107 protein-coding genes, 1 other RNA gene and 2 pseudogenes (1 of these 110 running past the window's edge) are annotated in these 115,343 nt (G+C 60.5%); 30 read left to right on the top strand and 80 right to left on the bottom strand.

All coding sequences use genetic code 11. The features are described from left to right. Together pfkA and BFR47_RS16225 are read left to right on the top strand one after the other, a co-directional pair. On the top strand, positions 1-418 hold the final stretch of the coding sequence (gene pfkA, locus BFR47_RS16230; protein ID WP_071474041.1) for a 6-phosphofructokinase. Its footprint begins 545 nt before the window's first position; the window shows 418 of its 963 coding nt (coding positions 546-963); its start codon lies beyond the left edge, outside the window; the stop codon is at positions 416-418. A 174-nt stretch (positions 419-592) separates the two neighbouring features. Beyond that, on the top strand, positions 593-3,124 hold the full coding sequence (locus BFR47_RS16225; protein WP_245748970.1) for an EAL domain-containing protein: 2,532 nt from the start codon (positions 593-595) through the stop codon (positions 3,122-3,124). Here the strand turns inward: BFR47_RS16225 and recD are convergent, their stop codons facing one another. From recD to BFR47_RS17880, 5 genes are all read right to left on the bottom strand, one after another. Next, on the bottom strand, positions 3,125-5,155 hold the full coding sequence (gene recD / locus BFR47_RS16220; protein ID WP_071474026.1) for an exodeoxyribonuclease V subunit alpha: 2,031 nt from the start codon (positions 5,153-5,155) through the stop codon (positions 3,125-3,127). Continuing rightward, positions 5,142-7,106, bottom strand: a complete 1,965-nt coding sequence (locus BFR47_RS18875; RefSeq protein WP_245748969.1) for a 3'-5' exonuclease — start codon at positions 7,104-7,106, stop codon at positions 5,142-5,144. The genes recD and BFR47_RS18875 overlap by 14 nt, the downstream gene beginning before the upstream one ends. A 331-nt stretch (positions 7,107-7,437) precedes the next feature. Further along, positions 7,438-8,826 (bottom strand): UvrD-helicase domain-containing protein, encoded by a 1,389-nt coding sequence (locus BFR47_RS18870; RefSeq protein ID WP_245748968.1) that lies wholly within the window; start codon positions 8,824-8,826, stop codon positions 7,438-7,440. Continuing rightward, the gene (gene recC, locus BFR47_RS16210; protein ID WP_071474025.1) at positions 8,823-12,230 is read right to left on the bottom strand and encodes an exodeoxyribonuclease V subunit gamma; all 3,408 of its coding nucleotides are present in this window, start codon (positions 12,228-12,230) and stop codon (positions 8,823-8,825) included. The genes BFR47_RS18870 and recC overlap by 4 nt, the downstream gene beginning before the upstream one ends. Further along, entirely contained in the window at positions 12,209-12,460 is a 252-nt protein-coding gene (locus tag BFR47_RS17880; protein WP_139215216.1) for a hypothetical protein, read from the bottom strand. The genes recC and BFR47_RS17880 overlap by 22 nt, the downstream gene beginning before the upstream one ends. A 44-nt stretch (positions 12,461-12,504) precedes the next feature. On the opposite strand from BFR47_RS17880, the gene BFR47_RS16205 reads away from it, so the two are divergent. Beyond that, a complete protein-coding gene (locus BFR47_RS16205; protein ID WP_071474024.1) occupies positions 12,505-14,235 on the top strand; it encodes a BCCT family transporter in 1,731 nt (576 codons plus the stop codon). 74 nt (positions 14,236-14,309) lie between these two features. On the opposite strand, the gene BFR47_RS16200 is transcribed toward BFR47_RS16205, so the two are convergent. The 5 genes from BFR47_RS16200 to BFR47_RS16180 all read right to left on the bottom strand — a co-directional run bounded on the left by BFR47_RS16200 (position 14,310) and on the right by BFR47_RS16180 (position 17,915). Next, positions 14,310-15,128: a mechanosensitive ion channel family protein gene (locus tag BFR47_RS16200; protein WP_071474023.1), complete on the bottom strand. Its 819-nt coding sequence runs from the start codon at positions 15,126-15,128 to the stop codon at positions 14,310-14,312. A 12-nt stretch (positions 15,129-15,140) separates the two neighbouring features. Next, positions 15,141-16,133: a hypothetical protein gene (locus BFR47_RS16195; protein WP_071474022.1), complete on the bottom strand. Its 993-nt coding sequence runs from the start codon at positions 16,131-16,133 to the stop codon at positions 15,141-15,143. A 206-nt stretch (positions 16,134-16,339) separates the two neighbouring features. Beyond that, a complete protein-coding gene (locus tag BFR47_RS16190) occupies positions 16,340-16,549 on the bottom strand; it encodes a hypothetical protein (RefSeq protein WP_071474021.1) in 210 nt (69 codons plus the stop codon). A gap of 36 nt (positions 16,550-16,585) precedes the next feature. Next, complete coding sequence (locus tag BFR47_RS16185; RefSeq protein ID WP_071474039.1) at positions 16,586-16,795, bottom strand: DUF3565 domain-containing protein; 210 nt, start codon at positions 16,793-16,795, stop codon at positions 16,586-16,588. 211 nt (positions 16,796-17,006) lie between these two features. Further along, positions 17,007-17,915: a LysR family transcriptional regulator gene (locus BFR47_RS16180; protein ID WP_083399192.1), complete on the bottom strand. Its 909-nt coding sequence runs from the start codon at positions 17,913-17,915 to the stop codon at positions 17,007-17,009. Positions 17,916-18,025: 110 nt separating this feature from the next. Here BFR47_RS16180 and BFR47_RS16175 point away from each other — a divergent pair, with 110 nt between their 5' ends. Next, complete coding sequence (locus BFR47_RS16175) at positions 18,026-18,352, top strand: chlorhexidine efflux transporter (RefSeq protein ID WP_071474019.1); 327 nt, start codon at positions 18,026-18,028, stop codon at positions 18,350-18,352. A 17-nt stretch (positions 18,353-18,369) separates the two neighbouring features. Next, positions 18,370-18,513 (top strand): PACE efflux transporter, encoded by a 144-nt coding sequence (locus BFR47_RS19485; RefSeq protein WP_425434026.1) that lies wholly within the window; start codon positions 18,370-18,372, stop codon positions 18,511-18,513. Between the two features lie 77 nt (positions 18,514-18,590). Here BFR47_RS19485 and BFR47_RS16170 read toward each other — a convergent pair whose 3' ends face one another. Continuing rightward, positions 18,591-18,932, bottom strand: a complete 342-nt coding sequence (locus tag BFR47_RS16170; protein ID WP_071474018.1) for a PBPRA1643 family SWIM/SEC-C metal-binding motif protein — start codon at positions 18,930-18,932, stop codon at positions 18,591-18,593. A gap of 89 nt (positions 18,933-19,021) precedes the next feature. Then, positions 19,022-19,528, bottom strand: coding sequence for a DUF3087 domain-containing protein (locus tag BFR47_RS16165; RefSeq protein WP_071474017.1), 507 nt, complete (start codon positions 19,526-19,528; stop codon positions 19,022-19,024). Between the two features lie 147 nt (positions 19,529-19,675). Between BFR47_RS16165 and BFR47_RS16160 the strand changes: the two genes are divergently transcribed. Then, positions 19,676-20,155, top strand: a complete 480-nt coding sequence (locus BFR47_RS16160) for a LabA-like NYN domain-containing protein (protein ID WP_071474016.1) — start codon at positions 19,676-19,678, stop codon at positions 20,153-20,155. A 55-nt stretch (positions 20,156-20,210) separates the two neighbouring features. Here BFR47_RS16160 and rplY read toward each other — a convergent pair whose 3' ends face one another. The 13 genes and pseudogenes from rplY to ectA form a co-directional block, all read right to left on the bottom strand. Further along, the gene (rplY, locus tag BFR47_RS16155) at positions 20,211-20,498 is read right to left on the bottom strand and encodes a 50S ribosomal protein L25 (RefSeq protein WP_071474015.1); all 288 of its coding nucleotides are present in this window, start codon (positions 20,496-20,498) and stop codon (positions 20,211-20,213) included. Positions 20,499-20,639: 141 nt separating this feature from the next. Beyond that, complete coding sequence (gene hrpA / locus BFR47_RS16150) at positions 20,640-24,515, bottom strand: ATP-dependent RNA helicase HrpA (RefSeq protein ID WP_071474014.1); 3,876 nt, start codon at positions 24,513-24,515, stop codon at positions 20,640-20,642. A gap of 734 nt (positions 24,516-25,249) precedes the next feature. Beyond that, positions 25,250-25,725: pseudogene (locus BFR47_RS16145) on the bottom strand (outer membrane lipoprotein). A 621-nt stretch (positions 25,726-26,346) separates the two neighbouring features. Continuing rightward, the gene (locus tag BFR47_RS16140) at positions 26,347-26,628 is read right to left on the bottom strand and encodes a hypothetical protein (RefSeq protein WP_139215214.1); all 282 of its coding nucleotides are present in this window, start codon (positions 26,626-26,628) and stop codon (positions 26,347-26,349) included. A gap of 2 nt (positions 26,629-26,630) precedes the next feature. Next, complete coding sequence (locus BFR47_RS16135; protein ID WP_071474012.1) at positions 26,631-27,482, bottom strand: MFS transporter; 852 nt, start codon at positions 27,480-27,482, stop codon at positions 26,631-26,633. A 92-nt stretch (positions 27,483-27,574) separates the two neighbouring features. Beyond that, complete coding sequence (locus tag BFR47_RS16130) at positions 27,575-28,312, bottom strand: hypothetical protein (protein ID WP_071474011.1); 738 nt, start codon at positions 28,310-28,312, stop codon at positions 27,575-27,577. Positions 28,313-28,344: 32 nt separating this feature from the next. Next, positions 28,345-29,967, bottom strand: a complete 1,623-nt coding sequence (locus BFR47_RS16125) for a DUF2813 domain-containing protein (RefSeq protein WP_071474010.1) — start codon at positions 29,965-29,967, stop codon at positions 28,345-28,347. Positions 29,968-29,999: 32 nt separating this feature from the next. After that, a complete protein-coding gene (gene ppiC, locus BFR47_RS16120; protein ID WP_071474009.1) occupies positions 30,000-30,281 on the bottom strand; it encodes a peptidylprolyl isomerase PpiC in 282 nt (93 codons plus the stop codon). Positions 30,282-30,489: 208 nt separating this feature from the next. Beyond that, positions 30,490-31,926 (bottom strand): aspartate kinase, encoded by a 1,437-nt coding sequence (locus tag BFR47_RS16115; RefSeq protein WP_083399190.1) that lies wholly within the window; start codon positions 31,924-31,926, stop codon positions 30,490-30,492. Positions 31,927-32,061: 135 nt separating this feature from the next. Continuing rightward, positions 32,062-32,460, bottom strand: a complete 399-nt coding sequence (locus BFR47_RS16110; protein ID WP_071474007.1) for an ectoine synthase — start codon at positions 32,458-32,460, stop codon at positions 32,062-32,064. Between the two features lie 106 nt (positions 32,461-32,566). Continuing rightward, the gene (locus BFR47_RS16105; protein ID WP_281245985.1) at positions 32,567-33,547 is read right to left on the bottom strand and encodes a diaminobutyrate--2-oxoglutarate transaminase; all 981 of its coding nucleotides are present in this window, start codon (positions 33,545-33,547) and stop codon (positions 32,567-32,569) included. 35 nt (positions 33,548-33,582) lie between these two features. Beyond that, entirely contained in the window at positions 33,583-33,837 is a 255-nt protein-coding gene (locus tag BFR47_RS19240; RefSeq protein WP_281245984.1) for an aminotransferase class III-fold pyridoxal phosphate-dependent enzyme, read from the bottom strand. Between the two features lie 74 nt (positions 33,838-33,911). Continuing rightward, complete coding sequence (gene ectA / locus BFR47_RS16100) at positions 33,912-34,430, bottom strand: diaminobutyrate acetyltransferase (RefSeq protein WP_071474006.1); 519 nt, start codon at positions 34,428-34,430, stop codon at positions 33,912-33,914. Between the two features lie 290 nt (positions 34,431-34,720). Between ectA and BFR47_RS16095 the strand changes: the two genes are divergently transcribed. From BFR47_RS16095 to BFR47_RS17870, 8 genes and pseudogenes are all read left to right on the top strand, one after another. Next, entirely contained in the window at positions 34,721-34,930 is a 210-nt protein-coding gene (locus BFR47_RS16095) for a cold-shock protein (protein WP_071474005.1), read from the top strand. Positions 34,931-35,043: 113 nt separating this feature from the next. After that, positions 35,044-35,952 (top strand): tetratricopeptide repeat protein, encoded by a 909-nt coding sequence (locus BFR47_RS16090; protein WP_071474004.1) that lies wholly within the window; start codon positions 35,044-35,046, stop codon positions 35,950-35,952. A gap of 99 nt (positions 35,953-36,051) precedes the next feature. Beyond that, a complete protein-coding gene (locus BFR47_RS16085; RefSeq protein WP_071474038.1) occupies positions 36,052-36,390 on the top strand; it encodes a MaoP family protein in 339 nt (112 codons plus the stop codon). Between the two features lie 200 nt (positions 36,391-36,590). After that, positions 36,591-38,011 (top strand): annotated as a pseudogene (sbcB, locus tag BFR47_RS16080) (exodeoxyribonuclease I). Positions 38,012-38,021: 10 nt separating this feature from the next. Beyond that, positions 38,022-38,360 (top strand): CidA/LrgA family protein, encoded by a 339-nt coding sequence (locus BFR47_RS16075; RefSeq protein ID WP_071474037.1) that lies wholly within the window; start codon positions 38,022-38,024, stop codon positions 38,358-38,360. Then, positions 38,357-39,046, top strand: coding sequence for an LrgB family protein (locus BFR47_RS16070; protein ID WP_071474003.1), 690 nt, complete (start codon positions 38,357-38,359; stop codon positions 39,044-39,046). Before BFR47_RS16075 ends, BFR47_RS16070 begins: the two co-directional genes overlap by 4 nt. Positions 39,047-39,066: 20 nt before the next feature. Beyond that, entirely contained in the window at positions 39,067-39,675 is a 609-nt protein-coding gene (gene cdd, locus BFR47_RS16065) for a cytidine deaminase (protein WP_139215212.1), read from the top strand. Beyond that, positions 39,594-39,920 carry a hypothetical protein gene (locus BFR47_RS17870; protein ID WP_139215211.1) on the top strand — a complete coding sequence of 109 codons (327 nt, stop codon included), beginning with the start codon at positions 39,594-39,596 and terminating at the stop codon, positions 39,918-39,920. The genes cdd and BFR47_RS17870 overlap by 82 nt, the downstream gene beginning before the upstream one ends. Positions 39,921-39,937: 17 nt before the next feature. Here the strand turns inward: BFR47_RS17870 and recR are convergent, their stop codons facing one another. The 5 genes from recR to BFR47_RS16040 all read right to left on the bottom strand — a co-directional run bounded on the left by recR (position 39,938) and on the right by BFR47_RS16040 (position 44,481). Then, positions 39,938-40,543 carry a recombination mediator RecR gene (gene recR, locus BFR47_RS16060; RefSeq protein ID WP_071474002.1) on the bottom strand — a complete coding sequence of 202 codons (606 nt, stop codon included), beginning with the start codon at positions 40,541-40,543 and terminating at the stop codon, positions 39,938-39,940. A 91-nt stretch (positions 40,544-40,634) separates the two neighbouring features. Then, positions 40,635-40,964 carry a YbaB/EbfC family nucleoid-associated protein gene (locus BFR47_RS16055; RefSeq protein ID WP_071474001.1) on the bottom strand — a complete coding sequence of 110 codons (330 nt, stop codon included), beginning with the start codon at positions 40,962-40,964 and terminating at the stop codon, positions 40,635-40,637. Between the two features lie 42 nt (positions 40,965-41,006). Next, complete coding sequence (dnaX, locus tag BFR47_RS16050; RefSeq protein WP_071474000.1) at positions 41,007-43,466, bottom strand: DNA polymerase III subunit gamma/tau; 2,460 nt, start codon at positions 43,464-43,466, stop codon at positions 41,007-41,009. Positions 43,467-43,472: 6 nt separating this feature from the next. Further along, positions 43,473-44,018 (bottom strand): adenine phosphoribosyltransferase, encoded by a 546-nt coding sequence (apt, locus tag BFR47_RS16045; RefSeq protein ID WP_071473999.1) that lies wholly within the window; start codon positions 44,016-44,018, stop codon positions 43,473-43,475. Positions 44,019-44,088: 70 nt separating this feature from the next. Next, positions 44,089-44,481: a YbaN family protein gene (locus BFR47_RS16040; protein WP_071473998.1), complete on the bottom strand. Its 393-nt coding sequence runs from the start codon at positions 44,479-44,481 to the stop codon at positions 44,089-44,091. A 377-nt stretch (positions 44,482-44,858) separates the two neighbouring features. Between BFR47_RS16040 and arsS the strand changes: the two genes are divergently transcribed. The 6 genes from arsS to BFR47_RS16010 are packed head-to-tail and all read left to right on the top strand — an operon-like array spanning position 44,859 to position 51,235. Beyond that, positions 44,859-45,824, top strand: a complete 966-nt coding sequence (gene arsS, locus BFR47_RS16035; RefSeq protein ID WP_071473997.1) for an arsenosugar biosynthesis radical SAM (seleno)protein ArsS — start codon at positions 44,859-44,861, stop codon at positions 45,822-45,824. A gap of 39 nt (positions 45,825-45,863) precedes the next feature. Next, positions 45,864-48,077 (top strand): FAD-dependent oxidoreductase, encoded by a 2,214-nt coding sequence (locus tag BFR47_RS16030; protein ID WP_217645593.1) that lies wholly within the window; start codon positions 45,864-45,866, stop codon positions 48,075-48,077. Further along, on the top strand, positions 48,074-48,859 hold the full coding sequence (locus tag BFR47_RS16025) for a DUF547 domain-containing protein (protein ID WP_071473995.1): 786 nt from the start codon (positions 48,074-48,076) through the stop codon (positions 48,857-48,859). Before BFR47_RS16030 ends, BFR47_RS16025 begins: the two co-directional genes overlap by 4 nt. Beyond that, positions 48,856-49,527, top strand: a complete 672-nt coding sequence (locus tag BFR47_RS16020) for a TIGR04283 family arsenosugar biosynthesis glycosyltransferase (protein ID WP_071473994.1) — start codon at positions 48,856-48,858, stop codon at positions 49,525-49,527. The genes BFR47_RS16025 and BFR47_RS16020 overlap by 4 nt, the downstream gene beginning before the upstream one ends. Then, positions 49,524-50,138 carry a TIGR04282 family arsenosugar biosynthesis glycosyltransferase gene (locus BFR47_RS16015; protein WP_071473993.1) on the top strand — a complete coding sequence of 205 codons (615 nt, stop codon included), beginning with the start codon at positions 49,524-49,526 and terminating at the stop codon, positions 50,136-50,138. Before BFR47_RS16020 ends, BFR47_RS16015 begins: the two co-directional genes overlap by 4 nt. Continuing rightward, positions 50,135-51,235, top strand: a complete 1,101-nt coding sequence (locus BFR47_RS16010) for an FAD-dependent oxidoreductase (RefSeq protein WP_071473992.1) — start codon at positions 50,135-50,137, stop codon at positions 51,233-51,235. The genes BFR47_RS16015 and BFR47_RS16010 overlap by 4 nt, the downstream gene beginning before the upstream one ends. Positions 51,236-51,275: 40 nt before the next feature. Here BFR47_RS16010 and BFR47_RS16005 read toward each other — a convergent pair whose 3' ends face one another. The 10 genes from BFR47_RS16005 to BFR47_RS15960 form a co-directional block, all read right to left on the bottom strand. Further along, entirely contained in the window at positions 51,276-52,229 is a 954-nt protein-coding gene (locus tag BFR47_RS16005) for a metallophosphoesterase family protein (protein WP_071473991.1), read from the bottom strand. Beyond that, positions 52,229-53,623: a sodium:solute symporter family transporter gene (locus BFR47_RS16000; RefSeq protein ID WP_071473990.1), complete on the bottom strand. Its 1,395-nt coding sequence runs from the start codon at positions 53,621-53,623 to the stop codon at positions 52,229-52,231. Before BFR47_RS16000 ends, BFR47_RS16005 begins: the two co-directional genes overlap by 1 nt. A gap of 223 nt (positions 53,624-53,846) precedes the next feature. Next, positions 53,847-54,848, bottom strand: a complete 1,002-nt coding sequence (oppF, locus tag BFR47_RS15995) for a murein tripeptide/oligopeptide ABC transporter ATP binding protein OppF (RefSeq protein ID WP_071473989.1) — start codon at positions 54,846-54,848, stop codon at positions 53,847-53,849. Next, entirely contained in the window at positions 54,838-55,812 is a 975-nt protein-coding gene (gene oppD / locus BFR47_RS15990; RefSeq protein WP_071473988.1) for an ABC transporter ATP-binding protein, read from the bottom strand. The genes oppF and oppD overlap by 11 nt, the downstream gene beginning before the upstream one ends. A gap of 12 nt (positions 55,813-55,824) precedes the next feature. Then, positions 55,825-56,733 carry an oligopeptide ABC transporter permease OppC gene (oppC, locus tag BFR47_RS15985; RefSeq protein WP_071473987.1) on the bottom strand — a complete coding sequence of 303 codons (909 nt, stop codon included), beginning with the start codon at positions 56,731-56,733 and terminating at the stop codon, positions 55,825-55,827. 13 nt (positions 56,734-56,746) lie between these two features. Continuing rightward, the gene (gene oppB, locus BFR47_RS15980; RefSeq protein WP_071473986.1) at positions 56,747-57,667 is read right to left on the bottom strand and encodes an oligopeptide ABC transporter permease OppB; all 921 of its coding nucleotides are present in this window, start codon (positions 57,665-57,667) and stop codon (positions 56,747-56,749) included. A 150-nt stretch (positions 57,668-57,817) separates the two neighbouring features. Further along, positions 57,818-59,443: an ABC transporter substrate-binding protein gene (locus tag BFR47_RS15975; protein WP_071473985.1), complete on the bottom strand. Its 1,626-nt coding sequence runs from the start codon at positions 59,441-59,443 to the stop codon at positions 57,818-57,820. Positions 59,444-59,786: 343 nt separating this feature from the next. Then, positions 59,787-62,885, bottom strand: coding sequence for an efflux RND transporter permease subunit (locus BFR47_RS15970; RefSeq protein WP_071473984.1), 3,099 nt, complete (start codon positions 62,883-62,885; stop codon positions 59,787-59,789). Position 62,886: 1 nt separating this feature from the next. Next, positions 62,887-64,026, bottom strand: coding sequence for an efflux RND transporter periplasmic adaptor subunit (locus BFR47_RS15965; protein ID WP_071474036.1), 1,140 nt, complete (start codon positions 64,024-64,026; stop codon positions 62,887-62,889). A 156-nt stretch (positions 64,027-64,182) separates the two neighbouring features. Further along, complete coding sequence (locus BFR47_RS15960; RefSeq protein ID WP_071473983.1) at positions 64,183-64,644, bottom strand: Lrp/AsnC family transcriptional regulator; 462 nt, start codon at positions 64,642-64,644, stop codon at positions 64,183-64,185. A gap of 156 nt (positions 64,645-64,800) precedes the next feature. Between BFR47_RS15960 and BFR47_RS15955 the strand changes: the two genes are divergently transcribed. After that, positions 64,801-65,766 carry a hypothetical protein gene (locus BFR47_RS15955; protein WP_071473982.1) on the top strand — a complete coding sequence of 322 codons (966 nt, stop codon included), beginning with the start codon at positions 64,801-64,803 and terminating at the stop codon, positions 65,764-65,766. A gap of 128 nt (positions 65,767-65,894) precedes the next feature. Here the strand turns inward: BFR47_RS15955 and BFR47_RS15950 are convergent, their stop codons facing one another. Then, positions 65,895-66,086, bottom strand: a complete 192-nt coding sequence (locus BFR47_RS15950; RefSeq protein ID WP_071473981.1) for a hypothetical protein — start codon at positions 66,084-66,086, stop codon at positions 65,895-65,897. 208 nt (positions 66,087-66,294) lie between these two features. Then, positions 66,295-67,164 carry a LysR family transcriptional regulator gene (locus BFR47_RS15945; RefSeq protein ID WP_071473980.1) on the bottom strand — a complete coding sequence of 290 codons (870 nt, stop codon included), beginning with the start codon at positions 67,162-67,164 and terminating at the stop codon, positions 66,295-66,297. Between the two features lie 160 nt (positions 67,165-67,324). Here BFR47_RS15945 and fghA point away from each other — a divergent pair, with 160 nt between their 5' ends. From fghA to BFR47_RS15935, 3 genes are all read left to right on the top strand, one after another. Then, positions 67,325-68,164: an S-formylglutathione hydrolase gene (fghA, locus tag BFR47_RS15940; RefSeq protein WP_071473979.1), complete on the top strand. Its 840-nt coding sequence runs from the start codon at positions 67,325-67,327 to the stop codon at positions 68,162-68,164. Between the two features lie 471 nt (positions 68,165-68,635). Further along, positions 68,636-68,818 (top strand): hypothetical protein, encoded by a 183-nt coding sequence (locus BFR47_RS18310; protein ID WP_217645586.1) that lies wholly within the window; start codon positions 68,636-68,638, stop codon positions 68,816-68,818. Then, a complete protein-coding gene (locus tag BFR47_RS15935; RefSeq protein ID WP_217645591.1) occupies positions 68,794-69,441 on the top strand; it encodes an alpha/beta fold hydrolase in 648 nt (215 codons plus the stop codon). Before BFR47_RS18310 ends, BFR47_RS15935 begins: the two co-directional genes overlap by 25 nt. Here BFR47_RS15935 and BFR47_RS15930 read toward each other — a convergent pair. The 17 genes from BFR47_RS15930 to BFR47_RS15855 form a co-directional block, all read right to left on the bottom strand. Continuing rightward, positions 69,383-69,640, bottom strand: coding sequence for an acyl carrier protein (locus tag BFR47_RS15930; protein WP_071473977.1), 258 nt, complete (start codon positions 69,638-69,640; stop codon positions 69,383-69,385). The two genes, BFR47_RS15935 and BFR47_RS15930, sit on opposite strands and share 59 nt — an antisense overlap. After that, positions 69,637-70,347 (bottom strand): 2-oxo acid dehydrogenase subunit E2, encoded by a 711-nt coding sequence (locus BFR47_RS18305; protein ID WP_217645585.1) that lies wholly within the window; start codon positions 70,345-70,347, stop codon positions 69,637-69,639. Before BFR47_RS18305 ends, BFR47_RS15930 begins: the two co-directional genes overlap by 4 nt. Then, entirely contained in the window at positions 70,314-70,805 is a 492-nt protein-coding gene (locus BFR47_RS18300) for a biotin/lipoyl-containing protein (protein WP_217645584.1), read from the bottom strand. The genes BFR47_RS18305 and BFR47_RS18300 overlap by 34 nt, the downstream gene beginning before the upstream one ends. Further along, positions 70,705-71,784: an alpha-ketoacid dehydrogenase subunit beta gene (locus BFR47_RS15920; RefSeq protein ID WP_175514121.1), complete on the bottom strand. Its 1,080-nt coding sequence runs from the start codon at positions 71,782-71,784 to the stop codon at positions 70,705-70,707. Before BFR47_RS15920 ends, BFR47_RS18300 begins: the two co-directional genes overlap by 101 nt. Next, positions 71,781-72,779 (bottom strand): pyruvate dehydrogenase (acetyl-transferring) E1 component subunit alpha, encoded by a 999-nt coding sequence (pdhA, locus tag BFR47_RS15915; RefSeq protein WP_071473976.1) that lies wholly within the window; start codon positions 72,777-72,779, stop codon positions 71,781-71,783. The genes BFR47_RS15920 and pdhA overlap by 4 nt, the downstream gene beginning before the upstream one ends. Beyond that, the gene (acsA, locus tag BFR47_RS15910; protein ID WP_071473975.1) at positions 72,769-74,535 is read right to left on the bottom strand and encodes an acetate--CoA ligase; all 1,767 of its coding nucleotides are present in this window, start codon (positions 74,533-74,535) and stop codon (positions 72,769-72,771) included. The genes pdhA and acsA overlap by 11 nt, the downstream gene beginning before the upstream one ends. A 216-nt stretch (positions 74,536-74,751) precedes the next feature. After that, positions 74,752-76,053: a Ni/Fe hydrogenase subunit alpha gene (locus BFR47_RS15905; RefSeq protein WP_071473974.1), complete on the bottom strand. Its 1,302-nt coding sequence runs from the start codon at positions 76,051-76,053 to the stop codon at positions 74,752-74,754. Further along, on the bottom strand, positions 76,050-76,850 hold the full coding sequence (locus tag BFR47_RS15900; protein WP_071473973.1) for an NADH-quinone oxidoreductase subunit B family protein: 801 nt from the start codon (positions 76,848-76,850) through the stop codon (positions 76,050-76,052). Before BFR47_RS15900 ends, BFR47_RS15905 begins: the two co-directional genes overlap by 4 nt. After that, entirely contained in the window at positions 76,850-77,668 is an 819-nt protein-coding gene (locus BFR47_RS15895) for an FAD/NAD(P)-binding protein (protein ID WP_071473972.1), read from the bottom strand. Before BFR47_RS15895 ends, BFR47_RS15900 begins: the two co-directional genes overlap by 1 nt. Further along, positions 77,661-78,773 carry a 4Fe-4S dicluster domain-containing protein gene (locus BFR47_RS15890; protein WP_071473971.1) on the bottom strand — a complete coding sequence of 371 codons (1,113 nt, stop codon included), beginning with the start codon at positions 78,771-78,773 and terminating at the stop codon, positions 77,661-77,663. The genes BFR47_RS15895 and BFR47_RS15890 overlap by 8 nt, the downstream gene beginning before the upstream one ends. Beyond that, entirely contained in the window at positions 78,766-79,509 is a 744-nt protein-coding gene (gene hypB, locus BFR47_RS15885) for a hydrogenase nickel incorporation protein HypB (protein ID WP_245748967.1), read from the bottom strand. The genes BFR47_RS15890 and hypB overlap by 8 nt, the downstream gene beginning before the upstream one ends. Further along, the gene (locus tag BFR47_RS15880) at positions 79,506-79,832 is read right to left on the bottom strand and encodes a hydrogenase maturation nickel metallochaperone HypA/HybF (protein ID WP_071473969.1); all 327 of its coding nucleotides are present in this window, start codon (positions 79,830-79,832) and stop codon (positions 79,506-79,508) included. The genes hypB and BFR47_RS15880 overlap by 4 nt, the downstream gene beginning before the upstream one ends. A gap of 2 nt (positions 79,833-79,834) precedes the next feature. Next, entirely contained in the window at positions 79,835-80,869 is a 1,035-nt protein-coding gene (gene hypE / locus BFR47_RS15875; RefSeq protein WP_139215210.1) for a hydrogenase expression/formation protein HypE, read from the bottom strand. Further along, positions 80,862-82,016, bottom strand: coding sequence for a hydrogenase formation protein HypD (gene hypD, locus BFR47_RS15870; RefSeq protein WP_071473967.1), 1,155 nt, complete (start codon positions 82,014-82,016; stop codon positions 80,862-80,864). Before hypD ends, hypE begins: the two co-directional genes overlap by 8 nt. A gap of 64 nt (positions 82,017-82,080) precedes the next feature. Beyond that, on the bottom strand, positions 82,081-82,263 hold the full coding sequence (locus BFR47_RS15865; RefSeq protein ID WP_217645583.1) for a HypC/HybG/HupF family hydrogenase formation chaperone: 183 nt from the start codon (positions 82,261-82,263) through the stop codon (positions 82,081-82,083). Between the two features lie 197 nt (positions 82,264-82,460). Further along, positions 82,461-85,307 (bottom strand): carbamoyltransferase HypF, encoded by a 2,847-nt coding sequence (hypF, locus tag BFR47_RS15860; protein ID WP_083399189.1) that lies wholly within the window; start codon positions 85,305-85,307, stop codon positions 82,461-82,463. Positions 85,308-85,522: 215 nt separating this feature from the next. Further along, a complete protein-coding gene (locus BFR47_RS15855) occupies positions 85,523-86,161 on the bottom strand; it encodes a 3'-5' exonuclease (protein WP_071473966.1) in 639 nt (212 codons plus the stop codon). Between the two features lie 218 nt (positions 86,162-86,379). Between BFR47_RS15855 and katG the strand changes: the two genes are divergently transcribed. Then, positions 86,380-88,602, top strand: coding sequence for a catalase/peroxidase HPI (gene katG / locus BFR47_RS15850; protein ID WP_071473965.1), 2,223 nt, complete (start codon positions 86,380-86,382; stop codon positions 88,600-88,602). A gap of 212 nt (positions 88,603-88,814) precedes the next feature. On the opposite strand, the gene BFR47_RS15845 is transcribed toward katG, so the two are convergent. The 4 genes from BFR47_RS15845 to BFR47_RS15830 form a co-directional block, all read right to left on the bottom strand. Continuing rightward, positions 88,815-89,798: a ribonuclease Z gene (locus BFR47_RS15845; RefSeq protein WP_071473964.1), complete on the bottom strand. Its 984-nt coding sequence runs from the start codon at positions 89,796-89,798 to the stop codon at positions 88,815-88,817. 16 nt (positions 89,799-89,814) lie between these two features. After that, positions 89,815-90,150: a cupin domain-containing protein gene (locus BFR47_RS15840; RefSeq protein ID WP_071473963.1), complete on the bottom strand. Its 336-nt coding sequence runs from the start codon at positions 90,148-90,150 to the stop codon at positions 89,815-89,817. Positions 90,151-90,226: 76 nt separating this feature from the next. After that, positions 90,227-90,622 (bottom strand): MAPEG family protein, encoded by a 396-nt coding sequence (locus tag BFR47_RS15835; protein ID WP_071473962.1) that lies wholly within the window; start codon positions 90,620-90,622, stop codon positions 90,227-90,229. Between the two features lie 253 nt (positions 90,623-90,875). Continuing rightward, positions 90,876-91,334, bottom strand: a complete 459-nt coding sequence (locus BFR47_RS15830) for a hypothetical protein (RefSeq protein WP_139215209.1) — start codon at positions 91,332-91,334, stop codon at positions 90,876-90,878. 196 nt (positions 91,335-91,530) lie between these two features. Here BFR47_RS15830 and ybiO point away from each other — a divergent pair, with 196 nt between their 5' ends. Further along, on the top strand, positions 91,531-93,840 hold the full coding sequence (ybiO, locus tag BFR47_RS15825) for a mechanosensitive channel protein (protein WP_217645582.1): 2,310 nt from the start codon (positions 91,531-91,533) through the stop codon (positions 93,838-93,840). 97 nt (positions 93,841-93,937) lie between these two features. Here ybiO and BFR47_RS15820 read toward each other — a convergent pair whose 3' ends face one another. Next, complete coding sequence (locus BFR47_RS15820) at positions 93,938-95,107, bottom strand: MFS transporter (RefSeq protein ID WP_217645590.1); 1,170 nt, start codon at positions 95,105-95,107, stop codon at positions 93,938-93,940. A 140-nt stretch (positions 95,108-95,247) separates the two neighbouring features. Between BFR47_RS15820 and BFR47_RS15815 the strand changes: the two genes are divergently transcribed. Further along, positions 95,248-96,159, top strand: a complete 912-nt coding sequence (locus BFR47_RS15815) for a LysR family transcriptional regulator (protein WP_083399188.1) — start codon at positions 95,248-95,250, stop codon at positions 96,157-96,159. A gap of 96 nt (positions 96,160-96,255) precedes the next feature. Then, on the top strand, positions 96,256-97,689 hold the full coding sequence (locus BFR47_RS15810; protein WP_071473958.1) for a heavy metal sensor histidine kinase: 1,434 nt from the start codon (positions 96,256-96,258) through the stop codon (positions 97,687-97,689). Positions 97,690-97,727: 38 nt separating this feature from the next. On the opposite strand, the gene BFR47_RS15805 is transcribed toward BFR47_RS15810, so the two are convergent. The 4 genes from BFR47_RS15805 to BFR47_RS15790 form a co-directional block, all read right to left on the bottom strand. Next, positions 97,728-98,123, bottom strand: a complete 396-nt coding sequence (locus BFR47_RS15805) for a c-type cytochrome (protein ID WP_217645581.1) — start codon at positions 98,121-98,123, stop codon at positions 97,728-97,730. 102 nt (positions 98,124-98,225) lie between these two features. Next, a complete protein-coding gene (locus BFR47_RS15800) occupies positions 98,226-98,714 on the bottom strand; it encodes a cupredoxin domain-containing protein (RefSeq protein ID WP_071473956.1) in 489 nt (162 codons plus the stop codon). Between the two features lie 44 nt (positions 98,715-98,758). After that, the gene (locus BFR47_RS15795) at positions 98,759-99,721 is read right to left on the bottom strand and encodes a copper resistance protein B (RefSeq protein ID WP_083399187.1); all 963 of its coding nucleotides are present in this window, start codon (positions 99,719-99,721) and stop codon (positions 98,759-98,761) included. Between the two features lie 20 nt (positions 99,722-99,741). After that, entirely contained in the window at positions 99,742-101,601 is a 1,860-nt protein-coding gene (locus BFR47_RS15790) for a copper resistance system multicopper oxidase (protein ID WP_071473955.1), read from the bottom strand. A gap of 218 nt (positions 101,602-101,819) precedes the next feature. Here BFR47_RS15790 and BFR47_RS19480 point away from each other — a divergent pair, with 218 nt between their 5' ends. Together BFR47_RS19480 and BFR47_RS19475 are read left to right on the top strand one after the other, a co-directional pair. Continuing rightward, complete coding sequence (locus tag BFR47_RS19480) at positions 101,820-102,071, top strand: response regulator (protein WP_425434025.1); 252 nt, start codon at positions 101,820-101,822, stop codon at positions 102,069-102,071. Between the two features lie 8 nt (positions 102,072-102,079). After that, positions 102,080-102,496, top strand: a complete 417-nt coding sequence (locus BFR47_RS19475) for a winged helix-turn-helix domain-containing protein (RefSeq protein WP_425434024.1) — start codon at positions 102,080-102,082, stop codon at positions 102,494-102,496. Between the two features lie 32 nt (positions 102,497-102,528). Here BFR47_RS19475 and BFR47_RS15780 read toward each other — a convergent pair whose 3' ends face one another. The 12 genes from BFR47_RS15780 to BFR47_RS15725 form a co-directional block, all read right to left on the bottom strand. Then, on the bottom strand, positions 102,529-103,386 hold the full coding sequence (locus tag BFR47_RS15780; protein ID WP_071473954.1) for a PA4780 family RIO1-like protein kinase: 858 nt from the start codon (positions 103,384-103,386) through the stop codon (positions 102,529-102,531). Positions 103,387-103,855: 469 nt separating this feature from the next. Further along, positions 103,856-104,332, bottom strand: a complete 477-nt coding sequence (locus BFR47_RS15775) for a peptide-methionine (S)-S-oxide reductase (RefSeq protein ID WP_071473953.1) — start codon at positions 104,330-104,332, stop codon at positions 103,856-103,858. A 311-nt stretch (positions 104,333-104,643) separates the two neighbouring features. Further along, positions 104,644-105,771, bottom strand: coding sequence for a lipocalin-like domain-containing protein (locus BFR47_RS15770; RefSeq protein WP_245748965.1), 1,128 nt, complete (start codon positions 105,769-105,771; stop codon positions 104,644-104,646). 146 nt (positions 105,772-105,917) lie between these two features. Next, entirely contained in the window at positions 105,918-108,443 is a 2,526-nt protein-coding gene (locus BFR47_RS15765) for an ABC transporter permease (protein ID WP_245748964.1), read from the bottom strand. After that, positions 108,422-109,108 carry an ABC transporter ATP-binding protein gene (locus BFR47_RS15760; RefSeq protein ID WP_071473951.1) on the bottom strand — a complete coding sequence of 229 codons (687 nt, stop codon included), beginning with the start codon at positions 109,106-109,108 and terminating at the stop codon, positions 108,422-108,424. Before BFR47_RS15760 ends, BFR47_RS15765 begins: the two co-directional genes overlap by 22 nt. Positions 109,109-109,506: 398 nt before the next feature. Continuing rightward, positions 109,507-109,755, bottom strand: coding sequence for a DUF3297 family protein (locus tag BFR47_RS15755; protein ID WP_071473950.1), 249 nt, complete (start codon positions 109,753-109,755; stop codon positions 109,507-109,509). A 567-nt stretch (positions 109,756-110,322) separates the two neighbouring features. Beyond that, positions 110,323-110,982, bottom strand: a complete 660-nt coding sequence (locus tag BFR47_RS15750) for an NADPH-dependent FMN reductase (RefSeq protein WP_071473949.1) — start codon at positions 110,980-110,982, stop codon at positions 110,323-110,325. Positions 110,983-111,115: 133 nt separating this feature from the next. Then, positions 111,116-111,589 (bottom strand): hypothetical protein, encoded by a 474-nt coding sequence (locus BFR47_RS15745; RefSeq protein ID WP_139215207.1) that lies wholly within the window; start codon positions 111,587-111,589, stop codon positions 111,116-111,118. A 237-nt stretch (positions 111,590-111,826) separates the two neighbouring features. Next, positions 111,827-112,165, bottom strand: a complete 339-nt coding sequence (locus tag BFR47_RS15740) for a DUF3147 family protein (protein ID WP_281245986.1) — start codon at positions 112,163-112,165, stop codon at positions 111,827-111,829. A 517-nt stretch (positions 112,166-112,682) separates the two neighbouring features. Beyond that, on the bottom strand, positions 112,683-112,982 hold the full coding sequence (locus BFR47_RS15735; protein ID WP_217645579.1) for a helix-turn-helix domain-containing protein: 300 nt from the start codon (positions 112,980-112,982) through the stop codon (positions 112,683-112,685). Between the two features lie 207 nt (positions 112,983-113,189). After that, positions 113,190-113,287: signal recognition particle sRNA small type (gene ffs, locus BFR47_RS15730), an RNA gene on the bottom strand. A gap of 139 nt (positions 113,288-113,426) precedes the next feature. Next, on the bottom strand, positions 113,427-115,115 hold the full coding sequence (locus BFR47_RS15725) for an SLC13 family permease (RefSeq protein ID WP_245748963.1): 1,689 nt from the start codon (positions 115,113-115,115) through the stop codon (positions 113,427-113,429). Between the last annotated feature and the right edge of the window lie 228 nt (positions 115,116-115,343).

Here is a 115,343-nt window from a genome sequence, read left to right as displayed (position 1 = left end):
CGTGGCCGGCGGTGCCGAATACGTCATCGTGCCGGAAATGACCTTCGATCAGGACGAGCTGCTGCAGCAGATCCACGAAGGGGTGGCCAAGGGCAAGAAGCACGCCATCGTCGCCATCTGCGAGAACGTGTGTGACGTCAACCAGCTGGCAAAAGCCATTCAGGCCGCCACCGGTCGCGACACCCGCGCCACCATTCTGGGTCACATCCAGCGCGGCGGCACCCCCACGGCGCAGGACAGGATCATGGCCAGCCGCATGGGCTCCCGCGCGGTGGAGCTGCTGCTGGAAGGCTACGGCGGCCGCTGCGTGGGCCTGCAGAGCAACCTGATCGTGCATCACGATATCATCGACTGCATCAAGCACCTCAAGCGTCCCTTCAACGAAGAAATGTACCAGCTGTCGAACACCCTGTTCTGACCAGCTGCCGGTGCCGGCCTGGGGCATATCCTGGCCGGCACCGCCCTGCTCCCAAGACCAGCGCCGGCATGGCGAGACGGTCGTTTAAATCCCTACAACGGGTACGACAATCACTTCTGTTTCGGCGGCCGGATATGCTAATGTCTCGGTCAAACCGGCTCAAATGAATATAATGTGATATATCTCGATCCCACCGTTGCCGACATGCCTGTCGAGCGCCTGATGCAAACCGCGCTGCTTACCTGCAGCCCCGATACCCCCTTGCATGAAGCGGCACAACGCATGGCCAACCGCCAATGCAGCTCCATGCTGATCATGCACAGAAACGAGGTACTGGGCATCTGGACCGAGCACGACAGCCTGCGGCTGGACTTCGATGATCCCGGCTCCCTGCACATCCCCATCAACGAGGTCATGAGCAGCCCGGTGAGCAGCCTGCACCAGAGTACCCCTATCACCGAGGTCGCCCGACGCTTTGGCGAGGAGCAACGACGGCATTTTCTGGTGGTGAACGATGAGGGCCTGCCACAGGGAATTGTGTCTCAGACCGACATCGCGCTGAAACAGGGACTGGAGCTTTATCTCTGCCTGCGCGAGGTGCACGATGCCATGGATAGCCAGCCACTGGTGCTGCCCGGTACCCTGTCGCTGGGCCAGGCCGCCGCCGGCATGCGCGAGCAGAAACGGGATGCCGCCGTCGTCGCCTGCGAAAACGGCGAGTTCGGCATTATCACCGAACGTGACATGGTGCGCTTTGCCGCCCGTCACCCGGGCAACACTTCCATCGGCCAGCTGGTCAGCCGGCCGCTGCAGACCATCGATGCCGACGACACCCTGTTGCGGGCCAGAGACATTCTGATCGACAACCGGTTGCGTCACCTGGCGGTGCAGGACAAAAAGCGCCGGATTGTGGGCATGCTTGGCTTTCGTCATATGCTGGAAGGTGCCGAACAGCGTTACCAGCTGGAATTACGCCAGGCCCTGGCCCAGCGCGATCAGGCGCTGAGCCGCTCCAGACTCAACCTGCAACTGGCCGAGCGGGTGATCGAGGCCTCACTGGAAGGCGTGATCATCACCGATGCCCGTGGACATATCGAATTCGTCAATCCGGCCTTCAGCCATACCACCGGCTATCCGCAGGAAGAAGTGCTGGGCAAGACGCCGGCCATACTGTCATCCGGCCGTCATGATGCGACTTTTTATGCCGACATGTGGCAAACCCTGCGGCAAAAAGGCTATTGGCGCGGCGAAATCTGGAACCGGCGCAAAAATGGCCAGCTTTATCTCGAGCTGCTGACCATCACTGCCATCCGTGATTCAAACCAGGACATCAGCAATTTTGCCGCCCTGTTCACCGATATTACCCACATACGGGAAAACGAGGATCAGATCCGCAAGCTGGCCTATTACGACGCCCTGACCCGGCTGCCCAATCGTCGCCTGCTCGAAGACCGGCTGGAACTGGCCATTCGTCATGCCCATCGTCATCAGCAGCGGCTGGCGGTACTGTTCATCGATCTGGATCATTTCAAGCAGGTCAACGATACCCTGGGCCACGCCGCCGGCGACGAGCTGCTGCTCGATGTATCGCGCCGCATGGTCGCCCGGCTGAGAGAAGATGACACCCTGGCCCGCCTGGGGGGCGACGAGTTTATCGCCCTGTTGCCCGACTTGCATGAAACCGATGAAGCCTCGCGCATTGCCCGCCGCCTGATTGAGGCCATCGACGATCCCTTCGAAATCAATAATCAGACCTTTCGCATCGGCTGTAGCCTGGGGATCAGCCTCTACCCCGACGATGGCACCACCGTCGAGCAGTTGCTGCAACGTGCGGATGCGGCCATGTATCGCGCCAAGCAGGAAGGCCGCAACACCTATCGCCTTTACAGCACCAGCATGGATGTGCACGAACATCGCTGGCTGGCGATGGAAACCGCGCTGCGTGACGCCATCGACAGCGGGGAAGGACTGAGCCTGCACTATCAGCCCCTGGTGGAACGGGACTCCGGCCGGCTTGCCAGCATGGAGGCCCTCGCCCGCTGGCATCATCCGCGGTTCGGCCCGGTCTCCCCCGGCGACTTTATCCCCCTGGCGGAACGCTCAGGCCTGATACTGCCGCTCAGTCGTCGGCTGATGAAGATGGTCGCGGCCCAGCTACGCCACTGGCTGGACGCCGGTCTGGCGCCGGTGCCGGTGGCCGTTAACCTGTCGGCCCGGCAGTTCTGGCAATTCGATTTGATTGAGCAAATCCGCTCTCTGTATCAGGAATATCGGCTGCCGGACGGCCTGATCAGCTTCGAGCTGACCGAAAGCATGCTGCTCGACAAGCAACAGCAGGCGGTACAGATTTTAACGGCACTGCGCCAGCTTGGCTGCCAGGTCGCCATGGATGACTTTGGCACCGGCTACTCTTCCCTGAGCTATCTGCACCAGTTGCCGATCACCGCCCTCAAGATAGACAAATCCTTTATCCAGCAACTGGGCGAAAGCCAGGGCAGCGAAACCATTCTGGCCGCCATCACCGGCATGGCCCAGGGGCTGAAGCTGACGGTGGTGGCCGAGGGCGTGGAAACCGACGCGCAACTGGATGCCCTGCGCCGGTATCACGTCAATCTGATCCAGGGCTACCTGACCGGCCGCCCCATTCCCGCGCAGCAGATCGCCGAACGCTATTTGATAAACGAAAGCCGCGCTTCGCCGCCATGATCAGTCGGCGGCCTGCAAACCGGCCAGCAAGCCGCTACGCCGCTCTACCCGCCGCTGCACCGCCTGCTCGAACACCGAAGACCGGCTTTCGATCAGGCTGAAGTGGTGGCGGGCGCGGGTAATGCCGGTGTAGAGCAGCTCCTTGGTCAATACCGGATTCAGACCGTCCGGCAGGATCAGCGCGGTATGGGAAAACTCCGAGCCCTGGGACTTGTGCACCGTCATCGCGAACACGGTTTCCACCGCACTCAAGCGACTGGGCAGCACGAATTTAAGCTCGCCGGAGCCGTCGTTGCGCGGAAAGGCCACCCGCAGCAGGGGGCGGCCCGGCTCGTCAGGCAGGCGCAGGGCGATGCCGATATCGCCGTTCATCAGCCCCAGGCTGTAATCGTTGCGGGTCACCAGCACCGGTCGCCCCTCGTACCAGCCCTGCTCCGCCGGCAGCAAGCCACGCCGGTGCAGCAGGGTGGCGATGCGCAGGTTGAGGCCTTCGACGCCCCAGGGCCCCTTGCGCACCGCACACAGCAGCCGGAACTCGTCGAAGGCGGCCAGCACCCCGCCCGCCCAGAGGTTCCAGGCCGGATCCTCCGGCGGGCAATCCGCCGCCGGCCGCTCGCGCTGCAGCCGTTCGAGGTAACGGTCGTAGCCACCGGCCTGACCCCACCCCTGCAGCAACAATCGATCCAGCGCCTTGTCCTGCTCGCCGCGCAGTCGTTGCAGATGCAGATCGGCATTCCCCTCGTTCAGAATGGCGCTGGCGGTGGCCGCATCCTGCTCGTTCACCGCCCGGGCCAGTCGTCCGATGCCGGAGCCACTGCCGAAACGACGGGAATAGCGCAGCATCAGGGTGCGCTGGGCCAGCGGGTGTTGCTCGGCACTGCCCGTCCGCAGGCCCTGATGAGCCAGGCTTTCACCGCTGACCTGCTCCAGCCAGCGGCCGAGGGCGGGATCATAAAAGCCGCCCTCCGCATCCCGGCACAGGTCACCGAGCAGGGCTCCCGCTTCCACCGAGGCCAGCTGATCCTTGTCGCCCAGCAGGATCAGCCGGGCATGGAGTGGCAGCGCCGCCAGCAGGCAGGCCATCATCTCCAGATCGATCATCGAGGCTTCGTCCACCACCAGCACGTCCAGCGGCAACAGATTGCCCGCATGATGACGAAAGTGGCGACTGTCCGGCAGGCTGCCCAACAGCCGGTGCAGGGTGGTGACCTCGCTCGGGATCTGGCTGCGTACCGCCTCGCTCACCGGCAGCGAGGCCACCTGGGCACCGATGGACTCGGTCAGCCGGGCCGCCGCCTTGCCGGTCGGGGCCGCCAGCCGGATGCGCAACGGTTGTGCGCCCGCCGATTGTTGCAGCAGCGCCAGCAACCGCACTACGGTGGTGGTCTTGCCGGTGCCGGGGCCGCCGGTGATGAGGCTGAAATTGCCCCGCACCGCCAGCGCACAGGCCAGCTTCTGCCAGTCGGTCTTCCGCTGGCCGTCCACCACCAACGGCTCGGGAAACAACTGCTCCAGCTGTTCGCTCAGCCGGTCGGGCAAGGCTGGCTGCTGCTTCAACCGGACAGACAAGGCGCTGGCCACCGACTGTTCGTAGCGCCAGTAACGGCGCAGATAGAGTCGCTCGCCATCCAGCACCAGCGGGGTGGAAGGGTCGCCCTCGGCAGCGGCCACCAGCCCACTGCCCTGCAGCACCCGGCACCAGCTCTCTCGGGTGACCTCGGCCAGTACCATGGAGGGCAAGGGAGTGGTGCCTGCCTCGTCGCCTTCCGGCGGCAGTGACAACGCAAAATCGGGGCTGGCCAGGGTGGCGACGAGATCCAGACACACATGGCCATGGCCCAGCTGATGACTGGCCAGCGCCGCCGCCAGCAGCAACAGCGGCTCGGCGTTGGGCTCCAGCTCGGCAAAAAAGCCGGCCAGGGCCCGGTCCAGCGCCCGCAGCCAGCCCTGTTCGACCCAGGCATCCAGCAGCAGAAAGGTCTGCTCCCGGTCGTGCAGGGACGCCTCCGTGATCACATCAGGCTGATTCATTCGATGACTCCTCGTCAGGCTGGCCGGTCGCTTCTTCTCCGGTACGCTCATCGCCGCTAAAAAGGGCGTCCAAGGTTTCTATCAGTTCACGGGGCGGCCGGTCCCGGTAAACCGCCTCGGGATGGCGCACAAACAGGTAGAGGGCGCCGCCCATGTGGGTGTCGTAATCGTAATCGGGCAGCCGCAACTTCAGCTGGCGATGCAGCGCCAGCAGGTAGAGCACATACTGCAGATCGTAACGGTGCTTCAGCACCTGCTCTTCCATCGCCGCCCGGGTATAGGCGGCCTCGTCATTGCCCAGCCAGTTCGACTTGTAGTCCACCACGAAATAGCGCCCCTGATGTTCGAACACCAGATCGATAAAGCCCTTGAACATGCCGTTCAGGGTATCGGGCAGCAACTCGGCCCGGGGCTGGCCCGGCAGTACCGCCGCCTGCACCAGGGCGTCGATGCGACGCACGTCCACTTTGCTGACCTCCAGCCAGAACTCCAGCTCCGGCTGAAAGGCGCTCAGCCCGGCCAGCCTGGGGGCGGTCATCTCCGGCTCAGGCTCACACAGGGGGGTATGCAACAGCTGCCGCAGCCAGTCGCCCAGCGGGGCTATCCATTCGGTCAGGCCACGCAGCTGACAGCGGCGGGCCAGCTGGTCCGCCAGCGCCGGCGAGTCGGCATCGAAGCCTTCGCGCCCGGCCAGCTCCAGCAGGCCGTGCAGGAAGGTCCCCGGATTGGGTCCTCGCGGAAAACGGTGCAGGGTCGGCGTTTCACCCGGGCGCAGCGGAATGAACACCGACTCCCGCTCATCGTCCGCCACCGTGGACGCCGCCGGGCTCTCCGGAGCCGCATCCTCGAAGCGCCGGGCCGGCCGGGCCACACTCGCCTCGCCGGTACGCAGGGCGCTGTAAGAGGCAATCCACCAGTGCTCGGCGGCGGCTCGGGTTGGGGTGCGCCAGTGGGGCTCGGTGGCGGCTTCCTGCTTGTCCTGCAACGGCTGCATGCTTGGCACGGGCGCGGACGTCAGCTCTATGTCCCCCGCCACCGCCAGCGGACCCAGCCAGTCGCCCAGCGCCCGGCTGTTGGGCAAGGGCACTCCGGCGCCCAGCAGATAGCCCAGCGCCGAGTCATGCAGCCGCGAGTTTTTGGCGTTGCCCACCTTGATATCGGCCATGCCCAGCCAGCAGGCGTGCCGGGCGCGGGTCAGCGCCACATAGAGCAGGCGCAGGTCTTCTCCCAGTCGCTCGCGGTCGGCCTGTGCCAGTTGATCTTCGTTCGGGTTCAGCACCAGCCGGCGCCGTTCGCCGTCGTGCAGTTGCACCGCCCTGCCCTTTTTCTGTGCCTTGAACGAGCAGATAAAGGGCAGAAACACCAGCGGGTATTCCAGCCCCTTGGACTTGTGAATGGTCACCACCCGCACCAGGGCCGCATCGCTTTCCAGCCGCAGCACCTGCTCGTCCGCCGCCTGCCCCTCGCCGCCGAGCAGCTCCGCCAGATGCCGGGTCAGCGCCTGTTCGCCATCCAGGGTAGCCGCCGCCTGCTGCATCAGTTCGGCCAGATGCAGTATATTGGTCAGGCTGCGCTCGCCATCGGCGCGTAGCATCAACCGGCCCGGCAGGGCGAAGTCGTGCAGTAGCTGATGCACCATGGGCAGTACGCCCTGTCGACGCCAGCGGCTGCGATAATCGCGAAACTGCATCACCCGCCGCTCCCAGCTGCGTTCGTCCTGATTGAGCTGCTCCAGCTCGCTCAGGGTCAGTCCCAGGCTGCGACTGGCCAGTGCCGCCCGCAGCAGGCGATCCTGCTCCGGTTCGGCGCAGGCGCGCAGCCACAACAGCAGATCCCGGGCCTCCTGACTGTCGAAGATGGAGTCCTTGTCGGAGAGATAGACGCTGCGTACCCCGCGGTCCGCCAGCGCGGTGCGAATGGCCTCGGCTTCCCTGAAGTCTCGGACCAGCACCGCGATGTCACTCGGCTGCAGGGCGTTGAAACCCCGGTCACCGGCGAAGCGGCCTCACCCTGCCGCCCCAGATTGAGCAGCCGGGTGATGTCGGTGGCCGCGCTGGCCGCCATCTGTTCACGATAGGCCGCCCCCGACACCGGCTCGTCCTGCTCCAGCTGCCAGAAGGTCAGCGCCGCCTGCCCGGTGTCTTTTACCTGCCACCGCTCTTTGCGGCCCTGGGCCTTGACCGGCATGAAAGGCAAGGGGTTGTCGGCACCGTTGCGGAACAGAAAGGCACCCTGGCCGCCGTCACGCTGTTCGGCCAGTTCGAAGATCCGGTTGACGGCGCTCACCATGCGGTCGCCGAACGAAAATTGGTGTCCAGGCTGTCGTGCCGGCCGCGGGTGGCCTGCCGTGCGCCGAGATAGGTGTGGATATCGGCGCCGCGGAAGGCGTAAATCGCCTGCTTGGGATCGCCGATCAGAAACAGGCCGCTGCTGCCGTGGTTTTCGGCCAGACGGTAGATGCGGTCGAAAATGCGGTACTGCAGCGGATCCGTGTCCTGAAATTCGTCGATCAGTGCCACCGGAAACTGGCCGCGGATCACCTCGGCCAGCCGATCGCCGTTCTCCCCCTGCAGGGCATCGTCCAGCCGGGACAGCATGTCGTCGAAGCCCATCTCGGCCCGGCGACGCTTTTCTTCGTCGAACCGCCGGCTCACCCAGGCGGCCGCATGGCGGCGGGCGGCCTCCAGCGGCGTGGACAGAGTATCGATCTGTACCGGAAGCGTCACCATTGCTTCCAGCGCCGGATGCGCCGGCGGTTCGCCGGCTTTCCAGGCTTCGGACAATCCATCGGGAGTCAGCCGGATAAAGCCGGTGCCAATATCCAGCGTCGTCTCGTCACCGCCGGCCCAGTCTCGCAGCTTGTCACACCAGGCGCTGATATAGCGCGCCTGCAGCTTGCGACCGTCCACCTGCTTAGCAGTTACCGCCGCCATCAGCATGCTTTCCAGCTCGTCGGCCCAGTTCAACCAGGGCGCCTTGAGTTCGATCCAGGCATGCGCTCTTGCCTGCAGTTGCGCATCAAGCAAAGCGGACAAGGGGCCGCTCGCCTCGCCCGCCTCCTGCAACAGGGGGCGAAGTTCACCGAGCAGGGTGTCCGGCGTCTTCCAGTGGCTGATCACCCAGTCCAGTGTCTCGCCCGCCAACGGATAACACTGCTGGCGCCAGTAGTCACGCACCACCAGCGCCAGCAGCTCGCCATGATCGGTCTGCAGGGTCTGGGTAAAGAGGCTGCCGCTGTCGAAGGCATGCTCACGCAGCATGCGCTGGCACCAGCCGTGAATGGTGGACACCGCCGCCTCGTCCATCCACTGGGCGGCGATGTCCAGCCGTCGGGCACAGGCCGGCCACTGTTCGGGATCGAAGTCGGCCCTGAGCTGCACCAGCAGCTCGTCGCCCCCTACTTCGCCGCGAAACACCAGCGCCGCCTCTACCAGCCGGGCGCGAATGCGGTCGCGCAGCTCGCGGGTGGCGGCGTCGGTAAAGGTCACCACCAGGATCTCCGGCGGCAGCAGCTCGCGCTCGAAGCCGGCGTCACCGCCATGGCCCAGTACCAGCCGCAGATAGAGCGCCGAAATGGTAAAGGTCTTGCCGGTGCCGGCGCTGGCCTCGATCAGTCGGCTGCCGTGCAGCACAAACCGCAGCGCCAGCGGGCGGGATGAAAGTGCGCTCATTGATCTGTCTCCAGCAATTCGGGTTGATGCTCCAGCAGGGGCTGATAGAGCCGCGCGCTCCAGTCAGCGAAGTCGCCGCTGGCGTTGAGCGCCGCAAAGGTCGGGTACTGGCGAGACAAGGCAGCATTTTGCCGGCACTCCCCGGCAAATTGATAATCGTCGCCTTCGTAGGCTTTACGGGCCTTTTCCTCGTCCTGCTGTTCAAGCCAGACCATGGCGGTGTTCAACGCCACCGGCAGCGGTGCCTCCAGCCCGAGTCGCCAGGCTTCCAGCCAGCCTTGCAGAATGCGCTCGGCATGACTCTGGGGCAACGGCAGGAACAACAGGGTTTCGTCTTCTCCCACCAGCAGGGTGGTCAGCTCGATGCCGACGGCGGCCGCCGCCACCTGGGTGACGAAGGGCCGCAGCAGCCGATGCCACTTGAACGTTTTCTTGTTCATCAGGGTGCCCGGTTGCAGCTCGATGCGCGCCAGCCGTTCGCCGGCCCGATGCAAGCCACCCAGCCAGCCTTCCAGTGCTATCCCGCCATGCGAAAAACGCAGTGGCAACGGCGACTCCAGCGGCATCGGCCACTGCCGGCACAACGCCTGATAACGCCGCAACTGATCGGGCAAGGGCGCCAGCAGCTGCTCCCGCTGCCGCACGCCGAAGCCGGCCAGTGGCAGCAGGCCCTGGCCTTCGAGCCGACCCGCCTCCTGTACCAGCGCCAGCTCGGGGTCCTCGGTGGACTGACTGGCCTGCTCCAGCAGTTGCCGTTTCAGCTGATAAAGCTGCAGACCATCGAGGCCGAAGGGCTCTTCATCCAGCTGGGGTGGGGTTTCCTCATCCAGATACACCTTGAGCCGCTGGGTGAAGAAATGCCCCACCGGATCGCGCAGAAAATGCTGCAGCCGCTCCAGCGGCTGGGCCTCGTCGAACTCCAGCGGCGGCAGGGCGGCCTCGTGCCGTGGCATCTGGCTGCGATGCAGTCCGGCCCATTCCCGGGCGTAGCTGAACAGGGGGCCTTCATCGCCGAAATAGGCCTTGCTGAAGGGCTGAAGCGGGTGCTCCGTGGTGATGGCCGCCAGCAGCTCGCGACCGTCATCCATGGTCCAGCCACCGGCCAGGTGATCCCGCAGCTGGCCGACCAGCACCGAGGGTGGCCGCTCGCTGTTGTCGCGAATGCTGCGCCCCACCCAGCTGATGTACAGCCGCTCGCGAGCCGACAGCAGAGCTTCCAGCAACAGATAGCGGTCGTCTTCCCGCCGGGAGCGGTCGCCGGGGCGGTAATCCCCCGCCATCAGATCGAAGTCGAGCGGGGTCACGCTGCGGGGATAATCACCGTCGTTCATGCCCAGCAGGCAGACTAGACGAAAGGGGATGGCCCGCATCGGCATCAGGGTACAGAAGTTGACCGCCCCGGCCAGAAAACGCTGGCTGAGCGAGCCCTGATCCAGCGCCCCCAGCCAGGCTTCGCGCACCACGTTGAGCGGCAAGGGCTCGTCGAGATTCACCCCGGTGCACAGCTCCTGCCAGTGTTCCAGCGCCTCGGTCAGCCCCGACAGCAGGGTTCTGTCCCGGTCGTTGGCAGGCAGAAAACACGACGCCAGCAGCCCGTGCAGCAGCTGCCCCCACTCTGCGGGCAGGTGCGGCTGAGACAACTGCCGGTGCAGGGCATCCAGGGTATCCAGCAGCCTGACCAGAGGGCCGATAAGAGCCGCATCCAGGCCGCCGATTTCATCAAAAGGCTCTATGCCCTGACAGGCATCCCCCGACCCCACCGCGTAACCGAGCAGCATGCGCCGCAGTCCAAAACGCCAGGTGTTCTGTTCGAGTTCCGCCGGCAACCCCAGGGCGGCGCGGCGCCGGGCATCCAGCCCCCAGCGCACCCCGGCGCCTTCAATCCAGCGGTGCAGGGTGGGCACGTCCTGTTCGTTAATGCCGAAGCGATCGCGCAGGGCCGGCACTTCCAGCAGATCCAGGATTTCGCTCACGGTCTGGCGGTTGTCCGGCAGCCGCAACAGCTGTTCGAGGGCGATCAGCAAGGGTTCGGTGCCCCGGCTGCCCTGATCCGCCAGGGTAAAGGGAATATAGCGGTCATCTTCGCGGCCGTACTGGCCGAACACCGCCTGGATGTGAGGGGCGTAGACGTTGACGTCCGGCACCATGACGATGATGTCGCGCGGGCGCAGACCGGGGTCGGCGCTGAAATAGTCGAGCAGCTGATCGTGCAGTATCTCCACCTCGCGCTGGGCGCTGTGGGCCACATGAAAGCGGATGGACGCGGTGTCTTCCGTCAGTGGCGGCCACTGCTCGCGGGTTTCGCTCAGGGGCCGCAGGTTGAGCATGTCATCCTGCAGCTGACCCAGCAGGTGGTTGACGTCACCCTCGCCGAACAGGTCGATACGACTGCCGATGGCATCGAACCTGGCCTTGTAATGGTCGGGATCATCGACGCTGTCGAGCAGATTGATGTAGTCCCGCCCCTGCTTGCCCCAGGCGGCCAGCAGCGGGTGGGCATGCTGATGCAGGTCGTTGTCGGTCAGCTCGAGAGGCTGTCCCGGCTTGCGGGCATGGCGGCGGTAGCGGTGCCTGAGCAAGTCCTGATCCGGCACTATATCGCCCCAATGATGCTGACAGGGATTGTGCACGCACAGCAGCACCTGGGTGAAGCGCGCCAGCGCCGCCAGCGCCTCCAGGGTCTGGGCCGGCAGCGAGGAAATACCGAACACGATCACCCGGCGCGGCAGGCCAGCCGGGACCTGCTCGCATTCGCGCAGGTGCGCCACAAAGCGCGGGTGCACCCCGGCCCGGCTGCCGGCCAGCTGTTCGTGGCCCACGTCTTCCAGCAAGGCCCGCCACAGCGCCGGCTGCCACAGCACCGCTTCATCCAGCGGCACCGGGCCCCGCCGGCCGCTGATGATCCGATCCCGCCCTGCGGCCCACTCCGCCAGCCAGTCGGCCCGATAAACCTGATACTGATCGAACAGGTCTGCCAGCCGCTCGGCCAGCTGATAACGCTTGCGGCAGTCGTCGTCATCCTGCAGAAAACGACGCAGCGGCGCGAAGCGTTCGTCGGCCAGCAGCGCCGGCAACAGCCGCATCAGCCGCCAGGTCAGCGGTGCCTTGTCGAGGGGCGACTGTAGCGGAATGCTGTGACTGCCGAGCACGGCGCGGTAGGTTTGCCACAGAAAACGCGCCGGCAGGTCCACCTGCATGGCCGCGGCAATGCCCCCGCTGCGATGCTCGGCCAGGGCCAGCTTCAACCACTGGGCGATACCGTTGCTCTGCACCAGTATCACCTCGTTTTCCAGCGGTGCCAGCGGGTTACGCCGCATCCAGGCCACTGCCAGCTCGCGGAGCGCTTCCAGGTGGTTACCGTGCACCACCATCAGCCCCGGCGTCAGCGCATCATTCTTCTGCATTCGAATTCCTTGTTATGATCCCGCACCGCACCCATGATAATGCCAAATCCCTCATTTGGGACCCCTCCCTTTCGACGCCGTGGTTCGACGCCCCGCATCACGCCATATTGCCGTGCGGCCTCATCATTCGGATCGACAATAATACTCTGCCGAGTCTCTTGGTTGCCATCACCCGGCAGACCGGTAGAATCCTGCATATTCTCAACAAAACAAGGATATTTTTGTGCCACCTTCCGCCTCCCAAACTACTCATATGGGAACCTTTGATGCTGATATGAGGCTCTCTTCGCGTACACCGCAACATGCGCCAGACACCCGTATCGACCGTTTTACCTTTTTTTCCGTGCTGTTTATCGTGGTGGGTGTCACCCTGCCGCTGATACTGTTTCCCGAGCAGGGCGCAGACTGGGTCGCCCGGGCCAAGGTCTTCATGACCGACACCTTCGGGGTTTTCTATCTGGCACTGGGCGTAATGGCAGTGCTCTTTGTCATTTACATTTCGTTTTCGGATATCGGCAATATCAAGCTGGGCAAGCCGGAAGACGACATGGAGTTCAACACCGCCTCCTGGGCGGCGATGATGTTTTGCGGCGGCATCGGCGCCAGCATCCTGTATTGGGGCATCATCGAATGGGCTTATTATTATCAGGGTCCTCCCTTCGGTCTGGAGCCCGGTTCGGCCGAGGCCATTCGCTGGGCTTCCACCTACGGCATGTTCCACTGGGGCCCCGTGGCCTGGTCCATCTACCTGATCCCCGCCATTCCCATCGCCTATTTCGCCCATGTGCGCCATTCGCCGCGCCTTAAGGTCAGCCACAGCCTGATGCCGCTGTTCGGCGAGAAATTTGCCATGAGCAACTGGGGCAAGCTGGTCGATATCTTCTTTATCTTCGGCATGCTGGGCGGCGGTGCCACCACCCTGGGGCTGGCTTCGCCCATGGTCACCGAAGGTCTGCACGAACTGGTGGGACTGCCCATCAACATCTGGAGCCAGGTTGGGGTCTTGCTGGCCACCACCGCCCTGTTTGCCTACAGCGCCTTTCGCGGCCTGAAAGGCGGCATTCAGTTTTTCTCCAACATCAATTTTTATCTGGCCATCGGATTCGTGGCGCTGGTGCTGCTGGCCGGCCCCACCTCCTTTATCCTGAACACCGGACTCGAAAGCCTGGGCCGCTCACTGACCCAGATGCTGACCATGATGACCTGGACCGAGTCCTTCGGCCGCTTCGGAGAACATGGCTTCAAGGAAACCAACTTCCCCGGTGACTGGACCATTTTTTACTGGGCATGGTGGCTGGTGTTTGCCCCGACGGTGGGCTTGTTTATCGCCAAGATCTCCAAGGGGCGTACCATTCGCCAGATGGTGGTGGGCTCCATCTTCTTCGGCTCACTGGGCTGTTCGGCCTTCTTCATGGTGCTCGGCAACTATGGCCTGTTCCTGCAACTGTCCGGAGAGCTGGATGTGGTGAACGTGCTTAATACCCAGAGCCCCACCGCCGCCATTTTTGCGGTGCTCAACACCCTGCCGATGACCAAGCTGGTGATTGCCCTGTTCACCCTGCTGGCCGTGATTTTTACCGCCACCACCTTCGACTCCATCTCCTACATTCTGGCGTCGGTCGTCCAGCGGGAAGTGGACGATGAACCCCATCGCTGGAACCGGCTGTTCTGGGCCTTTACCCTGTGCTTCATGCCGGCGGTGCTGATGTTTCTCGGCGGCCTCTCGACCCTGCAGACCGCGTCGATTTTTGCCGGTGCGCCGCTGATCATCATCATGACCATGATGATGATCTCCACCATCAAGGCGGCCAAGTACGATCTGCACTATCAGCCTGATTATTCGCTGAGCACCATTCACATCGAGGAGTTGCCCAAAAACTCGCCCTGGGAACACGGAGCCACCTCCGAGGCGCCGGACGGCTCGGTACTGGCGCAACAGGCCGAGTACGAAGAAATTCGTCTCAATCTGGAAGAGGAGGAAGCGGCGACCAGACTCAATACCTGAGCCGGCCGTTAATCTGACATCAGCCTAACCGGCCCGGGGCTCCGTTAACGCGGGGCCCCGGGCTTTTTTGATCATCACTCCATGCCCGGGTCCATCGCCTGCTCCGGCGACATACGGGCAAAGCGCACCTGCATCCTGCGCAAGGCGCCTTTGCCCCGGGCGGTCAAATCGGACATGAACTGAAACTGCTGGCGGGGATCCATGGGATAGGCCTTGATGCGATAATGGGTGCCCCAGGGTTGCTCTTCCAGCACCACCACGACCGGCAGATTCAGCTTGAGATAGGGGCTGGACAGCGCCACATCCTGCAGTACCCGGCGCACTTCGTGGGCGTCGTGATCCGGATCCAGATAAAAGCTCACCACACACATCAGACTGGCGCCACCGTTGTTGGCGTTATGGATAAGCCCGGCCCACAGCTTCTGGTGGGGAATAAACACCACCGTATCATCCGGGGTCACGATCTCTATCGCCCGCATGCCGACGTGCCTGACCTCACCGTAGCAACCGTCCACCTCTATCCAGTCGCCGGGCCGGTAAGGCAGCTCGTAGGCCGCGACCACTCCCGCCAACAGGCTGCTGACATAATCCTTGAGCGCAAAGCCGATGGCCAGACCCGCCGCGCCCATAATGGCCAGGGTGTTCTGCACCGTCAGTTCGACAAACAACGGCACTATCCACAACAACGCGGCCACTATCACCAAAATACGAATGGTGGGTACCAGCGCCAACACCAACAAGCGCTGCCGGCTGTGCAACCGATCCGCCAGCCAGGGCAACAGTTTCTGACTCAACCACACCAGCAGTATCGCCACCAGTACCACCGCTAGGGCTTCCATCAGGGTCCGGGTGGTCACCTCTCTGAATAACCTGACAACCTGCTCTGTATCCATTTCTACCGCCTGTTAAAAATCGTCCAGCAGATAATCCCGGCCACCAAGAAAGTCGCGCACTGCCGGGTAACCATAAACACTGAGCCGCCAGAGTTCCTGATCCCGCTCGACAATGCAGAACTGTTCCAACCGCAACAGCTGTACATTAAGCTGATCGGGTGCCATCACCGGCAACACCCGTTGCATCGCGGCTCCGCTCAGACCTCGATGCAACAGCAGAGAATACAGGATAAACGCGGTACCGTCGTCCGCCTCCAGCGGCAGTTCCGGCAGCGGCTTGTCTTCGTTCACCCGGCATGCCCACAGCGCCAACGCCAGCCCCACGTTGCCACGGGCCTGACCGGCCAGCTGGCCCAGCTGCCGGTCCGATCCCGTAATGCCGACCTGGCGCAGCAAGGCCGGTCCGGCCGGTGCAAAACAGTAGACCCGAGGCAATCCAAGCGGCCAGGCGCGCCCTAAGAAGGCAAAGGTCCAGCTGTCGCACACCACCAGGCCCTGACCAAAATCCCCGTGCAGCAACCGGGGCAACAGCGCCCGGATAAAGCGCAGGCCATCGGCACTACGCAACAGGTAACGGGCAAGATCGTCAATCAGCCAGGGAACCCCCCGCGGCTGTTGCTGTTGCCACCACTCCTCCACCGCGACCGCCAGCACCTGTGCCGTGTCCGGCGGGGTCAACATGGCCCGGCCCTGTTGCCAGCACCAGTCGCGCGCGATGGCGGCGCTGCCACTGAACGGCGGGTCCAGCAGAAAACAGACGCCCGGTTCGGCACCCTCAATCCAGCCGGAAAAATGCTCATTCAGGGCGCTGACCGCCGGCTGACGTTCAAACGCCTGATAGTCGGGCAGTTCGGTGTCTGCATCCTGCTCCGCCGTTTCCTGATCTCGCAGCCTCAGGATACGTAGCACCCGCCGCCAGGCGTGCTGAAAACGGGTGACCGTCGGCGGAAGCGGACAGTGAAAGTCCTCCGCCCGGATCACCTGCCAGTGGTTGCGGTCTGTCATCGAACTCTCCCTTTCATGCCCGGATTCGCCACTCGCGGTGATCATAGCCGCCACCGCTGCAGTCAGTGTAGCCGGTACAAGGCTCTTCCCCGAGCGCTCCCTCCCGAGCCTGACCCCGGACTCAGGCCACGACAGGATCCAATTTAATCCAGCCCGGCAGACATTTTACAAACAACGAAATCACAGCATTTCCCTTCATGGCGCTATTAATAGCCCATCATGCCCGAGCCCAATCCCAGGCCATGCATGATACCGCCGAATACCATTCCCAGAATCATGAAGACCACCGTCAGGATGAGGAATGCCGGTATGGACGCGATGGCAAATTTGACCATAAACATCACCATGGACATGAATGGCATTTTGATATCGACAACCGTCACTTCCTGTTTTTCATTCATCTGTATCTCGCTCATATCAAACTCCCATCAATAAAATCAATAGATTGAGGTTCACACTGTCGTATCTTCCGGCTCGCCCCGTTCACACTTTTTACAGCTCAGCTCATGCCCGAGCATGGCTTCCCGACCGGAGAGGGTCGTGACCCAAAGCCGGTTGATAAAAGGCGGCTGGTGGCGCACGTGCTGGAAATGACCGCAGTGTAATTCTGCCACCCAATCGTTGTGTTCATCCCGGTGATAGCCGGTAATGGCTTGTTTCATCTTTATGACTCGCTTTTTCATCACTGCCGGAACTCACTGCCAGTTGCAGGGCTGTCTGTGGCAAGGCTATCGGTTTCAGCACCAATAGAAAGGCGTCGTCAGTAATGGATTGGCGCCCTGACTAACGCGGCCAAAGCGATTTCGGCTCAGCGGAGGTATACCAGCCAATGATGACGGCGGGGCTGATCGTCAACGCTCGGGTTAAAGCATATCACCCCGGCTGGACGGTGAGATCCAACTGCGACAGTTCTTCCAGCAACCAACTGCCCGCGGTGCCCAAAGAGCGACTTTCCGTCCAAACAACATCGATCCCCTGCAACGATGCCACTGTCTGATAGTCCCGTTGCAGCACCAATAACTCACCGCTGGTCAACTTTTCCTGCACCACATTACGGTGCAGAAAAGCCCAGCCCAGACCACTGCAAAGCAGATCCATAATGAGATGCGGGCTTTCTGAAAACCACACACTGGGACTGAACATGAGCCGTTCATGGCTTCGATCATTCAGATCCAGACTGCGCAACACCAGCTGCCGGTGGGCGCGAAAGGTGGCATGGCTAACCGGCTGCTTATCCACCATCGGATGATCATGACCACACACCGCCACCAGCTCTGAATAGCCAATACCGCGAAACCCGAAGCCCTGGGGATAGGCCTCCCGTTCCAGCATCAACCCCACATCGGCCCGGTTGGTCCGGATCAGCTCGGCGACATCACTGCCCCCCGGATCCAGCAACTCCAGCTGAATATGGGGGAAGCGCTGTTCAAACCGATGCAGAATATCCAGCAACGGTTGACTGGAAATACTCTGCTCTACCGCCAGGCAAAGCTCGACCTCATTACTTTGCCCCAGCGCCTGCGCATGCACCCTGAATTCATGCTGGCTGTGCAATACGGTGCGGGCATATTCCAATAACGCCTTCCCACTGTGGGTTAATACCGGATTACGGTGGGTACGATCAAACAGGACAACATTGCTGTCCAGCTCCAGATTACTGATCGCCGTGCTCACCGCCGATTGCGCCTTACCCAGACGCCGTGCGGCGGCAGAGAAAGACCCCGTTTCGGCAGCAATGACGAAGGCTTCTAACGGATCGATACCGGCCATCACTCTTCTCATCAACCTATCTTGTTTTCAGATAGTATCTAACTTTTTTCTATCTGAATAGAGCTTAGAATAGCCCCATCTTCCCAACATCATTTGCCGATCCGGCATCGCAAGGAGCCACCATGACTCAGCCAATTATTACCCGGACCCCGCAGGACCGCCTGCGCCATACCCTGATGTTCGAAATATTACTGCTGGCGATGCTGGCACCGATGATGTCACTGTTACTCAATCGGGATATTGTCGACGTGGGCATGCTGTCGGTTGTGATCAGTATCAAGGCGATGTTGATCAACCCGTTTTTCAATTATCTGTTTGATCGGTACGATGTCAGACGTGGCAGAATCCCCACCGAACGGAAACTGTCCGGTCGGCTGATCCATGCCGCCGGGCTGGAAATAACTCTGATCGCCACCTCGCTGCCGCTGATTGTCTGGTGGTTGATGTGACCTTTATCCAGGCCCTGATGGTCGATCTGATATCGATCTTTCTGGTAATGACCTACACCCTGGCGTTCAACTGGATATATGACCGGGTGTTTCCTGTGATACAACCGTCCTCGTCACCACTGGCATCATTATTACCTTGCCACCCCCATGACAACGAATAAAAAAGAGGCGGACAACTCGTCCGCCTCTTTGCTTCCTGATACCACAGGGTCCGAGCAATCGCGCCGATGACTATGCCTTAACCACAGCACTTCTTGTATTTATTGCCGCTGCCACAGCTGCAGGGATCGTTGCGCTCGGGCGTCTTGTCCTGCCTGACGGTTTGCCCCTTGTTGAGCAGCGTGGTCAGCTCGACGATGGACTCGACCGCACCTTCAGTACTGTCGATGGTCACCTCGGCGTACAGTCGGGCCTCGGCCACCAGGGCTTCGACTTCCTGCTTGCGGGCCTCGCTGGTCACCACCAGCGTCAGCGGATGCTTCCTGCTGCCGGGTTTATGGCTGGCCTGGGTCTGATAACCGTAACTGATGTGACTCTGGCGCGCATCCTGGCGCCCCTTGAAAAAAAACTTGTCTGACATGTCGTCATCCTTACTGCTTGAAAGGACAGAGGCTATCGCCATCTATGCGTTGGCGCCGCTGAAATGGACGGCATTGTACTCGAGCCCGTTTAAAACCGCTTCAGGATTTTTTCGTCATAATCATCAATATTCAGCGTCAGGTCATACTGGGCAACCAACTTGTCAAGCTGTGCCTGTCTGCTGTTCAGTTCATCCATGATGATGGTATTGTCATCCAGCTTCCACAATTGCCGTGAGCCGGCATAACTGTATTGCAAGGCTAATAGCGCACCGGCGTCACCTTCTTTGGCCGCGGCTTCCAGCTTGCGCATCTTGCGGGTGATCTTGTTCAGCGACTGCTTCAGCTCCCACACATAGAGCACCTCGGTCAGGTAGTCATGATGGCGATATTTGCTCAGACCTAACCCGATGGCGGCCGCCGTCACCAGTACACCCAGCGCGTTCCAGTGAAAGTGGCTGCCGTCCGGATCCGGAAACAGGGCAATCAGGGTTTGCGAAACCAGCAGACTGCCCGCCGCCAGCACCAGGGCGCAGCCAATAAGCACACGATTCAGATGGCGACGATAACGGCCTTTATCGATGTCGATCAACTTCATAACAACCTGAAAGAAAAGTAAAAAGTGGCCGCATTATAACCAGAAAGCATCTGGCTCACTACCGCCGGGAAACAAAGCCGGACCGCCGGGGCCGGATCCTGCTACCCTAGGCGCCTGATGGAAGCAAACCCGAGCAGAGCCGAACCCATGATGCCGGAAAAAGTCGCGATCTTTGTGGATGTACAGAATGTGTATTACACCTGCCGGCAGGCGCTGGGAGGCAATTTCGACTACAACGCCTTCTGGGCCAGGGTGGCGAATGGCCGCGAGGTGGTGGCCGCCTTCGCCTATGCCATCGACCGGGGCGATGAAAAGCAGCGCCAGTTTCAGAACATTTTGCGCGCCATCGGCTTCGAGGTGAAACTCAAACCCTTCATTCAGCGGGCAGACGGCTCGGCCAAGGGCGACTGGGATGTGGGCATTACCATCGACATGCTGGAGTCGGCGGCCGTGGCCGACACCCTGGTGCTGGTGTCCGGCGACGGTGACTTCGCCCTTCTCGCCGACAAGCTGCGCCAGCATTACCACAAGCGGGTGCAGGTATACGGCGCGCCCAGCCTCACCGCCAAGGCACTGATGGATGCCGCCAGCGACTTTATCGCCATCGATCGGAGCCTGCTGCTGTAAGCCGCAGGCACAAAAAAACCGCCTTGCGGCGGTTTTTTCGGAATTCGATTCGCGATTAGGCGCGAACGAAATCCAGGTGGGTCAGCTTGGGCTTGAAGGGATGACGCTGAACGTCTTGCAGCTTCACTTTAACTTCCTGACCGTCGATAACCAGCGTCAGCACTTCGCTGTAGAAAGCGTCATCCGCCTGAGCGATGATGGCTTTTTTGTGGTCCAGAGCAATAGCTACCGGCTCCTGGCCTGCACCGTAAACGATGGCAGGGATCTTGTCTTCATGACGCAGGCGGCGGCTCGCACCTTTCCCCAGGTCTGAACGAACTTGAGCTTCAAATACGAATGACATAATTTTCTCTCTTAAAGGTTAGTGGCGAACGCTGCGACCGGCATTCGCCTGTAAAAAGCGCGCGGATAGTAACATGCGCCGGCTGCAGCGACAAGGTAAAGCAAAGACCCTGAGGCGTTAAGGCCGTCCACCCCTTCCCCCTCACAGGCTATTGATCTGCTGCACAATGCGCTTGTCGGAGATGGGGTACGGAGTACCCAGCGTCTGGGCGAAGTACGACACCCGCAATTCCTCAATCATCCAGCGGATCTCCGCCACCTCCGGCGCCAGCGGTTTGCCTCTGGGTTGCTTTTTCAACAGTGCCTGATAGGCCTGCTGCACCTGCTGGATTTTCAGCAGATGCGCACGGTCCCGGTGCGGGTCGATGGCCAGCTTGTCCAGCCGGCGCGACAAGGCCTCCAGATAGCGACCGAGATCGCCCAGTCGTTCGGCGCCGGCATCGGTCACGAAGCCACGGAAAATCAAGCCGTCCAGCTGGGCCTGAATATCCGACATCGCCATCGCCAAGGCCAGATCGATCTTGCCCTTGAGCCGCTTCTTCACGCCATGGGCCCGGCTCAGCACCTCTTCCACCTGCAACGCGATGGCGGCCACGGCCTGGTTCAGCTCTCCGGCGACCTTGTCTTTCAGCTCGGCAAAGGCCTCCGGCGTCCAGGCCGGCGCACCGTGCTGGCGCATCAGCTGGTGCACCCCGGCACGAATGCAGTCATCAACCAGATCCAGCACCTTGCCGTAGGGGTTGAAATACAAGCCCAGTTTGGCCTTGTTCGGCAGCTTTTCATGCAGGTATTTGATGGGGGACGGCAGTTGCAGCAGCAACAGACGACTCTGGCCATCCCACATGGTCCGGGCCTGGCTGATGTCGTCTTCGCACAGCGTCAGCGCCACGCTGTCGCCCTGATCACTGAGCGCCGGATAGGCCTTGACCTCGAAGCCGGCCCGTTTGGCGGCATAGGTTTGCGGTATGGTACGCTCGGGAAAGGCCAGCAGTCCTTCCTGCTCAAAGCGATCATCGTCCACCGCCTGGGTCAGGGCCGTCTGCACCTGGCCCTGCAATGACAGCTTGATCGCCTCCAGATCCCGGCCCGCAGCCAGTACCTTACCATCTGCATCCAGCACGCAGAAACGCATGATCAGATGCGCCGGCAGCGCCTGCCAGTCCCAATCTTCCCGCGGCACCGTCACCCCGGTCATCCGGCGCAGGTGCTTCTCCATCTGATCGAGCAGTTCCCCTTCCAGCGGGCTCATGGCCGCCAGCAACGCCTCGGCGAAGTTGGGCGCGGGCACGAAGTGCTTGCGCATCGGTTTGGGCAGCGACTTGATAAGCCCGATCACCAATTCCCGGCGCAGACCCGGTACCTGCCAGCGGAACGGCGCGGGCTCGACCTGATTCAGCAGCGGCAGCGGTATACGCACGGTGACCCCGTCGTCGTCCTGTCCCGGCTCGAACTGATAGTCCAGCGCCAGGTTCAGGCCATCGTGCTGCCAGGCATCGGGATAATCCCGGGTGGTCACCTTGTCGGCCCGCTCGTTGAGCAGCATCTCTTCGGTAAAGTGCAGCAGCTCGGGGTTGTCCTTGCGCGCCAGCTTCCACCAGTTGTCGAAATGGCGAATCGACACAATGTCGGCGGGCAACCGCTCGTCGTAAAAGCGGAACAGGGTATCGTCGTCAATCACCAGATCCCGACGGCGCGACTTGTGCTCCAGGGCTTCGGCCTGCTCCAGCAAGGCCCGGTTGTGGTGGAAGAACTCGTGCCGAGTATGCAACTCCCCTTCCACCAGCGCCTGGCGAATAAACAGCTCCCGACACAGTTTGGGGTCGACCTGGCCGTAGTTGACCCGGCGACGCACCACCACCGGCAACCCGAACAGGCTCTGGCTCAGGTAGCCCATGACCGCGCCCTGCTTTTTCGACCAGTAGGGTTCGCTGTAACTGGACTTGAGCAGGTGGGCGCCTGCGTCTTCCAGCCAGTCCAGCTCCAGCCGGGCGGCGGTGCGGCCGTAGAGACGATGGGTTTCGGTCAGTTCGGCCACCATCAGCCAGCGGGGCGGCTTTTTGGCAAGACTGGAACCCGGCACCAGCACGAAACGGGCGTTGCGGGCGCCGACAATCTCTTTCTTGTCACCGTCACGCATACCCACCTGACTGAGCATGCCGGTCAGCAAGGCCTGGTGCAGGCTGTTGTAGTCGGCGGGCTCGCTGTTGAGCGGAAAGCCCAGCTCGCGCACCACCAGTCTTAGCTGGCTGTAGATGTCCTGCCACTCGCGCACCCGCAGGTAGTTCAGGAATTCCTTGATGCACTGCTTGCGGAACTGGTTGCCGCTGAGCGCCTTCTGCTGCTCTTTCAGGTGGTTCCACAGGTTGATGTAGGCGACAAAGTCCGAGTCCTTGTCGGCAAAGCGGCGGTGCATCTCGGCGGCAGCCTGCTGTTTGTCCAGCGGGCGCTCGCGGGGATCCTGAATGCTGAGCGCGGCGGTGATCACCATGACTTCGGTCACGCAGCCGTGCTGGCGCGCCGCCAGCACCATTCGCGCCAGCCTGGGGTCGACCGGCAAACGGGCCAGATCGCCCCCCAGCGGCGTCAGCGCCAGGCTGCCCTGATCGCCGGTCACGGCGCCCAGCTCTTCCAGCAGCCGAATGCCGTCGCTGATGTTCTTGCGGTCCGGCGCTTCCACGAAGGGAAAGGCGGAAATGTCGCCCAGTCCCAGAGACAACATCTGCAGGATGACCGAGGCCAGGTTGGTGCGCAAAATTTCGGGGTCGGTAAATTCCGGCCGGCTCAGAAAGTCGTCTTCACCGTACAGGCGAATGCAGATCCCCGCCTCTACCCGGCCGCAACGACCCATGCGCTGGTTGGCGCTGGCCTGAGACACCGGCTCAATCGGCAGCCGTTGTACCTTGGTACGGTAGGAGTAACGGCTGATCCGCGCGGTACCGGGATCGATCACATAGCGAATGCCGGGCACCGTGAGCGAGGTTTCCGCCACGTTGGTGGCCAGCACGATGCGTCGGCCGCTGTGGGACTCGAAAATGCGGTTCTGTTCGGCGTTGGACAGCCGGGAATACAGCGGCACTATCTCGGTATGGCGCAGTTCGAGCTTGTTGAGCGCATCGGCGGTGTCGCGGATCTCCCGCTCGCCGTTCATGAAGATCAGAATGTCGCCCGGGCCTTCGTTGGTAAGCTCGGTCACCGCATCGAAAATACCCTGCAGTTGATCCCGTTCGCGATTGTCGTCCACCAGCGGCCGGTAGCGCAGCTCCACCGGGTAGGTGCGGCCCGACACCGAAATAATGGGCGCCTCGTTGAAGTGGCGAGAGAACCGCTCGGGGTCGATGGTCGCCGAGGTGATGATCACCTTGAGATCGGGTCGTTTCGGCAGCAGCTGCTTCAGATAGCCCATGATGAAGTCGATATTCAGACTGCGCTCATGGGCTTCATCGATGATGATGGTGTCGTACTGGCGCAACATGCGGTCTTGCTGAATTTCGGCCAGCAGTATGCCGTCGGTCATCAGCTTGACCTGGGTGCCTTCGCTGACCTGATCGTTGAAGCGCACCTTGTAGCCGACCCGCTGGCCCAGCTCGCATTCCAGCTCCTGCGCCAGTCGGGTGGCCACGCTGCGCGCCGCCAGTCGCCGGGGCTGGGTATGGCCGATGGTGCCGTCTATTCCCAGGCCCAGCTCCAGACACATCTTGGGGATCTGGGTGGTTTTGCCGGAGCCGGTTTCACCGGCGATGATCACCACCTGATGATCGCGAATGGCCGCCTTGATGGTGTCGCGCTTTTCGCTGACCGGCAGTTGCGGCGGGTAATGAATGGGGTGTTCCAGCAATGCCTGCCGACGGCGGCGCTCGGCGCTCGAGGCGGTCATCTCGGCGGCGATATTGGCCAGCACCTTTTCCTGTTTGGTCTGGGACAGCTTTGCCAGCCCCTGCAACCGACGACGAAAACGCCCGCGCTGCGCGCCCCTGCATTCTTTCAGCTTTGCCTGCCACTGTTCAACGGACTGCGTCAAACCCAACCCCATTCGCTCGATTGAAAACTGGCGCGCAGTCTAGCAGAAATGAACCGCGAAGGGAGCCAGGATGGCGTACCGACGGCCGAGGCCGGAAACCGGCTCTTGTTGCCTTCGCATTGTCACCCTCACGACAACAATGACTGTCACGGCATTTTCGGTACTATCTTCCTGCATTGGTGGTGTTTTTAACATCATGACATCCGCTCACCGGTGTCTGGGATGGCTCACCTTTCGTTAAAAACGTGACAATGATCTACACTCCAGAGATACAGGCCCGACAGTCACCAGACGGAAACAAAACGAAAATAAAAGACACAAAGCACTGATTTAAAAGAAATTTATATAATAAAACATGAAACCGAAAAGCCAGCCACCGTTGCATCCAGGGCATTGAAAACAAAACAAAGTTACAAAAATAAAGCCTACAACAGCCACCATCCCATTTAAGCAAACAAAACACAAAATACAGTTTGAAAAGACGACAGCATAGTCTTATATTATGACTACAGCCCATCGTTGAGGAAGGTAAAGATGAAAGAATTAGTTATAACTGTCATTTTTACAGTCTGTGCGGCCCTGGTCGCCGTTTCTGCACCTTCCTTGGCACAAATGTAACTGAGCCCGGGAAGACAGGACTGTAAAACACTAATAAATAATAATATTTCCTGAAAAGTAAAAAGGCGCCTCAACGGGCGCCTTTTTACTTTCTGCTGTTTAACCTGCCATTTGGCTTAGTAGGGGGCCACGCTCATGGTGCTGCCCGAGCCCACCAGCCGGACTCGCTGACCCGCCTGCCAGTTGCGATCGGCTTTCTGGACCACAATCAGGCTGTCCCCCCGGTCGGTACGGACTTCCAGCTCGACCGCGCTCACCTGATTGATCTTGTCTTCGGCCCGCGAGCCGACCATGGCACCGGCAATGGCCGCCGCCGCCGTGGCCAGTGAACGACCCGAGCCGCCGCCGACCTGGTGACCCAGCATACCGCCGACCACACCACCACCGACGGTACCGACCAGGTCGGGTTTTCATCTCCAGCCTGAATGGTCACCGGTCGTACCGACACCACGGTACCGTAGGTGACCGTTTGCGCCTGCTTGGCCGCACTGCTGCTGTATACGTCCCCGGAATACACATCCGGGTTGGCACAGCCCGCCAGGCCGAGTACGGCGACCATGGCAACCGCCGACAATGTTCTACCTTTCATCATGAACCCCCTATGGAACAAAGATACAGTCATGTCTTATTGTTATTACCGCTGAGAGTATAGACCCGCGTGTTATGACCTTTGTTGCAACATCTGCCGGTCGAAGCCGGCTGATCTGGATGAGGTCAATGCCAGTGTACCCCTTATAATACCAATCTGAATAAAGATCTGATCTTTCTCAAGTCCGAACTCAGAGGCAACACAGCCACCTCCCACGACACGCCATAAACTCATCCCTGAGGGCTCGGAAATGCCATCCGTGGCATTTCACGGTCGCGGGAGGTCGTCTCTGTTGCCTCATCCTGAGCTCCGAGTGGCCAGCAGGCAGTGCCAGCAGGTGACTCTGCAGCATCAAGGAGGGCAAAGGGATCTGCTCAGCCGACCATCCGCACCACGGATGGTGCGGCTGAGCCTCCAAGGATGGATTTACGGCGAGTCGGCGGAGTAGACCCTTTGTCCGAGATGGGCATGACCGTCAAAAAGATCGAATATTTAATGCGATGGGTATAAAGGCAGAAATAAGCTCGGAGCTTGATGGTTCCGGTACATCGACGGAGGCCAGAAACCACAACGGCCGGCCCAAGGGCCGGCCGTTGCCGTAACAAAGAAAACACACCTACAAGCTTAAATGGTGGTGCCCACCGGCTTGTCGGTCAGCAGGCGCATCAGCAACAGCCACAGCGCCCAGCCGGCCACCAGCAGGATAACAAACAGGAACAGACCGGTATGGAACTTTTCCAGCATCATGCCCGCGACCATAGGGCCGGTGAGCGAACCGATACTGTAGCTGAACATCAGCTTCTGGGTCATTCTCACCAGGGCTCGACCGTGCATCTTGCCGCAGGCATAGGACATGGTGGTGGGATAAAGGGTAAAGCCGCCCGCCCCCAGCAGTGCAAACGCCATGATCATGCGCCCTTGCCATCGAACTCCCACAGCAGCAGACAACCGGCGCCAATCATCATGGTTTGCACCACCATCATGGTGCGCTTGCCGAACTTGTCGGCCAGGGTACCGTTAGGCAGCTGAAACGCCATGCCACAGAGGATCAACCAGGCCATGTAAAGACCGATTTCATCTCCCAACGCCAGCTGTTGCAGCTGAATGGGCATCAGTGCATAGAGGGCACCGAGCAGCATGCCCGCCACCAGACAACCGGCCAGCCCCAGGGCCCGGTCGGCACGCGGTGGCTTGCCGCTGTTGGCATTGGCGCCAGCCTCGGCACTCAAGTCCGGCCGTCTGGCCCACAGCAGAGGGAAGGTCGCCAGGGCACAGAGGCCGGAAGCCAGCCAGAAACCACTTAATCCGGCAGTCGGGATCCAGTCGATAAACAGCTGACTGATACCGTAGCTGAAGTAATAGATAAGCATGTAACGCGCCATGGCACTGGAACGACGATGCAGCGGTGCCACGCCCAGTACCCAGCTTTCTACCGCCACAAAACTGACGGCCGCCGCCATGCCTGCCAGTACCCGCAGCAACAGCCAGACCGGTAACAGGCTGGTCCAGGTCAGTGCCATGGCAGCCAGCGTCAGCGTCAGACAACACAAGACCAGGGAGCGCACGTGGCCCAGCCGCTCGATCAGTTTATCGGCGAAAAAACTCGCGCCCAGCATGCCCAGATAAAACGCCGAGCCCACCAGACCAATCTGCGCCGCCGGCGCCCCCTGACCATTCAAATAGACGGCCACCAGGGTCACCAAAAAGGCGTTACCCAGGGTAAGCAAGGTCAAGTGCGTATAAAGGGGGATTAAGTACATGGCGCCTCCGGATTTTGAGGCGCGGATTCTAGGTTGGGCCAATAGGCAAGTACAACGAGAAAAATTTGTGATTTACCGCAAATTTTCTCTGTTTAACTAATGTTAACCGGAAATTGCCAGAGAATGCCCTGCCCTATGGTCAGAGCACCCAGGATTAACAAGGCGGCAACCGAAATGACTGGTGGTTTCGTCTGTTCTTTTCGCAACAGGGGCAGCAACCAGATGATGGATCCCACCAGCACGGCCGCACTCATCTGCACGAAGGGCACAATCAGGAGACCCATGTCCGGCCGGGCCAGGTTGTCCTGTACCATCAGGGTCTGCAGCAGCAACCACAGCAACCATCCCATGGCAAAGACGATACCCGCCAGCGGCAGCAGGGTATTGAAGGCCTGCAGACGATGTTTGGCGCGCACCATGATCAAATGAGCAAAGACACAGCCACCGGCACCGGCCGCCAGCAGTGCCGCCGGCCCCATCATGATGACGATCCAGAGGCCGCAGCCCAGCGCCAGGACCAGTGCCGGTATGTGCCAGCTTAACGGCAGACTGCGCTTGCCCTGCAGCCGGGCCTGATACAATACGGAGCCCAGACCGGTCGCCAGCGCCACTGCGCCCAGCCACAGCAGGGGCGCCGGTACGGCGGCTTCCACTCCCAGCATCAACGCCAGACCAAATACCGCCCATGCCGACAGCAAACCATCGCCGATGCGCCGCCGCTGACCGGGACACAGATCGCCGTTTTTCAATACCCACAGCAGCAGGCCCAGCGCCGCAATGGCGGTTAATGCCAGTGGCGCAAACAATCGCGCCGGCAACAATTCAGTCATCGATGATTCTCCGGAAAATAAACCCGTGCATTCTACCGCTGTCGGCGGGCAATCGCGACCATGCGGGCAAAGATGCGCCGCAATTCCACCGGCACCAGCTGCACGCCCTGCAGCTCGATGGCTTCCACCACCGCCAGCGCCATGCCCGGCTTGCTGCGCCGACTGAGGGCTCGCTCGATAATGCGGGAGGGTGGGGTATGTTTGTCGTGGATTTGTGCTTCTTCTCTAAACACCGACTCCAGGCCGTTATCAAACAGGTAATGTTCGATGTCGACCCGCGGCAGCACCGTCAGATGCTCCTCTTCCCGCTCGCCGCGCAACAAACTACGAACGCCCTGAGCGTATTTCTGCCCGGCTTCGTCGCCATCGGTCAGCAGATGCCAGCCGATGCCGAAATCTCGCGCCACCTTGATCAGAGGACTGAGGCCACACTGGGCAAATTCGATGATACGCACGCCCTCGGCAGGCAGTACATAACCGCAGATACGGGCCAGCTCGTTCAACAGCCAGATCTCGGTTTCCCCTTCTACCAGCAACCAATAGCGAGCAAACAGCGACATGGGTCTGTTGATGCGCACATGAAAGGCGATGCGGCGCATGTCTTCGCTGCTGTATTTTTCATTGCCAATCTGAAAGCTCAGGGTTTCGTGCTCGGCCCGCACCAGCCGGCGCAGGTGATTGAGCGGAAAGGCCGACAGCAGATCGCCGGAATTGGTGGTCACCAGCTTCTGCCCCGGAAAACGCTCCAGAATGCCCCAGGTCACCGCCAGCATGGTGGGATGCAGGCGGCTTTCGGGGTCTTCAATCAACAGCATGGGCCGGGATCCTACTTCGATGGGGCGCCCGCCCCGCGCCTGCAGTATGGTGCGGGCCACCGCCGACAACGCCAGCGACAGGCCGCTTTCTTCGCCCATCGGCTGCCAGTCGTTCAGCTTGCCCAACTGGCTCAGGGTCACCGGGTGAATGGCAATGTCCCGCGCCCGCCTGGGAGCCCGGCTGGTGGCGCCCTGAGGCGTGAAGTAGTGTTCAAACAGTTGGCGCACCGCATCCAGACCCGCCTTGATATCCCGCTGGCTCAGCTCTTCTTCTTCCGCCAGCTGCTCACTCAGCCGGGTCAGCAATTGCTCGTAATCGCCGTTCAGATTGACGATGGGCAGATCCTGCGGCGTGCCGCGAGAGTCACGCAGGCGGAATATCGGATTCATTTCAATCAGGTAGTGCACCAGTTTATGGGCATCGTCCAGCTCGATGGGCAGGCCGGCACCGTCCACAAAGTCGTGTTCGCTGACAATGCCCTCGGCCGTGCGCTTCGCCCGCGCCCGGTAATGTACCCGGTGAAAACTGTCCTTGTGCTTTATCCATACCGGCTCCAGCCGAGCCAGTCGGGCCGAATGCTCGCTGATGCCAGGCCGGTGCTCACGGTAACTGAGCACGATTTGCAGTTCGTCGATCGTCTCGCCCGGCTCCGGCCGGTAAAAGTCCTCGTCGACAAACTGGTAGCAGCAACCGCCCTGCCCCATCAGTCGCCACAGCGCGCGAAACAGACTGGTTTTACCCCAGGCATTCTCGCCCATCAGTGCCGTGCTCTGATTGAGGGTCAACGACAGCTGATTGAGGCCCATGAAATTTCTGATCTGAATGTGCTCGAGAAACATGCGCTATCCTCGGTGATCAGCGGCTGTACCGATCAGTTGCGATACAACACCTTGATCAGATGATAGCCGAAACGGGTTTTCACCGGTCCCTGAATGGCCAGCTCGGGGCCGCTGAACACCGCCTTGTCGAACGGGCCCACCATGTCGCCCTTGTTGAATTCACCCAGATCGCCGCCGCGCTTGCCGGAAGGACAGGTGGAGTGCTTTTTGGCGAGTTTGTGGAAGTCGCCGCCCTTGTCGAGCTGCTGTTTGATCGCCAGGCATTCGGCTTCGGTTTTTACCAGGATATGCAGGGCACAGGCACGTTTTGCCATTGAAAGAGTCCGGATTGCAGAAAACAAGGGTTCAGTGTGCCAAAAAGTGGGGAGGCAGGGAAGACTAAGGGGGTGAAGCGTGGGCGGTGCGGGTTTGATTGATCATGCCTGCGAAGGCAGGCATCCATGAACGGCGCCCGCAATGTGCAGGCCCCGCACCGGGCCCCTGCCTTCGCAGGGGCGGCGTGTTATTGATGGCAATGAGTGATCAGGCCACCGCCAGTGCGACCGTTTCGGCATGGGTCTGCACCAGTTCGTCGTGCAGGGAAACCACCGCCTGCTCGTAGTATTCGTCGTCGACGATAAACTGCATTTCCACCGCGCGCAGCGACTGGTGTACCGCCCGCACCGGCACATTGGCCTTGTTCAGGGCCGCCACCGAGCGGGCCAGCAGACCCGGAATGCTCATGTCGCTGCCCACCGCCGATACCAGCGATACCTTGTGGGTATTCACGTCGGCATTGTCAAACCGATGCTGCAGGGCACTGACCAGACGGCGAACCTTCTTGCGGTTGCCGGACACATAATAGGTCAGGGTATTGGCATTCATGTCTTTGGCCACCAGATTCAGCTTCATCCGGTCCAGCTCGTCGGTAAAGCACTCGGCGTAATGAGATACCCGGCCCACCATGTCCTGATCGAACAGCTCCACCGCAAACAGGTTCCGACGACCGGCCACCATTTCCACACAGGGTGAGGGACTACGATAGTCGGTGGTGATCAGGGTGCCTTCATGATCCGGTTCGAAGGTATTGCGCACCCGCAGCGGAATGTCCTGCTGGCGCAGGCCCTTGGCGGCCTGGGGGTGAATAGCCTCCATGCCCAGATTGGACAGCTGATCGGTCACGTCGTAGTTGGTACGACCGATGGGGATCACCTGCTCTTCACCCGCCAGTCGCGGGTCGGCGCTGCTCAAGTGATATTCCTTGTGGATAATGGCCTCGCGAGCACCGGTCAGCACCGCCAGCCGGCTGAAGGTCATCTCGCTGTAACCCCGGTCGAAGCGGCTCATCAGCCCTTCTTCGCAGTGGGCATAACCGGTCACCACCGGCAGCTGACTGGACAGATCGACCCGCTCCATGGCCTGTTCCAGCGCCTGATCCAGCGGCAGGGCCTCGTCGGTGCGCCAGCCGGTCAGATCCATCAATACCGCATTCACACCGCTCTGGCGCAGATACAGCACCATGTTGTGGGCGCTGTGCGCCTCACCCATGGCCGCCAGCAACTCGCGGATGGTCTGCAGCTGTTCGGCCAACTGAAACTGGCCGAAGGCGCAAACCTGGCGCAAATGATGCAAACAGTCACGAATACCAGCGATACGCTCCTGCAGAAAAGAGTCGGCCTGCGCCCGCTCCGGGGTGTTGCCGAACATTTCCCTGTTGATTTGAGCCATACGGGTACTTACGTTGTCCAGAGCCTGTTCCCAGGCGCTGTCGTCTTCCGCATCCGCATAGGTGGCATAGACACCGGGGGCGCCGGTACGCTTGCACTCCAGCAGGCCGTCGGTGATGCCGCCAAAGGCAGAGACCACCAGCATGCGCTGATAATAGCCACCGGGCTTGCGCTTGTGCAGCACGATATTGTCCCGTACTGCCCGATACTGACTCATTGAGGTGCCGCCAATCTTTTCTACTGTGTGTGACACTATTACTCCCTTGAATTCTTGTTCTGTGGTCGTCGTGGTCGCACATTTTCAGTGGGCCTGGATGCGTTCCCCGAAGTGAAGCCCTGCCCAGTGAAAATGTCCGGAATCGGGGGCCTGGCCCCCGATGGACTTGATTCAGGCTTCGGTTTCCAGCGCATAGACACCATCGGCATCGTGCACTTCCTTGCCGGTCAGCGGCGGATTGAACACGCAGGCCAGTTTCATGTCTTCGCTGCCGCCCCGCAGCAGATGATTGTCGTGCTGGTCGAGGATATAGAGGGTGCCGGGCTGGATGGGGTAGATTTTGCCATCGGCCAGATCTTCTATTTCACCGTTGCCGCTCATGCAGTACACCGACTCCAGATGGTTCTGGTAATGGATGTGAGTCTCGGTATTGGCGTAGATGGTGGTGATGTGAAACGAAAAGCCCATGTTGTCGTCTTTCAGCAACATGCGGGTGCTTTCCCAGGTGCCGGTTTCGGACTGGACGCGACGTTCGCTTTGTTCACATTCGGCAAGAGTACGTACGATCATGGTATTTCCTTTCTTTTATTCTGCTCTTGCCCGCCTGGGCGGGCAGTGAAAATCATTTTGCGGATAAGGGACACCGGCATTAAACCTTCAGCCAGAAAAACTGAGCTTAAGACGCCTTCTTCAGGCGTTCGCCGGCAGTCTCTTTGATCGCTTCTTCCAGCCAGTCCAGACCCTGAGTCAGTTCGGCTTCGGTGATGATCAGCGGGCACAGACACTTCACCACTTCGTCGTTGGGGCCGGCGGTTTCAATGATCAGACCGCGCTCGAAGCACTTGGTGGTGATCGCATCGGCGATATCGCCATCACGACAGGCGATACCCTGCATCATGCCCCGGCCTTTCACTTTCTCGAACAGCTGCGGGAAACGATCAACCAGCGCCTGCATGCGCTTGGTCAGCAACTCGCCCTTGGCACGCACTTCGCTGGCGAAGACATCGTCTTTCCAGAAGGTTTCCAGCGCCTTGCGAGCGGTGATGAAGGCATGGTTGTTACCCCGGAAGGTACCGTTATGCTCGCCCGGTTCCCACTGATCCAGCTCGGGATGCATCAGCACCAGCGCAAAGGGCAGCCCCATGCCACTCAGTGACTTGGACAGGGTGATGATGTCCGGCTTGATGCCGGCAGGCTCGAAGCTGAAGAAGGTCCCGGTACGGCCACAGCCGGCCTGGATATCATCGGCAATCAGCAGAATGTCGTGCTTGCGGCAGATTTTTTCCAGGCGCTGCAGCCATTCCATCGAGGCCGCGTTCAGACCACCTTCGCCCTGTACCACTTCAAACAGCACGGCGGCAGGCTTGTCCAGGCCACTGGAGTTGTCGTTGAGCATGGTTTCGAACAGCAACAGGCTGTCTTCACCGGCACCGGTATAACCGTCGTACGGCAGGCGGGTCACGTTGGCCAGTACGGTACCGGCACCCCCCCGGTGGTGCTGGTTACCGGTGGCGGCCAGGGCACCCAGGCTGACGCCATGGAAACCATTGGTAAAAGCCACGATGTTCTCACGACCGGTCACCTTGCGGGCCAGCTTCATCGCCGCCTCTACCGCGTTAGTACCGGTGGGACCGGTAAACTGGGCCACATGGTCCATGTCACGCGGCTTGAGAACGATGTTCTGCAGGGCGGTCAGAAACGACGCTTGGCAGAAGTATGCATGTCCAGACCATGGGCGATGCCATCGGCCTGAATATATTCGATCAACGCCTCTTTCAGTACCGGGTGGTTGTGGCCGTAGTTGAGGGTACCGGCACCGGCGAGGAAGTCCAGGTAGCGCTTGCCACTCTGGTCGTGCAGCCATACGCCCTGAGCCTTGTTGAATACCACCGGGAAAGAACGGGCATAGGTTTGTACACTGGATTCCATTACATCAAAAATACTCATCTCGACTCCTTAAAGTCCTGAGTTCAAATCTCAAAAGGTAAAATTAGAAAAATACTGAGGGTCGGCCGACAGGATCAGCCGAGGGCAATGCGGTAGAGGATTTCGCTGCTGCTGCCACCGTTGAAGTGACGCTTCTGGTCGAACAGCACCTGGCGTGCGCCCTGACCTGTGCCCTGACTGTTGGCCAGGCTTTCAAACAATCCCCAGGAAGGGGCGTTATCGGCGGTGATGGTGGTTTCGACATGGGTAACGTCGGCACAGGCATCAGAACCCAGCAGGGTATCGAGCAGAGTGCGACCCAGTCCTTCACCGCGGGCACGTTTATCTATGGCTACCTGCCAAACAAACAGGGTGCTTGGCTCAGAGGGTTTGCGGTAGGCAGAGATAAACCCCAGCAGTGAGCCGTCTTCATCCTCGGCCAACATACAGGTGTCGGCAAAATGCAGGCATTGCAGCAGATTGCAGTAGGTGGAGTTGGTGTCCAGCGGTTTACAGCGGGCGATCAGGCTATTCACCCGATGACCGTCGGTAGACTTGGGATGGCGCAACAGCAGTTGCAAATCAATGGTCGTATCCGTGTCCGTAGCAATCATTTATAGTCCTAAACTGTTTTAGTTAGTGGGCTAAGTAAAAATCCCTTATTAACCTAACAAACCATTGATAAATTGCAACCTAATCTCTGTTAAATTAATTTGAACAGCATGCATTTTACCATAGTGACATGACTAAAATTCTCGTCATTAGGGCACGATCGAAACCACTCCAAGCCCTGATAACACGGGGAAATTAGCGGCTTCACGGATCCCCCTGACGGTGAGCTGCTACTATCAATGCAGTGGCGATGCGTTATCTCCACCTTGTCAGACCAAATCGGATACACACTATGAGTACGAAAGAAACAGGAACCGTAAAATGGTTCAACGAGGAAAAAGGGTTTGGATTCATCACCCGGGCGTCCGGGCCGGATCTGTTTGTGCATTTTTCCTCAATACAGGGTGATGGCTTCAAAACCCTGCAGGAAGGTCAGCCGGTCAGCTTTGTGGTCACCCAGGGTAAAAAAGGCCCCCAGGCTGAAGAAGTAGAACTGGTTTGATCCCTTATCAGGCGGCACCCCAGTGCCGCCTAGTCATTGTTTGAACACAAATCATCCTCGGGTTATCCTGCGCCGGCTAGGTTTTGAGCTCTTATCCTTCAGTCAGGTACCCCATGACCAAATTATTGATACCCCTCTTGCTTTCTATCGTCTCCCTGCCCCTGTTCGCGCAGGAAAAACCTGTCGAGCCCGCCGCAGAGGACACGGCAGAAGTCCGCATCCCGCTCACGCCCTTCATGGAGCGCTATATACTGGATGAGCTGAAGGCGTTACGGACCGAAATGGCCCGTTTTCAGGTCAACGTGACCGAAGAGGTGGTACAAAAAGAACTGGCGGTCGCCGACAAGGCGATGAGTTACGCCAACGTGACCGTGACCTATTTTTTCTACCTGCTGGCCGGTGCCGCCTCGGTGCTGGCCATCGTCGGCTGGCAATCACTGCGGGAACTGAAAAAGACCGCCCGGGAATATGCCGAAACCGAGATGAAGAAAATCACCAGCACCTACGAGCACAAGCTGAAACAAATAGAACGTGAACTACAGCGAAAAACCAAGGTAATTGCGGAGAACTACCGGGAAATAGAACGATTCCAGGAAATTCACGGCCTGTGGTTGCGCGCCGGCCAGGAGCAAAGCCCCCAGGCTAAAATAGACATCTACGATCAGATCCTGGACATCAAGCCCGGCGATCTGGATGCCCTCACCCACAAGGCCGACGCCGCCCTGATGATGAACGAGCGCCAGTGGGCCTTGAGCCTGTGCAACCGGGTGCTGCAGGTAGACCAGCAGAACGCTCACGCGCTCTATCAGCGCGCCTGTGCCCATGCGGGCGTGGGTCATGAAGAGCAGGCACTGTCGGATCTGGAGCTGGCGGTGCAGAACAATGTGCATCTGCGCAATGTGGCGGCCGAAGACGAGGAATTCGAACCGTTACGCCAGCACCCACGCTTCATCGAACTGACCCATGACGGGGCCGATCACGGCGATGGCGACGGCGATGGCGACGTCAAAAAACACGCGTAAAAATATTTTTCATATAACGTGAAAAAAATTGATTTTGCGTACCGGGATGCAGTGCCATACTTTGCGCGAATCATAGAGCCACATAGAGTGAGAATGAACATGAGCTTTGAGTCATCCAAGCCGTTTCAGGACTTCGCCCATTTTCCTCGCGGTCTGCGTCGTTGTGGCGAGTTCACCGTCGCGGAAGCACAACTGCTTGAGCAGTCCGGCCACGCCATGCTGGGGCTGTATACCGGGCAACGGGCGCCGAATTGCGATGAAGAACAACGTTTTTTTGAACAGGTTCAACAAGGCGCCGCAACGGAAAGCCGTCATGCCAAGGTCTGGTTGAAATACCTGAAGGTCATCGGCCCCAAACGAGTGCATCGTCTATGCTCGCCCATGGCATCAGGCAGCGGCGACGACGACTACGAGCCGGTAGAAGACAGCGCCGAATAATATTGTGATCAAGGCCGGAGCAACTCCGGCCTTTTTGTTGTTCCGTTCCCCGGTTCCGGTGCTCGGTCCCGCTTTGCCCGCCGCCGTCACAAGATGATACCCTAGACCCGGTTCATCCCTGCCTGCCGCCGCAGGGTGATATACTGCCAGGTATCAACTCACCGCTGGCATGATCCAAAGCGACAAGACACCACGACACCATGAGCGACCAAGCAGCACAGCCCACATTTTTCTTTCACGATTACGAGACCGCAGGCATCAATCCGGCGCTGGACAGACCGGTACAGTTTGCCGGCATCCGAACCGATGCCCAGCTGAACGAGATTGGCGAGCCACTGATGCTCTACTGCCGGTTGCCGGTCGACTATCTGCCCTCACCCGAGGCGACGCTCATCACCGGTATCACCCCGCAAACCGTTCAGCAGCAGGGGCTGTGTGAAGCCGAGTTTATCGCCCGCATTCATGAGCAGTTCAGCCAGGCCAACAGCTGCATCGTCGGTTATAACAACATCCGCTTCGACGATGAAGTCACCCGTTACACCCTGTATCGCAACTTCTACGACCCCTATGCCTACAGCTGGCAACAGGGCAACTCCCGCTGGGATTTGCTGGATGTGGCGCGCACCTTCTATGCCCTGCGCCCGGACGGCATCAACTGGCCGGAAGACGAGGATGGCAAACCGAGCTTCAGGCTGGAGCGACTGACCCAGGCCAACGGCATCGAACATGGCCAGGCTCACGATGCCCTGGCGACGTGCGTGCCACCATCGCCCTCGCCCGGCTGCTGCGCCAGGCCCAGCCGAAGTTGTTCGACTATCTGTTCGAACTGCGCAGCAAGCACAAGGTGAAGGCGCTGATTGACGTGATCAACAGCAAACCCCTGGTACATGTGTCCGGCATGTTTTCTGCCTGGCAAGGCTGTGCCAGCTGGATTGCGCCCCTGGCCTGGCACCCGGACAACGCCAATGCGGTCATTTGCGTCAACCTGAGCATGGATCTGACGCCGCTGGTCGAACTGACCCCGGAGCAACTGCATGAACGGCTCTACACCAGGCGGGAAGATCTCGGCGAGCTGGCACCGGTTCCGGTAAAACTGGTGCATATCAACAAATGCCCGGCGCTGGCCAAGGCGGCCGCCCTGTCCGAGCAAAGAGCCGACGAGCTGGGCATTGACCGGGCACAATGCCGCCAGAGTCTGGATTTGTTGCGCCGCCATCCGGAGATTCGCGAAAAGGTGGTGGCGCTCTATCAGCAGCAGCGGGAGTTTCCTTCCGTCACCAATGTGGATGCGGCGCTGTATCAGGGAGGCTTTTTCAGCGATGCAGACAAGGCGGCCATGGCCATGGTCCGCACCAGCAAGCCGGATGCACTCTCCGCTCTGCCGTTGCAGTTTAATGATGCCCGCCTGCCCGAGCTGCTGTTCCGCTATCGGGCCCGCAATTACCCTCACACCCTGAATGAGCAGGAATGGCAGCGCTGGCGACAGCATTGTCAGGATCAGCTGTCGGATCAGGCCGAACCCTATATGCACCGACTGGAACAACTGGTGCTCGAACATCAGGAAGATGAAACCAAACTGGTCCTGCTGCAGGCGGTGGCCCGTTATGTTCAATCCCTGTAAGAGCCACATCATGAAACTGATACGCGATTTTGCGATATTGCTGGCCTGCCTGCTGGTAGGCAAGGGTCTTGCTACCCTGCTGCCCTTTGCCTTTCCCGGCAGTATTCTCGGCCTTTTGCTGCTGTTTTTTCTGCTCAACACCCAGCTCATTCCTCTGAGCTGGGTCCATGACGGCGGCCAGCTGATCCTCCGCCATATGGCGTTACTGTTTATTCCGGTCGCGGCCGGACTGCTCGGTTATGTGGACCTGTTGAACGATGGACTGGGACTGATTATCAGCACCGCCCTCAGCGGTCTGGTGCTGATCCTGCTGGTTGTGGGCCGGCTCTATCAGAGGATGCAGTCATGATGATCTGGCTGGCGATTCCACTCACAGTACTGTGCTACCTGCTGACCAGGAAGCTGGCTCGCAAGGTAAAAAGCCCGCTGGTGAATACCATCCTGCTGCCGGCACTGGCCATCATCGCCCTGTTGTTGCTGACCGGGCAGGATCCGGCCGATTATCAGGCCGGCATGAGGCCGCTTAGCCTGCTGCTGGAGCTGGCAGTGGTCGCCTTTGCCCTGCCGTTGTACCAGCAGGCCGCCAAAATCCGCCGGCAACTGGGGCCCATCCTGTTGTGCTGCAGCCTGTCGGTGTTGATTTCGGTATGCACCACCCTGCTGATCGGCGCCCTGGTACAGGCACAGCCCCAGCTGCTCGCCTCCATCGCGACCAAGTCGATTACCACGCCGCTGGCCATGAGCGTCAGTCAGTCGATGGGCGGCATACCGGCCATCGCCGCAGGGCTGGTGATCATCGTCGGCATGATGGGTGCCATGATCGGCTTTCCACTGCTGCGGCTGGCCGGCATTCATCACCCCGAGGCCCAGGGCCTGGCCATGGGCGCCAGTGCTCATGCCATCGGCACCGGCGCTGCCGCCGAGGTCGGTACCGTGCAAGGAGCCTTTGCCTCGCTGGCCATGGTGGTGTGCGGTATCGCTACCGCCGTACTGGCCCCGCCGCTGTTTCATCTTTATCTTTGGTTGATGTACTGAAGCCAGAGAAGGAGTAACCGATGACGCTATCACTCCAACACGCACTGCAAGGGCTCGGGTTTGCCGACCTCGTTCGTTTCACGCCCGCACAGATTGCGGCCCTCTGCCAGGCCACCAGCCTGGAAGAGGACGCGCTGGCACTGGCGCTGTTGCCCCAGGCCCAGCACAAGGCACGGGTGCCGGTATCCGGCTTCCGGGTCGGTGCCCTGGCGATGGGCAACTCGGGTCACTGGTACCTGGGGGCCAATCTGGAGGTCGAGGGTTTACCGCTCAACAGTGCCCTGCATGCGGAGCAAGCGGCCATCGGTCATGCCACCCTGTGGGGTGAAACCGGTATCCGCAGGGTGGTGGTCAGTGCCAGCCCCTGCGGCCACTGCCGTCAGTTCATGCAAGAGCTGAATCAGGAGTGTCTCACGCTGGTGCTGGAAGATGCCCGCCTGAGCCTGGCCGCGCTGCTGCCCCATGCCTTTGGACCGGCAGATCTTGGCCAGTCCTATGGCATGCTGAATGGCCCGGCAGGTACCCTCTCCGTTGATAGTCGGGATCCCTGGTTCTGGCTGCACTGGCCGAGGCCAACGCCAGCTATGCCCCCTACAGCCATAACCGGGCCGGGGTGGCGCTGTTGCTGAATGATGGCCGGATGTGTCGGGGCCGTTATCTGGAGAACGCCGCCTTCAATCCGAGCCTGGGTCCCATGCAACTGGCCCTGAGCCAGTTGATGCTACAGGGTGCCACACCGGCAAACATCAACCGGGCGCTGATGGTCGAGGCCGATGCCGGCATTTGCCAGCATGACGCTGCCGCCCAGCTCCTGGGCCGGCTCGGCACGGTCACGCTTGAGCGGCTTGTATTACAGGAAAAACGTGAGGGGTGAGGGTGAGATAAGCTCCGTTAATCGGCGAAGCTCTTGCGGCCCATCAGCGAATGGCTGAGGGTATTGCCATCCACCAGCTCCAGCTCGCCGCCGATGGGCACGCCGTGGGCGATACGGCTGACGCCGACACCGTGGCTGCGGGCAATATCGGCAATAAAATAGGCGGTGGCTTCCCCTTCCACCGTGGGGTTGGTGGCCAGGATCAACTCTTCAAACGATTCGGTGGCCAGCCAGTCGGCCAGCCGGTCCAGTCCCAGCTCTTCCGGCCCCACTCCGTCGAGGGGGGACAGGTGCCCCATCAAGACGAAATAACGCCCCTGATACTGGCCGGTCTGTTCGATGGCCACCACATCGGCCGGACTTTCGACGATACAGAGCTGACCGCTCACCGCCCGCTTGGGGCTGGCACAGAGCGGGCAAATCTCTTCTTCGGTGAAGGTACGGCACTGGCGACAATGGCCAATCTTCTCCAGCGACTGATCCAGCACATGCGCCAGGCGTCGACCACCGGCACGCTGACGCTCCAGCAGGGCAAACGCCATCCGCTGGGCCGACTTGGGCCCAACCCCGGGCAGCACTTGCAGACTCTTGATCAATTCATCCAACAGGGGGCTAAAACGCATGAGGTCACTCGGGAGATAAAAAGCGGAAAACGGGTGGGCAGAAAGCGGCAAGCCGGGGCTTTGCTCCCGGCTTGCGAACAAGGCTGAAGCCTTAAAACGGCATCTTGAAGCCCGGTGGCAATTGCATGCCGCCGGTCAACTCGCCCATGCGGGTCTTGTTCTGCTCTTCCACGCGGCGCACGGCGTCGTTAACGGCGGCGGCCAGCAGATCTTCGAGCAGCTCCTTGTCGTCTTGCAGCAGGGTGTCGTCCAGCTCGACACGACGTACCGAGTGGCTGCCGGTCATGGTGACTTTAACCAGGCCGGCACCGGCCTCGCCAACGACTTCCAGCTGGGCCAGTTCTTCTTGCAGCTTCTGCATTTTTTCCTGCATCTGCTGGGCCTGCTTCATGATATTGCCCATTCCACCTTTACCAAACATATATGCTCACTCTTGATTAATGGATAAATAAACACGGCACCGTTACAGCGCCATGGGTTCTATGCTGTCGCTGTCGAGCACGGCCGCGAAGCGCGATATGAAAAATTGTACCGCATCATCGGCCTCGATTTCACCTTTGGCGCGCTCTTTGGCCGCCTGATACAGCAATTGCTCGATTTCAAACGGGGTTTCTCCGCCCTGCTCGCCGATGTCCACCTGCAAGCTGACCGGCTCCGGCTGCTGACCGTTAATCGCCGCCTCCAGCTCTTGCCGGGTCTTGTCGGTCAGCAGGTGGCGGTGCGCCGGACGCAGCCAGAGTTGCCACCGGTTTTCATTTCTCTCCAGGGTGCTGTGCATCGCCAGCTGGCGCAACAGGCCGCCCAGCGGCAGTTTTGCCACCAGTCGGGTCCACTCGTCCTCGGCCTCGGGCAACAGGCTTGCCGCCTTCAGGGGTTCGGGTCCGGGCTGAGACGGACTCGCTGTTGCCCGGACTCGGGAGGAGCCGGGCCGCGGGGGCTCCGCGGCCGGCTTGCTCACCGAGCGCTCGGCCTTGCCGGCTGTTGCCGCCGATTGACTGGCCGGAGGCATCGGTCTGGTCGTTGGTGCCATCGTTGGCCGGGGGGCGACCGGTTCGTCCTGCCAGGGCGGCGTATCATCGTCATCCCAGGGCATGTCCTCGTAGGCATCGAGCGGCGGCAGTTCCTCTGCCCCGGTCACGGGCCGGGAGTCTGAACCACCGCCGCCCTGCGCCTCCCTCGGCATCCGCACGCTATCCGGCCGGGCCTGGCCCGGAGCCGGTGTCACCGCCGCCGGTGTAGCGGCCTCAGACACTGATGCCGGCCTGGTCGGCGGCGTGACGGCCATGGTTCTGCTCGCAGGTTTGTCCGGCTCGGCCGCCTTGGCCGGTTCCTGACTGCGCAGCCGGTTACGGGTTTGCAGCAGCCGACGAATGCGGGCCACCTCGGCCGCGGCCTCGTCGGTGACGTTTTCGGTTGCCGTCGCAGCCGCTGAAACCCGAGAAGCGGCGGCTTCCGGTGCCGCTGCTACTGGCGCCGATGGCCGTGCAGTCGAAGACGCTGCAACCGTTGTGTTGGCCTCGGTGACTGGCGCTGCCGAATTCGGAGGCGTCGGCGGCAAGGACGCTTCGTCTGCCGCCGGTGCTTGCGGAACACCTTGCGGCTCCTGAGGCTGAGGCTGAGGCTGAGGCTGAGGCTGAGGCTGAGGCTGAGAAGCATGACCCAGGCGCCCCGCTTCGGTCAGAATTTCGTCCTGTTCCTGCCACAATTTGGCCGCCATCTGATCATCTTCGTCCGCATCTTGTGCTGCGGCATCGGATGTGGGCGGCTCAGGCTTTTTTGGCGCGGAAGCTCCGGACGCGTCGGCTACCGACCGGGGAGCTGCAGAGCCGGAAGTGGTGGCAACCGCCGCATCCGGGCGAAACGCCAGGGTACGCAACAGCGTCATTTCCAGCGCCGAGCGACCATCCGGTGCAAACGGCAGGTCTTTACGACCCTGAAGGCAAATCTGGTAATAGAGCTGTATCTGCTCGGCCGGAACCAACGGCGCCAGCCGGTTGAGCTCGGCGGCATAAGGCAACTGCTGCGCCGGAACCACCTGCGCCAGCGCCAGCTGATGCCAGAAGGCAATCAGCTCTTTGTGGATCTGATCGTAATCCGGCCCCATGGTCGCCAGCTGGGCCACCCGTGCCAGCAGGGCTTCCCCATCACCGGCCAGCACCGCCTCTACCAGCGCCAGCAACTGGCTGCGGTTGAGGTTGCCCAGCATCGACTCGACCAGCGCCAGCCTAACTTCGCCGTTACCGAAGGCCAGCGCCTGATCGGTCAGGCTCAGGGCATCACGCAGGCTGCCATCGGCGGCGCGCGCCAGGGCGGCGGTCGCCTCGGGTTCAAACGGGAGTTGCTCTTGCTGCAGAATATGATGCAGCTGGCCATCGATAAGCTCGGGCTCCAGGCTCTTCAGGTGAAACTGCAGGCAACGGGACAGAATGGTGATTGGCAGCTTCTGCGGATCCGTGGTGGCCAGCAGAAACTTGACGTGAGGCGGCGGCTCTTCCAGGGTTTTCAGCAGCGCATTGAAGCTGTGACGGGAAAGCATGTGCACTTCATCGATCAGATAGACCTTGAAACGACCTCTCGCCGGCTGATACTGCACGTTGTCCAGCAGTTCGCGGGTATCTTCCACCTTGGTCCGACTGGCCGCATCGATCTCCAGCAAGTCGACGAAACGACCCTGCTCTATTTCCAGACAACTGGAACACTGGCCACAGGGCTCGGGGGTGATGCCGGTGTCACAATTCAGCGCCTTGGCCAACAGCCGGGCGATGGAAGTCTTGCCCACCCCCCGGGTGCCGCTGAACAGATAGGCATGATGCAGGCGCCCCTGTGACAGGGCGTTGATCAGGGCGGTCAGCACATGTTGCTGGCCCACCACATCGGCAAAGCGCCGGGGCCGCCATTTTCTGGCAAGAACCTGATAGCTCATGGTCGATTAATGACCGTCAAACTGAACCAGGCTGGTCACCCGGATGCCCAGCGCGTTCAATCGTTGCAAGCCCCCCAGGGCCGGCAGGGTTATGACAAAGGCGGCGTCCTGCACCTCGCCGCCGCAGCGGCGTACCAGCTTGATCGCCGCTTCCACTGTGCCACCGGTGGCCAGCAAATCGTCGATGATCAGCACCTTCTCACCGGGTGCAATAGAGTCCACATGAATCTGCAACCGATCCTGGCCATACTCCAGATCATAAGGCACCTCAATGACTTCGCGGGGCAACTTGGAGGGTTTGCGGGCAGGAATGAAGCCCACTCCCAGCGCCGCCGCGACCGGTGCGCCAAAGATAAAGCCGCGGGCTTCGGTACCCAGCACCTTGTCGATACCGGAATGTCGATACAGCTCCACCAGGGCATCAATCGTCGCCTTGAACGCATCGGCGCTCTCCACCAGGCTGGTGATATCGCGAAAAACGATGCCTTCTTTAGGGTAATCAGGAATGGAGGTGATGCTGTCGGCAATCAGTTTAAGGGTTTCTTGTTTCATAATAGACAGGCAGCCTTGTTAGGCCCGGACACGGCACGGGCATGGCATATAAGGTTGAATGGCGGCTAGCTTAGGGCCTAGTCTGCTTCAATGCAACCGCCGGGGAGTCGGGTACCAGGGGTAAGCGCAAAAACCACAGCAGCAGGGCCAAAAATGTCAGCACCAGCCCCACTTTGACCTGCCACAGGGGCACGATATAAATGGAAAAGCCGAAGCTGAGCGCCATCATCCACAGGGCCCGGCGCCGTACATGGGCACGCAGGCCGCGATGAGCCTGCCAGTCGCGGATCATGCCGCCAAACCAGGGGTGATTTACCAGCCAGCCGTGCACCCGGGGTGACGACTTGCCGAACAGAAATGCCGCCAGCAACACGAAAGGTGTGGTCGGCAGCACCGGCAAAAACGCCCCCAGCACCCCCAACCCCAACGAAACACTGCCAAGCAGGGCAAACAATATGCGCATAACGCCCTCCTTTCATCCTCTGCCGATAATAGCAGGAAGCGGCTCCCACTGGGAGCCGAAGCGCGAGTCCGGTTATCCATCGGGCCATGGACCGGTGTCAGGTCATCATCCCTTTCGGCTCGATACCGGAGTCATGATACCTTGCTGCCCGGTCGCTCAGGGCCGGTGTGCTCAACACTGTTGCTCAACACGATAGGCAAACAGGCTTTGTGGGATGCAACCTGGCTGTAGATACCGCATATCGCGAGCGACTGAACTCCCACATGCCCCTCTTTCCCGCTAACCTTTCCTTATTCCAAATAAATCCATAAATACTGTAATAAATTCCCGATCTACCCGGACTATATCGTCATTATCCCCCCAGTTATGGATATTCTATGAGAGACACACTACCGCTACTTGATCTGACCGACTTTCCGCCCATCCAACGGCGAGCTCTGGATACCCTGCAGGTCAATCTGGGCTATCGCTGCAACATGAAGTGTGTGCATTGCCATGTGGCCGCCGGTCCCGACCGGACCGAGATGATGGACGCCGACAACCTGGCGCTGATCCCCCAGGTGCTGAAGGCCCGCGGCCTGACTACCCTGGACCTGACCGGCGGTGCGCCCGAGATGCACGAGGGCTTTCGTGAGTTGGTCAAAGCCGCGCGGGAACTGGGCGTCAAGGTCATCGACCGCTGCAACCTGACCATACTGTTCGAGCCGGGCCACGAAGATCTGGCCGAGTTTCTCGCCGAACATCAGGTGGAGATCGTCGCCTCCCTGCCCTGCTATTCCCTGGAAAATGTCGACAAGCAACGCGGCAAAGGCACCTTCGACAAGAGCATAGAAGCCCTGATCGAACTCAACCGGCTGGGTTACGGCCAGCCCGGCTCGGGCCTGGTCCTGAACCTGGTCTACAACCCATTGGGCCCCACTCTGCCCCCGCCCCAGGAACCACTGGAAGCGGACTACAAACGGCAGCTGTTCGACCATTTCGGCATCGTATTCAACCAGCTGTTCGCCCTCACCAACATGCCGATCAAGCGTTTCGGTGACTACCTGATCACCAAGAAGCAGTTTCATGACTACATGCGTCTGCTCAAGGACAACTATGCCGCCGCCAACCTGGACAGCCTGATGTGCCGTTCGATAGTGAGCGTCGACTGGCAGGGCTACCTCTACGACTGCGATTTCAACCAGCAACTGGGGCTGCACCTGCCCGGTGGCGAATGGCCGCACCTGCGGGATCTGCTCAGCCGGGAGCTGGAAGGCCAGCCGATCCGCATTGCCGATCACTGCTACGGCTGTACCGCCGGCCAGGGCAGCAGCTGTGGCGGCGCCCTGAACGAAGACAAGTAGCACGAAGACAAACACGAATCATCGCCTGACTCTCAAGGAATCAACATGAGCAGACTCCTCGTTATCCTGCTGTTGGCCGCCCTGGTGGCCACCTTCTTCCTGTTCGATCTGGACAGCCAACTGACCCTGGACGCGCTCAAGCAGCACCAGGCCGATATCGCCGGCTTCAAGGCGGATAATCCCTGGCTGCTGGCCGGGGTATTCTTTGTGTTCTACGTACTGGTCACCGCCCTGTCGCTGCCGGGTGCCGCCATCATGACCCTGGCCGCCGGCGCCCTGTTCGGCCTGTGGCAGGGCTTTGTGCTGGTGTCGTTTGCCTCCAGCCTGGGCGCGACCCTGGCCTTCCTGGTATCCCGCTTCCTGCTGCGCGAATCGGTACAACGCCGCTTCGGCGACAAGCTCAAGGCGATCAATGCAGGGGTGGCCAGAGACGGCGCCTTCTACCTGTTCAGCCTGCGCCTGGTGCCGGTATTTCCCTTCTTTCTGATCAATATCCTGATGGGCCTGACGCCCATTAAAACGGTCACCTACTACTGGGTAAGCCAGCTGGGCATGGTGGCCGGCACCCTGGTCTTCGTCAACGCCGGTACCCAGCTGGCGGCCATCGACAGCCTGTCCGGCATTCTGTCTCCCGGCCTGCTGCTGTCGTTTGTCCTGCTCGGCATCTTCCCCTTTATTGCCCGCGCCCTGGTACGGTTGATCCAGCGTCGCCGGGTCTATCGCAACTGGACCCGCCCCCGCCACTATGATCGCAACCTGATCGTGATCGGCGCCGGTGCCGCCGGCCTGGTAAGTTCTTACATCGCCGCCGCGGTCAAGGCCAAAGTGACCCTGGTTGAAGCCCACAAAATGGGCGGCGACTGTCTCAACACCGGCTGCGTCCCGAGCAAGGCCCTGATCCGCAGCGCCAAGCTGGCCCACCAGATCAAACACGCCGACCATTATGGCCTGGAGGCCGGTACACCCAACTTCAGCTTCAAGGCGGTGATGGCCCGGATACACGACGTGATCCGCAAGATTGAACCCCACGACAGCATCGAGCGCTATACCAATCTGGGGGTCGAGGTACTGACCGGCTACGGCAAGCTGATTGATCCCTGGACGGTAGAAATCGCACTCAATGACGGCAGCACCCAGCGGCTGACCGCCCGCAGCATCATTATCGCCGCCGGCGCCCGTCCTCTGGTGCCCGAACTGCCCGGTCTGGATCAGGTGGGCTATCTCACCAGCGACACCCTGTGGGATGAATTTGCCCAACGGGATCAGCCTCCGCGCCGTCTGCTGGTGCTGGGTGGCGGCCCCATCGGCTGCGAACTGGCCCAGAGTTTTGCCCGCCTGGGGTCCGAGGTTATCCAGGCCGAGCTCGGTGACCGACTGATGGCCCGGGAAGACAGCGACGTCAGCCAACTGGTAGAAAGTGTGCTCACCAAAGACGGGGTGCGGGTGCTGACCGGCCACAAGGCACTGCGCTTCGAGCGCCGTGACGGGCGCAAGCTGATGATTGCCGAACATCGGGGTAACGAGGTAGAGGTCGAGTTCGACGACCTGCTGCTGGCCCTGGGCCGCAGTGCCCGTCTGCAGGGTTATGGCCTGGAACAACTGGGCATACAGACCCAACGCACGGTACAGACCAACGACTATCTGGAAACCCTCTACCCCAACATCTATGCCGCCGGGGATGTAGCCGGCCCCTACCAGTTTACCCATACCGCCGCCCACATGGCCTGGTACGCCACCGTCAATGCCCTGTTCGGCCATCTCAAGCGGTTCAGGGTCGACTACAGCGTGATCCCCTGGGCGACCTTCGTGGCACCGGAAGTGGCCCGGGTCGGACTCAATGAACAGGAAGCCGAAGAACAAGGCATTGCCGTTGAGGTGACCCGTTATGGCCTGGACGATCTGGATCGGGCCATCGCCGACGGCACCGATGCCGGCTTTATCAAGGTGTTGACCGTGCCCGGCAAGGACAAAATCCTCGGGGTCACCATCGTCGGTGAGCACGCCGGTGACCTGCTCGCCGAATATGTACTGGCGATGAAGCAGGGGCTGGGACTGAACAAGATCCTCGGCACCATCCATATCTACCCCACCCTGGCCGAGGCCAACAAGTATGCGGCCGGGGAATGGAAGCGAGCTCATGCGCCTGAGCGCCTGCTGAGCTGGGTAGGTCGCTACCACGACTGGCGGCGCGGCAGCCGGGGCGCCCATGCAGAGCACCCCAATGCCAAGACCCGGGAAGAGGTGTCACGATGAAAACCCTGCTGCTGAGTCTGTTGCTGATGGTGGGCCTGCCTGCGCAGGCCGCCAGTTTCAGTCACCAACCCTGGCAAGCCCTGCTTGACCGGCATCTGGTGGTACAGGATCAAGGTCGCGTTACCCAGGTCAATTACCGGACCATGGCCGCCGACCGGGCCCGGTTGCAACAGTACCTGCAGGCCCTGTCGGCTGTAGAAAAGGAGCAGTTCAACCGCTGGCCCGAGGCCGAGCGACTGGCCTTCCTGATCAACGCCTACAATGCCTGGACCGTAGAGCTGGTACTCACCCGATACCCTGATCTCGACTCCATCAAGGATCTGGGCAACTGGCTGAAAAGCCCCTGGCAGCAGGACTTTATCCCCCTTCTGGGCCAGACACGCTCCCTGGACGATATCGAACACCGGCTGATCCGGGAGCACTTTTCCGAACCCCGCATCCATTTTGCCGTCAACTGTGCCAGCATCGGCTGCCCGGCGCTGGCGCCCCAGGCCTATAATGCCGATCAACTGGAGCAACAACTGGAGCAGGCCACCCGCCTGTTCCTGTCGGACAAGAGTCGCAACCGGCTGAAGGATGACCGCCTGCAGGTATCCAGCATCTTCAAATGGTACCAGGACGACTTCAGGACGGCTCAGGGCAACAGCCATCCTCCGGCATCATTTCTGGCCCGCTTCGACCAGGAGCTGGAGCTGACGCCCGGCCAGCAGCAGGCCCTGCGCGACGGCCGGCTGTCTATCGAGTATCTCGACTACGACTGGAGGCTGAACGAGGCGCCATGAAGCTGTCCATCATCATCCCCATGCTTAATGAAGCCCCCGAGCTGCCCGGGATCCTGGCCCGCCTGCCTCTGCGTGGCTGTCACTGCGAGGTGATCCTGGTCGACGGCGGCAGCCGCGACGAGTCGGTGGCCATCGCCCGCCAGGCCGGATTCAGGGTGCTGGAAACGGCGCCGGGCCGGGCCCGGCAGATGAATGCCGGCGCGGCCGACGCCACCGGTGACCTGCTGCTGTTTCTCCATGCGGATACGGTACTGCCGCCGATGGGACTGCAGGCGATACAGACCGCCCTGACCGACGGCCAGCACCGGTGGGGCCGTTTTGATGTACGCATCAGCGGCCGCCACCCCATGCTCAAGGTGATCGCCGGGCTGATGAACCTGCGCTCCCGGCTGACCGGCATTGCCACCGGTGATCAGGCGATGTTCGTCACCCGCGAGGCTTTCACCCGGGCTGGCGGCTTCCCCGAGCAGCCGCTGATGGAAGATATCGAACTCAGCAAACGGCTCAAGCGCCTGTCGCCCCCCGCCTGCCTGTACCAACAGGCCAGCACCTCGGGCCGCCGCTGGGAAAGCCGGGGCCTGTGGCGCACCATCTGGCTGATGTGGCGGCTGCGCTTCGCCTACTGGCGCGGCGCCCCGGCCGAACAGCTGGCGAGGGCCTACCGATGAGCCAGACCCGTATTATCGTCTTCGCCAAGGCCCCCCTGCCCGGCCAAGTCAAGACCCGGCTGATCCCCGCCCTCGGCCCCGAGGGCGCGGCCCGCCTGGCGAGAAAAATGCTGTTGTCCACCCTGGAGCGTAGCCTGGCCGCCGGCCTGGGCCCGGTGGAGCTGTGCATGTCTCCCGGCCCGACCGATCCCGCCTGGCAGGGCCTCCCGCTGCCGCCGGGACTGACGCTCAGCGATCAGGGCGATGGCAACCTGGGGGAGCGTATGGCCCGAGCCGCCGAACGGGGTCTGGCACAAGCCCCTCGCGTACTGCTGACCGGCACCGATTGCCCGGCGCTGACCCCGGCCCGGCTGCGGGCCGCCGCCGAACAGTTGCATCGCCACGACATGGTCATCCACCCGGCTCTGGACGGCGGCTATGTGCTGCTCGGCCTGACCCGCTTCAGCCCCCGTCTGTTTGCAGACATCCCCTGGAGCACGGCACAGGTGGCCCCGCTTACCCTGAGCCGCATCGATGAGCTGGGCTGGTCCCTCCATCGGGCAGAGCCCCTGTCCGATATCGATGAGCCCGGGGATCTGGACCGGTTGTCCGCGCACTGGTGCAGCTCATGAGGCGGTTGATACTGGCAGGCGGCGGCCACGCCCATCTTTCCGTGCTGGCCGCCCTGGCCAAGGGGCCGCTACCCGACATCGAAGTGGTACTGGTGACGCCGGAGGTTCACCAGCATTATTCCGGCATGCTGCCCGGCTGGATCGCCGGTCACTACCGCCAGCAAGCATGCCGGATTGATCTGCGACCACTGGCCCGGGCCGGACAGATACGCCTGGAGACACAGAAACTGATTGGCCTGGATGCGGACAACCGACTCGTCACCCTGTCCGATGGGCGCAGGCTGGACTATGACCTGCTGTCGCTGGATACCGGCAGCGAAGCCGACCTCTCCGGGCTGCAGATGGCCGGTGACAAGCTATTGCCGGCCAAGCCGCTGACGCGGTTCTTTGACACCTGGCCGGCGCGGCTGGAACAGGCTCGCCACCTTCCCGAATACCGGCTGGTCGTGGTTGGTGGCGGCGCCGCCGGGGTCGAACTGGCACTGGCGGCACAACACGCCTTCACGCAAGAGCGGATCGACGGCCGGGTCACCCTGGTGTCTTCCGGTTCCGGACCGCTGGCCGGCCATGGCCGGGGGGCGCGAAAGCGCATTCGGCGGGTGCTGGCTGCGGCCGGTATCGAGCTCCATGAGCAGCGGGCGACCGGTACCGAAAAGGGGGTGATGCTGGCCGACGGCACCCGGCTGCAGGCAGACTGCGTGATCGCCGCGGCCGGGGCCAGCGCCCCGCCCTGGCTGACCGGCACCGGCCTGAAGTTGAACGAACAGGGCTATGTCGCCGTCAACAGCCATCATCAGAGCCTGTCCCATCCACAGGTGTTTGCCGCCGGCGATGTCTGCGCCCGCCAGGATGTGCCCATGTCCCGCTCCGGAGTACATGCGGTGCATGCGGGTCCGGTGCTGGCCGCCAACCTGAGGGCCGCGCTCGAGGGTGAACCGCTGAGCCACTACCGGCCCCGCCGCCATTCCCTTTATCTGCTGGCCACCGGCCCCCGCTACGCGGTGGCCTCCTGGGGACCTTTCAGTATTGAGGGCAAGTGGGTCTGGTACTGGAAAGACCATATCGACCGGGGCTTTATCCGCCGATTCAGTCGGTGATCTGTCGTACAGGTGGGCCCGAACTGGTTCGTGCCCACCATCACTCCGTTAACCTGATCGCATCTTCCACCCGGTGCCCGGGGCCATCCATAAACCGCTCCCGGTACGATGCCCAGGCGGGTGAGCCCGGGGGCCATTGACTGGCAAACCAGCTATCCCATTGCTCATCCCAGTTGATGGGGATGGCGTCGCAATAAAGCGCCCCCAGACGAGTGCCGTAAAGGCCGGGCACGGGGGACGGCCGGGTGCCGAGTCGTGTCAGCAGCCCCTGCCGGGCTCCCCTGAAATTGGGCATGCCGGCGGCACCATTGTTGACCACCAGATGGCGTTCGCCGCCGATATCGAAGTCCTGCATATAGGGCAGACAGGTATGACTGCAGGCAAAGATGCGGGCGTCTGCCAGTCCGAACCAGTCTGCCAGACGGTATGTTACCTGGCCCGGTGCCGGCATGGCCTCCACTGCCAGCTGCCAGCCGGCCAGGGACTCGGGATCGCCGTGCAGCACCTGCACCCGGTGTCCGGCCACCGTCCGTGCCAGTTGACGAGGCAGTTGCCCAAGGCGTTCCAGCAGATCGGCATGATTGGCGCCGGTCTGTTGCAGCCGGGCCATGATGGCGTTTGAGCGGATGACGGTGTCGCCCTCGACCCAGTCGGGGTAGCCGCAACCGCAGCCGGCTCCGGCAGAGGGCGCACCGAGTTCGGCCTCCACATTGCCCTGGATGGCCGAGTGTGCCAGTACCCTTTCGTTGATCTGCCGAAAAGCCCGGTCCTCCGCATTGAACCAGTTGAAGTCACCGTTGAACACCAGCTCGGGTTCGGCCAGTCCGGCAGTCACTTCCTGCCGGCACAGGGTTTCTATGGCGTCCAGTGCCGCCCAGTTGCCGTACAGGCCGCCGATGATGTAAATGCACTCCCGCTCCGGTGCCGCTCCCTGGCCCAGCTGCCGGGGATCGATGCGATAGTTAAGGGGGCAGCTTCGCCCCTCGGTGGCCATCAGGGTTGCACCTGGCTTGCGGCCCTGGGCCTGAGTCCGAGGGCAAAGCTGACCAACCCGGCCAGCAGTATACCGATGGTGATCACCAGCAGCTTGCTGTAGCTGTGCTCCACACCGAACAGCGGGCCTATCAGGTCGAGCCGGCCGCCTTTTTCGAGAAAATAAAGCACGGCACCGGCGAAGGCCGCGGCAAAGCTGACCACGAAGCTCCAGCGGGCTACCTCCCGCCCGGCCAGAATGCTGAACAGTATCACCGGGGTCAGCGCCAGCGAGGCGGTACCACTGACCGCCACCGCATCAAACAGATCCTGGCTGCCGACAAACACCAGCACCAGACCACCGAGGGCGAACAGCGCCATGGCCAGCCGGCCGCTGCCGGCAGAGGGTCGGCCCAGCCCCATGTCTACCACCATCAACTTGGAGGCGCTGGACAGGGTCGAATCCAGGGTGGAGGCGGCGGAAATCACCAGCGCCAACCCCAGCAGCAGCATGGCCGGCGTGCCAAGCAGTCGCTGCAGGGTGAGCAGCACATCCTTGTCGTCACCACCCTGCAGGCCGGCAAACACCCCCAGCAGACCGAAGGCCAGGATCAGCAGCGCCGACACCCAGAAGGCGTGCATAAAGCTGCGCCGGGTGGTGTTTCTGTCGGCCAGGAAGCCCCTGTCCATCATCACCGGGTCGTGCAGCGGATAACTCAGCACCTGCAGCAGTGCCACCACCAGCAATATCCAGCCCGGGCTACTCCAGTCCGGGCTGCTGGTCATCACGCTTTGCCAGTCGAACAAGGGGTGCAGCAGCGCCATGCCGACCAGCAGCACAATGAGGACGATAAGCAGCCCCATTTGCAGCACATCGGTACGCAACGAGGCCCGCAGGCCGCCGGTCATGGAATAGAGCAACGTCAGCCCGGACACCGCCAAAATGGCGCCGGTATAGGCGCCGGAGCCCGCCACCCCGAACACCATGCCCACCACCAGCAGGTTGGCGAACACCTCGGTCAGCAGCCGCAATGAAATCAACACATTGAAGCAGCCGCTGCCTACCCGTCCGAAACGAGCCACCAGAAAGCCCTGAATGTTGTGGACACCGTGGCGGTAACGCAGCCGGTCGACGATCAACCAGCCGGTGAGAAAGGAGCCGTAATAGACCGTATAGGCCAGGGCCCCGGCAATGCCGTAGAAATAGCCGAGAATGGCGGCATTGAGCAACGAGCGGGCAAAAATCCAGGTGGTCACTTGGGAGAAGGTCAGGGTCAGCACACCGGGGGCGCCGCCCTGCTCGTCGCGTCCGCCGAAGAACCCCTCGGCGGTACGCACCCGGGGGGTCAGCAGCAGGCTGACCAGCCCGATCAGACACAGGATGCCGATCAGGCTGGGAAGGTGAATATTGGTCATGGCCTTTCCTTGAAAGCGTTAATGGCTCGAACAGGGTAAGTCGGGCTGGCTGAACCCGGCGTGTTTTAAGGGTAGACGCGGCCAGGACGCTTTTCTTACACTCGCCAAACAATTTCATTCCCCATCCCTGAGGCCGACCCGGTTCGGGCCCACAGGGTCAGGCGAGACTCGCCGCGACCGGTGCGGTCTGTAACCCGGTGGATCCTGAGGCATTCGGGTCATTTCAGCCCTCGCTGTCCACCTTCACCTTGAGGCAGGCCACCTGATGCGGTGCGCAGCCTTCCAGCACGGGCCGGGTCTCGGCGCAGCCCTCGTCCGCCAGCGGGCAGCGGGTGCGAAACACACAACCGGAGGGCGGATTGATCGGTGACGGCAGGTCGCCGTGCAGGATCTGTATCTGCTTGTTGCGTTCATAATCCGGATCCGGCACCGGCACCGCGCTCATCAGCGCCTGGGTGTAGGGATGGGTGGGCCGCTCGAACAACGCCTTGCCTTCCCCCAGCTCCACCGCATGGCCCAGATACATCACCAGCACCCGATCGGAGATGTGTTTTACCACCGACAGGTCGTGGGCGATGAAAATAAGCGACAGCCTCATCTCCCGTTGCAGTTCCTTCAGCAGATTGATCACCTGAGCCTGGACAGACACGTCCAGCGCAGAGACCGGCTCGTCGCAGACAACCAGCCTCGGCTTCAGGATCAACGCCCGGGCGATGCCGATGCGCTGGCACTGGCCGCCGGAGAACTCGTGGGGGTAGCGATTGATCACATTGGGCAGCAGACCGACTTTCATCATCATGTCCCTGACCTTGTCCTTCACTTCAGCCTTCGGCATCTGCGGGTAGAAGGTGCGCAACGGCTCGGCGATGATGTCGCCTATGGTCATCCTGGGATTGAGCGAGGCCAGCGGGTCCTGGAAAATCATCTGGATTTCCTTGCGCTTTTCCCGAAACGCCTTGTGGTCGAGCCGGGTGAGGTCCTGTCCCAGCCAGACCACCTCGCCAGCACTGGCCTGTACCAGACCGATCACCGCCCGGGCCAGGGTAGACTTGCCACAACCGGACTCACCCACCACCGCCAGGGTTTCCCCTTCAAACAGCGTGAAACTGATGCCATCCACCGCCTTCAAGACCGCGGGTCTGGACCTGGGCCAGGCCCGCTCCCCCCTGATGTCGAAGTGCACCTTGAGCTCGCGTACCTCCAGCAGTGGCTTTTTATCCGACATTTTCCGCCTCCCAATCCCAATGGCAGGCACGCTGGCGCCCGTCCCCGAAGCGGGTCAGCGGCGGCGCCTCACTGAGGCAGATGTCATGCACCCGGTGGCAGCGTTGCTGGAACGGGCAGCCTGCCGGTAGCTGAAACAGGTTGGGAGGGTTGCCGGGAATGGTCGGCAGTACCTCCCCGCCCGTATCCAGCCGCGGAATCGCCCTCAGCAGCCCTTCGGTGTAGGGATGGCTCGGTCGGTAGAAGATGTCGTCCACCGGGCCAACTTCCATGGCCCGGCCCGCATACATAACCAGTACCTTGTTACAGCTGCCGGCTACCACCCCCAGGTCGTGGGTGATCATGATGATGGCGGTGTTGAACTCCTGTTTCAGCTCGTTCAGCAGCGTCATGATCTGGGCCTGGACGGTCACATCCAGGGCCGTGGTCGGTTCGTCGGCGATCAGCAGCTTGGGGCCGCACAGCAGGGCCATGGCGATCATCACCCGCTGGCGCATGCCGCCGGAAAATTCGTGGGGAAACATCCCCATACGCTTGCGGGCCTCGGGGATCTTCACCGCATCCAGCATGCGAACGGACTCCTCGAAAGCCTGGGCCTTGGTCATGCCCTTGTGCAGCCTCAGCACCTCCATCAGTTGGGGACCCACCTTCATATAGGGGTTGAGCGAGGTCATGGGATCCTGGAAGATCATCGCGATCTGCTCGGCGCGGATCCTGTTCAGCGCGGACTCCGGCAGATTCAGCACTTCCTGCCCTTCAAAGCGGGCGGAGCCGGAGGTGATGCCGTTCCTGGCCAGCAGCCCCATGATGGCGAAGGCGGTCTGGCTCTTTCCGGAGCCGGACTCCCCCACTATGCCCAGGGTTTCTCCCGCATCCAGAGAAAAATTGAGGTCGTTGACGGCCACCACATGGCCGTCCGGGGTAGAAAATTCCACCCGTAGATCGTTGACTTCCAACAGCGTCATCGACGGTATTCCTTAACGGTCTTTCGGATCCAGGGCGTCACGCAGACCGTCCCCGAGGAAGTTGAAGCAGAACAGGGTGGTCACCATGAAGCCGGCCGGGAACAACAGCTGCCACAGGGCGATTTCCATCGTCTTGGAACCTTCATCCAGCAAGGCGCCCCAACTGGTCATCGGCTCCTGTACTCCCAGGCCGAGGAAGCTGAGAAAAGATTCAAACAAGATCATGCCGGGCACCAGCAGGGTGGCGTATACGGCCACGATGCCGAGCACATTGGGTACGATGTGCCGGGTCACGATGGTGGCCTTGCTGACGCCGCAGACTTCCGCCGCCTCGATAAACTCCTTGCGCTTCAGGCTCAGGGTCTGGCCGCGTACGATACGCGCCATATCCAGCCAGCTGACCGCCCCGATGGCGAAGAAAATCAGCAGAATATTGCGGCCGAAGAAGGTCACCAGCAGGATCACGAAGAACATAAAGGGGAAAGAGTAGAGGATCTCCAGCAGCCGCATCATCACCCGGTCGGTGCGCCCACCGATAAAACCGGAGACGGCGCCGTACAGGGTGCCGATGATCACCGCCACCAGGGCGCCCATCAGCCCGACCATCAGCGAGATGCGTCCTCCGACCAGGGTACGCACGAACAGATCCCGGCCCAGCGAGTCGGTGCCGAAGTAATGGCCGTTCTCCAGGCTAGGGGCCGCCATCATGGCGCCCCAGTCAGTATCGTCATAAGCATATGCAGACAGGGAAGGTCCCACCAGCACCAGCAAGGTGATCAGGGCGAGGATGATCAGGCTGGCCAGCGCCGCCTTGTTGTGGAAGAAACGGCGTCGGGCATCCATCCACAGGGAGCGTCCCTCCACCTCCAGTTGCCCGGAGAACTGTCCGAGGCTGTCACGTTTTTCTTTGGTTACTACCATGATGCGCTCCGGCTTAGTAACGGATCCTGGGATCGATAAAGGCATAGAGGATATCGACCAGGGCGTTAAAGGCGATGGTCAGCGCGCCAACCAAAATGGTCAGCCCCAGCACCATGGAGTAGTCCCGGTTAAGGGCGCCGTTAACAAACAACTGGCCGATACCGGGCAGGCCGAAGATGGTCTCGATGACCACCGAGCCAGTGATAATGCCGACGAAGGCAGGCCCCAGATAAGACACCACCGGCAACATGGCCGGCCGCAGGGCGTGCCGGAGGAGGATGTGGCGCAGGGGCAGGCCCTTGGCTCTGGCGGTGCGGATAAAGTCGGCGCTCATGGTTTCTATCATGGAGCCCCGGGTTATCCGGGCGATGGCAGAGATATAATGCATCATCATGCCCACCACCGGCAGGATCAGGTATTGGGGCGCGCCCTCGTTCCAGCCACCGGCCGGCAGCCATTTGAGGGTGATGGCAAATACCAGCACCAGGATGGGGGCCAGCACGAAGCTGGGGATCACCACCCCGACCATCGCCGTCGACATGGTGAGATAATCAATCCAGCTGTTTTGCCTGAGCGCCGCCACCACGCCCAGTGTCACCCCGAACAGCACAGCGCCGAAGAAGGCATACAGGCCGATTTCGGCGGACACCGGCAATGCCTGGCTCACCAGATCGTTGACGGAAAAGTCCTTGTATTTGAAGGAAGGACCCAGGTCGCCCTGCAGCAGGTTACCCAGATAGCCGAAGTACTGCTCCAGCACCGGCTTGTCCAGCCCGTATTTGGCCTCGATATTGGCCAGCACCTCCGGGGGCAGGCTGCGCTCCGAGCTGAAGGGGTTGCCCGGGGCAAACCGCATCATGAAGAAGGAGATGGTGATCAACACCAGCAGGGTGGGAATGGATTCCAGCACCCGCCTTACCATAAATTTAAACATGGTCGTGCCTCAAGGTCATTGCAGATTGCTCTGTTATCGCGATTAAGCGCCCGGATGCCGCCCCTCCGCGCCGGGGATGGAACGGTGGAGCCGTATTCCTGACATGTCCGTATTGGGGACCGACTACTGTTGTACCCTGACAACGGCAACTTAGTGGGCCAGGATATACATATCCTTGGAATAGAGATTATCCAGCGGGTTGTTGGGATAACCGCCCACGTGCTGCTGCACTAGGCGGGCCTTCACGTACTGGTAGATGGGCGCGATAGGCATGTCTTCGGCGAGGATTTCCTCGGCCTGGGCATAGTTGTCGTTTCGGGCCACCGTGTCGACAATGGAGCGGGAAGACTTCATCAACTCGTCATACCTGAGGTTGGAATACTTGCCGTCGTTGTTGCCATGGGTGGTCTGCAGCAGATCCAGCATGGAAGACGCTTCGTTGTAGTCGGCAACCCAGCCGGCCCGGGCAACATCGAAGTTACCCTGAGTCTTGGTATCCAGGTAAGTCTTCCATTCCTGGTTCACCAGTTCCGCCTCGACCCCCAGGTGCTTCTTCCACATGGAAGCCACGGCCACCGCCACTTTCTTGTGGTTGTCGCTGGTGTTATAGAGCAGTTCCAACTTCAGCGGTTTGTTCTTGCCGTAGCCGGCCTCGCTCAGCAGCGCCCGGGCCCTGGCATCCAGTTCTTGCTGGGACCAGGTCGCCCACGCCAGCTCGGGCGGAGTAAAGCCGTCGACGATCTCCGGGGTCATGGTATAGCCGGGTTTTTCCCCCTGCCCCATCACCAGATTGGCGATCACCTTGCGGTCGATGGCATAAGATAGCGCCTTGCGCACCCTTACATCGTCGAAAGGTGCCTTCCGGGTGTTGAACTGGTAGTAATAGGTGCCGACATAGCCGGCGATCCTGACCTCTTCCGGCTGTTCTTTGCTCAGGCGCTTGAAATGCTCTATCGGCATCTCGTAGGTCATATCCAGCTCGCCGGCCAGGAAACGGTTCATGGCGGCATTCTGGGACGCGATGGGCAGATAAGTCACCTTGTCGATCACCGTCTTGTCGTTGTTCCAGTACTGCTCGTTACGGACCAGTTCAACCTTACCATTGACCACCCAGTCGGCCAGGGTGTAGGCACCGTTTGAAACCATATTGCCCGGCCTGGTCCATTCGTCACCGAACTGTTCGAGCGACTTCTGGTTGACCGGGTAGGTCGTGGTGTGAGCCAGCATGGTCACAAAATAAGGCACCGGCTGTTCCAGCCTGATCTCCAGCGTTCGCTCATCCAGCGCCTTGACGCCCAGGGCGGCGGGTTCTTGCTCACCTTTCAGGATGGCGCTGGCATTGATGATGGTGGGTATCTCCAGGTACCAGGAGTAGGGAGAGGCGGTTTCAGGGTCAATCGCCCGCTTGAAACTGTACTCGAAGTCATGGGCGGTCACCGGCTCGCCGTTGGACCACCTGGCGTCGCTGCGCAGGTGGAAGACATAGTGCTTGTTGTCTTTGGTTTCCCAGGTCTCCGCGACGCCGGGCAGGGTTTCACCGTTGGGGCCGGATACCACCAGGCCTTCGAACAGGTCACGCTGTATATTGGACTCGGGCACGCCTTCCGTCTTATGGGGGTCCAGGGTGGCAGGCTCCGCGCCGTTACCCTTGATCAGTTGCTGCACCCTGGCCAACTGGGTGCCGGCGGGTACGTTCGCAGCCCAACTTTGCCACGGCATGGTCATCAGGGAACCGGCCAGTATCGACGTTGCCACTACCGTTTTTTTCAGCTTCATTCATCTTACTCCATCAAGAAACCCGCCCGATGCACCGCCAGGATAACCATCAGGAAAGTATAGCCAAATGAGACAACATCAATACAATAACGACCAAAAACCAGATGAATCAGCAATAAAACAACGAAAACATTAATAAAATGACACTTTTCAGGTCAATAAAACCAATAAACCTGAAGGTGAATCATATGTAATAAACAAGAAACAATGAAGACATAAAAAATAAAGATTTTATGTCCTGTAACCGTCTGGGCAGCCGGTACCTGGCCGGCATCCGGCTCGAGGTTCCACAACAACAGATCGGACAGTGCGGCGCCGACTGCCCATGCCTGATTTTTCCAGCTTATGCCTTATGGCCGTGCTGCCGGGCGATCAGCATATAGAGCGAGGGCACCACGAACAGGGTGAACAGGGTGCCGATGGCCATGCCGCCCACCAGCACCAGGCCGATGGAGTTACGCGCCGCCGCCCCCGGCCCCTCCACCAGCGTCAGCGGAAAATGCCCCGCCACCGTGGCGACCGAGGTCATCAGCACGGGGCGAAAACGGGTCATGGCCGCCTCTTCAATCGCCGCCAGCTTGTCATGCCCCTGTTGCTGCAGCTTGTTGGCAAACTCGACGATCAGGATGCCGTTTTTGGCGATGAGTCCTACCAGCGTCACCAGCCCCACCTGAGCGTAGATATTGAGGGTGGTGGTCCAGCCGTCGGTCCAGTATGGCAAGTCCGGATTGGGCATCTTCAGCACGGTGAAAATCAGCGCCCCGAACATGGCCAGCGGCACCGAGCCCAGCAAAATCACCAAGGGGTCGCGAAAGGAATTGAACTGTACCGCCAGCACCAGAAAAATCATCAGTATCGCCAGCCCCAGCGCCGGCAGAAACTTGCCCCCTTCGGTACGCAGCTGGCGCGACTCGCCGGTGTAGTTGATGGTGTAATCCGCCGGCAGCATCTCGCGGGCGGCATCTTCCAGCACCCTGAGCCCTTCGTCCAGTCGGGCCGTCATGCCCGACAGCTTGACCGCATTGAGCTGCTGAAACCGGTTGAGGGAGCGCGGCACCGTGCTGTCGCGCAGGCTGGCGATGGCCCCGAGCGGGAGCAGTTGCCCACCCGGCCCGCGGATATAGAGGTCGGTCAGCTGATCCGGGTTGAGCCGCTCGCCCCGCTCCAGCTGGGGGATCACCTTGTAGGCCCGCCCCTCTATGTTGAAACGATTGACATAGTTGCCCCCCAGCGCCGCTCCCAGATCGGCCCCCACCTGTCGGTGGGTCAGCCCGAGCGCCGCGACCTTCTGGTAGTCGAGCACAATTTCCGACTGCGGTTGATCAATCTTCAGATCGATCACCGGCGGAAAATAGAACAGGCCGCTGGCCATTGCCCTTTGTTGCAGCTGCTCGGCATACGCCAGCATCTGGGCCGGCTCATCGGTGGAGGCGATGATGAATTCCACCGGGAAATTGCTGCCCCCGGGCAGCGCCGCCGGCTGGCTGGCGAACACCTGCAGGCCGGGAATGGCGGACAGCCCGGCCTGCATCTCGGGCACGATCTCCCGAATCGAGCGACTGCGCTGATCCCAGGGCTTGACCACCATACCGCTGAAACCGCCGATGCCCAGGGCCGCCGCGAACGGATCCGATGGCGACAGCAGGATCTGGAAAGTCAGCTCCCGCTCCGGCGCATTCAGAAACACCTGTTCCGCCGCCCGCCCGAAATGTATTTTCTGATCCGCCGAGGCATTGGCCGCATTGTTGATGATGCCGAACATGAACCCCTGATCCTCGAGCGGCGCCAGTTCCTTGGGCGAAAAGACATACATGGGCCCCACCAGCAGGGTCAGCACGGCCCAGAAGGCATAGACCGCCGGCCGGATCCGGAGGATACGTGCCAGCCAGCGGCCATAGGCCAGACGGAAGCGGTCGAAGCGGTGGTTGACCCAGCCGGTAAAGCCGCGCTCTTCCCGCTCGGCGCTGCGCAACAGGGTGGCACTCATCATGGGCGACAGGGTCAGCGCCACGATGCCGGAAATGGTCACGGCCCCGGCCAGGGTAAGGGCAAACTCGCGAAACAGCGAGCCGGTCAGGCCTCCTTGCAGGCCGATGGGGGTATAGACGGCGGCCAGGGTGACGGTCATGGCGATCACCGGGCCGATCAGCTCCCGGGCGCCAACCAGTGCCGCCTCCACCGGCGTGCGCCCCTCCCTCAGGTGACGCTCGACGTTTTCCACCACCACGATGGCATCGTCCACCACCAACCCCACCGACAGCACGATGGCCAGCAGAGTCAACAGGTTGAGGGTAAAGCCGAATACCTGCATCAGGAAAATGGCGCCGACCAGCGACACCGGAATCGCCACCACCGGTACCAGCACCGAACGCCAGGAGCCGAGAAACAGGAAGATAACGACGATAACGATAAGCAGGGTGTCAATCAGGGTGCCCACCACCTCATGGATGGCATTGTCGATATATTCGGAGGCATCGTAGCCCAGTTTCGCCGCAAGCCCCGGGGGCAAGTCCCGGCTCAGGGCGTCCAGATCCGTGCGCACCCCCCGAATCACCTCGATGACATTGGTGTTGGGCAGCGGAAAAATGCCCATGAACACCGCCGTCTGGCCGTTGAAGCTGACCTCGGTGTCATAGTCTTCGGCACCCAGCTCCACCTCGGCCACCTCCTGCAGCCGTACCAGAGTATCGCCCAGCTGGTACACCACCAGCTGGCGGAACTGCTCGGCGGTATGCAGATCGGTGTTGGCGGTCAGGTAGACCTGTACCTGACCGCCCTTGGTGTTGCCCACCGCCGACAGAAAATTGTTGGCGGCCAGTGCCTCGCTCACCTGGGCCGGGCTGATGTTGAGCGCCGCCATCCGCTCCGGCTTGAGCCAGACCCGCATGGCAAAGGTGCGGGCCCCGAAGATGTCGGCCCGCTGCACCCCGGCCAGGGCCGCCAGCCGCGGCTGCACCACCCGCACCAGATAATCGGTGATCTCGCTCTGGGACAGGCGCTCGGAGGAGAAACTCAGGTAGGCGGCGGCAAATTCCGAGTCCGCCGACTGCACGCTGATCGCCGGCACCTCCGCCTCTGCCGGCAGCGCGTTACGCACCTGATTGACCTTGGCGGTAATGTCCGCCAGCGCCCGGGTCGGCTCGTAGTTGAGTTTGAGCCGTGCCGTCACCAGCGACAGGCCGAGCAGACTCTTGGACTCCACATAATCGATGCCGTCGGCAGAGGCGATGGCGCCTTCTATGGCGGTGGTGACAAAGCCGCGTACCACCTCGGCACTGGCGCCGATATAGGGGGTGGCCACGATAACGGAGGCGTTCTCGCTCTGGGGGTACTGGCGCACGCTGAGCGACCACCAGGCCTGCAGACCGGCGATGACGATCACGATGCTGACCACCAGCGCCAGCACCGGGCGACGGACGAAGATGTCGGTGAAGGCCCCCATATCAGCTGTTTCCGGGTTGAGGGTCGAGTTTGAATGCCGGTGCCAGACGATTGTCTATCACCACCTTCATGCCCGGAAACAACTTGAACACCCCGGTCGACACCAGTTGCTCGCCCACCGCCACCCCGTCGGTCACCACCACGAAGTCGCCACGCCGGGCGCCGAGGTGCACCGGGCGCAACTGAATCACCAGTGACGCATCGCCATCGGCCTCTTTATCTCCCTCTTCCAGCACGAAGACCGCATCGCCATCGGGGCCGTGCACCACCGCCGTCAGTGGCACCAGCAAGACGGACTCCATACGCGCCAGCTGCATCTCCACCGCCACAAACATGCCGGGACGCAAGCGGCCATCCGGGTTGGCCAGGGTCGCCTGAACGCGCGCGCTGCGGGTCACCGTATCTATCTCGGGGTTGAAGGCGGAGACCCTGCCCGTAAACGTCTGCCCGGGATAGGTGTCGGTGGTGATCGTCACCGCCAGCCCGGCGCTCAGTTCGGCCAGCCGCTGCTGAGGCAGGGAAAACTCTACATACACCGGATCGAGCGACTGCAGCGACACCACGGCACTGCCCTTGTCGAGAAACTGCCCCTGGCTTATCTGGCGGATACCGAGTCGGCCGGCAAAGGGGGCGCGTAGGGTTTTCCTGTTGATCAGGGCTCGAAAAGAATCGACCCGGGCGTTGGCCTGTTTCAGATTGGCGGCCACCTGATCCCGTTCACTCTGGGAGATACTCTGGCTTTTTAGCAGCTGTTGCGCCCGCCGGAAGGAAAGCTGCGCCAGGGCGGCGACGGACTGAGCCTCACGCAGCTGGGATTGTTCCAGTTCGTCGTCGAGCCGCAGCAGCACCTCTCCGGGCTCGACCCTGGCACCCGCCTCGAAGGAAATATCACGCACTATGCCTTCGGCCTCGAGACGCAACAGGGCTCCCTGCACCGCCACCACCGAGCCCACCGCCTTCACACTCGGCTGCCAGCGCTGCTCGCGCACCGCGATCGCGTTGACCGGCTCCGGTGGCAGCTGCTGCTGTTCGCCGGCGGTAGCCATGGCGTCGAACTGGGTCAGCTTGATCAATACCAGGCCGGCAACAACCGGCAGAACCATGATGATGCCGATGCCGGCCCACAGGATTTTCTTCAGCATCTGCCCCTCTGCCATCTCTGGTCATTACCGGCCCGCGGTTACATTGACGAGCCCCCGGTCGTGATGCGCCTCACAGGTAGTGCCAAACAGAAGTGCCAAGACCCGCTGAACGTCCACGGCCCGGAGCGCGCTTACTGAAGTTTAGTCGACACCGGGTCAGCCTATGGTGATGGCCGTATCGAACTTGTCCCGCCTCATGGAAAGCAGGGTGCGGAATTTTTTCATGTTGTCATCGGCGTACAGCACCCGATCGCAGAACGCCCTGTAGGACGGCATATCCGGCACAATGACGATAAGCACAAAATCCACTTCGCCGGTGACCCGGTAACATTGCTTCACTTCCGGTGCCGCCAATGCACTGTTAAGAAAGCGCTGATACAGCGCCTTGTGATCTCGCTCCATCACCACTTCCACCACCATATGCAGGCAGGGACCAAACTTCTCCGGCACCTGCAGGGCCACCCGCTTGCCGATATAGCCCGCCTCGGTCAGCCGTTTCACCCGCTTCAGGCAAGCCGGCGGGGACAAGCCTACTTTCTCCGCCAGTTGCAGATTGGTGAGGCTGCAGTCATGCTGCAGCCGATCGAGAATGGCACTGTCGATGCGATCCAGATTCATGGTCATCCTGTTAATTTAATTTCTTTTGAGGTTAAAAAAACAAATTATAGAAAAAGTATATTCACATTAAAGAGAAATTATTTTCTCATTTTCGCCCAGAATAACCGCCATACACCCATACCAGGCGGGCAAGTACTCCCCCGTAATCAGGAAAACATGATGCCTCTGCTCAAACGACTCACCGGCGAACTGACCACTCTCTTGAAAGACACCACCGGTGTCTATCTGACCCTGCTCAAGGTCATGCTGCCGGCCCTGCTGCTGGTAAAAACCCTGGATATGCTGGGCGGCACCCAGTGGCTGGCCTGGTTGCTGTCCCCCCTGATGCAGCTGATGGGGCTGCCCGACAGCCTGGGGCTGGTCTGGGCCACCGTGCTGCTGACCAATATTTACACGGCCATGCTGGTGTTCTTCGAGGTGGCAGGTCAGGAGCCTCTGACCGCGGCTCAACTCACCATATTGGGTACTCTGATGCTGCTGGCACATTCTCTGCCGGTGGAAGGAGCCGTCGCCAAACGCGCCGGTGTCTCGTGGCGGGCAACCCTGGCTATCCGGATCGGAGGCGCCCTGACGCTGGGCATGATACTGAACGGTATTTATTCACTGACCGGCTGGTTGCAGACTCCAGGCCAGGTGCTCTGGCAGCCACAGGATACGCCCGACGCCGGCCTGCTGGCCTGGACAGGAGATCAGCTGATCACCCTGCTGGGCATTTTTCCCGTCATACTGGCGCTGCTCGGCCTGTTACGGCTGCTGCGCCTGCTGGGCATCGAAAACGCCATCCATGCCCTGCTGTTTCCGGTACTCCGGCTGCTGGGTATAGGGCGAGAAGCCGCCAATATCACCATCATCGGCGTGACCCTGGGCCTGAGCTACGGCGCCGGCCTGTTGATCAGAGAGGCAAATTCGGGCCGGCTCAGCCGCCGGGACATCTTCCTGACCCTGAGCTTCCTCGGCCTGTGCCACAGCATCATCGAAGATACCCTGTTGATCCTGCTGCTGGGGGCTGATCTATCGGGCATTCTCTGGGCCCGGTTGATCTTCTCGATCGTGGTGATCGCGATACTGGCGCGGTTGCCCTCTGTTTTACCGCGTCCGGCCAGGCCGGTGACGGAAGACTAAGGAGCTCATCTGTTCGCTTACCGGGCATCGGGTTTGTTGCAAGTACGGGTGCACCGGGGAGTAAATACAAAAACGGGCCGGGATGCTTTCGCACCCCAGCCCGACTCACACCGCCTGTCTGTTCTGCCTTAATTTCCGCAATAACCAGGCAGTTTTTTACCGCGTTTTTTCATCAGCATACAATGTCGATGATCTACCCCATCACCCATCGACAAGGTCTGGGTAATGATGCCCGTGTTAGCCGACACCGTCGCTGCCTGGGCCGGTAACATCGCGACGGTAAACACCGCCGCCAGCATAAGTGAAGTAATGGCTTTCATGATGCGTTCCTCTAATCTAAGTGAGCAGCCTTGTGGCATTATCGTTGCCTGCAAGGTCCGGTTCAGCAGGGCAAATGCCCTTCCGTCATGGCAACAATGCCTAACTACGATGTCTGACGGTTACTCACTAAGTCGCGGCAAGGCGGGCGATTATTACAACAAAAGACCGTTTTTTTATATAGATTATCTGCCGGCGGGCGGAGAGTTGTCAGCTCAGCGCCTCGCTCAGATAGTCCAGCAGCATCCGTACCTTGGGCGACAGATGGCGGTTGTGCGGATAAATGGCCCAGATGCCGTCGTCCGGCTCCTGATAATGTTCCAGCAGGGAGATCAGCTCGCCCGAGGCCAGCGCCGGCTGCACATAATAATCCGGCAACTGCACGATACCGATGCCCTTGAGGGCCGCATCCAGCAGTGCCCAGCCGCTGTCGCAGCGGATATTGCCTTTTACCCGGACATTACGCGGCTTGCCCTGCTCCTGAAAACGCCAGTAATCCAAATTGCCCTGCAGGCAATTATGCTGATCCAGTTCCGACAAGGTGTGGGGCACCCCATAGATAGCAAGGTATTGCGGCGAGGCGCACACATACGGGGTGCGGGAAGACAGCCTCCTGGCCATCATGCTGGAGTCTTCCAGCTTGCCCAGCCGCACCGCCAGATCGTAACCCTCGGCCACCAGATCCAGCTTCTGGTTGGTCAGTTTCATCTGCACCTCCAGCTCCGGATAGCGCAGCACGAAGTCGTTGACCAGTGGAGCGATGGTCTTTTCGCCATAGGTCACCGGTGCCGTCAGCCGCAGCTTTCCCCTGGGTGCCAGCTGCAGGTTGGTGATGGTGCGCTCGGCCTCTTCCAGTCCGTCGAGCACCTGCCGGCAATGCTGGTAGTAAATCTGGCCGGCTTCGGTCACCGACACCTTGCGGGTAGTACGATAAAACAACTTGGTCGACAGCCTGGCTTCCAGGGCGCTGACCTGACGGCTGACCTGGGCGGTAGATATGCCCAGTCTTTTGGCTGCCACGGTAAAGCTTTCCACCTCGGCCACCGCCACAAACTCACTCACCCCTTCCCAGATAAACATGCCTACACCCTTGCGCCTGGCGCCAAATACATCGATGACACCGATTATATTGTTACTTTATGGTAAAAGTAATTTTAAATATCCGACCATTATCTCCAGATGGTATGAGAATATAATATCGCCATCGACACCACGGCGCCCCGCCTTCTGAGAGACACGGATGAGCATTGAAAACCTGAGCTGTAACAAAAGCTTCGGTGGCTGGCACAAGCAGTACAGTCATAACTCGAACACGCTGAATTGCACCATGCGTTTTGCCATTTACCTGCCGCCCCAGGTTTCAAAGGGTGACAAGGTGCCGGCGCTGTACTGGCTGTCCGGGTTGACCTGCACCGATGAAAATTTCATGCAGAAAGCCGGCGCCCAGCGCATGGCCGCCGAGCTGGGCATGGCCATTATCGCGCCGGATACCAGCCCTCGCGGCGATGAGGTGGCCGACGATGACGGCTACGATCTGGGCCTGGGTGCGGGCTTCTATGTCAATGCCACCCAGCCGCCATGGAACCGTCACTACCAGATGTACGACTATGTGCTGAACGAACTGCCGGCGCTTGTCGAGTCCATGTTCCCGGTCAACGACCGGCGTGCCATTGCCGGTCATTCCATGGGTGGTCACGGCGCTCTGGTGCTGGCCCTTCGCAATCCGGAACGCTATCGCTCGGTCTCGGCCTTCAGCCCGATCGGCAACCCGGTCAATTGCCCCTGGGGCAGGAAGGCCTTTACCGCCTATCTGGGCAAGGACACCACCGTCTGGGCCGATTATGATGCCAGCCTGCTGATGCGCCAGGCCAGCCGCTTTGTGCCGGCATTGGTGGATCAGGGGGAGGCCGACGCTTTTCTCACCGAGCAGCTCAAGCCGGAGACGCTGGAGGACGCCGCCAGCCACAGTGGTTATCCGCTGGAACTGAACCGGCGAGAAGGCTTTGATCACGGCTATTACTTCATCGCCAGCTTCATCGAGCAGCATCTGCGCTTTCATGCCGGGCACCTTGCCTGCTAACGGTTCAACGAATCTCGTCATACTCGCTATAACGGCACGTCCCCGTAATAACTCCGCCACCTCCACGATAACCCAGTCTCCCCCGCGAAGGCGGGGGTCCTGTGCTTTTCAGTGCCGCTAGCCGGTATGGTATCTGGTCACGCTGGATTCCTGCCTTCGCAGGAATGACGACAATAGACGCGGTGCAGACAATGGGCCTGCTTTGTCATCTTCCCACGCCCGTGATCTGCTTCCTCCACAATACACCTCGTCATCACCGCAATAACTCCACCACATCCGCGATAACCCAGTCTCCCCCCGCGAAGGCGGGGGTCCTGTGCTTTCGGTGCCGCTCGCCGGAATGGTATCTGGTCACGCTGGATTCCTGCCTTCGCAGGAATGACGGCAATAGATACGGGACTGGCGACGGTCCAGTTTTGTCACAATGACTATGTTTTATCTGTGAGAAGCCGTTACCGGTCTGGAGCGAGAATGAGCACTAATTGGCTGCTACTAAGGGGCCTGATGCGCGAGCAACGTCATTGGGAAGGATTTCCCCTGCACCTGCAACGCTGCTTTCCCGATGCGCGGGTGATACTGGCGGACCTGCCCGGTTTCGGTCGTGAGCATCATCGGCAGAGCCTAGTCGCATTGCGGATATCACCGACGGGGTAAGGGACCGTTGGCAGGCAGAGCGTGACAAGGGGCCGCTACGGCTGCTGGCCTTGTCTCTGGGCGGCATGATCGCGGTGGACTGGGCCAGCCGCTACCCGGCCGAGCTGGACGTGGTCGTGCTGATCAACAGCAGCCTGGCCGGCCTCAGCCCCTGCTATCACCGGCTGAGACCGCAGGTATACTGGCCGCTGTTGAGATGGTGCCTGTGGCAGCGGGATCCCTTGCTGCAGGAAGCCGCCATACTGCAACTGACCAGCCGATGCTTTGCCGATGACGCCGATCTCCTGACCCGCTGGACCGCCCATGCCCGGGAGTTGCCCCCCTCTCGCCGCAATACCTTGCGCCAGTTGCTTGCCGCCCTCTGCTATCGTCCGCCACCCGCCCGACCCGCGGTACCCATGCTGGTACTGAACAGCCTGGGCGATGAGCTGGTCAATCCTCGCTGCAGCCTGGCCATTGCCGAGCACTGGCAACTCCCCCTGCGTCGTCATCCGGATGCCGGCCACGACCTGACCCTGGACGCCCCGGACTGGGTCTGCGAGCAGATACGGACCTGGCTGGCGTTCAGGTGTCGGCCGCCAGCCGACGGCTCAAGTAATCCACCATCTTCGATAAATGGGTAATGCTAGCAAAGTCGGCCTCGGGGATGTGCACGTCCAGCGCCCGGCTCAGCGCCTCGATCAACCGCAAAAAGTCCATCGAGTCCAGATCCAGCTCGTCGCGCATGTCTTCGTCCGGGTTCAGCTGCTCGGTGTCCGCATCCGGTGCTATCTCCCGGATCTGGCGACAGATCAGCTCGGCCAGCGCTTGTTTGTCTTTCATTCCAGTGCCTCCGGCTGTTGCAACAGCTTGTCTATCCGGTTGAGCAGGCGGGCGCCGTCATGGCCGTCACTCACCCTGTGGTCGGCGGCCAGGCTGAAGCTGGCCAGGGTCATGGGCACTATCTTCTGCTCCTGCACCCAGGGGGCGCTGCGCACCCGCCCTATGCCCAGCAGGGTGACCTGCGGCGGAAAGATCACCCCCTGAATACGATCCGAGCCCCGCTCGCCAAGATTCGATACCGTCACGGTCGCGTCCTGAATTTCCGAGCTCCTCAGCCCCCCTTCCCGGGCCCGAGTCACCTGATCCCGCAAGCTGGCCATCATGGCTGTCGCCCCCAATAGAGGCGCGTCATGAATGGCCGCCACCACCATGCCTCCCTGGCGCAGGCTGATGACATTGCCCAGGTGCACCCGGGGTTCACTCAGATAGCCGCCTTCCCGGTAAAAGCCGTTGAACTGGGGGAATTCGGCCAGCGCCCTGGCCAGGGCGCAATAAACAAGGGCATTGACCAGCACCAGCTGTTCGGCAGGCTTGCCCTGATTGAAGGCCGAGCACCAGTCCTGAGCCCGCGCCAGAGGAATATCCCGCTCCAGATAATAATGGGGGATCTCCCGCTTGGAACGCGTCACCACCTCGGCGATGGCCTGACGCATCCGTAGCCCCGGGTCGTCCACTACCGGCGCCAGGGATTCGATATCCGCCAGCACCAGGCGCCCTCCGGGCCGCTGCCGGGCCCAAGGGTATGCCAGTCGAGCCCCAGTTGCCCGGCCCGTTGTCGGGCCGCCGGCGAGATCCGCACCATAGCACCGGCAGCCGGCTTCGGCTGAGCGGGAGCAGGCGTTGCCTTGGTGGCGTCGGGCTCAACGGCTTGTTCGGGGCCTTGCTCCGCCAGACTTTGCTCCACTACTTCGGCCGTTTCGGCTTCACCGGCCAGTTGCAACCGGGCGATGGGTTCGCCCACCTGGCGCTGCTGCCCTTCTTCCGCCAGCAAGGCCTCCACCACCCCTTCGTCGAATACCTCCAGGTCGATCAGGCCCTTCATGGTCTCGATAGTGGCGATCACGTCACCTCGGTGCACCGTATCGCCGGGCTTGACCCGCCACTCGGCCACCATGCCCTTGGCCATATCGGAGCCGAACGACGGCATCTTGATGATTTTTGTCATTTTCCCACCACCCTGATTGCGGCCGTACGATGCCCTCGACCTGAGGCGTCGCCGCCAGCTCCAGATGCCGGGGATAGGGAATCGGTACCTCGGCGCTGCACAGCCGTTGCGGCGGCGCATCCAGTGACCAGAAGCAATGTTCCGCCACCAGGGCGCAAATTTCACCGGCCAGACTGCCGGTGCGCCAGCCCTCATCCACCACCAGCAGGCGCCGGGTCTTGTTGACCGATGCAAACAGGGTCTCGATATCCAGAGGCCGCAGGCAACGCAGGTCCACCACCTCGGCACCGATGCCCTGGCTCTGCAGCAATTCGGCAGCTTCCAGAACCTTGGGCAGGGAGCCGCCGTAGCTTACCAGGCTAAGATCGGCTCCTTCCCGGCGCACCACGGCCTGGTGCATGTCGGGGCACTGATCCTTTGTCGGTACCGGCCCCGTGTTGTTGTAGAGCAGCACATGCTCGAACAACAACACGGGATCGGGATCCGCCAGCGCCATGGCCAGCATGTAACGGGCGTCGGCAAGGGTGGCCGGGGCCAGCACCTTGAGGCCCGGCACATGGGCATACCAGTTTTCCAGGCTATGAGAGTGCTGCGCCGCCAGCTGCCGACCGGCACCGCAGGCCATGCGGATCACCAGCGGCACCCCCAACTGCCCCCCGGACATATGCCGCAGGGTGGCCGCATTATTGACGATTTGATCCAGCGCCAGCAGGCTGAAGTTGACCGTCATCACCTCCACGATGGGCCGCATGCCCCCCAGGGCCGCACCGATGCCGGCACCGACGAAGCCGGACTCGGACAAGGGGGTGTCCCGCACCCGCTGCTCGCCGAATTCCTGCAGCAACCCCTTGGTCACCGCGTAACAGCCGCCGTAATGACCCACGTCCTCACCCATCACGAATACCCGCGGGTCTTCATGGATGGCGTCCCGGATGGCTTCGCGCATCGCTTCACGGTAACTGATGGTCGGCTCGTTCATGCTTGCGACTCCTGATAAACGCTGCGGCACAGATCCGACTTGGGCTCGAATTCGGACTGCTCGGCGAAGGCGACGGCGGCATTGATCTCCAGCCTGACCGCCTGCTCCAGCTGCTGCCAGCGGGCCTCGTCCAGACTGCCACTCTGTTCCAGCCGGTGCCTGAGCTGCACGATGGGCCCCTTTTTCTGCCACTGCTCGACCTCGTCCGGGGTGCGGTACAGCTGGGTATCGAACATGGAATGGCCGCGAAAACGGTAGGTCAGGCATTCCAGAAAGCGAGGGCCACCGCCGGCCCGGATGGCCTCGCAATCTGCCCGGGCCGCCGCCTCCACCTCTGTTACCTGCATGCCGTCCACCGCCCGGGCGGCCAAACCATAGCTTTCGGCCTTCTTGAAGATACGCGGTTCCGACTCGGAAAGGGCCAGCGCCGTGCCCATGGCGTAGCGGTTGTTTTCACACACGAACAGCACCGGCAACTGCCACAGTTGCGCCAGGTTCAGGCTTTCGTGAAATTCCCCTTCCGCCACCGCCCCTTCACCGAAGAAGCAACAAGTAACCCGGTTTCGCCCCTGCAACTGATCCGCCAGCGCCAGCCCCACCGCCATGGGCAGGGCGCCGGCGACGATGGCATTACCACCGTAGAAGCGTTTGGCCTGGTCGAAGATATGCATGGAACCGCCCCGCCCCCGGCTGCTGCCAGTCACCTTGCCGTACATCTCCGCCATCACCGCCTTCATGTCCAGGCCCCGGGCCAGGGCATGACCATGCTCGCGATAGGTGGCGATCACCGCATCCTCCGCCGTCAGCGCCTGCATCACTCCCACCGCCACCGCCTCTTCACCGATATAAAGATGCAGAAAGCCGCGGATCTTCTCTTCCATATAGAGCTCGGCACAGCGTTCCTCGAAGCGACGGATACGCAGCATTTCCTGCAGCAGCAACAGCAGGTGACGGGTATCCGGCTCGGCGCCGGCGGGCTCTGGTTTACTTTTCATGGAGATCGCCCTCGTCACTTTCCAGGGTGGAGATATCGCCCGGCGGCAGCCCCAGCTCCCGGGCCCTGAGCAGGCGGCGCATGATTTTGCCGCTGCGGGTCTTGGGCAGGTTGTCCTTGATGGTGATTTCCCTCGGTGCCACCGCCGGTCCCAGGCGCTTTCTGGCGTGGGCCAGAAGGCTCTTGAGCAGCTCATCATCGGGTTCATAACCGGGTTTGAGCGCCACAAAGGCCTTGACCACCTCGCCGGCGACCTCGTCAGGAATACCAATCACCCCGGCTTCCGCCACCGCCGGGTGCTCCAGCAACACGCTTTCTACCTCAAAGGGACCGATAAGGTGACCGGCGGACTTGATCAGCTCCTTGCTGCGGCCCACAAACCAGTAGTAACCGTCTTGATCCCGGTAGGCCAGATCGCCGCTCAGATACCAGTTGCCTTTGAAACAGTTCCGGTAACGCGCTTCTTCATGCAGGTAGCCCCGGAACATGGACGGCCAGCCCAATCGCAGGGCCAGCTCGCCCACCTGGCCCGGCGTGGTCAGCTCGGTCAGTTGCCCCTGCTCATCGACCTGCACTATGCCCGCCCTGATGCCCGGCAAGGGCTGGCCCATGGAGCCGGGCTTGACCGGCTCGGCGGCAAAGTTGGCCAGCATGATGCCGCCGGTCTCGGTCTGCCACCAGTTGTCGTGAAAGGGCATGCCGAACACCCGCTGCCCCCACACCACCGCCTCGGGATTGAGAGGCTCGCCAACGCTGGCCATAAAGCGCAAGGCGCCGAGATCAAACCGGGCCACCAGCTCATCCCCGACTTTCATCAGCATGCGAATCGCCGTCGGCGCCGTATACCAGACGTTGACCCGCTCGTCGGCCAGAATGCGGTACCAGCGCTCGGGGTCAAACTCCGCCTCGTCCACCACCAGGGTGACCCGATTGCACAGCGGGGCAATCACTCCGTAACTGGTGCCGGTGACCCAGCCCGGATCGGCGGTACACCAGTAGACATCGCCGGGGTGCAGATCCAGCGCACACCAGGCGGAATAGCCGTGATGGATCACCGCTTCGTGCACATGCAGGGCGCCCTTGGGCGGGCCTGTGGTGCCGCTGGTAAAGTGCAGCAGGGCGGGATCTTCGGCCTGGGTCGGGCAGTTCGTGAATATCTCGCTGGCCTCACTCAGGGCGAGGTCCAGATCCAGGCAGCCGGCGGGGCAGTCTCCCTGACAGTCGTAGAGCAACACCTGCCTGAGGTGAGGCAATTCGCTGCGCCAGGGTGCCACCTTCTTGTGGTATAAACGGGCGCTGCTGACCAGCACCCGGGCGTCGCCGATTTCCATGCGCGAACGGATCGGCTCGGGGCCGAATGCGGAAAACAGCGGGCAAAACACGTTGCCGGCCTTCAGGCTGCCCAGCAGGGCGGCATAAAGCGGCGGTGTGCGCCCGCACAGACTGAACACGGCGTCTCCCCTGGCCACTCCCAGATCGGTCAGCAGATTGGCAAATCGATTACTGAGCCCCTGCAGCTGGCCGTAGCTGTAAACGCGCCGCTCCCCCTGCTTGCCCAGCCAGACCAGCGCCGGCTGCGCGCCCTGCTCTTCCTGCACATGGCGGTCTACCGCCTCGAAGGCGATATTGATGCCGCCGCCCTGATCCTTGATCCTGGCCTGCTGCCAGTCAAAGTCCCGGTACGCCTGTCGATAATCCGTCAGGTTAGGCGGAGGACGGAAGCGGTCGAGTGTCTTGGGGATGGTGTCAAAGTCCATTCGAGCCCCTTGTTTGCTGATGGCTTGCTGATTGCTTGCTGATGGCCTTGCGCGTAGCAAAGCCCTGATCAGAGCGGCAGGACATGAAGGTGTTTTTCCGGATGCCGCCGCCCCCCGGTGTTCCTCAATGAAGTCTAGCTTTAATCAGGCTATTCATATTACGGCGAGCCGGAGGAGCTGGCCCTTTGACCTAGGTGCGAGAGGAAACCAGACAGGCTAATCGCGCCGTATCTTGAACTGCAGGAAATGGGTGGAGCAGGAAATACAGGGGTCGTAGTTGCGGATCAGCCGCTCGCAAAACAGCTTGAGTTCCAGGTCGCTGTGGCTCAGGCCAAAGCGCATCACCGAGGTTTTCAGATCCTGCTCGATGCGGGCCTGGTTCTGGCTGGTGGGCGGGATGATACTGCAGGACAGCACCTTGCCCTGCTCGTCCAGCCGATAGTGATGATAAATCATGCCTCGCGGCGCCTCGGTGCAGAAGCAGCACTCTCCGGCCCTGGGGGTCACCGGTACGTAGGCCTCACCGGTCGGGCAATCCAGGGCCAGCAGTTGCCTGGCCTCGAACAGCGCCCAGTAAATCTCCAATGCCCGGGCCTGAATGCTGGTAAACATGTTGCGATTGGGGAAGCTGAAACCGCAGTCCCGGGCCAGCGCCTGCACCTCGGCGGGCAGCTGCGCGAAGCTGTTGTTCATCCGCGCCAGCGGGCCCACCAGATAATCCTTGCCATCGAGCAGTGAATACAGCGCGGTGGAATGGGGTTCCTGATGCTCGGCAAAATGGCCGGCATAATCCTCATAACCCAGGCTCAGGCCGGTGTTGCTGCTGATGCGACCGCCGTTGATGGCATAGGTATCCGGCTCGGTCAGGCTGACCCAGATAAAGTCATGACTGTAATCGGGCAGCGTCAGCCCCGCCGTCCAGCGCACCAGTTGTTCGGCGGCAGGCAGCGCCTGCTCTACCAGCCGCCGGGCCTGATCCCAGCGCGCCATATCGGGCAGGCGACCAAAGCCCCCCACCTGCAACCCAACCGGATGCACGGAGCGCCCCCCCAGCAAGGTCATCAGCGCATTGCCGGCCTCCTGCAGTTGCATGCCGCGTTTCAGTACCTCAGGATGCTGTTTGGCCATGGCCAGAGCATGATCGAACCCCAGAAAGTCCGGCGCCGCCAGAAAGTGAATATGCAGCGCATGGCTCTGCACCCACTCCCCCAGGTTCATCAGCTTTCTGAGCTGCACCAGCGGCGCGGGCAGCTCGATACCGAACAACTGCTCCATCGCCTGAATGGAAGTAAGCTGGTAGGCCATGGGGCAGATGCCGCAGATACGGGCGTTGAGATCCGGCACCTCCTGATAGCCGCGCCCTTCCAGAAATTTCTCGAACAGCCGGGGCGGCTCGAAGATCGCCAGATACAGCTTGTCGATGCTGTCTCCACGGGCACTTAGCTCCAGAGATCCCTCTCCCTCCAACCGGGTGACGAAGGGGACCTTGAGGGAGATACGGCGCTTGTTTTTTTTCATTCATCCAGCTCCCGCACATCGATTGACTGCCAGCGCCGGCTTTGTTCACGAAAGGGCACACTGTGACTGTGGATGGCGGCGAAACGCCGAGCAATGTCGTCGGGCAGCAGGCCCAGGCCGGCGAATCGATTGGCGAGGCTGTCGCAGTTTGGTTGCTCGGAGGGGCCGAAGCAACCGTAGCAGGCCCGGCCGAAGGCGGGGCAGAGAGCACCGCAGCCGGTGCGCACCACGGGCCCCAGACAAGGGGCGCCCCGGGTCACCATGACGCAGACCTGCAGCCGGCGCTTGCACTCCATGCACAGCTTTTCGGCCTCGGGCCTGGGCTGCACACCCAGTCGCAACTGGCGCAGAAAATGGCGCATCTGTTCGACCGTAATGGGGCAACCCCAGAGTTCGAAGTCCACCTTGATGTGCTCGGCCACCCCGGTTGAGGTTGCCAGGGTGGCGATAAAGTCCGGCCGGGCATAGATGGCCGCCTGCCAGGCCGGACCATCCGCCATGTTGCGCAGAGCCTGGATGCCACCACTGGTGGCACAGGCGCCGATGGTGACTACCAGCTTGCTGTTTTTCCGCAGGGCCCGGGCCCGCTCGAGATCTTCCGGGGTAGAGATACTGCCCTCGACAAAGGCTACATCGACGGCTTGTTCCGGCCCTTCGATTCCCGCCTCGATAAAATGCAGAAACTCCACCTCTTCCAGCATATCGAGCAGCGCCGTCCCCTGATTGAGGAAGGCCAACTGGCAGCCGGAGCAGGAAGTCAGCTTGTGTACCGCCAGGGTCAGTTTGGGCGTTGCCATCAGAGTCCCTCCTGCCCCAGCCAGGGTTTCACTGTCGGATAATGGAACACCGGGCCATCCTTGCAGACAAAATACGGACCGAGCTGGCAATGACCGCACAAACCCTGGCCGCACTGAAAATTGCGCTCCAGACTCATATAGACGGCGTCGTCTCCCACCTGCTGCCGCGCCAACTGCTTGAGTGCCGCCAGCATCATGATCTCGGGGCCGCACATCAATACGGCGCAATGGCCCGGGTCGAATTCGGCCAGTTCCAGCAGCTCGGTGACCAGCCCCAGGCGCCAGCGGTGCCGATGCCGATGCTCCTCGCTGGCGGCCAGCAGCACCTGGCACTTGCCCAGGGTTTGCCAGCGCCGGTACTGGGCCTGCCAGAGCAGGTCCGCATGGTGTTTGACCCCCTGCAGGATCACGATGCGGCCATACTGATCCCGGTTGGCAACCGCATGGTGAATGGCCGCCACCACCGGGGCGCAGCCCAGCCCGGCGGTGATGAACACCAGATCCTTCCCCTGCAGCTTCGCCAGCGGCCAGCCCTGACCGAAGGGGCCGCGCAGGCCCAGCTGCTGGCCGACTTCCAGCTCCACCAAAGGGCGGGTGACCCGGCCCACGGCGCGAATGGTGTGCTGCAACAGGCCCTGGTCCCAGCCCATGATGGAAATAGCCACTTCACCGGCGCCAAACAGGTAGAGCATGTTGAACTGACCGAAATCAAAGTTGAACGGTGAGCGCGTGTCCAGCGCCAAGCTCAGGGTATGGACCCCCGGCAACTCCATTTTCTTAGCCGCCAGGGTGGCGGTCATGGGCAGAAAATCAGCCATGATCGTCCTCCTGCGGTGTGTCTTCCAGCAGGGCCTTGGCTTCTTCCACCAAGTCGATGGCCACCGGACACCAGGCGATGCAGCGGCCACAGCCGACACAGCCGCTGCGGCCGAATTGCTGCTGCCAGGTGGCCAGCTTGTGCACCAGCCACTGCCGGTAGCGGTGGCGGATCTCGGGTCGGACCACCTTGCCGGTGATGTAGCTGTGCTGCTCGCTGAAGCAGGAATCCCACCGCCGCACCTGCTCGGCCTGCCGGTTTTGAATGTCGCCCTCGGTGTCCTGTTTCGAGCAGAAACAGGTGGGGCAAACCGAGGTGCAGTTGCCGCAGGCCAGGCAGCGCTCGGCCACCTGCTGCCAGCGTGGATGATCGAGCCGGTCTACCAATTGTGCCAGCTCGGCCTCGCTCGGCATCACCCGCTGCTGCCGGCGAGCTCCCGCAAGCAAAGCCTCGGCCTCGGCCACCTGCTTGCCGCCGGCTTTTTTCAGGGGCAACTGCGCCGCGATGGCCGTACCCCGGTCGCTGCCGGTCTGCAGCAGGTAGCCGCCCTCCAGTTCGTCGAGCAACAGATCGAAGCCAAAGCGTGCCTCGGGGCCGTCACCGGTCGAGACACAGAAACAGGTGTGGGCGCTGCGGCCGCAATTAACCGCCACAATCAGCAGTTGCGCGCGTTGGGCCCGATAGAAGGGATCGGCATGGGGCCCCTCCAGGAAGTGTTGGTCCTGAATTTTCAGCGCCGCCAGATCGCAGCTTCGCAGGCCAATAAAGGCGAGCGGTCTCGGCTCGGGCTCCACGGAACGAAAGCGCAGGCCATCTTCGGTGTTTTCGGCGCGCCACAGGCTTTGCCGGGGCTGAAACAGCCAGGGTTTGAGCCCCTGGGGGCCGGTATTCCAGGCAAAGGCGCGCCGGCCGGCGGTGTGCTGCAAACGGTAAGTACCGGCGTCGGCCTGCTCCTGCCAGCCCCAGGGCAGCTCGTCGATACTCTTGATGGGGGCAAACAGAATGGCATCGTCCTTCACGGTGGGGCCGATCACCTCAAAACCGGCCAACACCAGCGCCTGATGCAGATGGTGCAGATCCTGATGCGACAAGAAACGCCTAGCCATGATGGGCTCGGGTCAGCAGCCAGTCACGCCAGGCTTCCAGCCCCTGCCCTGTCCTGGCCGACAGTGTCAGGATCTCGACCCGGGGATTCAGCCGGCGCAAGGATGCCTTGGTCTTCTCCAGATCGACATCCAGATAAGGCAGCAGATCGACCTTGTTGATGATGGCCAGCTCGCAGCCGGCAAACAGATGGGGATACTTCTCCGGTTTGTCTTCGCCATCGGTCACCGCCATCATCGCCACCCGGTGCTGCTCGCCCAGATCGAACAATGCCGGGCAGACCAGGTTACCCACGTTCTCCACCAGCACCAGAGAGCCGGGCAGCGGCGCCAGACTGGCGAGGCCCGCCTGTATCATCTGCGCATCAAGGTGGCAGCCGGTGCCGGTATTAATCTGCACCGCCCGCCCGCCGCAGGCCTGAATGCGACGGGCATCGTTCTGGGTTTGCTGATCCCCTTCCAGCACCGCCATCGGCGGCCAGTCGGCACCGGCCCCCCTGAAGGTGGCCTCCAGCAATTGGGTCTTGCCGGCGCCCGGGGTGCCCATCAGGTTGATACCGGTGATGCGGTTGGCCGTCAGCCAATCGCGGTTTTGCCGGGCCAGTTCATCATTGCCGGCCAGCAAGGCCTGCTGCAAGTGCAGGCTGTCACCGTCCTGATGCAGGTGACTGTGCGCCTCGCTCCCCGGCTCCGACAACCGGGCTTTTTCACTGGAACATCCACAATGTCCGCACATCATTCGAATCCTATTTCCGTCAACAGCAGCTGCCGCCCCGAAGCCAGAGTATAGTCATAGCTGCCGCAGTCGCAGGCGTCACCCGGCCCGCTCGGGGCAAAGTACCGGCCGCAATCGCGGCATTCCGCCCGGGCGGGCACAATATCGATGATAAGCTCGGCATCACACAGCCCGGCCTCGCCCTTGACCATGTCGAAACAGAACTGCAACCGTTCGCCGTCGACACAGCTCATGGTGCCCACCTCGATACGGATGCGCGTAATCACCTTGTGTTGATAGGGTTCAAGCTGGGTCAGCAGGGCCCGCACCACCGACAGCTCATGCATGCTCAGCAGATCCGCGGTAATTGCAGGCCATGGGGTACCTCCAGCAGCCGTTCGCCGCCGTAAGGTGTCAGCAGGCTCAGGCGCCCCGGTGACGACGAACCGGTGACTTCACCGACGATACAGGCATCCCGGCCAAGAGGATGCCCACGCCACAGCGCCAGCGCCTGCTCGGCCTGCTCGGGGCAGATCACCATGGCGGCCAGCCCCTCGTTGGCAAGAAACAGCGGCTCCAGCCCCAGCAGTTCGCACAGGGCCCGGGTCTGGGGCCGGATGGGCAGGTCACTCTCGCACAGCCGGATCTCGACCGCCGACGCCCCGGCCATTTCGCTCAACACGCCCCCCAAGCCGCCGCGGGTGGCATCGCGCAGGCAACGCACTCCAGTACATTGCGCCAGTACCGGATGAATGAGTGAATGCAGGGAGGCACAATCGCTGGCCAGCTCACCCACCAGCCCCAGATCTTCCCGCGCCAGCATGACGGCGGCGCCGTGGTCGCCCACATGGCCGTTCACCAGCACCTTGTCGCCGGGCCGGGCCGAGCCGATGGCAAGATTGAGACCCATCGGTATCACCCCCACGCCGGTGGTGTTGATAAACAGCTTGTCGGCCATGCCCCGTTCCACCACCTTGGTGTCGCCGGTGACGATGGTCACCCCGGCCTGGCGGGCGGCCTCGGCCATGGAGCCGACCAGACGCCCGAGCAACGCCAGCGGCAGCCCTTCTTCGATGATGAAGGCGGCGCTCAGATACAGGGGGATGGCGCCGCCCACGGCGAGATCGTTGAGGGTGCCGCACACCGCCAGCTTGCCGATATCGCCGCCGGGAAACTCCAGCGGGCTGACCACAAAGCTGTCGGTGGTCAGCGCCAGCCGGTCCCCCCTGGCCAGAAACTCCGCCAATGGCAACCGGGCCTGATCTTCCTTCTGCAGCAGAGGGGCGTCGCCGAAGGCGGACAGAAAGAGATCGTCTATCAGGCTGTGCATGGCGCCGCCCCCGGCGCCATGGGCCAGGGTGATGGTTTCCTGACTGCTAGTCACTGCTCGCCTCCTTACCTTGAGACTGTTCGGCCGGGACCTGTTCGGGCCGATACTGATAATAGGCGGCGCAGGCCCCCTCGCTGGACACCATCAGGGCGCCAACCGGGTTCTGAGGCGTGCAGTGGCGGCGGAACAGCGGGCACTGGTGCGGTTTTATCCGGCCGGTCAGTACCGCGTTACACCAGGTGGGTTCGGCTGCGGCCTCGATCGGGGGGAGCGAGGCCAAGCTGGTCGAGGCATCCAGATGCCGGTATCGATCCCGCACCCGCACGCCCGAGCCCGGCACCGTGCCCAGCCCCCGCCAGTGGCTGTCCACGCCCGACTCGAACACCTGGTCAATCACCTTGAGTGCGGCCGGGTTGCCGTCGGCCGCCACCACCCGGGCATAGGCGTTTTCGATGGCACAGCGCCCCTCTGCCAGTTGCAGTATCAGTTGATACAGGGCCTGCAAAAAGTCCACCGGCTCGAAGCCGGCGATCACCAGCGGCTTGTGATACCGCCCGGCGATGGGTTGGTAAACCCGGCTGCCGATCACCATGCTCACGTGCCCCGGCCCCACGAAACCATCGAGACTTATCTCACCGGCTGCCAGCAACCCAGCCAGAGTCGGCATCAGCCGGATATGGTGGCAGAGAAAACGCAGGTTGGTCAGTCCGGCCCGGTCGGCGGCCAGCAGTGAACAGGCGATGCTCGGCATGGTGGTATCGAAACCGATGCCGAAGAACACCACCTGCTTGTGGGGATTGGCCCGGGCCAGTGCCAGGGCATCGAAGGGGGAATAAAGCACCTTTACCTCGGCCCCCTCGGCCCTGGCCTGCAGCAGGCTCCCCCGACTGCCGGGTACCCGCAGCGGGTCGCCAAAGCTCGCCAGCACCACCCCCTCTTGCCGCGCCAGGCTGACCGCCTGATCGACCGCTTCCACCGGTAGCACACAGACCGGGCAGCCGGGACCGTGGATAAACTCGATGGACGCAGGCAGCAACTGATGCAGCCCGAAACGGAAGATGGCATGGGTATGGCCGCCGCACACCTCCATGATCTGCAAGGGGCGACCGAGGCGTGCCGCCACCGGATCGGCCGCGCGGGTAATGGCCGCCAGCAATGCCTTGACCCGGCCGGCGTCACGGAAATCATGGGTCAGGCTCATGACTCGTCCCCTTCTTCCATTTGCGCCAGCAGCGCCAGGGCACGGCTGGCCTCAAGCTGATCAATCACCGCCATGGCAAAGCCACATGCAGCAAGACCCATTCACCGATCAGGGCCGAAGGGTCACCGCCATCGGCGGCCAGCAGGGCGATATTGATCTGGCGGCGCACCCCGGCGGTCTCCGCCAGGGCCAGACCCGCATCGGCATCCACAATGGCCACCACCTGCGCCGGTATTCCCAAACACATACGCCTTGCCTCCCCCCGCCATCCAAATTCTCGCCACGTAAACAGGCGGCTACAGACCAGGATGCGTCCCCGTAGCCGGCGCTTTAGCTGCCGGAGCAGACGGTACCGGTTCATCAGGCACCACGCCGTTTTCCCCGCCACGTAAACGGGCGGCTACAGACCAGCTCCGCCACGTAAACGGGCGACTACCGCGATGCCTACACATCCGTTGTACGTTTCGCCAGGGCAATGGCGGCCTGACCCAGGGCGATGCCGCCGTCGTTACTCGGGGCCTGGCTCTGGGTCAGCACGGTCAGCCCCATGGCGTCCAGCGCCTCGCTCAAGGGCTCCAGTATCAGGCGGTTCTGCATCACGCCGCCGCTCAGGGCCACCGTGGTAAAGCTCACGCCCTGTTGCCGGCGCAACTGCCGCACCAAAGCACACAAGCCTCTCACTAAACTTAGGTGAAAATTGGCCGCCAGCACCGCTTTATCCTGCCCCGCCAGCAGGGCCTCTATCATTACCGGCCACAGCGGCGCCGGATCCAGCTGCCAAAGCTCACCCTGCCTACTCAACCCGAAGGGATAACAGCCGTTGGCCTGCGCGCCCTCGGCCAGGGCTTCCAGCGTCATGGCCGCTTCGCCTTCGAAGCTGAGTTCGGACGGTGCCACGCCCAGCAACGCCGCCACCGCATCGAACAAGCGCCCCGTCGACGAGGTCTGGGGAAAGTGGCCCGCCATCTTCAACAGCGCCTGGGCCCTGGCGCCGGTCAGGCAACTCAGTGCCGGCTGGACGGCGACCAGTGCTGTCACCTGCGCCGAGCCGGAAGGCAAAGACTGCGCCAGCTGGGCCAGCAGATTACGCCAGGGCTGGCGATTGGCTTGATCACCACCCAGCAGGGGGAAAGGCCGCAGCCGCGCCAGCCGTCGATAACCCGAATAATCGGCCAGCAGAAACTCCCCGCCCCACAGGCTACCGTCATCGCCAACTCCCAAGCCGTCGAGCACGATGCCCAGTACCGGCTCATCGGGCGGCTGCCCGTTTTCTACCAGGCAGGACACCAGATGAGCGTGATGATGCTGTACCCGTATCAGTGGCAATCCGCGTGCTTTCGCCAGGCGGGCGCCCAGCCGAGAGGACACATAATCGGGGTGCATATCGACGGCGATGGCCCGGGGAGCCAGATCCAACAGCGCGGGCAGGCTATCGACCTGCTGCGCCAGCGTATCGAGGCAGGCCGGGTTGGCCAAGTCGCCAATATGGGCGGACAAGACAGCCTGGCCGCCGCCGGTCAGGCAAAGGCTGTTCTTGAGATCCGCCCCCAGTGCCAGCACGGCGCCGTCCAGCCCGGCCGGCAGAACAATGGGCGCAGGCACATCACCCCGGGCCCGGCGGATCATCCGGGGTCGACCGGCAAGCCAGGCCTGAACCGAATCGTCGCAACGGTGCAGTATGGGTCTGTCGTGCAGCAGAAAGCCGTCGGCCAGAGGGGCCAGTGCCGACAGGGCGTGGTGGTTGTCGATACAGATGGGCTCGCCAGCGGTGTTGCCCGAGGTCATCACCAGAGGACCGCCGACCTCGTTCAACAACAACCAGTGCAACGGCGAACCCGCCAGCATGACGCCGATGCAGGCCATGCCCGGCGCCAGCGCCTCGGGCACGACTCCTTGCACCGGCAGCCTGAGCCGCGCCTTCGGCAACAGCAGGATGGGCGCTGCCGGGCTTGCCAGTAATTCCAGTTCGGCATTGTTCAACTCGAAATAGATTTCTGCCTGAGCCAAATCCTGCATCATGACGGCAAATGGCTTGGCGGGCCTGTGCTTGCGTCGGCGCAACGAGGCGATGGCCGTCGCCGAGCCCGCATCGCAGGCCAGTTGAAAACCGCCGATGCCCTTGAGCGCCAACACCCGATCCTGCTTCAACCAGGATCGGCATTGAACCAGCAAGGCCGCCGTCGGCCCCTCCTGCACCCGACCCTCGGCGTCTTGCAGCCAGATGCGGGGACCGCACTCGGCACAGGCCACGGGCTCGGCATGAAAGCGCCGATTGGTGGGATCGGTATATTCCTGGCGGCAGGCGGCACAGAGGGGAAAGTCCGCCATGGCGGTGTTGGCCCTGTCCCAGGGCAGGGTGTTGACAATGGAGTAACGGGGGCCGCAGTCGGTACAATTGATGAAGGGATAACCATGGCGCCGATTATCCGGATCGGCCAGCTCGGCCAGACACCGGGGGCAGACGGCCAGATCCGGCGGAAACCGGGCCCCCTGTCCCTCGGCCTGACTGTCCGTCACCGAAAAGCCATGGGGAACGGACGCAAAGCTGAATGGCTCGGCAGCAATACTCTCTATGCGGGCATGAGCGGGGCAGTCCGCCCGCAGCCGTTGGCAGAAACGGGCCACGCCGGCGGCATCGGCGGCCAGCCGGATATCGACCCCGGCGCCGATATTGCCGACGACGCCCGACAACCCGAGTTCCGTCGCCAGTCGATAGACAAAAGGACGAAAGCCCACCCCCTGCACGCAGCCGGTGATCCTCAATCGGCTGCCCATCACGCTCTGCGGCGTGCCGCCCGTCGGCCGTTCCGTGTCCGAAGGCATCAGCTCTTCGGTCACATAACGATGCAGACGCCGACACAGCTCCGGCAGAGCCCGAGACACCTCGTCGCTGAGTTCGGGGCTACAGGGCGTAAAACGGTGGCCGCCAATCACGAAGATATCGATGATCGGCGCCGGTGACACCAGCAGTGGCACCAGCGCCAGCAGCCCCTTGACACCACCGCCATGTTCCAGGCCTTCGCTTCCCGCCAGCGAATCCGCCTGCACGTTGCACTGATAGCGGATTTCGCCCTCGTGACCCGGACTCAGCAAGGCATCCACCAGTATAATGCGCCGGCAATGCTGAAACAGCGGCAGCAAACTGACGCCCCCCGTGCCTCCGTCCACCAGCTCGACCCCGGCGGGCCAGGAAAGCGCCTGCGACAACGCCAGCGCGCGAATACCGGCGGCATCATCCCCGTGCAGGGGATTACCCAGATAGACAATCCGCACGCCGGCGTCAGCTTTCATCCCAACCTCCTGTCCAGCTAGCCCTGCATTCTTGCCGACATACCGCCAGTCGGCCTCCCGTCAGCCGCCCCCCGCCTTGGCGTCCCGGTCTTTCAAATATGGTGCAGATATCACATCACGACGCCATGGATGTGTAATGAAGGTGGTGTTCGGCACCGGATACTCTGGTCTGTCCGCATATGTATGTTGGCATAATATTGTATTGATATAAGTCATCAGGCCTGGGGCAGCAACTGGGGCGCCACCTTGGCCAGAGCCTGATACACCCGCAGGCTGGCATGGGCATCGTTGGCGGCATAACGCTGTTGGGCCGGAGATAACGCCTCCGCCGCCCAGTTCGAGAGGGTGACCTTTCTGGATTTGGGGAGATATTCACCCAGCACTATGGCCACGGCGGCCTGCAGCCCTACCTGTTGCCGGTAACCCAGTCGCTTGACGGCCCCCGACAACTCAATGGTGGCACGCAGTTCAATACCAAACTTGCGAAAAACAGGCCCGCGATCCGATTTAAACCCAAACCCGACCTTGATAATACGTTCCGATTGCAGGATCCCGGCCAGCAGCTCATGGCCAGCCGCATTGCCAACCAGGTGCTCGGCCATAAACAGAAAGGCGTGATCGGGCGTGGCCAACTGAACAAGATGCGGCCCGGTGCTGGACTCACCCGCCATAAACGTCGGCTTGCTCTCGGTATCAAAGCCAAGGTGGGTACAGTTGCCGAGCTGCTCACGGGCAAAGCTCACTTCCTCTGCATCACGCACCAGATGAACATGATCCAGTGACAGGCCGGCGAACTCGGGGAGTTCACGCATGGCATCCTTGGTGGGTCTTTCCAGGTACTGACGAACGTCCATTTTGGCCTCATGCTATTTGATATTGGAGATCCCGGCGCCGGGACTGACGATACACGCAGGCTATCGTATTGATAAGAATAAGCAATTTTAACCCATGCCATGGGAATGCTATACCTTATACAAAGACAGGGCGACGGAGTGATAGCCGGTGAACGGTGACCCGTCGTCAGTTTGACCGAGCAGTTCAATCAGCATCACCAACATCGGAGAAGCAAGTAATGAACGAACATAAACACGACGCTGGCAATGCCGGAAAATGCCCGGTCATGCATGGGTCCAACACCCGCACAGAGAGCCGCGGCACCATGAACAGGGACTGGTGGCCCAACCAGCTGAACCTTGGCATCCTGCATCAGCACAGCCCCAAGGCCGACCCCATGGGATCGGACTTCGATTACGCCGCCGCCTTCAAGCAGCTCGACCTGCCGGCGGTCAAACAGGATCTGCATGCCCTGATGACCGATTCCCAGGATTGGTGGCCGGCCGACTTTGGCCACTACGGCGGCCTGATGATCCGCATGGCCTGGCACAGCGCCGGTACCTATCGCATCGGCGATGGCCGCGGCGGCGCCGGGGGTGGTCAGCAGCGCTTTGCGCCCCTCAATAGCTGGCCGGACAACGTCAACCTGGACAAGGCACGCCGCCTGCTGTGGCCCATCAAGCAGAAGTACGGCAACAAGCTGTCCTGGGCCGACCTGATGATACTGGCCGGCAACGTGGCACTGGAGTCCATGGGCTTCAAAACCTTTGGCTTCGCCGGCGGCCGCGAGGACACCTGGGAGCCGGAGGAAGACATCTACTGGGGCGCCGAGGAAACCTGGCTCGGCAGCGACAAGCGCATTGTCGACAAGCAGAACCGTGATTTGGAAACCCCGCTGGGCGCCACCCACATGGGCCTTATCTACGTGAATCCGGAAGGTCCCGAGGGCGAACCGGATCCGGTCAAGGCGGCTCACGATATCCGCGAAACCTTCAAACGCATGGCAATGAACGACGAGGAAACCGTTGCCTTGATCGCCGGTGGCCACACCTTCGGCAAGGCCCACGGTGCCGGCAGTGAAGACCAGGTAGGCCCGGAGCCGGAAGCCGCCCCCATCGAGATGATGGGCATGGGCTGGAAGAGTAGCTACGGCAAGGGCATGGGCGAAGACACCATGGGCGGCGGGCCCGAGGTAATCTGGACCCAGACCCCCACTCAGTGGAGCAACTATTTCTTCGAAAACCTGTTCGGCTACGAGTGGGAGCTGACCAAGAGCCCAGCCGGCGCCCAGCAATTCGTTGCCAAGGGCGCCAGGGGCGACGAGATCCCCGGGCCGGAAGACGGCTCCAAGCGTCGTCCGCCGATGATGCTGGTCACCGATCTGTCGCTGCGCTACGACCCGGCCTACGAAAAAATCTCACGCCGCTTCCTCGCGAATCCGGATGAGTTCGCCGACGCCTTTGCCCGCGCCTGGTTCAAACTGACCCACAGGGACATGGGACCAAAAGCCCGCTACCTGGGTCCGGAAGTGCCGAAAGAAGACCTGATCTGGCAGGATCCGGTACCGGCCGTGGATCATGATCTGGTAGACGCCCGGGACGTTGCAGAGCTCAAGCGCAAACTGCTTGCCAGCGGCCTGTCGGTATCCGAGCTGGTATCCACCGCCTGGGCATCGGCCTCCACCTTCCGTGGCTCCGACAAACGGGGTGGCGCCAATGGTGCCCGCCTGCGCCTGGCGCCGCAAAAGGACTGGGAAGTCAACCAGCCCGCGCAGCTGGCGAAGGTGCTGAATATCCTCGCAGGCATACAAAGCGCCTTTAACGATGCGCAGACCGGCAACAAAAAGGTATCGCTGGCCGATCTGATTGTGCTCGGCGGTGCCGCGGCCATCGAAAAGGCGGCCCAGGATGCGGGCCACACCGTCGAGGTGCCCTTCGCCCCGGGTCGTACCGACGCCACCGAGGCCCAGACCGACGCCGAATCCTTCGAGTGGCTGCGTCCAGAGGCCGACGGTTTCCGCAACTATCGCCGCACCAAATTCACCGTGTCGGACGAAGAAATGCTGGTAGACAAGGCGCAACTGCTGCAACTGAGCGCGCCGGAAATGACGGTGCTGGTGGGCGGAATGCGGGTACTGAACGCCAATTACAAACAGGCACAGCATGGTGTGTTCACCAAACAGCCGGAAACCCTGAGCAACGACTTCTTCGTCAACCTGCTCGACATGAACACCGTGTGGGCACCCGTCGCCGGAGAAGACGATGTGTTCGAGGGGCGTGACCGCAAGACAGGTGATACGAAGTGGACCGCCACCCGGGTGGATCTGGTCTTTGGCTCCAACTCCCAGTTGCGGGCCGTGGCGGAGGTCTACGCTCAGGCCGACGCCAGGGACAAGTTCGTGCGTGACTTCGTCGCCGCCTGGAACAAGGTGATGAACGCCGACCGCTTCGACCTGGCCTGACCTGACCTGAAGAGGCTCCCCCGCAAACACGGGGGGAGCCTACTCATCGTCACCCTCGCGAAGGCGGGGCTCCATGCATTTTTCGGCATGGCTCTCCGAAGTGGGGATCCGGCTACTCGTCATTCCTGCCTCCGCAGGAATGACGAGAACAGAGGCAGAATGTAATACAGATGCCGTTTGAGCCGGCTTAAGCGGCAGCTTCACCGGGCTGCCTAATCAGACGGGTATGATGCCCGCCTCAATTCCCCTTCTCGATCCAGATGAAACACCTCCAGATCCCGGGCCAGAAACAGCTTGCCGCCATAATGTGCCTTCGCCTCCTGCTCGATATCGCCAATGGTCAGGCCGGCGCCACCGTCTTTGTAACGCGGGCTGAAATGAGTGAGGATCAGGTTGGCTACCCCGGCGTCGGCGGCGAACCGGGCGATGCTCATGGCAGAACTGTGCTGTGGCCCGGCCCCCAGCCTGGCGGCAACCGCCTGGGTAAAGGTAGCCTCGTGCACCAGCACATCGGCCGAGCCGGCATGCCCGGCCAGCAGAGCGGGATTGTCGTTGTCGCCACAGACAATGACCCTGCGCGGCGCCTCTGGCGCCAGCTGATAGTCGCGGCCGTCTATCACCCGGCCATCTGCCAGGGTCACCTGTTCACCCCTGTGTAGTCTCCCCCACAGGGGCCCGGATTCAATGTTATCTGCTTTCAGCTTCGCCACATCGAGCTTGCCGGGCAGACCCGTTTCGACAAATTCGTAACCGAAAGAAGGCACCCGGTGCGACAACGGTAGCGCCGAGATGCTGAAACCCTCTACCAGGACCTGCCCCTGCCGCCCCGTCAGCTCTGCTACATCAACAAAGTGCAGCACAAACCCCAACTGCAGGTGGGTGGCCTGTTCAGTTAACGCAAGCCATTCCCGCAGGGCACCGGGGCCGATAAGCGTGAGTGGCTCACTTCGTCCCGACATGGCCGCACTGGCCAACAGGCCGGGCAGCCCGTAGCAATGATCGCCATGCATATGAGTAATGCAGATAGCCTGCAAGCGTGGTAACGATAATGGCGTATGCAACAACCGGTGCTGGGTGCCCTCGCCGCAGTCGATCAGTATCCAGGGCCGGGCGCCGGCCTTTTGCACCGCTACCGCCGACAGGTTTCTGGTTTTGGTCGGCGTGCCGGAAGAAGTACCTAAAAACAGAATATCCATGCGCCTCTCCGGTGCGTCAACCGGCTCCGTGCCCGGCCGGGGTGAAAAACACCGCCAGCCAGACAGTCACGCCGTGTTCACTGGTATGGCTGACCCGGTGCCGGACATGGGCGGGAATATGAATGAAGCCCCCCTTGTTCAGGGTCACGACCCGGCCATCTTCAAACTCCAGGGTACCCGCCCCTTCCAGCACCATGACCCACTCGTCTTCCTCCTGATCGTACCAGCCCGTCTCGGGCGAGCTGTGCCCGCTCGACACGATGCGCTCTATGCGCACATTCGGCGTATTGACCAGATCCAGAAAGTGCTCACTCGACAGATCCGCGGGGATGTTTTCAAGAATGTTTTTCATTTCATGCTCTCGGGTTGACTCGACCCTCGCCACCATAACCGGCCGCGACGCCATGGCTGACCATGCTGTTTTATGCTCAAAACGCCTTACATGACACGTAAAAGATGTACACACAGGTGAACCAACCCACCCCGAATGCGGTGCTTCTGAGCAATGCCATGTTGGCCATGTAAAATACAGGGTGCAGCATTCTGGATACCAGAAAGAGGTAAGACGCACTCGACAGCGAATGCAAGTCTACCTTTGCGGCGACGGCGATGATAACCACAACACCAAGCAACAGAAGCGCTTCCCATGCATTATTTTGCGCGGCGACGGCTCTTGCGCCTATCCCCGTCAGCCGGGCTTGCTGCTCTCTGGGATGATGATTATCCAGCTTTCCGAACTCGGAGATCCGCAAGCATACGCCAACCGCCGAAAGAAAAACTGGCAGTACAGCCACCATAAAAAGAACCACAAGAATATCCGGCATCTGTTTTCCTTCACGCCCCCAGCTCAATATGGTTCCTGAATACCACGCGGTGCACGTTGTAATTAAACGACTTATCAAGCCATTACTTTATTAGTTGTTGCTGATAAATGCTCAGTCACTGCAAGTAATACAAACATTCCCCCTGTCAGGGTGAGTTCAGAACAATAAAAAACCTCATCCAATGGAATGAGGCTTTTTATTAACAATTCATGAGTAATAACGTTACTGCTGTTCATAACGGCCATGTGCACAACTACAGGTCCGTCATCAGTTGTTCGTATTCCTGGATGGCATTATCGATCATTTCACGGAGTTCGAACGCATCTCTACGAGAGAGTATCAAACAAACCTCTTGATGGCCGGCACAGTCGTCATCTTCACAAACCAACTTGACCCCCTGACGACTCTCCTTGAAGTGAACATGATCAAACTCACTGATAACATGTTGTTTATTCTCGATAATGCTCACGTCCATTATGCCTTCAGGGTTTACCACTATATTGACATGATAATGATCATCACTTTGCAGGGTATAGCTACACCGCTTGGCTAACATATCGGTCTCCTTTACTGTTTCAGGCCCGAAGACATTGTAGGGCAAAAACAATGGCGTTCGAAAAATAACCACCCAGGTAGCAGAAAAAAGTCTTACCAATTTTTTATAATACCCAAGGCTTGCTACCGGAGTTCCATACCGGAGGGCCGCCGGCATCCACCCTATCTCCTCACTGTTTCTGCAAGTATTTGAAATTTAACACGCCATTTCCAGTATGTTACCCTGCTCAATCCCCTTGTTCATTCATATAAACAACCCGAAGGATTAACCGTCCATCTCTTTGAACCTACACGCTGACAGCCAACTGGAGGCCACTGGTGAACCTGATAAAAAGACTCACCCTGCTGACCCTGTGGCTGCTCTGTGCTCCCCTTGCGAGTATGGCGCAGGCCCAAGCCAGAACACGACCGAACCACCCCCTTACGCCGCCCTGGCGGAAATACTGGAAAACGAATCATCACGCCAGCAACTGGTGGCAGAGCTGCGCGGCCTAGCCGAGCAGCAAGGCCCCTCCGTTACCGCCCCCGGCGCAACGGCCGCCAGCGCCGAACCATCCCTTCCCAGCCAACTGGCGGACACCACCCGCCGGATAGCCGGCGATCTCGGGGACCAGTTCAACAACCTGATCGCGGTGATCGGTAACCTGTTTGCCGGTCATCCGGCCGGAGACAATGGCCGCTTCGACATGACCACCTTCATCAGCGCCACCCTCAACCTCGGACTGGTGATACTGGCCACCCTGGTGCTGTTCTGGGTGCTGCGCCGGTTGGCAGGGCCGCTCTTTACCCGCCTGAGTCACTGGTCCCGTCATGGTGCAGGCAAAACGCCGGTACTGCGGCTGGTGTTGTGTGTGGCACTGGCGGCGGCCATCGACGTGCTGGTGGTGGGGCTGGCCTATCTGGGCGGTAACCTGATGGCCACCTTTATGGTGGGAGAAACCGGTGAGCTGACCACCCAGGCTTCGCTGTTCCTCAACGCCTTCATGGTAATAGAGCTGCTCAAGGCCGGGCTGCGGGCGCTGTTTTCTTCCCGCTATGAAGGGCTGCGGCTACTGCCCATCGACTCGGCGGAAGCCGGGTACTGGAATCGCTGGCTGGCCCTGCTGGTCGGCCTGCTCGGCTACGGTGTCATGGTGCTGGAGCCACTGATCAACATCAATATCTCTCCCACCCTGGCACAGGGCGTCAATACCCTGATCATGTTCGGCGCCTTCTTCTATGCGGTGGCGGTGATCCTCAAGAATCGCCGCCGTCTGTACCGTGCCATTAACGATAAAGCCGAACAAAGCACCATGGCCGCGGGCAAGGTCAGCCTGAAGCTGCTGGCCCGAACCTGGCATCTGTTCGCCCTGGCCTATTTTGTGGTGGTGCTGCTACTGACCCTGCTGCGCCCGGCCGACGCCCTGCCTTTTGTGCTGTTTGCCACCCTCAAGACCCTGGGCATAGTGGTGCTGGGCATACTGCTCTCCACCCTGCTGAGCCAGACCATAGGCCGGCGCATTACCCTGTCGGACGATCTGCGCCGCAAGCTGCCGCTGCTCGAATCACGGCTAAACAGCTATGTACCCAATGCGCTGCGCTTTGTGCGCATGCTGATGGTAGCCGCCATTATCCTGCTGGTGCTCAACGCCTGGGATGCGCTGGATCTGCCCGCCTGGTACGCCTCCGAGTCTGGCGGCAAACTGATGGGCAAGGTCATTGGTGTGGCCTTCATCCTGTTTGTGGCCGCCGCCCTGTGGGTAACCATGGCCAGCCTGATTGAGCACAAGCTCAACGCCGACACCGGCAACGGCGAGCCTTCTGCCCGCGCCAGGACTCTGCTGTCGCTGTTTCGCAGCGCGCTGGCCGTCACCCTGGTCACCATGACCGCCATGATAGTGCTGGCGGAAATCGGTATCAACATAGGGCCGCTGATCGCCGGTGCCGGGGTGCTGGGCCTGGCCATCGGCTTTGGCGCCCAGAAACTGGTGCAGGACATCATTACCGGGGTGTTCATCCAGATTGAAAACGCCATGAATACCGGCGATGTGGTGACGGTGGGGGGCATTACCGGCACCGCCGAAAAGCTCAGCATTCGCTCGGTGGGTATTCGCGACCTCAACGGCACCTATCACATCATTCCGTTTTCCAGCGTGGATACGGTGTCCAACTACATGCGCGAGTTCGGCTATCATGTGGGTGAATACGGCATTGCCTATCGCGAGAGCATCGACGAGGCCATCGCCCAGCTGCACAACGCCTTTGACGAGCTGGCCGCCGGCGACGAGCACAAACACGACATACTCGAGCCGCTGGAAGTGGCCGGTGTTATCGCCCTGGCCGACAGCTCGGTCAACATCCGGGTGCGCATCAAGACGGTGCCCGGCATGCAGTGGGCGGTTGGCCGGGCCTACAACCGGCTGGTGAAGCAGCACTTCGACCACGCCGGTATCGAGATCCCCTTCCCCCATACCACCATCTACTTCGGTGCGGGCAAGGAAGGCGAAGCGCCGCCCGCCAACCTGCGGGTGATGCAGCAGAAATTCGATGCCGACGGCCGCCCGCACGGACAGCCAGAGTCCGGCAACAAGGTGATAGCGGCCAGGCCCGAGTCCGGCAACAAGGTGATAGCGGCCAGGCCCGAGTCTGCCGTTACCGAGGATGCCCCCAACGACCGGGACTGAGACAAGCTCCCTATGTAACAAGGCCGGACAATGTCCGGCCTTTTTTACAGTAACCGTCAGCTTCAGCCCGCCGGCAAAGCGACCCGGATAAACACCTTCAGACCGCTGGTTGCATCGGGCGGGATTTGGGGCTGACACTCAGTATCCACAACGCCAGCATGACCAGCAGCACCGAGGCCGCGGCCAGGGTAAGGAAAACCGCGTCCAGCGTCCCGGTAGTATCGCGGAGGTAGCCGGCCAGCAGGTTACCCAGAGTGCCCCCCAGGCCAAAGGTCACCATACAGATACCGCTGATTTGCATGGTGGCGGTAGACGAGTAGGTCTGACCTATCCAGCCCGCCAGTATGCCCCACATGGGGAAATACATCAGGCCATAACCAAAGCCGGCCACCAGCGCAAATCGGGCCGGATCATAGACAAACGCCAGCAACCCCAGGGCGAAACCGCTGAAGATCACCATCAGTGCGACACCGTGGCCGTTGCGATCGGCCAACCAGCCCGTGACCACGCCAGCCACCATGCCGGTGATCCCCACCGTGGTCCAGGTGTAGCCACCCAGTGCAGCCGGCAACGCCAGTTGATCGAGATAGGTATTGAGCCAGTTGGAAAAAGGCATGGTGGTAAACCCGACCAGAAAGCAGATCAGGCAGGCGAACATGGCGGTTCTTTCACCGCAAATGGTGGCCAGCAGCCTGGAGGCGGGAATGTTGGACTCGGGAAGCGCTGCCGTGGTGGTTAGCGGTTTTTTCAGGTTGTTCAGCAGATACCAGGTCATCCCCACAACCAGTATGCCCATGCCCCCTGCAATCTGCCAGCTGTGTTGCCAGCCGAGTACGGGTACGACCAGCAGGATCATCAGGCCATTCAGACCATAGCCCCAGGCGGTGCCGCTGGAAGCGGCCGAAAGATAGGTCGAACGCTGCTCGGCGCGGGCATGACGGCTGATGATTTCCACTATGGTACCCCAGCTGATGGCCGCGCTGGCCGCCAGGCAGGTCAGCACCAGGGTAATGAACAGCGGGTTTTCGAGTTGCGACATGGTAAACAGCAGGGCGGTGGTCAGGGTGCCGGTCATCAGCGACAGACGGGCCGTCCCCAAACGATGGCCAAGCAATCCTATCAGCATGGCACCGCCAAGATAGGCCAGCTGGGTGAGGGCCCCAATCGCAGCCAGGTGCCAATGACTGAGGCTGATCGACTCCCGCATCAGCGGTACCAGGGCGGCAAACAGAAACATGCCAAATCCGTGACTGACTATCTGATTCATTCCGAAAACAACGGCCATTTTCATCGCTGACGCTCCCTGATCCTGTGATGAATAAGTAACCCGGCCATCCTGAACGCTTGTTAAAATTCGGTAAATCGATAAATATCAATATCTGCCTTCAACAAGATTGAATTCTCATCATGCGTGACTTACCTATTACCCTGCTGCGCACCTTTGTGGTGGTGGCGGAAACGCTCAACCTGACGGTGGCAGCAGGCCGCCTGCACAAGGCGCCCTCCACCATCAGCATGCAATTGAGCAGACTGGAGGCGCTGGTGACTGCGCCGTTGCTGGAGCGGGGACAATATGGGGTCAGGTTAACCCCGGCGGGAGAATTGCTCAGAGCCCACGCGCAACAGTTACTTAATCTGCACGACCGGATCCTGGGCTCGTTCCAGAATGCGGATATCAACGGCAAGGTGCGGTTCGGCACCCATGATCAGTACGCTACCCGCAGCCTGACACCGCTGCTGGAGGCCTTTGTACTGAACTACCCGGAAGCCCGGCTGGAAGTCTTCTGTGATCACCGCCCCCACTATCTGCTGTCACTGCTCAGAGAAGGCAAGCTGGACCTGGCCCTGATCGAAATGCCGGTGTTGTCCGACGGAGGACAGCGTCTCGACCGGGATGAGCTGGTGTGGGTTCGTTCACAAACGCACATGACCCATCTGCGGGATCCCTTGCCCCTGGCGGTGTTTGTTGACGGCTGTTACCACCGGGACTCGGCCTGCCAGGCACTGGAGAAAGTGGAACTGCCCTATCGCATTGCCTTTACCAGCCAGAGCCGGGCCGGCGTGCTGGCGGCGGTGCGCGCGGGCATTGGCGTGGGAGTGATCCCGCGCAAGACACTGGAACAGGACATGGTGGTGGTGGAACAGGGGTTACCTCCCCTGCCAAAAACGGATACCACCCTGTTTGTGGCCGATCAGGTCAACGAGGCGACCGCTCGTCTGGCGCAGACCATTGAACAGAGCCCGCAGTTTATCCGTACCAGAATGGAGCGCCCGCATGCTCTGGCAACGGTTGAGTTGGCAACAGTGTCAGGTGAATGACGCCCGGCGATGACATTATGGTCATCCGGCTCGAACCCTGTGATTACGTGGTACATTGGGCGCCGTGTTGAGTGCAACGGGGCATAGAGCGACATCATGGGCAGTTATCTTTCTTTAACCAGCCGCCTGAGCCTGATGTTCAGCATCACCATGCTGGCCATATGGGGCCTGGTCAGTGTCGTATTGATGCAAGCGCTGGAGCATCACTTTGCGCGCCAGGACGAAACGGACATTCAGGGCAAGATAATACTGGCCAAAAACTTTCTGACGACCCATTTACAAGGTACCGATCAGACATGGTCATTGCTGGAAGCGCACCTGAACGATGCGCTTTCCGGGCATGGCGGCCATTATCTGCTGATACAGGATGAGCAAGGCCGGATCCTGGCAAACGCCAAACCCGAGCATCGCCAGCAACCGGGAATGACCCGCGCTGTTCCCGCAGCTGAATCCTTGCCCTTACAGGAAAGCTGGACCGAAGAGGGAATTCGTTATCGCAGCATTACAGAACAAATCTTCCTGGACCCCTCCCTGCCCTGGGCCGACGCCCCCCAGTCGGTGTTGGTTCGTGTGGCGCTGGATACCAGCTATCATCAGCATTTTATCGACGAGATAAAAACCGGGCTGGCCTGGCTGACCGGTGCTATTGCGCTGGTCTCGGTGCTGCTGGGATGGTTCGCATCACGCACGGGACTAAAACCATTGCGCACTCTGGCCTCTCTCTCCGCCCGGGTTACCGCCAACAAACTCGACCACCGGCTCCCCCTGGCCAATGCACCGGCCGAGCTGCACGCTCCCATTCAGGCATTTAATGACATGCTGGAACGGCTGGAAGATTCTTTTCAGCGGCTGACGGCCTTTTCTTCGGATATTGCCCACGAGCTGCGCACCCCGGTCAACAGCCTGATGATGCAAACCCAGGTGGCGTTGGCACACCCGCGTAATGCCGAAGAATACAGAGAGGTTCTCTACGCCAACCTGGAAACCGCCGAGCGGTTGGCGAGGATGATCGGTGAAATGCTGTTCCTGGCCAAGTCGGAGCAAGGCCAGCTGAGCATGCAGCCCGAGCCGCTCGCATTGGCCGATGAACTGGATGAACTGCTGGAATTTTTCGAGCCCCTGGCCAGTGAGCAGCAGGTGCGATTAAACAGACGGGGGAACGGCCACCTGCTGGGCGACAAGTCCATGCTGCAGCGGGCATTCAGCAACCTGCTGACCAATGCCATTCGTTACACCCCGCCGCAGGGCGAAGTGCGTATTGCGGTGAGCAGCAACCACGAAGGCACCACAGTGGAGGTGAGCAATCCGGGCCCGGCCATTCCGCCGGAACAATGGCCCCGGCTGTTCGATCGCTTCTACCGGGCAGACAGTGCCCGCCAGCCGGTAACCGAAGGCACCGGGCTGGGGCTGGCCATCGCCAAGGCGATTATCACCGCCCACGGCGGCACCCTGTCGGTGCATTCCGATGAACGAGAAACCTGCTTCAGGGCCCATTTTTCCGGCGATGGCCCGCCTGTCGCAACGAAATAGCGACGGCGTCACAGCCGCCGCCGAATAACCGCAACGGCTTATTTGATGCCGTTTTTCCGCTGCTGCTCGCGAATATAGGCGATGATGTCGCCCACCTGGTCCCGGGTGACGCCGGGCACCGGCGGCATGTCGCCAAAGCGCCAGTGATGGGCCTGCACCCCGTTGGCGGCGGCGCGGTAAAAGGACTCATCACCATGATGGGATGGCTCATACACCTTGTGAATAAACGGCGGCCCCTGGCGAGTGCCGTTAAGATCGGCGCCATGACAACTGGCGCAGTTATCCTGATAAGCCTGCTTGCCCTGCTGTATTTGCCCGGCTCCGGCGGACAAGTCGCCCTGCAAAAAGTGGCTGCCGACCATGGCGATCGCGGCCAGCCCCACCATTCCTGTCCCCCACAACCACCAGCGGTTCGTCTTTGATGTGTTATTCACGGCGTTGCTTGTCCTCTTGTTCGACTGGCTGAAAAATTCGGCTGGATAAAAAGTTCGGCTAATAACAGGAAAAGGCATGGGCCGCGGCCCATGCCACTCCCCTTACATTACCTGTACGCGGCCTTTCATGCCCGCTTCCATATGGCCGGGGATCAGGCAGGCAAAATCGACGGTGCCGGCCTGTTCAAAGGTCCAAATCAAGCCGCCTTTCTGGCCCGGTTGCAGACTGATCATGTTGGGCTCGGCGTGTTTCATGTCCGGCATCTGACGCATCATCTCCGCATGCGCCTGCAGCGACTCAAGATTGCCAATCACCAGTTCATGGGCCAGCTTGCCCGAGTTTTTGATGAAGAAACGCACGGTTTCGCCGGCGTTGACCTCAATCTGTTCGGGAACGAAACGCATATTATCACCCATCACCACTTCGATGGTGCGGCTGACCTCGGCAGAACTGCCGGGCCGGCCGATGCCGTGCATATCCTGCTGCATGGCCGCCATATCATGGCCATCATGATGACCACCGTGTTCACCGGCGGCCATCGCCATGCCGGGTAGCAGTGACAGCATTAAAACGGGCAGTGTTTTTTTCATGTGTTGTTTCCTTGGTATGAGTTTTATCGTGCAATCATGATGATTTAAAACCAGAACCTGACCCCGGCGACCCAACGGGTTTCCTGGGTGGCCTCACCTTCTGCTCGTACCTGGTCGGCACTGTTACCCAGGGCCGCCGCCCACTCCCACCCCACATAGGACGCAAACTGGCGGCTGAATTCATAACGCAACCGAGCACCGGCCACCAGTTCGGACAGGCCTCGGCCCTGGCCGCGTTCGGCGTCATTCTTGCCATAGGCGGTCAGTTCCGCCCTTGGCTGCAGTACCAGTCGCTGGGTCAGCAAGAGTTCATATTCTCCTTCCACCGCCAGCGCCGTTTGCCCATCGTCACCCAGATAGGCGGTGGCATCCAGTTCGAACCAGTAAGGGGTCAGACCCGCCACCCCAAAGGCCAACCAGCCCTGATCCGGACCGTGACCAGTGTCGTAACGCACACCCAGCTCACCGTTCCAGAACGTCGTCAGGGCATGGCTCCATAACAGTTCGGTGCTGGCTTCTTGCAGCCGCCCTTGTTCTGTATCGCCTTCTGCCTTCAGTACGGCTCTGTCGTAGTCATAGCCAAGCCAGGCGCGGGTGTCGTAGGTCAGCGCATGGCCCTCACCATTGTCGACCCGCTCCAGCCTGTCGACCAGCACACCGTAAAAAACGTGCTCGTCGGCCAACCGCAGTTGCCGTGGACCAGGCAGGACATAGGGCCCTTCTTCCAGGGTAACGCCACCAGAATAAGCATGGGGATCCCGGGCATCGGCGGGGGCCGAGCCGCCCTGCATCTGCATGCTGCCATGATCCATGCCTTCCATCTGGCTGTGGTCCATCGCTTCCATCTGGCTGTGGTCCATGCCCTGCATCTGGCTATGGTCCATCCCCTGCTGGCTGTTTGCCGATACCGAACCGTGCCCGGCATGAGCACCCTGAGCCTGCGCCACCCCGGCCGGCAGCACCGACAGGGCCAGCAGAATGCCGTTCAATCCGGATGTCATCGTCATTTTCCCTCTTTTGATCCGGCTCATGACACCACCACCTGCCGGAACATGCCCGCATCCATATGAAACATAAGGTGACAGTGCCAGGCCCAGCGCCCCAGGGCATCGGCGGTCACCAGAAAGCTGATCCGCTGTGCCGGTTGTACCGGTATGGTGTGGCGGCGCACCAGAAAGTCCCCATCCGGGCTTTCCAGCTCGCTCCACATGCCGTGCAGGTGCATGGGGTGGGTCATCATGGTGTCGTTGTGCAGGATAATACGCACCCGCTCGCCGAAGTTCAGGTGAACCGGGGTGGAGCTGCCGAACTCGACCCCGTCGAACGACCAGGTATAACGCTCCATGTTACCGGTAAGGTGCAGCTCTATTTCCCGCTCCGGTGGCCGTGGGTCCATGGGCCCCCCCGGCGTGCGCAAATCGGCCAGGGTCAGTACCCGGCGTCCGTTGTTGCGCAATCCCACACCGGGATCGTCCAGATTGGTGCGCGGTGTATCCACCCGCATATCCACGCTGGGGCCGTATTCGCTACGGGCATGGCGCACCTCGCTGCCGGCCCTGGTCAGACCGCCGGCCATGGCACCGTGATCCATCCCCGTCATGCTGCCATGTTCCATTCCGGCCATGGCGCCCATGTCCATGCCACTGTGGTCCATGCCGATCATATCCATACCGCTATGGTCCATGCCGCTCATGGCACCCATCTTCATGCCGTTGTGATCCAGGCCACCGTGGTTCATGGCCCCCATGTCGCCCATCATGTCGACCATGGTCAGATTCTGGGGTGGGTCCAGCTCGGGGATGGCGGCACGCAACCCCTCCCGCGTGGCCAGGGTGCCACTGGCATAGCCGGTTCTGTCCATCGCCTGGGCAAACAGGGTATAGGCCTCGGCCTTTGGCTCAACCAGCACATCGTAGGTCTCGCCGGGGCCGAAGCGGAATTCATCCACGGTCACTGGCGCTACATTGAGGCCGTCGGCCTGTACCACCGTCATCTTGAGCCCGGGAATACGCACATCATAAAAGCTGTTGCCGGCACCGTTGATAAAGCGCAACCGCACCCGCTCGCCCTGCTTGAACAGGGCCGTCCAGTTACCGGCGGGCGCCGTGCCGTTCATCAGGTAGGTGAGGGTCTGGGATGACAAGTCCGCCAGATCGCTCGGGCTCATGCGCATTGCGTTCCACATCTGCCGCTTGTTCAGCGCCGTCATCAGGCCGTCACTGGACACATCCCGGAAAAAGTCGAATACGGTGGGCTGATTGAAGTTGTAGAAATCGCCCTGACTCTTGAGCTTGCCGAACACCCGCATCGGGTTTTCGTCGGTCCAGTCGGACAGCAGCACCAGGTGCTCGCGGTCGGCCTCAATGGTCTCGCCCTCGGCCGGATCGATGATCAGACCGCCGTACATGCCGGTCAGCTCCTGCATGCCCGAATGGGAGTGATACCAGTAGGTGCCGCTCTGCTCCAGCTTGTACTTGTAGGTAAAGGTTTCGCCGGGGGCAATGCCGGGGAAACTGATGCCCGGCACCCCGTCCATCTGGTAGGGCAAGATGATGCCGTGCCAGTGAATGGAGGTCGGCTCCTTCAGCCGGTTGGTCACGCGGATGGTCACCTCGTCCCCTTCTCGCATGCGCAGGGTCGGCCCGGGAATGGAGCCGTTGATGGTGGTAGCCATGCGGTTCTTGCCGGTGAAGTTGACCGGTGTTTCATCGATCACCAGCTCGAATTCGGTACCGGTCAGCACGGGAACGTCGCCGGTCAGGGTACCCGGGCTGGCGGCCCGGGCCGGCGTTAGCATGGGTGCCATGCCCAGCACCACACCGCCGGCGGCCAGCCCCTGCACAAACCGGCGCCGGGGCAGATTGGGACTGTTCTTTGCCTCTGTCATTGCACCTTCTCTCCTTGTGGCATCTTGTTCATTTGGAATTGTTGTTATGAAGAGAATAGAAAGGCGGCCCTGTCTGCAGGATGACGACAAGATTACAAAATTGTCATCTTGGCCCCGCAACACTGGTTCCGTGTATCATGCGATAAAGATAAGAGTAGAGGTGACGCGCCCCGGGCCGTCATCACGCTTATTACCAACAGCGCAAAGAGATACCCGCAATGAAACTTTTGATCATTGAAGATGAGCAAAAAACCGGAGATTACCTGCAGAAAGGGCTGAACGAGGCGGGGTTTGTGGTGGATCTCGCCCGCACCGGCCTGGACGGGTTTCATCTGGCGGTGAGTGAGCCTTACGATTTGATCATTCTCGATGTGATGCTGCCGGACTTGGACGGTTGGCGTATTGCGGAGTCGCTACGCAACAAGGGCCGGCAAATGCCCTTGCTGTTTTTGACCGCTCGCGACAGCTAGAAGACCGGGTGCGAGGGCTGGAGCTCGGCGCCGATGATTATCTGGTCAAGCCGTTCGCCTTTTCCGAACTGCTGGCCCGGGTACGCACCCTGCTGCGCCGGGGCACACCCCAGCCACAAAGTAATCAACTGGAAGTGGCCGATCTCACACTGAACGTGTCTCGACGCCGGGCTATCCGTGCCGGTGAACACATTCACCTCACCAACAAGGAATTTGCCCTGCTGGAACTGCTGGTGCGCCGGCAGGGTGAGGTATTATCGCGCTCGTTAATCGCTTCTCTGGTCTGGGACATGAACTTCGACAGCGATACCAACGTGATCGACGTGGCCATTCGCCGGCTACGCGCCAAAATCGACGATGGCTTCGAGCTCAAGCTCATTCAAACCATAAGAGGAATGGGCTACACCCTGGATGTGCCGCAATAACCCGGGCCGGCAATTGATTAAACGGCTGATGCTCAGGCTTCTCCCTCGGCTTCACGTATACGCTCTTTACGTTCCTGCTCTTCTTGCATCGCCGCTTTGATTTCTTCCAGTACGGAATCTACATCTGCGCTGTTGCTGTCATCTTCAAACTCACCACTGAGTGTTGAGTTAGTTGTCAAGTTACCTTCTTCGAACAATGCCCACATTTCTTTGGCGTATTGCGTGTGCAACAAGGCAGGTGCAAAATCGCCATAATAGCGACGCATATTGTTGACATCACGGGCGAACATTGCTTCTGCACTATTATTGGCGGCGGCATTAACCGCTTGTGGCAGGTCGATAATCACCGGGCCGTTATCATCAACCAGTACGTTAAATTCGGATAAATCACCGTGTATGATGCCCGCACAAAGCATGAGCTTGATGTAATGCATCATGATGGCGTGATCTTCAATCGCCTGTTCTTCCGACATCATCACATCACCGAGTTGTGGTGCGACATTGCCCTCGTCGTCAGAGACCAGTTCCATTAGTAATACGCCATCAACGCAACCAAAGGTTTGGGGTACGCGTACACCGGCATTGGCTAACCGGGATAAAGCATCAACTTCGGCGTTTTGCCAGATTTTTTCCTCTAATTGGCGACCATAGCTTGAACGCTTTTCCATGGCTCGTGCTTGACGACCACCACGAACTTTTCGCCCTTCCTGATATTGTGCCGCCTTTTTGAAGCTACGTTTAATGGCATCTTTATAGACTTTGGCGCAACGGATGTGCTCACCACAACGGACAACAAAAACATCGGCTTCTTTGCCGCTCATGAGTCGGCTGATCACTTCATCGATTAAACCGTCATCGACGAGCGGCTGTAGGCGTTTGGGTATTTTCACAGGCTGTCCGCCAAGTATATTTGTATATAAGTCATTGTTTATAAAGATATTCTGCGTGTATTTTCATGTAGCAATCAGGCAGAGTATCACCTTTCATGGTGAGTGTCGATGATGGGTGAATAGCAGACTGATGGCCGCTTTACCTGTGGTATGGCAGAGTTTTACAGCCACTTTCACCCTGGCAATTGTCCGACTGTATGAACGTGTTATACAGCATTTACAGTTTTGGCCCGAAATGATCCAAAGCTAAAACCATGATCCAGTAACACCCGATTGCAAGCCCAATTGCAATACTGATATTTAGGTAAAAATACAGGCCCTGTTTCAATAGAAGGAGAACAGCCAAAAATACATGACCGATCTATGCGACTCCGAAGCTGATATCCACCCAACAGAAGCAATCAGACTTTAAAAACGAAAAAAGCACCTGGACAGGTACTTTTTCATATTAGCGGAGACGGAAGTAAACTTATGTCCGTCGATATTTGTGCAATAAATCCAATGGAATATGACAATAATCATCCGGGTGCAGGGTCAATCGATCTTGATGCTCGTCATCACTTTTCACATAATTTGTTAGCGGCTTTACTTCAACGGAAATCTTATTGGCGTCGGGTCGGGCGGCAATATAATTGTTAACCACCTCGAGATGCTTGCCATCTCGACTATATACACCGGTGCGGTATTTTTCCCCTACATCTTCACCCTGTCTGTTGATACTGTAAGGGTCTATGATCTCAAAGAAATAATCCATCAGCCGGGAAACTGACACCACCTGCGGATCAAACTGAGTGCGTACACACTCCGCATAACCATCGTATTCAGATTGTGTTGTATGGGTCGCGCCGTTTGCCCGGCCAACTTCGGTATTTATCACGCCGGGCAAATGACGCATGAACTCCTGAACGCCCCATAAGCAACCACCGGCAAAAAATATTTCTTCCATTGCAATTACCTTTCCCGACCAACGCGAAAAATGGAAACTTTAACAAAATTGGCGGCAAAAACAAACGCAGCCCGGTCGTCATGCCGACCAGGTTGAGCATGCACCTCAGGGTCGGGCCCGGAGTTCGGTCAGTGGGCATACGCAACAGGCTCGGGATAATGATCCTCCGTAGACTGGGTCGCCAGATAGAGCCGGCTTACATCAGTGTAAAATGCAAGGCTTCGGGAACAAGGCTTCGGGAACAAGGCTTCGGGAATGGGTCAGGCCAAAGACAAACCCGCGTTTTAACGAATTTCGGGTAACTGCTTCCTCTACCGGGGTTTTGTGTATCCGGTCATTTCCAGGTAGCCCTGGCCGCGCGGAGCACCACTTGCGGCGTCGGTCACGCTGACCGCCCCTTCCCAGTAGGGCACCGAGGTGTTCATCCAGCGATTCGCGTGGCGAGCCGCTATCTCCAGTTCAAGGTTTTGCTCTGGCAGCGTCAGACGCCAGCGCACCGGCACGCGATGCCCGGCCGCGTTGGCAAACGCCTGCGGCACCAGGGTGAACGCGTCGGCAGTTAGCGGTGTTACCTCGCCAGCGGGGGTGATCCAACTGCCGGAAAGATAGTCGTCGTGGTTTGCCCCCCCACCGCGCAGGCGAAAGGCCATCAACCGGGCGCCGCTGTCGAGGTGCAGCGAAAACCAGTCCCAGCCGGTTTGGCCTGCACTCAGCAACTGACTGCTCCATTCCCGGTCCAACCAGGCCCGCCCGACGACCGCCACGCGCTCGCCGTTAAGCCACACTTCGCCGCTGACGCGATAAAAGGGCTGGCTGTAATACATGGAGCCTTGCCCGTCGGCCGATTTCTGGCTGAAACCGCGGATGCCATGGCGCACCAGGGGCCCTTCGGCCTCGAGCTCCAATTGATAGCCAAAGGGGCCCTTCTCGTCCTCGGCTTGAGCCATCAGGCGAAGGCGATCCAGGGCATCGCCCCCGGAGTGTGTACTCAGGCTTTCAAGTCGCCAGTCATCCAGCCAGGCGCGAAAAGGCCGGGCCATCACGCCGGCTTGCTGTTCGGCGTCCGGAAGCGGTACGCCGGTGCCCCGTGCGAAACGTTCGGCCACGCGATGGTGCTCGCCAAGAGACAGCGCCATGTGTGCCATCCACAGTTGATCCGCAGCCCAGGGCCCGGCGTTAGACCTGATCCCGAGATCGGCAATAGCGGCGCTGGCGTCGGACGCCCTGGGCTGCTGCGCCTGACGGAACAGCGTCCACTGTATGCCCAGCGGCTCGCCATCCGCGTTTTCAAGATTGGCCGTGAGATACCACCACTCGATGCGAAAGTCCGGGTGCGGCCCGTGATCGTCAGGAAAATGGAGAGGAGTGTCTGGACTGGCGTGGGCATAGCCCTGGCTTGATGCGCCCAGACCGGCAAAGCCGGCTCTGCCGCTACTCACATCCGTCCCCGTAACCGCACCCTGGCCAGACTCGGATCTGGTCTCGGAACCGGGATCAGGAGCCGGGCCGCAGGCCCCGAGCAGCAACAACATACACAGCACGGATAAACCACGACGCGGAGGGTTCAGGTGCCACGGTTTGATCTTCAAGCGCTTTCCTCCTCCGCCAGCAGTGCCCGGGGGGGCGTGCGCCACAGCCTGAACATCGGCAGGGCCGCCGCCAGCAGGGCCACCAACACGGCAATGGCCAGAGTCAGGCTCATCTCGCCGGGAAAAATGTGCAGCGGAAGCCGCCAACCAAAGGCCGCCACATTGATGCCCCACACCAGGCAGGCGGTAATGGCGATGCCGAGAGGAATGGCCAGCAGGCCGGTGACCAGCGAGACACCGGCCAGCTGAGCCAGCTGAATGCCAAGCAGCCGACGCAGTGGCACGCCCATCGCCCAGAGTGTGGCCATTCGTTGGCGCCGTTCCCGGGCTTGCGCCAGCAGAGACGCCAGCAGCGCCAACGCCGCCACGGTAAGCGTCAGGGTATTCAGCGCCCGGGTAATGGCAAAGGTGCGTTCGAAGATGGCGGTTGCCGTGGCCTTGACCTCGCGCTGGTCTCGCAAACTGTGCGGCGTCAGGTTGAAGCGCTCGATCAGCTGCCGGCGTAGCAGAGTGGCATCCTCGCCAGAGTACATCACGATGCCGATGGAGGCCGACGGCACCCTGAACAGCCGCCGCACCTGCTGCGTGGCCAGCACCACCTCGCCCCGCGGGTTACCGTAATCGGGGTAGATGCCCACCACGGTCACAACTTCAACGCCGCCGGGAATAGCCAGGCTGAGCCGGTCGCCCAGAGCAACGCCCTCCCCCCGGGCCAGCTGCTCGTTGATAAAGGCCTCGCCATGCTGGAGCGCCTGCCAGGCGGCATCTCTGTCGCCAAGGGTGGCGAGCAGCGGCCAGTCCGCCATCAGCGATGGGCCCGGCGTGATACCAAACACCGGTAGCGGCAGGCCCGGATGGCGGCGGGCGGTATTGTCTGTGATGCTGTCTGGGCTTACCTCGAGCAACTGCGATTCGGCGTCGGCGGTGATCAGCCGCTCCTTGACCTCATCGCGCCGGTCAAGCCAGACATCAATTTCTGCGAATTGCGACGCCGGCGGCTTGAGATAAAGATCCGCCATCAGCCGCCGGTCGAGCCAGTCCAGAAAGGTCAGACGAAAGCCGCCCACCATGCTGCTGACACCCAGGTTGGCCGCCAGCGCAATCAGCAGTGCCATCATGGCCAACGACAGCCGTGGCAACTGCAGTTGTAAATCGGCCAGGGCCCACTGGGTGAGTGGCCGGCTGCGAGCCAGACGGGTCAGCCCGCCGAGCGACAAGGTCAGTAGCAAGGCCAGCAGTGGCGGTAGCCACAGGGCGGCGGCCAAGATGATGGCCGCGACCAGTCCGAACCCGGCTCCCAGCCCCTCGCCGCTGGGCCGGGTAACCAGCCATAGTCCGAACGCCAACGCCGACAACGCAGCCACTCCGCCCAGCCGTGCTTGCATCCGTAACTGGCGCTGAAAACCGGCTCGCCACGCCTGCGCCTGACCGAGCCCCAGCAGGCTGATACGGCTTGCCCGCCACAGCACGCCGCTGCCGGCAATGAACAGCCCCCCCAGCGTCACCCCAATACCGCCCAGCCAGTAATGCCAGGGCAGGCTGAGCGTACCGCTGACGTCGGCGCCGTAAAGGCTTTGCAGGGTCGCGGCCACATCCGGCAGCAGCGTTTTGGCCAGCCACAGCCCGCTGACCAACCCTGCCAGCGCGCCAAACAGCCCCAGCAGCACAAGCTCAAACGCCAGCAAGGCAACCAGGGTGCGGCCAGACACGCCAAGGGCACGTAGCGTGCGCAACAGCCCCAGGCGTTGTTCCAGTGCCAGCCCCAGTGCCGCCTGAACGATAAACAAGCCGACAATCAACGCCAGCAGCGCCATGGCCGTCAGGTTGAGATGAAAGCTTTGGGTCAGCTCACCGGGGCCTGCCCGACTATCGGCGCGAACCGGTGAGAATCCGCCGGGAGCCGCAGGCAGCGCATCCGCGGCGCTGACCAGCGCGGTGATCGCATCACCGGCACCCAGCAGCTGTGCGGCGATGGCAATATCCATCACCAGCGTATTGGGCGGCAGTTCGGGCACCTCCATCATGGGGGGAAATGGCGTACCACCGTGCAGTGTTGGCTGAGTACCCAGTTGGGAACGGGTATCTGGTGCCAGGCGGGTCTGCCAGGGTGGCATGAGAAAGTCCTGCAGCTTGCCCGGCGTTCGGGTGCGGGCCAGGGTGCTGCTGCCAGACAAGGTGAGTGGATCGATACCAATGAGGGTGAGTTGTTTGCCGCTGTCGGTAACAACCTCACCCTCGAGCAGAGGCGAAACCAGTACGCCTGCCCGGCGCAGCTGGATAAAGTCGTCCCGGGTCAACGCCTGACCGTCCTCGCGTTCGAGACGATCAAAACCGCTGCCCAGTAATGCCTCGGCCCGTGCATAATTTTCACGCGCCGAGGCATTGATGGCCTGTACACCGCTCCATAGCGCCCCCGCAACCCAGAGTCCCAGCAGCAGCATCGCAAGCTGACCGGGGTGACGCCGATAGTGTGATAACAGCGTCGCCAACGCCACCACCATCAACCGCATGGCAAGCGGCACTCGGCGGGGTCGGCCAGCAGTTGACCCCGGTGCAGGATCAAACGACGATCCAGCGGGGCGGCGACTTTGAGGCTGTGCGTCACCATCAGCAGACTACTGCCGCTTTCGGCAACCAACTCCAGTAGCAGCGCCAGCACCGTCTCGGCGGTCGTTTCGTCAAGATTGCCAGTGGGTTCATCGGCCAACAACAACGCCGGGCGAGACGCCAGCGCACGACCAATGGCCAAACGCTGTTGCTGACCGCCAGACAGTTGCTCGGGATAATGGCGCTCGCGCCCGGTAAGATCCAGTCGCTCCAGCAGCCGGGCCGACCAGGCCGGATCTTCACGCTCCGCCAGCCGGGCCTGCAGGCGCAAGTTGTCGGCCACATTGAGGCTGGCGACCAGATGAAACTGCTGGAACACCAGGCCGAGCGTATCGCGTCTGATGCGCGCCCGGCCGGGTTCATCCAGGCCGGCCAGAGACTGGTTGCCGATGTATACCTCGCCCTGGTCGGGCAGGTCGAGCCCCGCCGCCAGGTGCAACAGCGTCGACTTGCCGCTGCCCGATTCACCCATCAGCGCCAGACTTTCGCCGGCTCCAAGGTGCAGGTTCACGCCCGACAACACGCTCAGCGGCCCTTGCGGGGTCGTGTAGGTCTTGTGAACATGGCGAAATTCAAGCATGGCGGACTCCCTGTGGTTTAACGACGCCGTTGTTTCAACGCCCCCCTTGTTTAACACGACTTCTGTTTAACACCAGCATGGCACAGACTCCCGATCGGCTCCGGCCTGAGAGGTAGCCGGAAACATCGCGCCAGAGGCTTATATTTAAGTCATGTTTGACGCATTCTGCTATTAAAATTGAGCATGGTGCCGCCTGACGGCCCAATAACGGCTTGGGCAAGCTGTCACTTGCTTACCCGCCATATACAACACATCGTTGATGATTGAAAAAACAAAAGAAAAACATGAGAGAAACTTTTAGTAAAACATCATTAATACATAATAATACATACAAAAAAAGGCCTGGATGTCTCCAGGCCCTTTGGGGATACTGATAGCAAGTCGCTTTGTAGAGCAAATTACTTATAAAAGGCTTCAACCTTTCCTTTCAGTGTGATCAGCATCGGTTGTCCGCGACGATCCAGGGCTTTAGGCGATGGAATTTTCACCCAACCTTCACTGATGCAATATTCCTCGACATCGAAACGCTCTTTATCGTTGAGCAGAATACCAATGTTGTGCTCGAAAATTTCTGCCACATGATGTGGGCTGCGGGGGTTTACAGAAAGGCGATCCGGTAAAGCTGGTAGCGAGTTAGTGTCGTTCATGTTTAACCTAGCGTAAATAAATAGTGCGCTATTGTAGACAATGTAAGGCTAACGCTCAAGAGCTATAGCAATTTTTATCAGAGAATACATAAGGGCAAGTCCACACTATCAATCGATTAAATCCATCCATTAAAATTCACATTATCCGAACCTTGCCTGGATTATATCGCCCAGGTGTAAATGTAAGGCCTGCCCCATGCTTTTTTGCGACGAACCATTTTCCTGCCAGCACCGATGTTAATTAAAGCGGTCAAATAATGCATGAATTATTGAACACCTCAGACACCATCACCAGAAAACAAGACACTAAAGACTGAATTAGCAGCTGGCATCCATGCCCCGTATTTTGGCAGGGTCTACTGATTTCATCGCCTTGCTCTTTCTGTCTTGGCGTATGGTTAACGTCACTAAAATTGCGATTCAGCCCTGCGCGGCTGCGTCCCTTGCTTATATTTTCCGTTTTCATTATTCCCTTAATCAAACGAAGTAATACCTTGTGGTAGTCACTCACCCTTGGCGTTGTAAGCCGTGACGCGACAGAAAGCAGGTTGCTGTACAACCCTCGCACTAAGGAGCGTTCCGCTCGGAAGGATCTGTTTTGAAATTTCTGACCATTCTGTGCGGATCAACCTCAGCCCTATGCTCACTCGCGGCCTGAGCCCACCAGACCAGCTGATTGAACGCCCGACCAAAATAATCAAACCAGGATGCTTGCTCCTCCCCTGCCAGCGGTGATCCATCGGCTGCAAAGATCTCTTGTGCTTTAGGCACATGAATCATTGCAGAAACCGGAAGACAGCCCAGCTCCGAAAGAAAGGTTCGCATTCCCACTGCCGCACGCATTCCACCCCATTGACCCGCAGAATAGGTAACGATTGCACTGGGCTTGTAGGAAAACAGGGAGCTCCCAAAATGGTTTAACAGATTAGCCAACGCAGGGCTCATTGAGTGATTGTATTCGGGGCTGATCATGATGAAACCATCGGAAGACTCAATTTTCTCCGCCAGCTCATTGAGTGCCGGTGGAGCCTTGCTTTTCGGGTAAGAAAAATGCGGCTTGAAAACAGGCTCCAACGGGTAATCCAGAGCATCAACCAACTCTACCCCATGCCCGCCGTATCGACTATCCATACATTCAATACACGCTTTCGCCACCCGCAGGCCAAGGCGGGCGGGTTTAGGGGGGGTACTATCCCGAACCGTACCCAAAAAAACCAGAAACTTCATTCATATCACTCCATTTGTGAGACGCGGAACATAACCGTTTTAATAAGGTTCACAGACGCGCTTGGAAAAATAGTGAAGCGCCATGCGTATTTTAGCCTCGACCTGCCGCCGGGCATTTACCTTACGCGACCGGTTATAAACTTTTTCGTACAAACTGCTCTACGCTAAATTTCTGCCCACTTGCCTGATAATGAGCATCAAGGGCATAGGCCATTCTTTCCAGCGGAGCGTCGTCATATCCATAAGTCTGCATTTCTTGAATATAACGGGCAATGAAACCCTGAGGTGTTAGTTCCTGCCATTGGATCACATGTACCAATTCATGGAAGTGAAGCCGCAACTCGTGTGCAGCACGCTTTGTTACGTAATAGGTATCATCATAGGTGATTCCTTTAGCATCCATGTCGATGAAGGCTCCCAGACCTGCTTCTCGCAACTCGGGGAAATCCGGCTTCGGAATCTTGTCGACAACTACGAAATAGGCAGTTTCAAGAAAACTGTGTGAATAGAAATCGTTGAAGTGTTTTTGAAAAACAGTGCAAGGCCGACGCATGTTCTCGTAGGAAGCATTCACCTGACAAATCCATTCTTCTATTTTTTCGTACACAACACCCCCTGTTAATAACGCCCGCATTAACGATTGAAATGAAATAAGTTTGTTTTTTCCATAGTGGCGTAATCAGACACAAAAGAAACCACGAAATGATAGCCGGGCAAGATACATTTTCTTTCCGTCATTTTTCGTCCGGGAAATTTCATTTATAGCTACACATAACATTTGAAGCCCAGCAGACGCTCTGCCGGGAACTACGGCCGCGTACTGCTTCGACCTGTTATACGGTGTTTAAAGCCCAATACCATAGCTACGAAGGATAGCGACCATTATCCAGTAGCAGATTGCTGTAATGCCGATTGATACTGCCAGGGCAAGGTAGAAATTAATCCCTTGTGCTAAGAGAACCGTCAACGCAACAAACAACGCCAGTGATGGCAGAACCAGCCAGAACACGCTGCTTGCAAGATCTTTGACTCTGCCAGTATCACCCGTGTCTATGTAAAGCCAAAGCATTGCCAAGACTGACGTCAGCGGCACCGATGCCAGTACAGCGCCAATGAATGAACTACGCTTCGACACTTCCGATATAAGGACAATCAGAATAGCAGTCACTACGACTTTGGCAATATAATAGATCAGCTTTATCTACCTCCTGCTGGCAATGTATAACGCCTCAAACACCGGCGCAGCCATGCTGCGCCCGAGTGCTTTTATTTGTTATAAGTATGCTTTAAAAGCTGCACCTTCTCATTTATTTTTTGTCCGGGCTCCAAAATGCCTTGACCCTTGGTCGCGATATAAAGAAAGACAAGGCAATAAAACGCCGCATAAATTCGCGCACAGAACACGAACAACGCAAATATACTGTGCGTATAACCTGGATTTGAACAGGGCGTTCATACGGCTGGGTCAGGCTGTATTCATCCCGACAAGCACGCTACCGCCAGATCTTGCAGGCGACCTTGCCTCTCCCTTTCCCTGCTGTTGAGCCGGAGTGGCCGAAAGTTCGATGTAATTCATATGAAGCTTTCTCATTATAGGCACTGAGGATTGTAGCTTAAAAGGTAACAGGGCGGGATAAAGACGAGGCCGCTCCGGTGTTCCTGGTTCGGCTCGCTTGAAGGGAGTAAAGGCTTAAAACGGACTAACGACTCGTCTGGTTGGTATCGAGTGCAACCAGTAACTCGGTTCTTGTGGTGGGAGGCTGCTTGGCCAGCAGGCAGATCAGCTCGGCCAGAGCATCGTCATCACAATAAAAATAGGCCACCGGCACGTCCAGTACCTCGGCGATACGCCACAGGGTCTGGTAGTCCGGGGCGTGTTTGCCCTTTTCGTACTGGTTCATGCGGGCACTGGCTGTGTTTTCGTCCATGCCGAGGCGTTGCCCCAGCTGCATTTGGGTCAGCCGGGCGGCGCAACGTGCGGCCTTCAGTCTCCGTGGCAAGGGATTTTCCATCAGCTGAATTATCCGATAAACGATTGATAATTCATCTTTTTAGCACATGTGCAGGCGGTTCGCCAGAGAGAAGGCGTAAGGCTGAAAAAGGGGTGTTGGCGATGCGCAATTCGTCGTCATTCTCAGTCAGAGATGACAGCACAGGTAGAAACAATACTGAGGGTATTCGAGGAAACACTGAAAATTGGAGGTGACCGCCGCCAGCCACATCCCGGCACTCGGAGGTTCCTGCTTGGGCTGCTCCCTTCCGGGCCTGACCTGGTAAACAAGATTCCGATGCGAGAGGACCAACGGGGTCACCATCGAAGAAAGGCCAGTTTAGCAAAGATCTGTTTTAATGCAATAAATCACTGACTGTTTGCGGATTTATTGGCCAGTCAGGAAGGTCGTGAGGGGAAACTTCCCCCTCACGCCTCTCGCTTCATGGTTCGGTTAAAACGGAAACATCAGCGGCACCAGGGTAATGACCCCCGCCGAATACAGCAGGCTGACCGGCAGCCCCGTCTTCAGGTAATCCACCATACGGTAGCGCCCGGGCGAATACACCATCAGGTGGGTCTGGTAGCCAAACGGGATGATAAAACAGGCACTGGCGCCAAAAGCCACCGCCATGATAAAGGGCATGGGGTCGGCACCAAAGGCGCTGGCGGTCGAGAGCCCGATGGGAAACACCAGGGCGGCGGCGGCGTTGTTGGTCACAATCTCGGTGAGGATCAGCGTAATCAGAAACACCCCGATAAAGGCGCCGTACACCCCATAACCACTGCTCAGGCTGCGTACCGCATCGGCCACCAGTTGGGCCCCGCCCGAGCTTTCCAGCGCCTTGGCCACGGTCAGGGCCGAGCCGATGATCAGCCACAGCTCGAACGGAAAGCGCCGACGCAGCTCGCTCAGGGTCAGAATGCGGGTTACCAGCAGCGCCGCCAGCAACACCAGCAGGCCATTCAGCAGGGGCACCATGCTCGCGGCGGCCAGGGCAATGACGATTCCAAAGCCGCAAAAGGCCAGCAAGCTCTGGCGCTTGTGCAGCTTGGGTCGCTGCAGAGTGCCGCTTATTACGTGAAAATTGCGGTCGATGTTGCGTTGATCGGTAAAATCCGGCCCCACCGCCAGCAGCAGGCTGTCGCCCACCCGCAGCGGTATCTGTCCCAGCTGGCCGGTCAGCCGGCGCTTGCCACGGCGAATGCCGACCACACCGGCATTGAACAGCGTGCGAAAGTCCACCTCACGCAGGGTACGGTTGGCCAGCTCCGACTCGTGAGCGATCACCACCTCAACCAGGTTGGAGGCCAGCAGCCGATCCACACCGTTGCCAAACAGCTGCAAACCGGGGAAACGCTGCAACGCCTGCACCTTTTCCACTTCACCGGTAAACACCAGCACGTCGTCCTGCTGCAATACTTCGTCCGGCGACACCGGGCTCAACAGCCGATCGTTACGCAGTATCTCCAGCAGGAACAGCCCGTTCAGGTTACGCAACTGGTTGGCTTCTATGCTTTTGCCAATCAGCGGCGAGTCGGCCATAACCTGGGCTTCCAGAAAATAGGACTGGGGCGTTTCCTGGTCCTGCACCCGGTTTTGCGGCAGCAGCCGGGCACTGAACATCAGCCCCAGAATACAGAGCAAGGCCACCGGCAGGCCCACCAGGGTGAACTGAAACATGCCCAGCGGCGGCAAACCGGCGTTGATGACGAAGGAGTTCACCACCAGGTTGGTGGAGGTGCCCACCAGGGTGGTAATGCCGCCCAGAATGGAGGCGTAAGACAGCGGGATCAGCAAGCGCGAAGCAGGAATGTAACCTTGCCGGGAAATCACCCCCAGCAAGGACCCCACCACGGCGGTGTTATTCAGAAAGGCGGAAAGAAAGGCCGTTACCCCCATCAACCGCAGGCTGGCCATCGACTCCCGCCCCTTGAGCAGGGTGTCAGACACCCGATCCAGCAGAGGCGAGCGCTCCAGTGCCAGCGACACCAGCATCAGCACCAGCAGGGTGATCAGCGCCGGATTGGAAAAACTGGTCAGCAGGGCCTGTTGTTCGGTCACCCCCAACAAGACATAACCAACCGCCCAGCAGGTAAACAGCACCGCCGGCGGCACTCGCCCCTGGATCAACAAAACCAACAGGGCGCCAATTGATGCTAATACCAAATATGCTGACATATATAACCACTCGCTCTTTAGGCAGGGCTATCATTGTAACCATATATCAAATAAACTGGATATATAGATCATCTATAACATTTGGTTATTAGAATAATCCATAATATGGAGCGGTATCACATATGAATCTGACGCACCTGCAACGGCTGGAAGCCGAAAGTATCCACATCATGCGGGAAGTAGTGGCCG

The sequence above is a fragment of the Oceanisphaera psychrotolerans genome, from assembly GCF_001870485.1.
Taxonomy (GTDB): Bacteria; Pseudomonadota; Gammaproteobacteria; order Enterobacterales; family Aeromonadaceae; genus Oceanimonas; species Oceanimonas psychrotolerans.
The sequence above is the reverse complement of the archived record's forward strand: the minus strand, read 5'-3'. Positions and strand labels throughout refer to the sequence as shown.

Excerpts from the sequence above, each read along its gene's own strand:
- BFR47_RS15755 (WP_071473950.1), bottom strand. The coding sequence starts at position 109,755 with ATGAACGACACTAACTCGCTACCAGCTTTACCGGATCGCCTTTCTGTA.
- BFR47_RS15790 (WP_071473955.1), bottom strand. The coding sequence starts at position 101,601 with ATGACAGAGGCAAAGAACAGTCCCAATCTGCCCCGGCGCCGGTTTGTG.
- BFR47_RS16175 (WP_071474019.1), top strand. The coding sequence starts at position 18,026 with ATGACTCAGCCAATTATTACCCGGACCCCGCAGGACCGCCTGCGCCAT.
- BFR47_RS16070 (WP_071474003.1), top strand. The coding sequence starts at position 38,357 with ATGATGATCTGGCTGGCGATTCCACTCACAGTACTGTGCTACCTGCTG.
- BFR47_RS19485 (WP_425434026.1), top strand. The coding sequence starts at position 18,370 with ATGGTCGATCTGATATCGATCTTTCTGGTAATGACCTACACCCTGGCG.
- pdhA (WP_071473976.1), bottom strand. The coding sequence starts at position 72,779 with ATGAAAAGTAAACCAGAGCCCGCCGGCGCCGAGCCGGATACCCGTCAC.
- BFR47_RS15840 (WP_071473963.1), bottom strand. The coding sequence starts at position 90,150 with ATGAAAAACATTCTTGAAAACATCCCCGCGGATCTGTCGAGTGAGCAC.
- katG (WP_071473965.1), top strand. The coding sequence starts at position 86,380 with ATGAACGAACATAAACACGACGCTGGCAATGCCGGAAAATGCCCGGTC.
- BFR47_RS16055 (WP_071474001.1), bottom strand. The coding sequence starts at position 40,964 with ATGTTTGGTAAAGGTGGAATGGGCAATATCATGAAGCAGGCCCAGCAG.
- BFR47_RS16010 (WP_071473992.1), top strand. The coding sequence starts at position 50,135 with ATGAGGCGGTTGATACTGGCAGGCGGCGGCCACGCCCATCTTTCCGTG.
- rplY (WP_071474015.1), bottom strand. The coding sequence starts at position 20,498 with ATGTCATTCGTATTTGAAGCTCAAGTTCGTTCAGACCTGGGGAAAGGT.
- BFR47_RS16130 (WP_071474011.1), bottom strand. The coding sequence starts at position 28,312 with ATGACTGAATTGTTGCCGGCGCGATTGTTTGCGCCACTGGCATTAACC.
- acsA (WP_071473975.1), bottom strand. The coding sequence starts at position 74,535 with ATGGACTTTGACACCATCCCCAAGACACTCGACCGCTTCCGTCCTCCG.
- BFR47_RS16090 (WP_071474004.1), top strand. The coding sequence starts at position 35,044 with ATGACCAAATTATTGATACCCCTCTTGCTTTCTATCGTCTCCCTGCCC.
- ectA (WP_071474006.1), bottom strand. The coding sequence starts at position 34,430 with ATGATTGCTACGGACACGGATACGACCATTGATTTGCAACTGCTGTTG.
- BFR47_RS15795 (WP_083399187.1), bottom strand. The coding sequence starts at position 99,721 with ATGACGATGACATCCGGATTGAACGGCATTCTGCTGGCCCTGTCGGTG.
- BFR47_RS15810 (WP_071473958.1), top strand. The coding sequence starts at position 96,256 with ATGGGCAGTTATCTTTCTTTAACCAGCCGCCTGAGCCTGATGTTCAGC.
- BFR47_RS18870 (WP_245748968.1), bottom strand. The coding sequence starts at position 8,826 with ATGAGCGCACTTTCATCCCGCCCGCTGGCGCTGCGGTTTGTGCTGCAC.
- BFR47_RS16020 (WP_071473994.1), top strand. The coding sequence starts at position 48,856 with ATGAAGCTGTCCATCATCATCCCCATGCTTAATGAAGCCCCCGAGCTG.
- BFR47_RS16180 (WP_083399192.1), bottom strand. The coding sequence starts at position 17,915 with ATGAGAAGAGTGATGGCCGGTATCGATCCGTTAGAAGCCTTCGTCATT.
- BFR47_RS15920 (WP_175514121.1), bottom strand. The coding sequence starts at position 71,784 with ATGAACGAGCCGACCATCAGTTACCGTGAAGCGATGCGCGAAGCCATC.
- recR (WP_071474002.1), bottom strand. The coding sequence starts at position 40,543 with ATGCGTTTTAGCCCCCTGTTGGATGAATTGATCAAGAGTCTGCAAGTG.
- BFR47_RS15830 (WP_139215209.1), bottom strand. The coding sequence starts at position 91,334 with ATGCCGGCGGCCCTCCGGTATGGAACTCCGGTAGCAAGCCTTGGGTAT.
- apt (WP_071473999.1), bottom strand. The coding sequence starts at position 44,018 with ATGAAACAAGAAACCCTTAAACTGATTGCCGACAGCATCACCTCCATT.
- BFR47_RS16085 (WP_071474038.1), top strand. The coding sequence starts at position 36,052 with ATGAGCTTTGAGTCATCCAAGCCGTTTCAGGACTTCGCCCATTTTCCT.
- BFR47_RS15900 (WP_071473973.1), bottom strand. The coding sequence starts at position 76,850 with ATGGCAACGCCCAAACTGACCCTGGCGGTACACAAGCTGACTTCCTGC.
- BFR47_RS15775 (WP_071473953.1), bottom strand. The coding sequence starts at position 104,332 with ATGGAAGAAATATTTTTTGCCGGTGGTTGCTTATGGGGCGTTCAGGAG.
- BFR47_RS16005 (WP_071473991.1), bottom strand. The coding sequence starts at position 52,229 with ATGGCCACCGAGGGGCGAAGCTGCCCCCTTAACTATCGCATCGATCCC.
- BFR47_RS16195 (WP_071474022.1), bottom strand. The coding sequence starts at position 16,133 with ATGACAGACCGCAACCACTGGCAGGTGATCCGGGCGGAGGACTTTCAC.
- hypF (WP_083399189.1), bottom strand. The coding sequence starts at position 85,307 with ATGAAAGCTGACGCCGGCGTGCGGATTGTCTATCTGGGTAATCCCCTG.
- BFR47_RS15905 (WP_071473974.1), bottom strand. The coding sequence starts at position 76,053 with ATGAAAAAAAACAAGCGCCGTATCTCCCTCAAGGTCCCCTTCGTCACC.
- BFR47_RS18300 (WP_217645584.1), bottom strand. The coding sequence starts at position 70,805 with ATGACAAAAATCATCAAGATGCCGTCGTTCGGCTCCGATATGGCCAAG.
- BFR47_RS16095 (WP_071474005.1), top strand. The coding sequence starts at position 34,721 with ATGAGTACGAAAGAAACAGGAACCGTAAAATGGTTCAACGAGGAAAAA.
- BFR47_RS16200 (WP_071474023.1), bottom strand. The coding sequence starts at position 15,128 with ATGGATACAGAGCAGGTTGTCAGGTTATTCAGAGAGGTGACCACCCGG.
- hypD (WP_071473967.1), bottom strand. The coding sequence starts at position 82,016 with ATGAGCCTGACCCATGATTTCCGTGACGCCGGCCGGGTCAAGGCATTG.
- BFR47_RS15955 (WP_071473982.1), top strand. The coding sequence starts at position 64,801 with ATGATGCCTCTGCTCAAACGACTCACCGGCGAACTGACCACTCTCTTG.
- oppB (WP_071473986.1), bottom strand. The coding sequence starts at position 57,667 with ATGTTTAAATTTATGGTAAGGCGGGTGCTGGAATCCATTCCCACCCTG.
- BFR47_RS15820 (WP_217645590.1), bottom strand. The coding sequence starts at position 95,107 with ATGAATCAGATAGTCAGTCACGGATTTGGCATGTTTCTGTTTGCCGCC.
- oppC (WP_071473987.1), bottom strand. The coding sequence starts at position 56,733 with ATGGTAGTAACCAAAGAAAAACGTGACAGCCTCGGACAGTTCTCCGGG.
- BFR47_RS16160 (WP_071474016.1), top strand. The coding sequence starts at position 19,676 with ATGATGCCGGAAAAAGTCGCGATCTTTGTGGATGTACAGAATGTGTAT.
- recD (WP_071474026.1), bottom strand. The coding sequence starts at position 5,155 with ATGAATCAGCCTGATGTGATCACGGAGGCGTCCCTGCACGACCGGGAG.
- BFR47_RS15800 (WP_071473956.1), bottom strand. The coding sequence starts at position 98,714 with ATGAAAAAAACACTGCCCGTTTTAATGCTGTCACTGCTACCCGGCATG.
- BFR47_RS15855 (WP_071473966.1), bottom strand. The coding sequence starts at position 86,161 with ATGGACGTTCGTCAGTACCTGGAAAGACCCACCAAGGATGCCATGCGT.
- BFR47_RS15895 (WP_071473972.1), bottom strand. The coding sequence starts at position 77,668 with ATGGCTGATTTTCTGCCCATGACCGCCACCCTGGCGGCTAAGAAAATG.
- BFR47_RS16105 (WP_281245985.1), bottom strand. The coding sequence starts at position 33,547 with ATGGACCATGTGGCCCAGTTTACCGGTCCCACCGGTACTAACGCGGTA.
- BFR47_RS19480 (WP_425434025.1), top strand. The coding sequence starts at position 101,820 with ATGAAACTTTTGATCATTGAAGATGAGCAAAAAACCGGAGATTACCTG.
- fghA (WP_071473979.1), top strand. The coding sequence starts at position 67,325 with ATGAGCATTGAAAACCTGAGCTGTAACAAAAGCTTCGGTGGCTGGCAC.
- BFR47_RS16140 (WP_139215214.1), bottom strand. The coding sequence starts at position 26,628 with ATGGCGTTTGCACTGCTGGGGGCGGGCGGCTTTACCCTTTATCCCACC.
- oppF (WP_071473989.1), bottom strand. The coding sequence starts at position 54,848 with ATGTCGGATAAAAAGCCACTGCTGGAGGTACGCGAGCTCAAGGTGCAC.
- arsS (WP_071473997.1), top strand. The coding sequence starts at position 44,859 with ATGAGAGACACACTACCGCTACTTGATCTGACCGACTTTCCGCCCATC.
- BFR47_RS15865 (WP_217645583.1), bottom strand. The coding sequence starts at position 82,263 with ATGTGTTTGGGAATACCGGCGCAGGTGGTGGCCATTGTGGATGCCGAT.
- BFR47_RS16125 (WP_071474010.1), bottom strand. The coding sequence starts at position 29,967 with ATGTTTCTCGAGCACATTCAGATCAGAAATTTCATGGGCCTCAATCAG.
- BFR47_RS15930 (WP_071473977.1), bottom strand. The coding sequence starts at position 69,640 with ATGAAAGACAAACAAGCGCTGGCCGAGCTGATCTGTCGCCAGATCCGG.
- BFR47_RS16110 (WP_071474007.1), bottom strand. The coding sequence starts at position 32,460 with ATGATCGTACGTACTCTTGCCGAATGTGAACAAAGCGAACGTCGCGTC.
- hypB (WP_245748967.1), bottom strand. The coding sequence starts at position 79,509 with ATGATGTGCGGACATTGTGGATGTTCCAGTGAAAAAGCCCGGTTGTCG.
- BFR47_RS16025 (WP_071473995.1), top strand. The coding sequence starts at position 48,074 with ATGAAAACCCTGCTGCTGAGTCTGTTGCTGATGGTGGGCCTGCCTGCG.
- BFR47_RS15845 (WP_071473964.1), bottom strand. The coding sequence starts at position 89,798 with ATGGATATTCTGTTTTTAGGTACTTCTTCCGGCACGCCGACCAAAACC.
- dnaX (WP_071474000.1), bottom strand. The coding sequence starts at position 43,466 with ATGAGCTATCAGGTTCTTGCCAGAAAATGGCGGCCCCGGCGCTTTGCC.
- BFR47_RS15965 (WP_071474036.1), bottom strand. The coding sequence starts at position 64,026 with ATGCTGAAGAAAATCCTGTGGGCCGGCATCGGCATCATCATGGTTCTG.
- BFR47_RS15950 (WP_071473981.1), bottom strand. The coding sequence starts at position 66,086 with ATGAAAGCCATTACTTCACTTATGCTGGCGGCGGTGTTTACCGTCGCG.
- BFR47_RS16135 (WP_071474012.1), bottom strand. The coding sequence starts at position 27,482 with ATGTACTTAATCCCCCTTTATACGCACTTGACCTTGCTTACCCTGGGT.
- BFR47_RS15835 (WP_071473962.1), bottom strand. The coding sequence starts at position 90,622 with ATGCCGGATATTCTTGTGGTTCTTTTTATGGTGGCTGTACTGCCAGTT.
- BFR47_RS15880 (WP_071473969.1), bottom strand. The coding sequence starts at position 79,832 with ATGCATGAGCTGTCGGTGGTGCGGGCCCTGCTGACCCAGCTTGAACCC.
- BFR47_RS16015 (WP_071473993.1), top strand. The coding sequence starts at position 49,524 with ATGAGCCAGACCCGTATTATCGTCTTCGCCAAGGCCCCCCTGCCCGGC.
- BFR47_RS16170 (WP_071474018.1), bottom strand. The coding sequence starts at position 18,932 with ATGTCAGACAAGTTTTTTTTCAAGGGGCGCCAGGATGCGCGCCAGAGT.
- BFR47_RS15975 (WP_071473985.1), bottom strand. The coding sequence starts at position 59,443 with ATGAAGCTGAAAAAAACGGTAGTGGCAACGTCGATACTGGCCGGTTCC.
- BFR47_RS15890 (WP_071473971.1), bottom strand. The coding sequence starts at position 78,773 with ATGGCTAGGCGTTTCTTGTCGCATCAGGATCTGCACCATCTGCATCAG.
- BFR47_RS15815 (WP_083399188.1), top strand. The coding sequence starts at position 95,248 with ATGCGTGACTTACCTATTACCCTGCTGCGCACCTTTGTGGTGGTGGCG.
- BFR47_RS16000 (WP_071473990.1), bottom strand. The coding sequence starts at position 53,623 with ATGACCAATATTCACCTTCCCAGCCTGATCGGCATCCTGTGTCTGATC.
- BFR47_RS16165 (WP_071474017.1), bottom strand. The coding sequence starts at position 19,528 with ATGAAGTTGATCGACATCGATAAAGGCCGTTATCGTCGCCATCTGAAT.
- BFR47_RS16075 (WP_071474037.1), top strand. The coding sequence starts at position 38,022 with ATGAAACTGATACGCGATTTTGCGATATTGCTGGCCTGCCTGCTGGTA.
- BFR47_RS15750 (WP_071473949.1), bottom strand. The coding sequence starts at position 110,982 with ATGAAGTTTCTGGTTTTTTTGGGTACGGTTCGGGATAGTACCCCCCCT.
- BFR47_RS19240 (WP_281245984.1), bottom strand. The coding sequence starts at position 33,837 with ATGAGTATTTTTGATGTAATGGAATCCAGTGTACAAACCTATGCCCGT.
- BFR47_RS15760 (WP_071473951.1), bottom strand. The coding sequence starts at position 109,108 with ATGCTTGAATTTCGCCATGTTCACAAGACCTACACGACCCCGCAAGGG.
- oppD (WP_071473988.1), bottom strand. The coding sequence starts at position 55,812 with ATGACGCTGTTGGAAGTCAACGATCTACGGGTGGAATTTTCTACCCCG.
- BFR47_RS18310 (WP_217645586.1), top strand. The coding sequence starts at position 68,636 with ATGAGCACTAATTGGCTGCTACTAAGGGGCCTGATGCGCGAGCAACGT.
- BFR47_RS15970 (WP_071473984.1), bottom strand. The coding sequence starts at position 62,885 with ATGGGGGCCTTCACCGACATCTTCGTCCGTCGCCCGGTGCTGGCGCTG.
- BFR47_RS16205 (WP_071474024.1), top strand. The coding sequence starts at position 12,505 with ATGAGGCTCTCTTCGCGTACACCGCAACATGCGCCAGACACCCGTATC.
- ppiC (WP_071474009.1), bottom strand. The coding sequence starts at position 30,281 with ATGGCAAAACGTGCCTGTGCCCTGCATATCCTGGTAAAAACCGAAGCC.
- cdd (WP_139215212.1), top strand. The coding sequence starts at position 39,067 with ATGACGCTATCACTCCAACACGCACTGCAAGGGCTCGGGTTTGCCGAC.
- recC (WP_071474025.1), bottom strand. The coding sequence starts at position 12,230 with ATGCAGAAGAATGATGCGCTGACGCCGGGGCTGATGGTGGTGCACGGT.
- BFR47_RS15945 (WP_071473980.1), bottom strand. The coding sequence starts at position 67,164 with ATGTTTATCTGGGAAGGGGTGAGTGAGTTTGTGGCGGTGGCCGAGGTG.
- BFR47_RS15960 (WP_071473983.1), bottom strand. The coding sequence starts at position 64,644 with ATGAATCTGGATCGCATCGACAGTGCCATTCTCGATCGGCTGCAGCAT.
- BFR47_RS16190 (WP_071474021.1), bottom strand. The coding sequence starts at position 16,549 with ATGAGCGAGATACAGATGAATGAAAAACAGGAAGTGACGGTTGTCGAT.
- BFR47_RS16040 (WP_071473998.1), bottom strand. The coding sequence starts at position 44,481 with ATGCGCATATTGTTTGCCCTGCTTGGCAGTGTTTCGTTGGGGTTGGGG.
- BFR47_RS16185 (WP_071474039.1), bottom strand. The coding sequence starts at position 16,795 with ATGAAACAAGCCATTACCGGCTATCACCGGGATGAACACAACGATTGG.